General features: G+C 66.4%; 78 protein-coding genes and 1 tRNA gene (1 of these 79 cut by a window edge). 47 read left to right on the top strand and 32 right to left on the bottom strand.

Features of this window, described 5'->3' with window-relative positions:
- Positions 1–83: 83 nt before the first annotated feature.
- From QRN07_RS11215 to QRN07_RS11200, 4 genes are all read right to left on the bottom strand, one after another.
- The gene (locus QRN07_RS11215; protein WP_050684873.1) at positions 84–1,184 is read right to left on the bottom strand and encodes a substrate-binding domain-containing protein; all 1,101 of its coding nucleotides are present in this window, start codon (positions 1,182–1,184) and stop codon (positions 84–86) included.
- A gap of 48 nt (positions 1,185–1,232) precedes the next feature.
- Complete coding sequence (gene mmsB / locus QRN07_RS11210) at positions 1,233–2,516, bottom strand: multiple monosaccharide ABC transporter permease (protein ID WP_050684874.1); 1,284 nt, start codon at positions 2,514–2,516, stop codon at positions 1,233–1,235.
- Between the two features lie 45 nt (positions 2,517–2,561).
- Positions 2,562–4,118 carry a multiple monosaccharide ABC transporter ATP-binding protein gene (gene mmsA, locus QRN07_RS11205; RefSeq protein WP_050684875.1) on the bottom strand — a complete coding sequence of 519 codons (1,557 nt, stop codon included), beginning with the start codon at positions 4,116–4,118 and terminating at the stop codon, positions 2,562–2,564.
- Positions 4,119–4,250: 132 nt separating this feature from the next.
- Positions 4,251–5,441, bottom strand: coding sequence for an ROK family transcriptional regulator (locus QRN07_RS11200; protein ID WP_050684876.1), 1,191 nt, complete (start codon positions 5,439–5,441; stop codon positions 4,251–4,253).
- A 202-nt stretch (positions 5,442–5,643) separates the two neighbouring features.
- On the opposite strand from QRN07_RS11200, the gene QRN07_RS11195 reads away from it, so the two are divergent.
- The gene (locus QRN07_RS11195) at positions 5,644–6,438 is read left to right on the top strand and encodes a nitrilase-related carbon-nitrogen hydrolase (protein WP_285241044.1); all 795 of its coding nucleotides are present in this window, start codon (positions 5,644–5,646) and stop codon (positions 6,436–6,438) included.
- Here the strand turns inward: QRN07_RS11195 and QRN07_RS11190 are convergent.
- The gene (locus QRN07_RS11190) at positions 6,432–8,204 is read right to left on the bottom strand and encodes a PucR family transcriptional regulator ligand-binding domain-containing protein (protein WP_285241043.1); all 1,773 of its coding nucleotides are present in this window, start codon (positions 8,202–8,204) and stop codon (positions 6,432–6,434) included. The two genes, QRN07_RS11195 and QRN07_RS11190, sit on opposite strands and share 7 nt — an antisense overlap.
- Positions 8,205–8,314: 110 nt before the next feature.
- Between QRN07_RS11190 and QRN07_RS11185 the strand changes: the two genes are divergently transcribed.
- A complete protein-coding gene (locus QRN07_RS11185; protein WP_285241042.1) occupies positions 8,315–9,826 on the top strand; it encodes an amino acid permease in 1,512 nt (503 codons plus the stop codon).
- Positions 9,827–9,862: 36 nt separating this feature from the next.
- Positions 9,863–11,584 carry a flavin monoamine oxidase family protein gene (locus QRN07_RS11180; protein WP_285241041.1) on the top strand — a complete coding sequence of 574 codons (1,722 nt, stop codon included), beginning with the start codon at positions 9,863–9,865 and terminating at the stop codon, positions 11,582–11,584.
- Positions 11,585–11,602: 18 nt separating this feature from the next.
- Here the strand turns inward: QRN07_RS11180 and QRN07_RS11175 are convergent, their stop codons facing one another.
- Together QRN07_RS11175 and purU are read right to left on the bottom strand one after the other, a co-directional pair.
- Positions 11,603–12,121, bottom strand: coding sequence for a gamma carbonic anhydrase family protein (locus tag QRN07_RS11175; protein ID WP_050684880.1), 519 nt, complete (start codon positions 12,119–12,121; stop codon positions 11,603–11,605).
- Positions 12,122–12,246: 125 nt separating this feature from the next.
- On the bottom strand, positions 12,247–13,107 hold the full coding sequence (gene purU, locus QRN07_RS11170) for a formyltetrahydrofolate deformylase (RefSeq protein WP_285241040.1): 861 nt from the start codon (positions 13,105–13,107) through the stop codon (positions 12,247–12,249).
- Positions 13,108–13,384: 277 nt separating this feature from the next.
- On the opposite strand from purU, the gene glyA reads away from it, so the two are divergent.
- The 7 genes from glyA (at position 13,385) to QRN07_RS11135 (ending at position 19,967) form a co-directional block, all read left to right on the top strand.
- Positions 13,385–14,683, top strand: coding sequence for a serine hydroxymethyltransferase (glyA, locus tag QRN07_RS11165; RefSeq protein ID WP_285241039.1), 1,299 nt, complete (start codon positions 13,385–13,387; stop codon positions 14,681–14,683).
- A 3-nt stretch (positions 14,684–14,686) separates the two neighbouring features.
- Positions 14,687–15,586 carry a bifunctional methylenetetrahydrofolate dehydrogenase/methenyltetrahydrofolate cyclohydrolase gene (locus QRN07_RS11160; RefSeq protein WP_050684883.1) on the top strand — a complete coding sequence of 300 codons (900 nt, stop codon included), beginning with the start codon at positions 14,687–14,689 and terminating at the stop codon, positions 15,584–15,586.
- A gap of 126 nt (positions 15,587–15,712) precedes the next feature.
- Positions 15,713–16,267, top strand: a complete 555-nt coding sequence (locus QRN07_RS11155) for a hypothetical protein (protein ID WP_050684884.1) — start codon at positions 15,713–15,715, stop codon at positions 16,265–16,267.
- A 10-nt stretch (positions 16,268–16,277) separates the two neighbouring features.
- Positions 16,278–17,111 carry an exodeoxyribonuclease III gene (locus tag QRN07_RS11150; protein ID WP_285241038.1) on the top strand — a complete coding sequence of 278 codons (834 nt, stop codon included), beginning with the start codon at positions 16,278–16,280 and terminating at the stop codon, positions 17,109–17,111.
- A gap of 16 nt (positions 17,112–17,127) precedes the next feature.
- Positions 17,128–18,171 carry a tryptophan--tRNA ligase gene (gene trpS / locus QRN07_RS11145; protein WP_050684886.1) on the top strand — a complete coding sequence of 348 codons (1,044 nt, stop codon included), beginning with the start codon at positions 17,128–17,130 and terminating at the stop codon, positions 18,169–18,171.
- A gap of 4 nt (positions 18,172–18,175) precedes the next feature.
- The gene (locus QRN07_RS11140; RefSeq protein ID WP_285241037.1) at positions 18,176–18,868 is read left to right on the top strand and encodes a 2'-5' RNA ligase family protein; all 693 of its coding nucleotides are present in this window, start codon (positions 18,176–18,178) and stop codon (positions 18,866–18,868) included.
- 37 nt (positions 18,869–18,905) lie between these two features.
- Positions 18,906–19,967, top strand: coding sequence for a YihY/virulence factor BrkB family protein (locus QRN07_RS11135; protein WP_285241036.1), 1,062 nt, complete (start codon positions 18,906–18,908; stop codon positions 19,965–19,967).
- Here the strand turns inward: QRN07_RS11135 and QRN07_RS11130 are convergent.
- The 5 genes from QRN07_RS11130 to sdhC form a co-directional block, all read right to left on the bottom strand.
- Positions 19,930–20,694 carry an alpha/beta hydrolase family protein gene (locus QRN07_RS11130; RefSeq protein WP_056597906.1) on the bottom strand — a complete coding sequence of 255 codons (765 nt, stop codon included), beginning with the start codon at positions 20,692–20,694 and terminating at the stop codon, positions 19,930–19,932. The genes QRN07_RS11135 and QRN07_RS11130 overlap by 38 nt on opposite strands.
- A gap of 151 nt (positions 20,695–20,845) precedes the next feature.
- Complete coding sequence (locus QRN07_RS11125; protein ID WP_050684888.1) at positions 20,846–21,628, bottom strand: succinate dehydrogenase iron-sulfur subunit; 783 nt, start codon at positions 21,626–21,628, stop codon at positions 20,846–20,848.
- Between the two features lies 1 nt (position 21,629).
- Positions 21,630–23,429: a succinate dehydrogenase flavoprotein subunit gene (gene sdhA / locus QRN07_RS11120; RefSeq protein ID WP_050684889.1), complete on the bottom strand. Its 1,800-nt coding sequence runs from the start codon at positions 23,427–23,429 to the stop codon at positions 21,630–21,632.
- 107 nt (positions 23,430–23,536) lie between these two features.
- Complete coding sequence (locus tag QRN07_RS11115) at positions 23,537–23,998, bottom strand: succinate dehydrogenase hydrophobic membrane anchor subunit (protein WP_050684890.1); 462 nt, start codon at positions 23,996–23,998, stop codon at positions 23,537–23,539.
- A 3-nt stretch (positions 23,999–24,001) separates the two neighbouring features.
- Positions 24,002–24,382, bottom strand: coding sequence for a succinate dehydrogenase, cytochrome b556 subunit (gene sdhC, locus QRN07_RS11110; RefSeq protein WP_082178227.1), 381 nt, complete (start codon positions 24,380–24,382; stop codon positions 24,002–24,004).
- Between the two features lie 268 nt (positions 24,383–24,650).
- Here sdhC and QRN07_RS11105 point away from each other — a divergent pair, with 268 nt between their 5' ends.
- The 24 genes from QRN07_RS11105 to QRN07_RS10990 all read left to right on the top strand — a co-directional run bounded on the left by QRN07_RS11105 (position 24,651) and on the right by QRN07_RS10990 (position 49,653).
- Positions 24,651–25,784, top strand: a complete 1,134-nt coding sequence (locus QRN07_RS11105) for a mannose-1-phosphate guanylyltransferase (RefSeq protein ID WP_050684892.1) — start codon at positions 24,651–24,653, stop codon at positions 25,782–25,784.
- A 138-nt stretch (positions 25,785–25,922) separates the two neighbouring features.
- Entirely contained in the window at positions 25,923–27,122 is a 1,200-nt protein-coding gene (locus QRN07_RS11100) for an amidohydrolase (protein WP_050684893.1), read from the top strand.
- A gap of 77 nt (positions 27,123–27,199) precedes the next feature.
- Entirely contained in the window at positions 27,200–27,634 is a 435-nt protein-coding gene (locus QRN07_RS11095) for a MarR family winged helix-turn-helix transcriptional regulator (RefSeq protein ID WP_050684894.1), read from the top strand.
- A 56-nt stretch (positions 27,635–27,690) separates the two neighbouring features.
- Positions 27,691–28,119: an organic hydroperoxide resistance protein gene (locus QRN07_RS11090; protein ID WP_050684895.1), complete on the top strand. Its 429-nt coding sequence runs from the start codon at positions 27,691–27,693 to the stop codon at positions 28,117–28,119.
- On the top strand, positions 28,116–29,147 hold the full coding sequence (locus tag QRN07_RS11085; RefSeq protein WP_285241035.1) for an NADP-dependent oxidoreductase: 1,032 nt from the start codon (positions 28,116–28,118) through the stop codon (positions 29,145–29,147). Before QRN07_RS11090 ends, QRN07_RS11085 begins: the two co-directional genes overlap by 4 nt.
- A 246-nt stretch (positions 29,148–29,393) precedes the next feature.
- Positions 29,394–30,503 carry a BMP family lipoprotein gene (locus QRN07_RS11080; RefSeq protein ID WP_285241034.1) on the top strand — a complete coding sequence of 370 codons (1,110 nt, stop codon included), beginning with the start codon at positions 29,394–29,396 and terminating at the stop codon, positions 30,501–30,503.
- Positions 30,504–30,681: 178 nt separating this feature from the next.
- The gene (locus tag QRN07_RS11075; RefSeq protein WP_056597912.1) at positions 30,682–32,256 is read left to right on the top strand and encodes an ABC transporter ATP-binding protein; all 1,575 of its coding nucleotides are present in this window, start codon (positions 30,682–30,684) and stop codon (positions 32,254–32,256) included.
- Positions 32,249–33,604, top strand: a complete 1,356-nt coding sequence (locus tag QRN07_RS11070; protein ID WP_285241033.1) for an ABC transporter permease — start codon at positions 32,249–32,251, stop codon at positions 33,602–33,604. Before QRN07_RS11075 ends, QRN07_RS11070 begins: the two co-directional genes overlap by 8 nt.
- Complete coding sequence (locus QRN07_RS11065) at positions 33,601–34,926, top strand: ABC transporter permease (RefSeq protein WP_285241032.1); 1,326 nt, start codon at positions 33,601–33,603, stop codon at positions 34,924–34,926. Before QRN07_RS11070 ends, QRN07_RS11065 begins: the two co-directional genes overlap by 4 nt.
- 5 nt (positions 34,927–34,931) lie before the next feature.
- Positions 34,932–35,339 (top strand): cytidine deaminase, encoded by a 408-nt coding sequence (locus QRN07_RS11060; protein WP_082178228.1) that lies wholly within the window; start codon positions 34,932–34,934, stop codon positions 35,337–35,339.
- Entirely contained in the window at positions 35,336–36,655 is a 1,320-nt protein-coding gene (locus tag QRN07_RS11055; protein ID WP_285241031.1) for a thymidine phosphorylase, read from the top strand. Before QRN07_RS11060 ends, QRN07_RS11055 begins: the two co-directional genes overlap by 4 nt.
- A gap of 6 nt (positions 36,656–36,661) precedes the next feature.
- A complete protein-coding gene (locus QRN07_RS11050) occupies positions 36,662–37,291 on the top strand; it encodes a DedA family protein (RefSeq protein WP_285241030.1) in 630 nt (209 codons plus the stop codon).
- A 220-nt stretch (positions 37,292–37,511) separates the two neighbouring features.
- Positions 37,512–38,210, top strand: a complete 699-nt coding sequence (locus tag QRN07_RS11045; RefSeq protein ID WP_285241047.1) for a DedA family protein — start codon at positions 37,512–37,514, stop codon at positions 38,208–38,210.
- Between the two features lie 39 nt (positions 38,211–38,249).
- Entirely contained in the window at positions 38,250–39,386 is a 1,137-nt protein-coding gene (locus QRN07_RS11040; protein ID WP_050684904.1) for an adenosine deaminase, read from the top strand.
- A gap of 100 nt (positions 39,387–39,486) precedes the next feature.
- Positions 39,487–40,137, top strand: a complete 651-nt coding sequence (locus QRN07_RS11035; RefSeq protein WP_285241029.1) for a MazG nucleotide pyrophosphohydrolase domain-containing protein — start codon at positions 39,487–39,489, stop codon at positions 40,135–40,137.
- Between the two features lie 118 nt (positions 40,138–40,255).
- On the top strand, positions 40,256–41,536 hold the full coding sequence (eno, locus tag QRN07_RS11030) for a phosphopyruvate hydratase (protein WP_285241028.1): 1,281 nt from the start codon (positions 40,256–40,258) through the stop codon (positions 41,534–41,536).
- Positions 41,537–41,663: 127 nt separating this feature from the next.
- Positions 41,664–42,299: an FtsB family cell division protein gene (locus QRN07_RS11025; RefSeq protein WP_285241027.1), complete on the top strand. Its 636-nt coding sequence runs from the start codon at positions 41,664–41,666 to the stop codon at positions 42,297–42,299.
- A gap of 26 nt (positions 42,300–42,325) precedes the next feature.
- Entirely contained in the window at positions 42,326–42,997 is a 672-nt protein-coding gene (locus tag QRN07_RS11020) for a DUF501 domain-containing protein (RefSeq protein ID WP_082178229.1), read from the top strand.
- A complete protein-coding gene (locus QRN07_RS11015; protein ID WP_285241026.1) occupies positions 42,994–43,941 on the top strand; it encodes a Ppx/GppA phosphatase family protein in 948 nt (315 codons plus the stop codon). The genes QRN07_RS11020 and QRN07_RS11015 overlap by 4 nt, the downstream gene beginning before the upstream one ends.
- Before the next feature lie 2 nt (positions 43,942–43,943).
- Positions 43,944–45,344 carry a S8 family serine peptidase gene (locus QRN07_RS11010; RefSeq protein WP_285241025.1) on the top strand — a complete coding sequence of 467 codons (1,401 nt, stop codon included), beginning with the start codon at positions 43,944–43,946 and terminating at the stop codon, positions 45,342–45,344.
- 59 nt (positions 45,345–45,403) lie between these two features.
- On the top strand, positions 45,404–46,885 hold the full coding sequence (locus tag QRN07_RS11005) for an NAD(P)/FAD-dependent oxidoreductase (RefSeq protein WP_285241024.1): 1,482 nt from the start codon (positions 45,404–45,406) through the stop codon (positions 46,883–46,885).
- Positions 46,886–47,021: 136 nt separating this feature from the next.
- Entirely contained in the window at positions 47,022–47,966 is a 945-nt protein-coding gene (locus QRN07_RS11000; protein WP_285241023.1) for an N-acetyltransferase, read from the top strand.
- Positions 47,967–47,986: 20 nt separating this feature from the next.
- Positions 47,987–48,060 (top strand) — tRNA-Leu (locus QRN07_RS10995).
- Between the two features lie 243 nt (positions 48,061–48,303).
- Complete coding sequence (locus QRN07_RS10990) at positions 48,304–49,653, top strand: ABC transporter substrate-binding protein (RefSeq protein ID WP_050684594.1); 1,350 nt, start codon at positions 48,304–48,306, stop codon at positions 49,651–49,653.
- Positions 49,654–50,008: 355 nt separating this feature from the next.
- Here the strand turns inward: QRN07_RS10990 and QRN07_RS10985 are convergent, their stop codons facing one another.
- Genes QRN07_RS10985 through QRN07_RS10970 form a run of 4 tightly spaced genes read right to left on the bottom strand, consistent with a single transcriptional unit; the run spans position 50,009 to position 54,080 of the window.
- Positions 50,009–50,782: an ABC transporter ATP-binding protein gene (locus QRN07_RS10985; protein ID WP_050684593.1), complete on the bottom strand. Its 774-nt coding sequence runs from the start codon at positions 50,780–50,782 to the stop codon at positions 50,009–50,011.
- Entirely contained in the window at positions 50,779–51,849 is a 1,071-nt protein-coding gene (locus QRN07_RS10980; protein ID WP_050684592.1) for an ABC transporter ATP-binding protein, read from the bottom strand. The genes QRN07_RS10985 and QRN07_RS10980 overlap by 4 nt, the downstream gene beginning before the upstream one ends.
- Complete coding sequence (locus QRN07_RS10975) at positions 51,846–52,814, bottom strand: branched-chain amino acid ABC transporter permease (protein WP_050684591.1); 969 nt, start codon at positions 52,812–52,814, stop codon at positions 51,846–51,848. The genes QRN07_RS10980 and QRN07_RS10975 overlap by 4 nt, the downstream gene beginning before the upstream one ends.
- A 12-nt stretch (positions 52,815–52,826) precedes the next feature.
- Positions 52,827–54,080, bottom strand: a complete 1,254-nt coding sequence (locus QRN07_RS10970) for a branched-chain amino acid ABC transporter permease (protein ID WP_235504683.1) — start codon at positions 54,078–54,080, stop codon at positions 52,827–52,829.
- Between the two features lie 505 nt (positions 54,081–54,585).
- On the opposite strand from QRN07_RS10970, the gene QRN07_RS10965 reads away from it, so the two are divergent.
- Positions 54,586–55,449 carry a Bax inhibitor-1/YccA family protein gene (locus QRN07_RS10965; RefSeq protein ID WP_056597933.1) on the top strand — a complete coding sequence of 288 codons (864 nt, stop codon included), beginning with the start codon at positions 54,586–54,588 and terminating at the stop codon, positions 55,447–55,449.
- Between the two features lie 98 nt (positions 55,450–55,547).
- Here the strand turns inward: QRN07_RS10965 and galK are convergent, their stop codons facing one another.
- Positions 55,548–56,735 (bottom strand): galactokinase, encoded by a 1,188-nt coding sequence (gene galK, locus QRN07_RS10960; protein WP_050684589.1) that lies wholly within the window; start codon positions 56,733–56,735, stop codon positions 55,548–55,550.
- Positions 56,732–57,883, bottom strand: a complete 1,152-nt coding sequence (galT, locus tag QRN07_RS10955; protein ID WP_050684588.1) for a galactose-1-phosphate uridylyltransferase — start codon at positions 57,881–57,883, stop codon at positions 56,732–56,734. Before galT ends, galK begins: the two co-directional genes overlap by 4 nt.
- A 98-nt stretch (positions 57,884–57,981) precedes the next feature.
- Between galT and QRN07_RS10950 the strand changes: the two genes are divergently transcribed.
- Genes QRN07_RS10950 through QRN07_RS10935 form a run of 4 tightly spaced genes read left to right on the top strand, consistent with a single transcriptional unit; the run spans position 57,982 to position 62,198 of the window.
- Complete coding sequence (locus QRN07_RS10950) at positions 57,982–58,926, top strand: aldose 1-epimerase family protein (protein ID WP_050684587.1); 945 nt, start codon at positions 57,982–57,984, stop codon at positions 58,924–58,926.
- A 56-nt stretch (positions 58,927–58,982) separates the two neighbouring features.
- Positions 58,983–60,299 carry an AI-2E family transporter gene (locus QRN07_RS10945; protein WP_082178202.1) on the top strand — a complete coding sequence of 439 codons (1,317 nt, stop codon included), beginning with the start codon at positions 58,983–58,985 and terminating at the stop codon, positions 60,297–60,299.
- 12 nt (positions 60,300–60,311) lie between these two features.
- Positions 60,312–61,550 (top strand): threonine ammonia-lyase, encoded by a 1,239-nt coding sequence (ilvA, locus tag QRN07_RS10940; RefSeq protein ID WP_050684585.1) that lies wholly within the window; start codon positions 60,312–60,314, stop codon positions 61,548–61,550.
- Positions 61,551–61,559: 9 nt separating this feature from the next.
- Positions 61,560–62,198 carry a rhomboid family intramembrane serine protease gene (locus tag QRN07_RS10935; protein WP_056597938.1) on the top strand — a complete coding sequence of 213 codons (639 nt, stop codon included), beginning with the start codon at positions 61,560–61,562 and terminating at the stop codon, positions 62,196–62,198.
- 85 nt (positions 62,199–62,283) lie between these two features.
- Here the strand turns inward: QRN07_RS10935 and greA are convergent, their stop codons facing one another.
- Both greA and QRN07_RS10925 read right to left on the bottom strand, forming a co-directional pair.
- Positions 62,284–62,778: a transcription elongation factor GreA gene (gene greA, locus QRN07_RS10930; protein WP_050684583.1), complete on the bottom strand. Its 495-nt coding sequence runs from the start codon at positions 62,776–62,778 to the stop codon at positions 62,284–62,286.
- 158 nt (positions 62,779–62,936) lie between these two features.
- A complete protein-coding gene (locus QRN07_RS10925; protein ID WP_050684582.1) occupies positions 62,937–63,389 on the bottom strand; it encodes a DUF4307 domain-containing protein in 453 nt (150 codons plus the stop codon).
- A 111-nt stretch (positions 63,390–63,500) separates the two neighbouring features.
- Between QRN07_RS10925 and mca the strand changes: the two genes are divergently transcribed.
- Positions 63,501–64,406, top strand: coding sequence for a mycothiol conjugate amidase Mca (gene mca / locus QRN07_RS10920; RefSeq protein WP_050684581.1), 906 nt, complete (start codon positions 63,501–63,503; stop codon positions 64,404–64,406).
- A gap of 89 nt (positions 64,407–64,495) precedes the next feature.
- Positions 64,496–64,828 carry a hypothetical protein gene (locus tag QRN07_RS10915; RefSeq protein WP_050684580.1) on the top strand — a complete coding sequence of 111 codons (333 nt, stop codon included), beginning with the start codon at positions 64,496–64,498 and terminating at the stop codon, positions 64,826–64,828.
- A 41-nt stretch (positions 64,829–64,869) separates the two neighbouring features.
- Here the strand turns inward: QRN07_RS10915 and trhA are convergent, their stop codons facing one another.
- The gene (gene trhA, locus QRN07_RS10910) at positions 64,870–65,511 is read right to left on the bottom strand and encodes a PAQR family membrane homeostasis protein TrhA (protein WP_285241046.1); all 642 of its coding nucleotides are present in this window, start codon (positions 65,509–65,511) and stop codon (positions 64,870–64,872) included.
- A 255-nt stretch (positions 65,512–65,766) separates the two neighbouring features.
- Here trhA and QRN07_RS10905 point away from each other — a divergent pair, with 255 nt between their 5' ends.
- Positions 65,767–66,528 (top strand): isoprenyl transferase, encoded by a 762-nt coding sequence (locus tag QRN07_RS10905; protein ID WP_050684579.1) that lies wholly within the window; start codon positions 65,767–65,769, stop codon positions 66,526–66,528.
- 236 nt (positions 66,529–66,764) lie between these two features.
- The gene (gene phoH2 / locus QRN07_RS10900; RefSeq protein ID WP_050684578.1) at positions 66,765–68,183 is read left to right on the top strand and encodes an RNA 5'-3' helicase PhoH2; all 1,419 of its coding nucleotides are present in this window, start codon (positions 66,765–66,767) and stop codon (positions 68,181–68,183) included.
- Between the two features lie 100 nt (positions 68,184–68,283).
- Here the strand turns inward: phoH2 and QRN07_RS10895 are convergent, their stop codons facing one another.
- A complete protein-coding gene (locus QRN07_RS10895; RefSeq protein ID WP_050684577.1) occupies positions 68,284–68,931 on the bottom strand; it encodes a GNAT family N-acetyltransferase in 648 nt (215 codons plus the stop codon).
- 24 nt (positions 68,932–68,955) lie between these two features.
- Positions 68,956–69,768 carry a hypothetical protein gene (locus QRN07_RS10890; protein WP_285241022.1) on the bottom strand — a complete coding sequence of 271 codons (813 nt, stop codon included), beginning with the start codon at positions 69,766–69,768 and terminating at the stop codon, positions 68,956–68,958.
- A 59-nt stretch (positions 69,769–69,827) separates the two neighbouring features.
- On the opposite strand from QRN07_RS10890, the gene QRN07_RS10885 reads away from it, so the two are divergent.
- On the top strand, positions 69,828–70,367 hold the full coding sequence (locus QRN07_RS10885; RefSeq protein ID WP_285241021.1) for a prepilin peptidase: 540 nt from the start codon (positions 69,828–69,830) through the stop codon (positions 70,365–70,367).
- 31 nt (positions 70,368–70,398) lie between these two features.
- Positions 70,399–70,869, top strand: a complete 471-nt coding sequence (locus QRN07_RS10880; RefSeq protein WP_285241020.1) for an NUDIX hydrolase — start codon at positions 70,399–70,401, stop codon at positions 70,867–70,869.
- Between the two features lie 94 nt (positions 70,870–70,963).
- Here the strand turns inward: QRN07_RS10880 and QRN07_RS10875 are convergent, their stop codons facing one another.
- From QRN07_RS10875 to QRN07_RS10855, 5 genes are all read right to left on the bottom strand, one after another.
- A complete protein-coding gene (locus QRN07_RS10875; protein WP_050684574.1) occupies positions 70,964–72,661 on the bottom strand; it encodes an MDR family MFS transporter in 1,698 nt (565 codons plus the stop codon).
- Positions 72,658–73,326: a TetR/AcrR family transcriptional regulator gene (locus tag QRN07_RS10870; RefSeq protein WP_056597946.1), complete on the bottom strand. Its 669-nt coding sequence runs from the start codon at positions 73,324–73,326 to the stop codon at positions 72,658–72,660. Before QRN07_RS10870 ends, QRN07_RS10875 begins: the two co-directional genes overlap by 4 nt.
- A gap of 123 nt (positions 73,327–73,449) precedes the next feature.
- A complete protein-coding gene (locus tag QRN07_RS10865) occupies positions 73,450–74,871 on the bottom strand; it encodes a class II fumarate hydratase (RefSeq protein ID WP_050687907.1) in 1,422 nt (473 codons plus the stop codon).
- 76 nt (positions 74,872–74,947) lie between these two features.
- A complete protein-coding gene (locus tag QRN07_RS10860; RefSeq protein ID WP_050687906.1) occupies positions 74,948–75,562 on the bottom strand; it encodes a carbonic anhydrase in 615 nt (204 codons plus the stop codon).
- Positions 75,563–75,571: 9 nt separating this feature from the next.
- On the bottom strand, positions 75,572–76,252 hold the full coding sequence (locus tag QRN07_RS10855; protein ID WP_285241045.1) for a DUF4245 domain-containing protein: 681 nt from the start codon (positions 76,250–76,252) through the stop codon (positions 75,572–75,574).
- Between the two features lie 225 nt (positions 76,253–76,477).
- Here QRN07_RS10855 and glpX point away from each other — a divergent pair, with 225 nt between their 5' ends.
- Both glpX and QRN07_RS10845 read left to right on the top strand, forming a co-directional pair.
- Entirely contained in the window at positions 76,478–77,500 is a 1,023-nt protein-coding gene (gene glpX / locus QRN07_RS10850; protein WP_197273624.1) for a class II fructose-bisphosphatase, read from the top strand.
- A gap of 93 nt (positions 77,501–77,593) precedes the next feature.
- Positions 77,594–78,646 (top strand): lipid II:glycine glycyltransferase FemX, encoded by a 1,053-nt coding sequence (locus QRN07_RS10845; RefSeq protein ID WP_285241019.1) that lies wholly within the window; start codon positions 77,594–77,596, stop codon positions 78,644–78,646.
- Here QRN07_RS10845 and manA read toward each other — a convergent pair.
- The 4 genes in view from manA to QRN07_RS10825 are tightly spaced (at most 40 nt apart) and all read right to left on the bottom strand, a layout consistent with a single transcriptional unit that may run on beyond the window.
- Entirely contained in the window at positions 78,643–79,902 is a 1,260-nt protein-coding gene (manA, locus tag QRN07_RS10840; RefSeq protein WP_285241018.1) for a mannose-6-phosphate isomerase, class I, read from the bottom strand. The genes QRN07_RS10845 and manA overlap by 4 nt on opposite strands.
- A 40-nt stretch (positions 79,903–79,942) precedes the next feature.
- The gene (locus QRN07_RS10835) at positions 79,943–81,586 is read right to left on the bottom strand and encodes an LCP family protein (protein WP_056597952.1); all 1,644 of its coding nucleotides are present in this window, start codon (positions 81,584–81,586) and stop codon (positions 79,943–79,945) included.
- Positions 81,587–81,595: 9 nt separating this feature from the next.
- Positions 81,596–82,180: a 5-(carboxyamino)imidazole ribonucleotide mutase gene (gene purE, locus QRN07_RS10830; RefSeq protein ID WP_050687900.1), complete on the bottom strand. Its 585-nt coding sequence runs from the start codon at positions 82,178–82,180 to the stop codon at positions 81,596–81,598.
- Positions 82,177–82,869 carry the 3' portion of a 5-(carboxyamino)imidazole ribonucleotide synthase gene (locus QRN07_RS10825; RefSeq protein ID WP_285241017.1) on the bottom strand. Its footprint extends 504 nt past the window's final position, so only the last 693 of its 1,197 coding nucleotides appear in the window; the start codon falls outside the window, past its right edge; it ends in the stop codon at positions 82,177–82,179. The genes purE and QRN07_RS10825 overlap by 4 nt, the downstream gene beginning before the upstream one ends.

The following is an 82,869-nucleotide window of genomic DNA, read 5'->3' as shown; positions in this document are numbered from 1 at the left end:
CGGTCGTTGCAACTCCCAAAAATTCTGGGTGTTGCAACGACCGCTAGAACCCGCCAGGGAGCCGGGCTGTCCGGTGCGTGGTGTTACTTGGTCAGCGGGCCGAGTACCGGATCGTCGGTGTAGGCCGTCTTGACGTTTTCCGCGGTGACGATCACCGGGGGCAGCAGGAAGGCGGGAACCGTCTTGACGCCGTTGTCGTAGGACTTGTCGTCGTTGATCTCAGGCGTCTTGCCGGCCTGGAGGTCCTTGACCATCACAATTGCGTGCTCAACGAGCTTGCGGGTGTCCTTGTTGATGGTGGAGTACTGCTCGCCCGCAAGGATCGACTTGACGGACTCTTCTTCGGAGTCCTGGCCGGTGATGACGGGGAGCGGCTTGCCGGCCGCCTTGACGGACGTGATGACAGCACGCGCCAGGGTGTCATTCGGGGAGAGGACGCCGTCCAGGGATTCGGTGCCGTAGGAACCGGTGAGGAGGGTGTCCATGCGCCGCTGGGCGTTTTCAGCCTTCCAGTCCTGGGTGACTGCCTTCTCGAAGGTTGTCTGGCCGGAGAGGACCTTCAGCGTGCCGTCGTCGATCTTGGGCTTGAGGACCTTCATGGCGCCGTCGAAGAAGACCTTCGCGTTGGCGTCATCAGGCGAGCCTGCGAGCAGTTCGATGTTGTACGGTCCGGCCGGCTTCTTGGCCTTCATGCCGTCGAGCAGGGCCTGGCCCTGGAGCTCGCCAACCTTGAAGTTGTCGTACGCCACGTAGTAGTCCACGTTCTCGGTGTTCAGCAGGAGGCGGTCGTAGGCGATGATGGTGGCGCCGGCGTCCTTGGCCTGCTGGAGCTGCGTGCCCAGCTGGGACCCGTCCAGGGCACCCACGATGATGACCTTGGCGCCCTTGGAAATCATGGCGCTGATCTGGTTCTGCTGTTCGGCCACACCGTTGTTGGCGAACTGGACCGTCGGCTTGAATCCGGCGCTGGTGAGGCCGTCGTTGAACAGCTTCTCCGCCAGGACCCAGTTCTCGCTGGTCTTCTTGGGAAGTGCGACGCCGATGGCTGAGTCCTGCGCGAATCCTCCGGTTCCTTCGCTGGAGCCGCCCGTCGAGGGTGTTTCGGCGCGTCCGCAGCCGGTCAGCGCCAGTGCTGCAATGGCAGCAACTGCTGCCGCCTTCCCTGCTTTTCCAAACATTCGCATGTTTTCGCTACTTTCTTTTATGGGGTGGTGGGACGGGAAGCTGAGTACTCAGGCTTCCCGGGAAATGGTTGCTTTGGTGGAGGTGACTTCATCGGGCTGAAGCGGCGTGCCGGGGCCGTTTGAGGACCGGTTGAAGTTCTTCATCATCAGGCCGATGATCGAGGCCCGGCCCTGGGACTTGTTGTAGACGTCGATGGCAACTGCCACCAGGAGCACAAGGCCCTTGATCATGGACTGCCAGTCAGCGCCGACGCTGAGCAGCTGCAGGCCGTTGTTAAGGACGGCCATCACCAGGCCACCAACGATCGAGCCGATCACGGTGCCCACGCCGCCGGTCACCGCAGCGCCGCCGATGAAGACAGCGGCGATCGCGTCCAGCTCCCAGCCGGTGCCGTCGGAAGGACCTGCAGAGGTTGAGCGGGCCACGAAGATCATGCCGGCCAGGCCGGCGATGATCGACATGTTCATCATCACCAGGAAGTTGATCTTTTTGGACTTCACGCCGGACAGCTCGGCTGCGTGGCGGTTGCCACCCACGGCGTAGACGTGGCGGCCCACAACGGTCTTGGAGGAGATGAAGCCGTAGACCAGGACCAGGACGGCGAGGATCAGGCCGGGGATGGGGAACGAGGTGCCCGGCCGCCCGGTGGCGAACAGGTAGGTGGCGTAGAGGATGGCGCCGCAGATCAGGACCAGTTTGAGGACCATGACCCAGGTTTCCGGAACCTCCGCGCCCAGCGCCTTGGCGGAGCGGCGGCGGCGGACTTCACCAATCACCACGAAGGCGGCTGCCGCCAGGCCCAGGAGCAGGGTGAGGTTGTTGAAGCCGGTGTTCGGGCCGATTTCCGGCAGGTAGCCGGCGCCGATGAACTGGAATTCCCGCGGGACGGGGATGGAGTTGGACTGTCCCACAAACTGCTGCGCACCGCGGAAAATCAGCATGCCGGCCAGGGTCACGATGAACGCCGGGATGCCCACATAGGCCGTCCACCAGCCGTGCCAGGCACCGATCAGGGCGCCCAGGCCCAGGCCCAGCAGGATGGCGAGGAACCAGGGCAGGTTCCAGTCGCGCATGGCGATCGCCACCACCATGCCCACGAAGGCTGCCACGGAGCCCACGGACAGGTCGATATGGCCGGCGATGATGACCAGCACCATGCCGATGGCGAGGATCAGGATGTAGGAGTTGCCGTTGAAGAGGTTGATGACGTTGCCCGGGGTGAGGGTGATGCCGCCTGTGAGCCACTGGAACAGCAGGATCAGTGCCACCAGGGCAAAGATCATGCCGAACTGGCGGGTGTCGCCGCCAAAGAGTTTCTTGAGCGCGTTCATTGTTTCGGTCCTCGTATCTGGAAGGTTCTGGAAAGCTCCAGAGGATTAGGCGGCTTTTCGGGCGGAGGTCATGAGCTTCATCAGGCTTTCCTGGCTCGCTTCCGCCTTGTCGAGGACGCCGGTAATGGCGCCTTCGAAGATGGTGTAGATGCGGTCGGAGAGTCCCAGGAGCTCCGGCAGTTCCGAGGAAATGACGATCACGCCTTTACCCTGGTTGGCGAGCTGCTGGATGATGCCGTAAATCTCGTATTTGGCGCCGACGTCGATGCCCCGGGTGGGTTCATCCAGGATCAGCAGCTCCGGGTCGGTGAACATCCACTTGGCCAGGACCACCTTCTGCTGGTTGCCGCCGGAAAGTTTCGCCACACCTTCCTGGACCGAAGGGGCCTTGGTCCGCAGGGACTTCCGGTACTGCTCGGCCACCGCAAACTCCTTGTCGGTGTCCACAACGCTCCGCTTGCTGATTTTCTGGAGGTTGGCCGAAACGGTGGTGGTTTTGATGTCGTCCAGGAGGTTCAGGCCCAGCGACTTCCGGTCCTCGGTGACGTAGCCCAGCCCGGCATCGATGGCCTGGGGAACGTTTTTGAGCGCCGTCTCCTTGCCGTGGATGTATACCTGGCCCGAAACGAAGTGGCCGTACGACCTGCCGAACACTGACCGGGCCAGTTCGGTCCGGCCGGCCCCCATCAGCCCGGCGAAGCCCACAATCTCGCCGCGTCGGACAAAGAAGTTGGAGCCCTTGCAGACCAGCCGGTCCTGGATCTGCGGGTGGGCCACCGTCCAGTCCTTCACTTCGAAGAAGACTTCGCCGATCTTGGGGGTGTGGTCCGGGAACCGGGACTCGAGGGTGCGGCCCACCATGCCCTTGATGATCCGGTCCTCATCAACGCCGTCCGCCTTGACGTTGAGCGTTTCGATCGATTTTCCGTCGCGGATGATGGTGATGGAATCGGCGATCTGCTCGATCTCGTTGAGCTTGTGCGAAATGATGATCGAGGTGATGCCGCGGCCTTTCAGGCCCAGGATGAGGTCCAGCAGGTGCTGGGAGTCGGATTCGTTCAGCGCTGCGGTGGGCTCGTCCAGGATCAGGATTTTCACGGACTTGTTCAGGGCCTTGGCGATTTCAACCAGCTGCTGCTTGCCGACGCCGATTTCCTTGATGGGAGTGTCCGGGTTTTCGCGCAGGCCCACCCGGGCCAGGAGTTCGGTGGAGCGGATGCGGGCCTCGGCCCAGTCGATGACACCACGTTTGGTGGGTTCGTTGCCCAGGAAGATGTTCTCCATGATGGAGAGCTCCGGGATCAGCGCCAGCTCCTGGTGGATGATCACGATGCCGGCCTGCTCGCTGGCCCTGATGTCCCGGAACTGCTGGGTCTGGCCCTGGTAGACGATGTCGCCGTCGTAGCTGCCGAACGGGTAGACCCCGGAGAGGACTTTCATCAGCGTCGACTTGCCGGCGCCGTTCTCGCCGCAGATGGCGTGGACTTCGCCGGCCTTTACCCGCAGGCTGACCTCCGACAAGGCTTTAACGCCGGGAAACTCTTTGGTGATGGACCGCATCTCGAGGATGACAGGGTCCGTGTGCGTGGTCTGGGACGTCATGGGCCCTAACCTCCATTAAAAAATGACTCCGTTGTCCGGCCGGCAAAGCGCAGGGCCGTCTGATGCAAAAGTAAACTGGATCACAGCTATTGTCGTCAAGTCTTGAACGCAATTACCGGATAACGAAATGGTCTAGTTTTTCCGGATGCCAGCATTCTGGAACACCAGGGCGGCCGCTCCGAGGGCTTCGGCACGGTCCCCGAGGGAGGACATGGTGAGGGTGGTGGTCTCCCCGATGACGGGGACTGCGTGCCGTGTCAGGCCCCGGCGGATCGGGTCCAGCAGCAGGTCTCCGAGCCCGGCCAGCGGCCCGCCCACCACAATGACTTCGGGGTTGATCAGGTTGGCGACGTTGCCCAAAGCGCGGCCCACGGACAGGCCGGCGTCGTCAACCACGCGCAGGGTGGCGGGGTCCCGGGCCAGGGCCTTCCGGACGATGTCAGCGGGCGTCAGCGGACGGTCCTCGCCACGGCTGAGCAGCTCGATCATGGTGGTGGTGGAGGCAATGGTTTCCAGGCAGCCGCGGTTGCCGCACCGGCACACCAGGCCCTGTTCGTGGATGGTGGCGTGGCCGATCTCGCCGGTGATCCCCACGTTGCCGTAGTACGGCGCGCCGTTGAGGATCAGGCCCGCGCCGATGCCTGATCCGATCTTCAGGAACATCAGGTTGCTGACGCCGCTGTGCCGGCCCCACGTGACCTCGGACCAGGCCCCGAGATTGGCGTCGTTGTCAATGAAGACGGGAAATTGCAGCGTCTCTTCCAGGTGCTGCAGGATGTTGATGCCCACCCACTCAGGCAGGATCGCGCCCTGCGCAACGGTTCCCGTGCGCCGGTCAATCGGGCCGGGAATTCCGACGCCGGCACCCACCACGGCGGTCCGCTCTATGTTGCTTTCCCGCAACAGCTTGTCCAGCAGGGTCACTGCCGCCTGGATGCCGTCCTCCGCCTGGTGGCCCAGTGGCAGCATCACGGATTCCTCGGCTATCACGCGGTAGCTCAGGGAGGCCAGGACCACGCGGAGGTGCCGCCGGCCGAAGTCGATGCCAACAGCCACGGCGCCGTTGCTGTTGAGTCTCACGTTGAGGGCGCGGCGGCCGGAACTGGTAATCGGTTCCGTGGACGCGAGGCCGGAGTCCAGCATGACCTTGACGATGTTGGAGACCGTCGCCGTGGAGAGGCCTGTCTGCCGGGCGAGTTCAGCCTGGGTTGAAGGCCCGCCGCGCAGGCTTTCGATGATGCGTTGCTGGTTCAGCTGCCGCAGTGCGGACTGTGAGCCGGGATTCTTTGGCTTGCTCCTCGTTGAGCGCGGGGTTCCGGACATGCTATGTACAGTGCCCTATTTCCCGGCTTGTAGTCAAGAAGTTAACGCATGCGTCGGTTAGCGGTAACTTTTTGGGCATAGGACGATTCGGCCCCGATGGCATGCTGCGGGTGCAAATGGCCCGGACGCATCCCGGCGCGCGCTGGTTAGGCTGGAGCCAGGCCGTTATCCCCCGGCCGTCCCGCGATGGAAGGTGGTAGCGGTGCTGCTGGCACTCCTGCAGGCAAACGCCGCAGTCCTTGACCCTGATGCCAACCTCGATTCCCTTGAAGCCGCGGCAGCCACCGCCGCCGCGCGGGGCGCAGCCGTCCTGGTCACCCCGGAACTGTTCCTGGTGGGCTACGCGCCGCGGCGCATCCGGTCCGGCCTGGACCCGGACATTCTCCCGGCGCTGCGCCAGCGGCTGGCTGACATTGCCAGGCGGCACGGGATTGCGCTGGTGTACAGCCTGCCCCGCCTCACCGCCCAGGGGGAGTGGCAAATCAGCGCCACCCTCCTCGACGCGCAAGGCGCCAGCTTGCTGGAGTACGGCAAAGTGCACCTTTTCGGACCGGACGAGCGGGCGGCCTTCAGCCCCGCCACCCAGCCGCCCGCCGTCGTCGACTTCCACGGAATCCCCACCTCGATGGTGATCTGCTTCGACGTCGAATTCCCCGAAACCGTCCGGGCCGCGGCATCGCGCGGAGCCGAACTGCTCCTGGTCCCCACGGCGCTGGCCCACGGCTTTGACGACGTACCCCAGGTGCTGCTCCGCGCCAGGGCGCTGGAAAGCCAGGTCAGCATCGCCTACGCGAACCATTCCGGCGTCGAGGACGGCCTTCGGTTCCTGGGCGGCAGCGTGGTGGCCGGGCCGGACGGCAAACTGCTGGCCGCTGCCGGAGCCGGAGCCACTGTCCTCTTTGCCGAGGTTGATCCCGCAGCGGCGGGGCGGGAGCGGGCCGAGGTGCCGTACCTGGCCGAGCGTCGCCCGGACCTGTACCGGGACTGGGGCTACTGACCGGCAGAGTCCACAAACTGCAGCGCAAACCATAGTTCGGCCCGCGCTGCCGCCTGCGCCAGGTCCAGGTCCAGGAGTTCCGCCAGCGCGGTGATCTGCCGGCGCACGCTGTTGCGGTGCAGGCCCAGGTCCTTGGCCGAGGCATCCCAGCTGCCGTTGGCGGCCAGCCACGAGCGAAGCACCAGCAACTGCGCGTCCCGGCGCGCCGGTTCCTGTTCAAGGACAGGGGCCAGCAGCCGGGCGGCGAGCAACGCGCCGGCGTCGGCGCCCAGCAAACCGGCGACGGACCAGGTGAGGTCTTCCTCCCGCACCGTCGATGCGGTGGCCAGGACCCGCGGGCGAAGCGCGGTGGCGCGCTGGTAGGCGGCAGCAAGGCCCGGAAGTTCCGTGGGGGCGCCCACCACCAGCCGCCACCCCAGCTGCTCCACCTCCGCCAGCAGCGGCCCGTCCACCTTGAGGCGCGTCACGGCGGCGAAGCCGTCATCGGTCAGTTCCACCAGCTTGGTGTCGAAAATCCGCCGCCAGTGCAGCAGGTCGCGGACGGCGCCTTCCGTGGCGGCAGGAGCCGCTGCCGGTGTGCCGGACCGGAGCCCCAGCACCACGCGGACCGGGGCCGACCGGGTCCCGCCCACGCTCTGGGCCAGCAGGTCCTTCAGGCCGTTGAGCCGGCGGGAGCTGCCACCGGCCAGGCTGTCCGGGTGCAGCAGCAGGGCGGTGGCCAGCTGGCTGGGTGCCAGGGACCCGCTGGTCCGCTGCCGGACCAGCAGCTCCAGCAGTCCCACCACGGCGGACACCACATTGTTCTGGGCCGGCGTCAGGGGTTTGCCGGCCCCCAGCACCAGGGCGCCCAGCGTCGCGTCCCGGGTGCTGCGCAGCGGATGCCCAAACAGCAGGGTGGGATCCGGGGTGTCCACGGAGCCGGTTTCGATGCGGGGCCCGCTGCCGGCCAGGAGCCTGGCCACCAGCGGCTGGAGGAGGGAATGCTCGACGGCGGCCCTGGGGTTGGTGCCGGGGCCCGCCTGGGCGGCAGCCCGGGCCCGCGCCCTGCCGTCAGCCCCCACCAGGACAGCCCACACCGGCACGCGTTCGGTGAGCGCCGCCAGCAGCTCGTGTTCCGGCCGGGCGGACAGGACGGCCCGCATCAGGTGCCTGTTGGTCTCCGCCAGGTGCCGGAACACCTGGGCGTTTCCGGATTCCAGGAGCTTGGAGAATTCGAGGCCCAGCGCAGCGAACGGGACGCTGGCCGGAACTTCCACCAGCGTCAGCCCGTGGTTCCGGCAGGCTTCCACCAGTGCCTCGGGGACCGCGTCGAAGTAGGGCTGCAGGCCAAACCCCAGGGCCGCGACCCCTGCTGCCACCAGGCGCCGGACGTACGCGTCCGCCTGCGCCGGGGGACCGCCATCCACCACCGCGTCGGCACCCTGGTGCGTGCCGCCGGCACCCTGGCGAGCGCCGTCGTCGTCCGGGCCTGCTGCCGGGCCGCTCCGCAGCCCGCCGCTGCGCCCGCTGCCTCCGGTACCAGCGTGATCGCCGGTGTGGCCCCCGGCCAGGAACGGCAGGCCCGCAGTCAGCACAAATTCGCCGTCCAGCAGGTACGGCGTGGGGTCACCGAGTTCGCTGGGCTCCACCCAGCGCAGCGGCGCGGCACCGTTGCCGGCATGGTGCACCACTGTCACCCCGGCAGGCAGAGCGGCCAGGAAGCGGCCCAGGGTTACTGCGTCCAGCTGCTCCGGGCTACCATCGTTCTCTGGTGCATTGTGTCTCATGCTGGAAGCCTACAGGTTGTTTTGCACACCATTGAGATGCTGCTCACACCCCTAATCTGGGGAAAGGGAAAACCAGTTCAACCACCCACCAACAGGAACGGACGTCAACGATGACTGTGCCAACACTTTCCGGCAGGGGGCCGGCCCGGGCAGCCGGCCGGCCTTCACTCGGCGCGCAACTGCTGCGCCGCAAGCCGATCGCGCAGATGGTCACCGAAGCCGGCGACGCACAGGACGGACCCCGTCTGGTCCGCAGCTTCGGCGTGCTCCAGCTGACGATGATTTCCGTTGGCGCCACCCTTGGCACCGGCATCCTGGTGATCCTCGGCGAATCAGTGCCGCTGGCGGGGCCGGCCATCTGGATCTCCTTCGCCATCGCCGGCCTGGCCGCGCTGCTGTCCGCCGTCTCCTACGCCGAGATGGCCGGCATGGTGCCCGTCTCCGGCTCCAGCTACTCCTATACCTACGCCACCATGGGGGAGGGCATGGCCTGGATCTGCGGCTGGTGCCTGGTCCTGGAATACGCGGTCTCCGTGGCCGCCGTCGCGGTCGGCGCCGGCCAGTATGTCAACGAGGCCCTGGCCGTCTTTGGAACCGCACTCCCGGACGCGCTGTCCCAGCCGCCGGGCGATGGCGGCATGGTCAACGTCCCCGCCATGGTCATCGTGTTGCTCGCCACCGCCCTCCTGGTCCGCGGCGCCAAGGAAAGTGCCTGGATCAACACGTCCATCGTGGTGGTCAAGGTGGGCATCCTGCTCTTCTTCTGCGCCGTGGCCTTCACGGCCTTTACCGCAGGCAACTTCGAGCCGCTGCTGCCCATGGGGGCCGCCGGCGTCTCCGCCGCAGCCTCACGGGTCTTCTTCTCCTACATTGGCTTTGATGCCGCCTCCACAGCCGGTGAGGAGGCCCGCAACCCCAAAAAGGACCTGCCCCGGGCCATCATGCTGTCCATGCTGATTGTCACCACCATTTATGTCCTGGTGGCAGTTGCCGCCATCGGCGCCCGGCCGTGGGGCTGGTTCGACGGCACCGAGGCCGCTTTGGTGAAAATCCTTGAAGAGACCACCGGCCAGCCCTGGATCGGGCTCGTGTTTGCTGTCGGCGCCGTGCTGGCCATCGCCAGCATCGTCCTGACCGTCCTCTACGGCCAGACCCGCATCCTGCTGTCCATGGCCCGGGACGGCCTGATTCCCGCCGTCTTCGGCCGGGTGTCCCGCCGGACCGGCACCCCCGTGGTTGGCACGCTCCTGGTGGGGACCGCCGTCGCGCTCACTGCCGGGCTGATCCCGCTCGGCGCCCTGGCGGACGCCACCAGCATCGGCACCCTGTTCGCCTTCGGCCTGGTGAACGTGGCCGTCATCTACCTGCGGCGCAGCCGGCCGGACCTCGAACGGACCTTCCGGGTGCCGCTGTTCCCCATCACCCCCATCCTCGGCGCCATCATGTGCGGCTACCTCATGGCCAACCTCGGCGCCGACACCTGGGTGGTGTTCGCGCTGTGGATGCTGGTGGGCATTGCCGCTTACTTCTCCTACGGCCGGCGCCATTCCAAGGTGGCGGCGATGAGCTCCGCGGACTACCTTGAGGTGTCCGCCGCCTGCCCCGCACCGCAGCATTCCTGATCCGGACCGTCCCAAACCTTCCAAAGGCAGACTTCAATGACCATCGCCACAGAACTTCCGCCCTCCAGCCCCGCAGGCGCCCCCTCACAGGGTGGTGCCGATGCCGGGACGGCTGCCCCCATCACCATGCTCAACCCGGACTTCCCGTTCAGCTACGACCACTACCTGGCCCACCCGGATGGTCTCGGCTCGGTGCCGCCGGAGCTGCTGGGCACCGAAGTGGCAGTCATCGGGGCCGGCCTGTCCGGCCTGGTCACCGCCTACGAACTGATGAAGCTGGGCCTGCGGCCTGTGGTGTACGAGGCGGACCAGATCGGCGGCCGGCTCCGCACCGCCAACTTCCCGGCGGCACCCGGCGTCGTGGCGGACCTGGGCGGCATGCGGTTCCCGGTGTCAGGCAAGGCCTTCTACCACTACGTGGACCTGCTGGGCCTGGACACCCAGGAATTCCCCAACCCGCTCTCCAACGCCACCTCCAGCACCGTGATCGAGCTCGCCGGCAGGAAGTACTATGCCGAAAAGCCCTCGGACCTGCCGCCGTTCTTCCGTGAGGTGGCCGACGCTTGGAAGGCTGCCGTGAACGACGGCGCCAAGTTCACCGAAATGCAGGAGGCCATCCGCACCCGGGACACGGGCAGGATCAAGGAACTCTGGAACGAGCTGCTGCCGCTGATGGACGAGCAGACCTTTTACGGCTTCATCGCCGCCAGCGAGTCCTTCAAAAAGGCCGGGTTCACGCACCGGGAGGCGTTTGGCCAGGTGGGCTTCGGCACCGGCGGCTGGGACACGGACTTCCCCAACTCGATCCTCGAGATCCTGCGGGTGGTCTACACCGACGCTGACGACGGGCACCGGCTGATCCGGGGCGGCGCGCAACGGCTCCCCGAGGCACTCTGGCAGCACGCGCCGTCGGGCCTTGCCCACTGGCCGGAGGGCACCTCCCTGGCCTCGCTGCACTCCGGGTCCCCGCGCGGCGCCGTGGGCAAAATCAGCCGCGACCCGGACGGCAACCTGCGGATCCGCGAACGCTGGGGCCGCGAAGCCACCTACCCGGCAGTGGTCACCACGTGCCAGTCCTGGCTGCTGTCCACCCGCATCCATACCGAAGAGGCGCTCTTCCCGGCGGAGCTGTGGACGGCGATCGAGCGTTCGCACTACATGCAGTCGTCCAAGACCTTCGTGATGGTGGACCGGCCGTTCTGGAAGGACATTGATCCGGCCACGGGCCACGAGGTGTTGTCCATGACCCTCACGGACCGGCTGAACCGCGCCACCTACCTCCTGGACAACGGCCCGGACCAGCCCGCGGTCATCCTGCTTTCCTACACCTGGAACGACGACGCGCTGAAGTGGCTGGCGCTCGACGCCGACGAACGCGTGGAGCTGATGCTGCACTCGCTCGAGCAGATCTACCCCACGGTGGACATCGCCAGCCACATCGTGGGCCAGCCCATCACCGTGTCCTGGGAAGCGGACCCCAACTTCATGGGCGCGTTCAAGGCCAACCTGCCCGGGCACTACCGCTACCAGCAGCGGCTTTTTACGCACTTCAAGCAGGACGCGCTGCCCGACTACCAGCGCGGCATCTTCCTGGCCGGCGACGACGTTTCCTTCACTGCCGGCTGGGCCGAGGGCGCCGTGACCACCGGCCTGAACGCGGTGTGGGGCGTGGTGAACCACCTGGGCGGGTCGGCGGCGCCGGGCAACCCCGGTCCCGGCGAGCTGCTCGACTCGATCGGGCCGGTCAGCCTGGACTGATTCTTTGGGGGAGTGGGGTCAGCCGTGCAGGGCGCGGTGCGCCCTGGCGAGCTCGACGTAGCGTTCGGCGTTGGCCCGGACGCCGTCGAACTCCTCGTCGGTAAGGGGCCGCCGGACCTTGGCCGGGACGCCTGCCACCAGTGACCGCGGCGGCACCACCGTGCCCTCGAGGACCACGGCGCCGGCCGCCACCAGCGAACCCGCGCCGATCACCGCGCCGTTCAGGACGGTGGCGCCCATGCCGATCAGGCAGTCGTCCTCCACCGTTGAACCATGGACGACGGCTGCGTGCCCCACGCTGACCCGCTCACCCACCGTGCAGGGGAAGCCCGGGTCCGCGTGCAGCACCACGTTGTCCTGCAGGTTGCTGCCGGCGCCGACGCTGATCTTGGCGGTGTCGGCCCGGACCGTGGCGCCGTAAAACGCGCTGGCGTCCGCCGCCAGGCTGGCATTGCCGATGATCGTGGCCGTGGGGGCGACGAATGCTGTCTCGTGGACGGCCGGGGTGTTCCCGGCGAAGGGGTACAAGGGAGCCATGGGTTCACTCTAGCGACGCCTGCGCGTGGCCGGTTTCCGGTGCGGATGTGACAGGCCTGCGCGCCCCACCCAACTGACTCGCAGTTGTTGTCGTTTTGAGGGCTCAAAACGACAACAACTGCGAGTCAGTTGAAGACCACCGTGCGGTTCCCGTCCAGCAGCACCCGGTGCTCGGCGTGCCACTGCACCGCCTGGACCAGCGTGCGGCCCTCCACGTCGCGGCCCATCTGGACCAGCTGCTGCGCCGTGCGGCTGTGGTCCACGCGGATGACTTCCTGCTCGATGATCGGACCCTCGTCCAGGGCGGCCGTCACGTAGTGGGCGGTGGCGCCGATCAGCTTCACGCCGCGGGTGTGGGCCTGGTGGTAGGGCTTGGCGCCCTTGAAGGAGGGCAGGAACGAGTGGTGGATGTTGATGGCCTTGCCCGTGAGGTCGGTGCACAGCTCATCCGAGAGGATCTGCATGTAGCGGGCCAGGACGGTCAGCTCGATGTTGTGCTCCGCCATGATGGCGCGCAGCCTGTCCTCCGCCTGGACCTTGGTGTCCGCGGTGACCGGGATGTGGTGGAAAGGGATGCCGTAGAACTCGGCCAGCCCGGCCAGGTCCTTGTGGTTGGAGACAATGGCCGGGATGTCGATGGGCAGGGTGCCGCTGCGCTGCTGGAACAGCAGGTCGTTGAGGCAGTGCGCCGACGTGCTGGCCAGGACCAGGGTCCGGACCTTCCGGCCCGCGGGGTTCAGGCTCCACTGCATGCCGAACGCGTCAGCCACGGGCTGCAGGGCCGCGCGGAGCTCTGACTGCGTGGCGGTCGTGGTCACCTCCACGCGCATAAAAAACGTTCCCGTGGCGGGGCTGCCGTACTGCTGGGAGTCCGTAATGTTGCACCCCGCCACCAGCAGGGCGCCAGCCACAGCGTGGACGATTCCCTGGGTGTCCGGGCAGGACAGGGTGACTACGTATGCATCGTTGAGTTGCTCATCTTTCACGCAGTCAAGCCTACCCGCGCGCCAGGGTGTGCTTTTGGTAGGCTGGTCGGGTCGCAACTGGCGTTGGGTGGCTAACCACCAGGGAGCGGCAATCACGAAGACCACGGATCGTACGCCTGGGCCGAGGGTCATGTTTTGCCGGAAACGGGGCACCAGTTGCCTGTGCGCAGCCGCGTCCCGTGCCACCCGCCTGATGCCAGTAACCAACACGGCGGTAAGGCGTGCCAGCCGGTAGCCTGACCTAAGCAGTGCCCGAATCCCGAGCCAGGAGTTCTTTGTGACTACCACAGCCACCACAACATCAGCCGTCAGCAACCAGCCGCTGGCCGAGCTTGACCCCGAAATCGCTGCAGTCCTCAACCAGGAGCTTGGCCGCCAGCGCGGCACCCTGGAAATGATTGCCTCCGAAAACTTCGCGCCGCGCGCCGTGATGGAAGCCCAGGGCTCCGTCCTGACCAACAAGTACGCCGAGGGCTACCCCGGCCGCCGGTACTACGGCGGCTGCGAATACGTGGACATCGCCGAGCAGCTTGCCATCGACAGGGTCAAGGACCTGTTCGGCGCCGAGTACGCCAACGTCCAGCCGCACTCCGGGGCCCAGGCCAACGCCGCCGCCCTGTCCGCCATGATCACCCCCGGCGACAAGATCCTGGGCCTGTCCCTGGCGCACGGCGGACACCTCACCCACGGCATGAAGCTGAACTTCTCCGGCAAGCTCTACAACGTGGCCGCCTACCAGGTGGAGGAAGATTCCTTCCGCGTGGACATGGACAAGCTCCGCGAGCAGGCCATCGCCGAAAAGCCGCAGGTCATCATCGCCGGCTGGTCCGCCTACCCGCGCCACCTCGACTTCGCTGCGTTCCGTTCCATCGCCGATGAGGTGGGCGCCCTCCTGTGGACGGACATGGCGCACTTCGCCGGACTGGTGGCAGCGGGCCTGCACCCCAGCCCCGTCCCGTACTCCGACGTTGTCACCTCCACCGTGCACAAGACCCTCGCCGGTCCCCGATCAGGGGTGATCCTGGGCAAGCAGGAGTGGGCCAAGAAGCTCAACTCCAACGTGTTCCCCGGCCAGCAGGGCGGTCCGCTGATGCACGTCATCGCCGCCAAGGCCGTGGCCTTCAAGATCGCAGGCACCCAGGAGTTCAAGGAACGCCAGGAGCGCGTCCTCGAAGGCGCCAAAATCATCGCCGACCGCCTCAACCAGGCTGACGTTGCCGAGGCCGGCGTTTCCGTCCTCACCGGCGGCACCGACGTGCACCTGGTCCTGGTGGACCTGCGCAACTCCCAGCTGGACGGCCAGCAGGCCGAGGACCTCCTGCACTCCGTGGGTATCACCGTGAACCGCAACGCCGTTCCGTTCGACCCCCGCCCGCCCATGGTCACCTCCGGCCTGCGCATCGGCACCCCGGCCCTGGCCACCCGCGGCTTCGGCGCCGCCGAGTTCACCGAGGTCGCAGAGATCATCGCCAGCGCGCTGAAGGCCGGCACCGCCACCGACGTCGAGGCGCTCCAGTCCCGCGTGGACAAGCTCGCCGCCGACTTCCCGCTGTACCCGCAGCACGAGCAGTGGTAACCAATGACTGATACCGCAACTGCACAAATCCTTGACGGCAAGGCCACCGCCGCAGCCATCAAGGCCGAGCTGACCGGACGCGTGGCCACGCTCCGTGCGAAGGGCGTCACCCCCGGCATCGCAACTGTGCTGGTGGGCGCCGACCCCGCCTCGCAGCTGTATGTCTCCATGAAACACAAGCAGTCCGAACAGATCGGGATGAACTCGATCCAGCGCGAACTGCCGGCTGACGCCACCCAGGCCGACGTCGAGGCCCTCATTGATGAACTCAATGCGGATCCCGACTGCCACGGGTACATCGTGCAACTGCCGTTGCCCAAGCACCTGGATACCGACGCCATCCTTGAGCGGATCGACCCCGCCAAGGACGCCGACGGACTCCACCCGACCAATCTCGGCCGGTTGGTGCTCAACGTCAACTCGGAGATCACCACTCCTCTGCCGTGTACACCCCGCGGCGTCATCGAGCTCCTCGAGCGCAATGGGTACAGCCTTGCCGGCAAGCACGTGGTGGTGGTTGGCCGTGGCGTCACGATCGGCCGGACCATCGGCCTGCTGCTCACCAGGCGGGCCGTCAATGCGACGGTGACGCTGACGCATACCGGCACCAAAAACCTGTCGGAGCTGCTCAAGCAGGCGGACGTCATTGTGGGCGCCGCCGGAGTCAAGCACATCGTCAAGGCCTCGGACGTGAAGCCGGGCGCTGCCCTGCTTGACGTGGGGGTTACCCGGGAAACCGATCCGGAAACAGGTAAGAGCCGCGTCCACGGAGACATCGATCCCGCCGCCGCCCAGGTGGCCGGCTGGATTTCGCCCAATCCCGGCGGCGTTGGCCCCATGACCGTGGCGCTGCTGATGACCAATGTGGTTGAAGCGGCGGAACGCCAGGCAGGCATCGCCTAGCCCACGTGGGTTAAAACGCGCGACGGCGGCCCCGCACCTTCCCGGAAAGGTGCGGGGCCGCCGTTGTTGTGTTCGCCGCCGGTGGAAGCGTGCCGGATCGGCGCCGGGATTTGAGAGAATATCTCCATGCAATCAGTGGGCAGTTCCAACTCATCAGCCAAACCCCGTTTCTCCATGTTCCGCATCAGCGGGCCGGGGCTGATGGTCCTGGTGACCGCGTTTGTGGTGGCCGTCATCTTCGCCGCCAACCAGAACGATGTGGTGGGCTGGGTAGTGGCCATCATCGCCCTCTTCTGGCTGGTCCTGGCCACCTTCGTGGTGGTCAGCATCCAGCGTGCCGCCAAGAAGGCGGGCGCCAAGCTGACCGAGGCCCAGAACGCCTTCAACACCGCAGCCGGCCGGGCCCCCTCGCCCACGGCAGCGAACCACGGCGGTACCAGCGTGGTGTACGAGCGCAGCGAAGCCGATGAGGTCCGCGACCTCAAGCTGGACCACTCCTTCAAGATCGTCCAGGTGCAGGTCCGGGTGGTGGAGGAAGAGCGTGCCAAGGGCGCCGCCGCCAACCAGGACACCATCCACCGCGCCCTGGAAACCATCGAGATCACCGCCACCAACGCCCGCGACATGATGAAGTCCTCCGGCGGCTCCGGCGAGCCGGTCAGCGGAACCATCATCGACTAGAGTGGAGCGGGTGAGCTCGGCATTGAAGAAGGACCACCTTCGCATCGCATCCGTCAACGTCAACGGCCTCCGCGCCGCCTACAGGAACGGTATGGCAGCCTGGCTGGAACCGCGTGAGGTGGACATCCTCTGCCTGCAGGAGGTCCGCGCCCCGGATGCGATTATTCACCAGCTCCTCGGTGCGGGCTGGCACATCCTGCACGCCGAAGCCGAGGCGAAGGGCCGCGCCGGCGTGGCCATCGCCTCCCGCGAGGAACCACTGGCCACCCGCATCGGCATCGGCGACGAATACTTCGCGACGGCGGGACGCTGGGTCGAAGCCGACTTCCGGCTCCGCGACGCCGCCGGCAACCCGGTCCAGCTCACCGTGGCCAGCGCCTACGTCCACTCGGGCGAGGTGGGCACCCCCAAGCAGGACGACAAGTTCCGTTTCCTGGACATCATGTCCACCCGGCTGCCCGAGCTGGCCAAGCACAGCGACCACGCCCTGGTGGTGGGGGACCTCAACGTGGCCCACACGCCGCTGGACATCCGCAACGCCAAAGCCAATGTCAAAAAGGCCGGCTTCCTGCCCGAAGAGCGCGCCTACTTCGACAAGTACCTCGGCGGGGACATCGGCTGGCAGGACGTCCACCGCAACCTGTCCGGCCCGGTGGACGGCCCGTACACGTGGTGGTCCCAGCGCGGCAAGGCGTTCGACAACGACACCGGTTGGCGGATCGACTACCACTTGGCCACCCCGGCCCTGGCCGATGCTGCCTTCTCGGCAGTAGTGGACCGCGCGCCGTCGTGGGACACCCGCTTCTCTGACCATGCACCGCTGGTAGTGGACTACCAGCTCTAAGCCCGAAAGTTCCACCATGACTAGCCTGACCTCTCCGGCCGCTAAAAAGCGCATTCTCTCCGGCGCCAAACCCACCGCCGATTCGCTGCACCTGGGCAACTACATCGGTGCCGTGCGCAACTGGGTGGACATGCAGGAGGAGTACGACGCTGTCTTCTTCATCCCTGACCTGCACGCCATCACCGTGGACTTCGACCCCGCGGAGCTCGCCAAGCGCACCCGGACCGTCGCGGCGCAGTACATCGCCGCCGGCATCGACCCGGACCGCAGCATCTTCTTTGTCCAGTCCCACGTGCCTGAGCACGCCCAGCTGGCCTGGGCCCTGAACTGCATCACGGGTTTCGGTGAGGCTTCCCGGATGACCCAGTTCAAGGACAAATCGCAGAAGTCCGGCGCCGACTCCGCCACGCTGGGCCTCTTCGCCTACCCCACGCTGATGGCAGCCGATATCCTGCTGTACCAGACGGACCTGGTTCCGGTGGGCGAGGACCAGCGCCAGCACCTGGAACTGACCCGGAACCTGGCCCAGCGGTTCAATACCCGGTTCGGGGACACGTTCACCGTCCCCGAGGCCACCATCGTCAAGGAAAGCGCCAAGATCTACGACCTGCAGAACCCCGGCGCCAAGATGTCCAAAACCGGCGAGTCGCCCAACGGTGCCATCCAGCTGCTGGAGGACCCCAAGGTCGCCGCCAAGCGGATCAAGTCTGCAGTGACAGACGCCGGCACGGAGATCCGCTTCGACACCGGGGAAAAGCCGGGCATCTCCAACCTGCTCACCATCTACTCGGCCCTGACCGGCAAAACAGTGGCCAGCCTCGAAGCCGAATACGAAGGCAAAATGTACGGCCACCTCAAGGTGGACCTTGCCGATGTGGTGGTTGATTTTGTGACACCCCTGCGGGACCGGACCAATGAACTGATGACGGACCCGGCCGAACTGGACCGGCTGCTGGCCTCAGGGGCTGCACGGGCACGGGAGATCGCCTCGGTCACCCTGGGCAGCGTGTACGAGCGCATGGGGTTCCTGCCGTCATTGAGCCTCGCCGGAGTCCGCTAGAGCCATGTCTGCCAGCAACGTCACCGCACGGGAAGGAACCCGGGGCCCAGGCTCGCTGGGAACCGCGCCCACCCCGCACGGCGGCCCTGCCGGCGGCGGGGACGGTTCCCGCCAGGAAGACATCAGCGTTGGCGTAATCCTGGGCTTCCCGGCTGAGGTTGCCAGCGAACTGCAAAGCTGGCGGGCCTCATTTGGGGACCCCCTGGCGGAGGTGGTGCCTGCCCACATCACCCTGGTCACCACCACCCCCACCACGGACTGGGACGCCACCCTGGCGCACGTGCGCAGCGTGGCCCGGGGCCAGCGCCCCTTCCGGGTCACGATTTCCGGGACCGGGACGTTCCGGCCGGTCTCCCCGGTGGTGTTCATCAAGGTGGAGGACGGGTTCGCCGAGTGCGTGGACCTGCACGGCAAGCTCCAGCAGGGGCCGCTGCACCGCGACCTGCCGTTCGCCTACCACCCGCACGTTACCATCGCCCACGATGTGGCCCCGGAAAGCCTCGACGAAGCCGAAACGGTGCTGAAGAGCTACAGGGCAAGCTTCCCGGTGGCTAGCATGGGACTTTACGAGCACGGTGCCGATGGCATCTGGCAGCTACGGGAAGAGCTGGACTTTGGGACCGAAACAGACAACAACGCCGGCACCCGGCATAAAAACTCAGCAAGGGACGCCGGGGACGCCGCCGCTTCCCACTGACCTGGCCGGCCTGCGGCTGGAGGTCAGCCACAAACGGGTGGAGCTGAGCAAGGCGCGCCGTTCCGGCGGCGGCCCGTTCGCCGTCCCGCTGGCCACGCTCATGCTGTTCCTGGCCCGGCTGAACTCGCTGCTGCCCATGCGCGCCTTCGCGCATTACAACCGGCAGCACGGCCCGCTGATGGCCGCCGGGATCGGTTTTGTGATGTTCTTCTCCATCACGGGCCTGCTGGCCACCGGCTTCTCCATTGCCGGGCTGGTCCTCCGCGGCCAGCCGCAGCTCCTGGACACCGTGGTGGGCAGCGTGGCGCAAAGCGCGCCGGGCCTGCTCAAGGTCAACGGCGGAGAGGGCCTGGTGGACCCGCAGGACCTGCTGAACCCCAGCGGGCTGGGCTGGACCGCGGTCATCGCCGCCGTCGTCACCATCATCACGGCGCTGAACTGGATCAACGGCGTCCGGGAAGGCCTGCGGGGCGTCAACCAGCTGCCGCCGCTGGTCATCAGCCCGGTGCTGCTCAAAGCGGGCGACGCCGGCACGCTGGTGCTCCTCGGGGTGGCCCTGGTGGTCAGCTCCGGCGCATCGCTGGTGTTCGGCACCGCTGCGGGGTGGGTCACCGACTTCCTGGGCCTCAGCGACGCCGTGGCCGGCCCGCTGACCACCATCGTCAAAATCGCCGTGCCACTGGTGCTGGGCTGGGTCACGGCCGTGATCATGTTCCGCCTGGCAGCCAGGCTCAAATTCTCCCGCCGGGCCCTCCTGGAAGGCACCATCATCGCCGCCGTGGGCACCACGGTCCTGCAGCTGTTCAGCACCGAGCTGCTGGCCGGCGCCGGTCGGAACCCGCTGCTGGCCCCGTTCGCCATCATCATCGGCCTGCTGATCTGGTTCAACCTGGTCAGCCAGGTCTACCTGCTCTCCGGGTCCTGGGCCACCATCCGCGAAGGTGACCTGGCCGCAGGCGCCGCGAACGGCGAGAAGGCCGCCTGGGGCGCCCGGCAGGTCCAGCCGGGCAAGGTCCCGGTGGCCACCACGCCGGTTCCCGGCAGGGCCGTCGCGGGCAGCGTCAGGCGTCGAGGTACTGGTCGGCCCAGGCAGCGATGATCCGGGCGGCGCGTGCCGCCTGGCCCTTGCCCGTGAGCAGGTGGTCGCTGCCCTCCAGGGACACAAAGTTCCGCGGATGACGGGCCGTTTGGAAGATGGTGCTGGCGTTCTCGATCCCGACGGTGTTGTCTGTGGGGGAGTGCAGCACCATCAGCGGCTTGTGGAGCTGCCGGATGCAGTCGGTCAGGTCCGCGTTCTCCAGGTCCTCCACGAAGTGCCGGCGGATCTCCACGCGTTTTCCGCCCAGATCCACCTCGGCGCTGCCTTCGGAAAGGATCCGGTCCAGGGCAGCGTCAAAGACGTGCGCCACATGCTTGGGTGAGAAGGGCGCCCCGACTGTGGCAACGGCGTCGAGCTCCGGAATCTCCTTGGCAGCTGCCAGCACGGCGGCTCCACCGAACGAGTGGCCCACCAGCAGGGAGATCTCCCTGCCGACGCTGCGCATGTACTCTGCCGCCTTGACCGTGTCCGCCACCTTGTGGCTGAAGGACCCGGCGGACCATTCGCCGGCGGAGCCGCCCAGGCCCAGGTTGTCGAAGCGGAGCATGCCCACGCCGCTGTCAGCCAGCGCCTTGCACATCCGGGACGCGGACGGCGCATCCTTGCCCAGGGTGAAGCCGTGCGAAAACACGCCCCAGCCCTTCACCGGGCCCTCGGGGACATCGATGATGCCGGAGAGCACCTCGCCGGTGGAGCCGGTGAAGGAGACCTTTTCGGAGCGGGACACGGTGTCCCCTTTCGTTTGTGCGGACGGCTTGCGCTATCACCTATGGTCCCTAAAAGGGGGTTTTGGGGACCATAGGTGATAGGGCATCTTAAAAGTTCGACGGCGCCCCTCACCACATGGGGTGGGGGACGCCGTCGTCAGCGTTGGATCCTTAGATCTTGCGCGAGAGGATTGCCTGCTTGACCTCGGCGATGGCCTGGGTGACCTGGATGCCGCGGGGGCATGCTTCGGAGCAGTTGAAGGTGGTGCGGCATCGCCACACACCTTCCTTGTCGTTCAGGATTTCCAGGCGCATGTCGCCGGCGTCATCGCGTGAATCGAAGATGAAGCGGTGGGCGTTGACGATTGCGGCGGGACCGAAGTACTGGCCGTCCGTCCAGAACACCGGGCAGGACGAGGTGCACGCGGCGCAGAGGATGCACTTGGTGGTGTCATCAAAGCGTTCGCGGTCCTCGGCGGACTGCAGGCGTTCCTTGGTGGGCTCGTGGCCCTTGTTGATCAGGAAGGGCATAACCTCGCGGTAGGACTGGAAGAACGGTTCCATGTCCACGATCAGGTCCTTCTCCACCGGCAGGCCCTTGATGGGTTCCACGGTGATGGGCTTGGACGTGTCCAGGTCCTTCAGGAGCGTTTTGCAGGCGAGGCGGTTGCGGCCGTTGATGCGCATGGCATCGGAACCGCAGACGCCGTGGGCGCAGGACCGGCGGAACGACAGGCTGCCGTCCGTCTCCCATTTGACCTTGTGCAGGGCATCCAGGACACGGTCCGTGCCGTACATGGTCAGGTGGAAGTCATCCCAGGTGGCCTCTTCCGAGACTTCCGGGTTGTACCGGCGCACACGCAGGTGGACGTCGAACGTGGGGATTTCCCCGCCGCCGCCCACACCTGCGGGCAGTTCGATCTTTGAGGCTGGCTCAGCGAGTTCAGCGGTCATCTTAGTACTTCCTCACCATCGGCTCGTAGCGGGTAAAGACAACCGGCTTCGTGGCCAGGCGGATGCCGGCGATTGCTTCAGCCGATCCGTCTGCCGGGGCGTGGTCATCCTTGTACGCCATGGAGTGCTTCATGAATTTCTCGTCGTTGCGGTCCGGGAAGTCCTCGCGGAAGTGTCCGCCGCGGGATTCCTCGCGGTGCAGGGCCGCCACGGTCATGACCTTGGCCAGCTCCAGCAGGAAGCCCAGTTCCACGGCCTCCAGCAGGTCCAGGTTGAAGCGCTTACCCTTGTCCTGGACGTTGATCCGCGTGTACCGCTCCTCGAAGGAGGCGATGTCGGCCAGGACCTGGTTCAGCGTGTCCGCGGTGCGGAACACCTGCATGTTGGCGTCCATGGTGTCCTGGAGTTCCTTGCGGATCAGGGCCACCTTTTCGTCGCCTTCGCCGTTGCGGGCGATGTCCAGCAGTTCCGTGGTGTAAGCCAGCGGGTTCTCCGGCAGCTCCACGTAGTCGGCGGTCTTGGCGTACTCGGCCGCGGCCACACCGGCGCGCTTGCCGAACACGTTGATGTCCAGCAGCGAGTTGGTGCCCAGCCGGTTGGAGCCGTGCACGGACACGCAGGCCACCTCACCGGCGGCGTACAGGCCCGGGATGATGGTGTCGTTGTCCTGCAGGACCTCGGTGGTGATGTTCGTCGGGATGCCGCCCATGGCGTAGTGCGCCGTGGGGAACACCGGGACGGGTTCCGTGTAGGGCTCCACACCAAGGTAGGTGCGGGCGAACTCGGTGATATCCGGCAGCTTGGCGTCAATGTGCGCCGGCTCCAGGTGGGTGAGGTCCAAAAGGACGTAGTCCTTGTTCGGGCCGCAGCCGCGGCCTTCGCGGACCTCGTTGGCCATGGAGCGGGCCACGATGTCGCGGGGCGCCAGGTCCTTGATGGTGGGGGCGTAGCGCTCCATGAACCGCTCGCCCTCGGAGTTGCGCAGGATCGCGCCTTCGCCGCGGGCGGCCTCGGAAAGCAGGATGCCCAGGCCGGCCAGGCCTGTCGGGTGGAACTGGAAGAATTCCATGTCCTCGAGGGGGATTCCCTTACGGAACGCGATGCCCATGCCGTCACCGGTGAGGGTGTGGGCGTTGGAGGTGGTCTTGAAGACCTTGCCGGCGCCGCCGGAGGCGAAGACCACCGACTTGGCCTGGAACACGTGCAGTTCGCCGGAGGCCAGGTCGTAGGAGACGACGCCGGCAACACGCTTCTGCTTGTACGGGGTGCCGTCCTCGCGGACCGCGTCCTCTTCGACCGTCAGGAGGTCCAGGACGTAGTACTCGTTGTAGAACTCGACGTTGTGCTTGACGCAGTTCTGGTACAGGGTCTGCAGGATCATGTGGCCGGTGCGGTCAGCGGCGTAGCAGGCCCGGCGGACGGGAGCCTTGCCGTGGTCGCGGGTGTGGCCACCGAAGCGGCGCTGGTCAATGCGGCCCTCGGGCGTGCGGTTGAACGGCAGGCCCATCTTTTCCAGGTCCAGCACGGCGTCGATGGCTTCTTTCGCCATGACTTCGGCGGCGTCCTGGTCAACCAGGTAGTCGCCGCCCTTGACGGTGTCGAACGTGTGCCATTCCCAGTTGTCTTCTTCGACGTTGGCAAGGGCCGCGCACATACCGCCCTGCGCCGCGCCCGTGTGTGAACGGGTGGGGTAGAGCTTGGTCAGTACTGCTGTGCGGGCGCGCTGACCGGATTCGATCGCGGCGCGCATGCCAGCGCCACCGGCACCGACGATGACGACGTCGTACTTATGGACCTGCATACCAGACGCTCTTTCTCTCAAATTTCCTGTAAAACAACGGGGCGGCGTTGGCTGCCCCGCACAACAGGGCCCGCGGTTATGCCCGCGGGCCCTGGAAAGTGCTGCTGCTAGGCAGGGCAGAAACCGCCCGGCAGGGGGACGCCGTCGACGACGGGGCACGGGTTGAAGGTGAAGATCACCAGGGTGCCCAGGACGATGATGACAACGGTTGCGCTGTAAAGGACCGTCTTCAACCAGCGGCGGGTTGAGTCCTTCTCGGCGTAGTCGTTAATGATGGTGCGCACGCCGTTGGTGCCATGCAGCATGGCCAGCCACAGCATGGCCAGGTCCCAGAACTGCCAGAACGGGTCGGCCCACTTGCCGGCCACAAAGCCGAAGTCGATCGCGTGGATGCCTTCGCCCACCAGGAGGTTCACAAAGAGGTGGCCGAAGATCAGCACCACCAGCACCACGCCGGAGAGGCGCATAAACAGCCAGGCCACCATCTCGAAGTTGCCGCGGCTGCCGCCGTTGCGGCGGTACTGCGGTGCGATCCGGCCGCTGCGCGGACTGTCGATTGTTGCAGTCATGGCTTAGTGACCTCCGAGGGCGAGGGACAGGTGGCGGATGGAGAAGGCAACCATTGTCACTACCCAGAGGCCCAGGACAACCCAGAGCATCTGGCGCTGGTACTTGGCGCCCTTCTTCCAGAAGTCGACGGCGATGATCCGCAGGCCGTTGAAGGCGTGGAACACGATGGCGGCAACAAGGCCGGTCTCGCCCAGCGCCATCAGGGGATTCTTGTAGGCGCCAATGACGGCGGTATACGCCTCAGGCGAAACCCGCACCAAGGAGGTGTCCAGGACGTGGACCAACAAGAAGAAAAAGATCACTACACCGGTAATCCGGTGTCCTACCCAGGACCACATGCCTTCACGGCCGCGGTACAAGGTGCCAGCTGGTTTTGTCGGCACTGAATAAACCTCCCTGCAACACAGCGGCGCTGGCATGAGATCCACGCGGGGGGAACGCCTGCTGCGAGAGCACTCGTAGCTCGAGCCTAAATCTAGGCTCCGCTTACAGCTTATTCAATTTAGGAGCCACTTAGTGACCAGCAGCGGCGCGGGTTCGGTGGATTTTGTGAGACAAACCCCACAGTGGGTTGCGCGGCCGGGCCCTGATGTGTCGTGCCGGGGGCACTTTACCGGGGCAGCGGTGCCGGTTCGGCTAAAGTAGGCCCTGATGAGTAAAGACACAGTGACAAGCCCGGTATCACCCCTTGACCGCTTTATTGCGGTGATTCCGGCTGGCGGAGTGGGGACCCGCCTCTGGCCCCTGTCACGAGCCGCAGCTCCCAAGTTCCTTCACGACCTCACCGGTTCGGGCAGCACACTGCTGCGCGCCACCTTTGACCGGCTGCAGCCTTTGGCCGGCAGCCGGGTCCTGGTGGTCACCGGCCAGGCCCACCGCGAGGCTGTATGCCGCCAGCTTCCCGAGGTGGAGGATTCGGACCTGGTCCTCGAATCCGAGCCCAAGGATTCCGGTGCCGCGATCGGGCTGGCCGCAGCCATCCTGCACGAACGGGACCCGGACACCATCATGGGTTCCTTCGCAGCAGACCAGGTGATCAGCCCGGACAACCTCTTCCAGGAAGCGGTCCGCGAAGCGATCCACGCCGCTGCCGCCGGAAAGATCGTCACCATCGGCATTAAGCCCACGCACCCCTCCACAGGGTTCGGCTACATCCGTTCCGGTAAGGCGTTGAACATCGACGGCGCGCCCAGCGCGCTGGACGTTGTGGAGTTCGTCGAGAAGCCGGACGAGGAAGTCGCCCAGCAGTATGTGGACAGCGGCGAATACTCCTGGAACGCCGGGATGTTCGTGGCGCCCGTGGCCCTGATGCTCAAGCACCTCGAAGCCAACCAGCCCGGCCTCTTTAACGGCCTGCAGGAAATCGCCCGCGCCTGGGACACCCCGGACCGCGACGAGGTCACGGCCAGGGTCTGGCCCACCCTGCCCAAGATCGCCATTGACTACGCCGTGGCGGAGCCCGCCGCGGAAGCCGGCGACGTCGCAGTGGTCCCGGGTTCCTTCCGCTGGGACGACGTGGGCGACTTCGCCTCGGTGGGCCGGCTGAACTCCGCCAGGGAAGTTGACGACGTCACGGTGCTCGGTGAGGGCGCCCGCGTCTTCACCGAAAACTCCAGCGGCGTGGTGGTCACTGACACCAAGCGCGTCATCGCGCTGATCGGGATCCAGGACGTGGTCATTGTCGACACCCCCGACGCCCTGCTGGTGACCACCATGGCGAACTCGCAGCGCGTTAAAGCCGCCGTGGACGCCCTGAAGGCCAGCGGCGACACCGACGTCCTCTGAAACCGGCCGCCCGCCCTCGCCAACCTCCCGCCCTCGCCAACCTCCCGCCGTCGTCAACCCGACGACGGCGGGAGGCCGCGGGAAGTAACGCGGCGGCCGTGATGCCCGTAAAGCGGCGGCGCTCGCTAGAGTGAACCAGTGCGCAATTACACTACTGAAGCCGAACCCACCGCTTTGGTGGCTCCATGGCTGGAGCCGCTCCTGCCGGAACTGATCGATTTCCGCAGGGACCTGCACGCACATCCGGAATTGTCCTTCAAGGAGTTCCGCACCACCGACAAGCTGGCCGAGCGGCTGGAGGCAGCCGGGCTCAGCCCGCGCCGCCTCGAAGGCACCGGGCTCACGGTGGACGTAGGGGAGGGCCCCATCGCCACGGCCCTGCGCGGGGACATCGATGCCCTGCCCATCATTGAGGAAACCGGCCTGCCGTTCGCCTCAAAGAACCACGGCGTCACCCACGCCTGCGGCCATGATGTCCACACCACCACCATGTTGGGCATCGCCCTGGTCCTGCAGAAAATGCACCAGGCCACCCCGCTGGGCGCCACCGTCCGCCTCATCTTCCAGCCGGCCGAGGAAACCATGCCCGGCGGCGCGCACTCCTGCATTGAACAGGGCGTCCTGGAAGGTGTTCCGCGGATCCTCGCCCTGCACTGCGATCCGCGGATCGAGGTGGGCAAGATCGGCACCCGCATCGGCGCCATCACCTCGGCGTCGGACACCATCCGGATCGAACTTTCGGGCCGCGGCGGCCACACCTCCCGCCCGCACCTCACCGAAGACCTGGTTTTTGCGCTGGCGCAGATCGCCGTCAACGTCCCCGCAGTCCTCTCCCGCCGCGTGGACGTCCGCAGCGGCGTGTCCGTGGTGTGGGGCCAGATTTCAGCGGGGTCCGCCCCCAACGCCATTCCCGGCACCGGGTACATGGCGGGCACCATGCGCTGCCTGGACCGTGACGCCTGGCACGCTGCCGGCGAACTGCTGGACGAGGTGGTCCACCAGGTGGCCGCCCCCTACGGCGTTGATGTCCGGCTGGAACACACCCGCGGCGTGCCGCCGGTGGTCAACTCCGAGCATGAAACGGCAATCATCGAAGCGTCCGCCCGCGCTGAAATCGGCGAAAGCGCCGTGGTGCTGACCCCGCAGTCCATGGGCGGGGAGGATTTCGCCTGGTTCCTGGCGGAACTTCCCGGCGCCATGATGCGGCTGGGCACCAAGACCCCGGGCGGCGAGGAGTACGACCTGCACCGCGGCGACTACATCCTGGACGAACGCGCCCTGGGACTGGGCATCCGGGTCCTGACCGCTGCGGCACTGCGGACCATCCGGGACCTGTAGACGCGGCCGGTGGGGGAGCTCGGCTGTCCGCCACAATCTAAGTTGTGCACAATTCAATTGTGGGCTACGGTAGATGCATGAGCGAAACCCCCAGGCTGGACCGTCAAGTGTGTTTTGCGCTGTACTCCGCATCCCGGGCAGCCACCGCCGTTTACCGGCCCGTCCTGGAAGACCTCGGCCTTACCTACCCGCAGTACCTGGTACTGCTGGTCCTCTGGGAGAACGACCCCCGGGGCGTCAAGGAACTGGGCGAGGAACTTGGCCTGGACTCCGGCACTCTGTCGCCCCTGCTCAAGCGGCTCGAAGCCCTGGGCTTTGTGGAGCGCCGCCGGTCGGGAGAGGACGAACGCCGGGTGGCCGTCCACCTCACCGCCGCAGGCCGGGAACTCAGCGTCCGGGCCAGTGCCATCCCGCAGCGGCTCGCAGATGCTGCCGGCCTCTCAGCCGATGAGCTGGAGCAGCTCCGTACCACACTGGGCAAGCTCACCGCAGCCCTGCACTCCGCCGTCTGACCCGCGGCAGGACCCCCCATTTTCCAAGCAATCACCTACAGAACGGAACTGTTCCTGTGAAGACCCTTTACACAGCCGAGGCACTGGCCTCCGGCGAAGGCCGCGACGGCACCGCACGCACCAATGACGGAAAACTCGAAGTTGACCTGGCCAGCCCCGTTGAACTCGGCGGCAGCGGCGAAGGCACCAACCCCGAGCAGCTTTTCGCCGCCGGCTACGCGGCCTGTTTCCACTCCGCCCTGCGCCTTGTGGGCCGCAAGGAACGCGCCGACCTCGCGGACTCCGCCGTCGCCGCCAAGGTGCACCTGGGTCAGCTTCCCGACGGCGGCTTCGGCCTCGCCGTCGACCTCGAAATCGCACTGCCCGCCCTCGACCTGGGCACCGCAGAAGACCTGGTCGCCAAAGCCCACCAGGTCTGCCCCTATTCAAACGCCACCCGCGGCAACATCACGGTGGACATCAAGGTATTGGAGTTTGCAGCATGAGCGTGACAACACTTCCCACCAGCACCCGCGAAATCCAGCTCGCCTCCCGCCCGGTAGGCCGGCCGGCGGCGGAGAACTTCCGCCTCGCCGAGTCGGGCCTGCCGGAGCTGCAGGACGGCCAGATCCTGGTCCGCAACACCTTTATGTCGGTTGATCCCTACATGCGGGGCCGCATGAACGACGTCAAGTCCTACTCGGCGCCGTTCGCCGTGGACCAGGCGCTCGACGGCGGCGCCGTGGGCGAGGTCATCGCGTCCCGGTCAGCTGACCGGGCCGTGGGGGAGACGGTGGTGCACTCGCTGGGCTGGCGTGAGTACGCCGTTGTCGACGTCGCTACCACCGCAGTGGTGCGCCCCGAGCTCGCCCCGGAGTCCGCCTTCCTTGGCGCCCTCGGCATGACGGGCCTGACCGCCTACGCCGGCCTGCTCAAGGTGGCCGAATTCAAGGCCGGCGACGCCGTCTTCGTCTCCGGCGCAGCAGGGGCCGTGGGCTCGCTGGTAGGCCAGATCGCCAAGGCCATGGGCGCCTCCCGGGTCATCGGTTCCGCCGGTACCCCGGAAAAAGTGGCCCGCCTGCTGGAGCTCGGCTTCGACGCCGCCTTCAACTACAACGACGGACCTGTCCGGGACCAGCTCGAAAAAGCCGCAGGCCCCAACGGCATCGACGTCTACTTCGACAACGTCGGCGGAGAGCACCTCGAGGCAGCACTGTCCGTACTGAACGTGGGTGGCCGCGTTGCCATGTGCGGTGCCATCGCCCAGTACAACTCCACCGAGCCCACACCGGCGCCGCGGAACCTCATGCTGGCCATCGGCAAGCAGCTCACCCTGCGCGGATTCCTGGTGGGTGGCTACTGGCACCTGAAGGACGAGTTTATGGAGAAGGCCGCAGCGTGGCTTGCAGACGGCTCCATCAGCTACGACGAAACCATCGTGGACGGACTCGAAAACGCCCCGCAGGCCTTTATGGACCTGCTGGACGGCGCCAACACCGGCAAGATGCTGGTGCGGATCCAGCCCCAGGGCTAAACGCCTCCGCAGCCAGTAGGCGTGCCGCCACCGCGCGGCACGCCTACTGGTTGGTAACAACTTGTAAACAATCTCCGGGAACGGGTGCCCCTGTGCTACAGGGGAGTGGCGCAGGCCACTAAAGTAATGGCATCAGTGCGCTCCGGCGCAGTGCTGCGGGCCCTCAGTGAAAACAGAATTTCAGTGTAGAAACGGACACTCATTGAATTCCAGCCGTAGCGCCACTCTCTTCATCCTGGAGGAAAATTGAAGACATCACTGCGTGCACCCTTCAAGCGCGGTTCACTGGCAGGGCTGGCCACCATCAGCGCGTCCGCACTCCTGCTCAGCGCCTGCGGCGCGGCACCCGAGGCAGGCAGCGGCCCAAGCGCCGGCGCCACGGACTACACCGGCTGCATCGTCTCCGACTCCGGCGGGTTTGACGACCAGTCCTTCAACCAGTCCTCCTACGAGGGCCTGAAGAAGGCCGAAACCGACCTGGGCATCAAGGTCAACCAGGTTGAATCCAAAACCAACAACGACTTCGACCCCAACCTGCGGGCCATGGTCAGCGCCGGCTGCGACCTCACCGTCACGGTGGGCTACCTGCTGGGCGACGCCACCAAGGCACAGGCAACGGCGAACCCGGACAGCCACTTCGCCATCATTGACTTCGGCTATGAAACCCCCATCAGCAACGTCAAGCCCATCATCTACGACACGGCCCAGGCTGCGTTTATGGCCGGCTACCTTGCTGCCGGGTCCACCAAGACCGGAACGGTCGCCACGTTCGGCGGCATCAAGATCCCCACCGTCACCATCTTTATGGACGGCTACGCGGACGGCGTCAAGTACTACAACGAGCAGAAGGGCAAGGACGTCAAGCTCCTTGGCTGGAACAAGGAAGCGAAAGACGGCAGCTTCACCGGCGACTTCGAAAAGCAGGACGTCGGCAAGCAGCTCACGCAGAACTTCCTGGACTCGGGTGCCGACATTGTGATGCCCGTGGCCGGCCCCGTGGGCAAGGGCGCCGGCGCGGCGCTGAAGGAAGCCAAGGCCGCCGGAAAGGACGTCAAGCTCATCTGGGTTGACTCCGACGGATACCTCACGGCACCCGATTACAAGGACATCATGCTCTCCTCCGTGATGAAGGAGATGGGCGACGCCGTGGAGACGGTGGTCAAGGAAGACAAGGACGGAAAGTTCAGCAACACCCCGTACGTTGGCACGCTGGCCAACGAGGGTGTGAAGCTGGCACCGTTCCATGACTTCGAATCCCAGGTCCCGGCCGAACTGAAGGCCGAGTTGGACCAGATCAGCAAGGACATCGTGGACGGCAAACTGAAGGTTGTGTCCGAGTCCAGCCCGAAGGTCTGAGCACTGCCTGTAAGCGCCACCGCCCGGTTGGTCACTGACCCGCCGGGCGGTGGCGCTTTTTGCTGGCCGCGCCACCGGGCACACCCCCGCCCATCCCAGGACCGCACCCACTAGGCTGGTCCTGCAGCCACATATCCCGTCCGGTCGATCACCGGACGCTTCGAGATTGGTCAGAGTTTTGAAACTTGAACTCAGAGGGATCACCAAACGCTTCGGCACCCTGATTGCCAACGACCACATCGACGTGGTGGTTGAGTCCGGTCAGATCCACTGTCTGCTCGGCGAAAACGGTGCCGGCAAATCCACCCTGATGAACGTCCTGTACGGGCTGTACGAGCCAAGCGAAGGCGAGATCCTCGTCGACGACAAACCCGTCTCCTTCCGTGGCCCGGGTGATGCCATGGCTGCGGGCATCGGCATGGTGCACCAGCACTTTATGCTGGTGCCCGTCTTCACCGTCGCCGAAAACGTGGCCCTGGGTGCCGAGCCCACCAAGGCGGCCGGCTTCCTGAACCTGGACGAAACCCGGCGCAGGATCCGGGAAATCTCGGACCAGTACGGTTTCGACGTGGACCCGGACGCCCTGGTGGAAGACCTGCCCGTCGGCGTCCAGCAAAGGGTGGAAATCATCAAGGCCCTGGTACGCAACGCCAGCGTCCTGATCCTCGATGAGCCCACTGCCGTCCTGACACCCCAGGAAACGGACGAGCTCCTGGACATCATGCGCCAGCTCAAGGCCGGCGGCACCTCCATCGTCTTCATCAGCCACAAGCTGCGCGAAGTGAAGGCCGTCTCCGACACCATCACCGTGATCCGGCGCGGAAAAGTGGTGGGCACAGCGGATCCCGCAGCCTCCACCACCGAACTCGCGTCCATGATGGTGGGACGTGCGGTGAGCCTGACCCTGGACAAGGAGCCGGCCACACCGCAGGAAACCACTTTCGAGGTCCGGGACCTGACGGTGATCGCCCCCAACGGCCAGCACATGGTGGACGGGCTCAGCTTCGACATCGCCCGCGGCGAGATCCTCGCCGTCGCCGGAGTCCAGGGCAACGGCCAGACCGAACTGACCGAGGCAATCCTGGGCCTGCAGGACAGGGTTTCGGGATCTGTCACCCTTGACGGCAAGGAACTCCTGGGCCGGTCCGTGAAGGACGTCCTCGGCGCCGGCGTCGGGTTTGTCCCGGAGGACCGCAAAGTGGACGGCCTCGTCGGTACCTTCTCCGTGGCGGAAAACCTGGTCCTCGACCTTTACGACAAGCCCCCCTACGCCAAGGGCATCAGCATGAGCCCGGCAAAGATCATGGAAAACGCCAAGGCACGGATCGGCGAATTCGACGTCCGCACCCCCTCCGCCGCTGCCGCCGCCGGCACCCTTTCCGGCGGCAACCAGCAGAAAGTGGTGATGGCCCGGGAGCTGTCCCGGCCGTTGCGCCTCTTTATTGCCTCCCAGCCCACCCGCGGCGTGGACGTGGGCTCCATCGAATTCCTGCACCGGCGCATCGTGGCCGAACGGGACCAGGGCACCCCGGTGATGATCGTCTCCACCGAGCTGGACGAGGTGATGGAACTCGCCGACCGCATCGCGGTGCTCTACAAGGGCAAGCTGGTGGGCATCGTCCCGGCCGGCACGGGCAGGGACGTCCTTGGCCTCATGATGGCAGGCATCGCCCCCGGCGAACACACCGCCAGCCCGTCCACGGGCACCCAGCCCGCCGCCACCGCCGACACCGAGGGAGGCGACCATGCCTGAGAATCCCAAACCCCAACACGCAGCCGGCGAAACGCCGGAAACCGCTCCGGAGCAGACCGCAGCCGCGGCCGCCGTGGACACCGCCGGCGGTGCCATGGAACCGTCTGCAGTCCCCGCCACCGCCCAAAGCGGGCAGCTTCCCGGCGGCCCGGACACCGTGCTCCGAAAAATCTTCACCGGCAGCGGGATGGTCTCCGTCCTGGCCGTCCTCCTGGCACTGGTCATTGGCGGCCTGCTGATCGCCAGCACCGACAAACAGGTCGCCGCCACGTCGACGTACCTGTTCGCCCGGCCCGCCGACTTCCTGGCTGCGGTATGGAACGCGGCCACCCGGTCCTACATCGCACTGTTCCAGGGCTCGGTGTTCAACCCGCGCGGCAACACCGCCGCGGCCCAGTTCGCGCCGTTTACCGAGACCCTGACCATCGCCACGCCGCTCATCACGGCGGGCCTGGGCGTGGCCCTGGCCTTCCGGGCCGGGCTGTTCAACATCGGCGCGCAGGGCCAGATCATCATGGCCGGCATCCTGGCCGCCTGGGTGGGTTTCGCCCTGGACCTGCCGCTGGGCCTGCACCTGCTGCTGGTCCTTGTGGCAGGCATCATCGGCGGCGCGGTGTGGGGCGGACTGGTGGGCCTGCTCAAGGCCCGCACCGGCGCCCATGAGGTGATCCTCACCATCATGTTCAACTACATCGCCCTGTACTTCCTGCGCTACCTGCTGAACACCCCCGCGTTCCAGCGGCCGGGGGAGACCAACCCCATCTCACCCATCCTCGACGCCAGCGCCGTGTACCCGCAGATCCTGGGCGGCCAGTTCCGCCTCCACCTGGGCTTTGTCCTGGCCATCGCCGCAACCGTCCTGGTGTGGTGGCTCCTCAACCGCTCCACCGTGGGCTTTGAGTTCCGGGCCGTGGGCGCCAACCCCAAGGCTGCCCAGACCGCCGGCATCAACGTCTCCCGCGCCACCATCCTGGTGATGGCCATCGCCGGTGGCCTCGCCGGCCTCTCCGGCGTGGCCCAGGTGGCCGGCACCGAGAAGGTCCTCACCGACGGCGTCGCAGCCACCTACGGGTTCGACGCCATCACCGTGGCGCTGCTGGGGCGCTCGACGCCGTGGGGAACCTTCGCGGCCGGACTGCTCTTCGGCGCCTTCCGCGCCGGAGCCGTCCAGATGCAGATCCAGACCGGCACCCCCATTGACATCGTCCTGGTGGTCCAGTCCCTGATCGTCCTCTTCATCGCGGCACCGCCCCTGGTCCGCGCCGTCTTCGGACTGAACCCGCGGCGGAAGAAACCCGCCCGCGCAGCCAAGTCCCGCCGCGCAGCCACCACCGGAGGTGCCGCATGAGCACAACAGTTTCCTCACCCAACCCGGGTACCCCGCGGCCCGTAAACGCCGGAGCGGGGGAGCGGGCAGCCGCGGTCTCCGCCAAACCCGTGGGCTGGCGCACGCCCGTCATCCTCGCCGCCTTCGCCCTGATCGCCCTGGTGTTTTTCGGGCTCATGGGTCCCAACCAAACGGCCAGCTTCGGCATCTCCACGGGCAGCGACTTCTTCCAGCTGCCGGCATTGGAGATCAACGCCTTCGCCGGCGGGCTGGTGCTGTCCATTGTGCTGCTGGCCCTGGCCGGCTATGCCGTCTACCTCAAGACCCAGGACCGGCCTGCCCCCGGCTGGCTCAACGTGGCCTTTATTGTCCTTTTCGTCGCAGCCTTCCTGATCTGGGTGGTGGGCGGTGCCCGCACCCCGGCCATCTCCCTGGCCGGCCTCATCGCCGGTTCCGTGACGCTGGCCGTGCCCCTGGTCTTCGGTTCCCTTTCCGGCGTGCTGTGTGAACGGGTGGGTGTGGTTAACATCGCCATCGAAGGCCAGCTGCTGGGCGGCGCCTTCACGGCCGCCATCGTGGCCACCATCACCCAGAACCCGTTCATCGGGCTCATCGCCGCGGCTGCCGCCGGCGCCGTGGTGTCCATGGTGCTCGCCGTCTTCAGCATCAAGTACGTGGTCAACCAGATCATCGTGGGTGTGGTGCTGAACGTCCTGGTCTCCGGCGTCACCGGCTTCCTGTTCAGCACCGTCATGCAGGCCAACAAGGCACAGTTCAACTCCCCACCGGGACTGGACATCATCGAAATTCCGCTGCTGTCCGGCATCCCGATCATCGGGCCCATCCTGTTCCGCCAGTCCCTGGTGGGCTACCTGATGTACGCCGCCGTCCTGGTGGTGTGGGTAGGCCTGTTCAAGACCCGCTGGGGCCTGCGCGTCCGGGCCGTGGGCGAGCACCCGCAGGCCGCCGACACCCTGGGCATCAACGTCAACGCCACCCGGTTCTGGAACGTCACCCTCGGCGGTGCCGTGGCAGGCATCGGCGGCTCGTTCTTCACCCTGGTGGCCATCGACAGCTTCACCAAGGAAATCTCCGGCGGACGCGGCTTCATCGCCCTGGCCGCGCTGATCTTCGGCCGCTGGAACCCCATCGGGGCGTTCTTCGCAGCGCTGCTGTTCGGCTTCGCCGACAACCTGCAAAGCATCGTGACCATCATCGGCACCCCGGTGCCGAGCCAGTTCATGGCCATGCTGCCCTATCTGGTCACCGTCCTCGCCGTCGCCGGCCTGGTGGGCAAATCCAGGGGGCCGGCGGCCAGCGGCATCCCGTACGTTAAGGGTTGACGGCCGTGGACAACGGAACGGCGGTGGACTGGGCCGCCCTGGAACAGGCAGCGGTGGCGGCCATGGGCAACGCCTACGCCCCGTATTCGAAGTTCCCGGTGGGCGCCGCGGCGCTCACCGCGGACGGCCGGATTGTCAGCGGCTGCAACGTGGAGAACGCCAGCTACGGCCTGACCCTCTGCGCCGAGTGCGCGCTGGTGGGCAACCTGCACATGAGCGGCGGCGGCCGGCTCCGGGCGTTCTATTGCGTGGACGGCGCCGGCAACGTGCTGATGCCCTGCGGCCGCTGCCGGCAGCTGCTCTATGAGTTCCGGGCCCCGGACATGGAGCTTATGACCACCCACGGCATCAAAACCATGGACCAGGTGCTGCCAGACGCCTTCGGTCCCGAACACCTGGAGGAAACCCGGTGACAGCGAACCGTACATCCGAAGCTTTCGACGCCGTTGACATCATCCGCGTCAAACGGGACAAAGGGACCCTGAGTCCCGAACAGATCGACTGGACCATCGACGCCTATACCCGGGGCGCCATCGCCGACGAGCAGATGGCCGCCTTGAACATGGCCATCCTGCTCAACGGCATGGACCGGACCGAAATTGCCCGCTGGACGGCGGCCATGATCGCCTCCGGCGATCGGATGGACTTCTCCAGCCTCCGGCGGCCCGACGGCGGCCTGAAGTACACCACCGACAAGCACTCCACCGGCGGTGTGGGGGACAAGATCACCCTTCCGCTGGCACCACTGGTGGCCGTTTTCGGCGTGGCTGTCCCGCAGCTCTCCGGCCGCGGCCTGGGACACACCGGCGGCACCCTGGACAAGCTGGAGGCGATTCCGGGTTGGCGGGCGGACCTCAGCAACGCGGAGATGCTGGCCCAGCTGCAGGATGTGGGGGCCGTGATCTGCGCTGCGGGCGCCGGCCTGGCCCCTGCCGACAAAAAGCTCTATGCCCTGCGGGACGTGACGGGTACCGTGGAGGCGATTCCGCTGATCGCCTCCTCGATCATGAGCAAAAAAATCGCCGAGGGCACCGGGTCCCTGGTCCTGGACGTCAAGGTGGGCAGCGGCGCGTTTATGAAGGACGAGGCCACCGCCCGCGAACTCGCCGAGACCATGGTGGCGCTGGGCAAGGACGCCGGAGTCAACACGGTGGCCCTGCTCACCAACATGAACACCCCGCTGGGGCTGACCGCCGGCAACGCCATCGAGGTGGCCGAGTCCGTGGAGGTGCTGGCCGGCGGCGGCCCCGCCGACGTGGTGGAGCTGACGGTCCGCCTGGCGGAGGAAATGCTGGCCTGCGCCGGCGTCCACAACGCCGACCCGGCAGCCGCCCTCAAGGACGGCCGGGCCATGGACGTGTGGAACCGGATGATCCGGGCCCAGGGCGGCGATCCCGCCGCCAGGCTGCCGGAAGCCAGGGAGTCCGATGTCGTCTACGCCCCCGCCGACGGTGTGCTGGTGGAACTGGACGCCCTGTCCGTCGGCGTCGCGGCCTGGCGCCTCGGTGCCGGCCGCGCCCGCAAGGAGGACGTGGTCCAGGCCGGAGCCGGGGTGCGGCTGCACGCCAAACCCGGCGCCCTGGTGCGTGCGGGGGAGCCGCTCATGACGTTGCTCACCGACACTCCGGAGCGGTTTGCCCGGGCCAGGGAAGCACTGGAACACGCAGTGGTCATCGCCCCGGAGGGCTCCCGGCCCGCGCAGCAGCTGATCATCGACCGCATCGCGTAGGGACCCATGCAGGCCATCAACGATTTCATCCTCGCCGCCGCCGGACAACCGTGGGTCCTGGCGCTGGTCCTGGCGTGCTGCATCATCGATGGCTTCTTCCCGCCCATCCCCAGCGAGTCCGTGGTGGTGGGCCTGGCCGCGGTGGCTGCCACCGCGGACGTGCCCAACCCCTGGCTCCTGGTCCTGGTGGCGGGCTTCGGGGCGTTTGCGGGGGACAATATCGCCTACCTGCTGGGGCGGAAGGTGGGCGTGCAGCGCTGGGCCTGGATGCGCGGACCCCGCATGCAGAACGCGTTCCGGTGGGCCGGCCGTGAGCTTCGCAAACGCCCGGCCTCGCTGGTGCTGGTGGCCAGGTTTGTCCCCATCGGCAGGGTTGCCGTGAACCTCACCGCCGGAGCCACCCACTACCACCACCTGCGGTTCGTGGGCCTGACCGCGCTGTCGGCCACGCTGTGGGCCGGCTACTCCGTGGGCATCGGCCTGTTTTTTGGCCAGTGGTTCGAGGACAACCACCTGCTGGGGGCGGCCATCGCAATCGTCTGCGCCGTGGCCCTGGGTGTGGTGGTGGACCTGGTGATCAACAAGGTCCGGCGCAAGGCCCCCATGGTGGAACGGATGCGCGAACCGGAGGCGTAGGCCCCGCGCGGATCAGCCCCTGGGTGGAGGAGCTCGGACCCCGGATATCACCCGCTGGGACGACGCCGCCGCGGGGCAGGCCGGGATACCGTTGGAACAGGTGTTCCGGGGCCGGGGCGTAGCGAACGACGTCCCGGCCGTGGGACACTTATTGCGATTTCTGCCGACGTTTTCGGCGACTGTCCCTGAGGAGCAAGTCCGCGTGGATTTCCTGAACCAAATGCTCGAGTCAGCAGCCGAGCAGCCGTGGATTTATCCTGTGCTCCTGGTCTTCTTTTTTGTTGACGGCTTCGCCACCATCCTGCCCAGCGAAACCGCCATTGTAGGCCTTTCGGCGCTGTCGCTCCACACCGGGCAGCCCAACCTGTGGATCCTTGGGGCCACGGCCCTTGTGGGCGCCATGGCCGGGGACAACATGGCGTACATGCTGGGCAAAAAGATCGGCCTGGACCGCTGGAGGTGGATGCGCCGGCCCAAGGTGAAAAAGATGTTTGGCTGGGCCCAGTATGAGCTGGAAAAACGCGGCGCCGTGCTGATCTTCACCGCCCGCTACATTCCCTGGGGCCGGGTGGCAGTGAACTATGTGGCGGGACAGACAGGTTTCCGGCACCGCACCTTCTTCTGGCTCGATGCCTTCGCCTGCGTCACCTGGGTGGGCTACTCGATCGGCATCGGGCTGCTTGCGGGCCAGTGGGTCCACCACAACCCGCTCCTCGGTGTTGGCATCGCCGTGGTCTTCGCCGTCCTGCTGGGCATCGTGATCGACCACGTGCTCCGCTGGTGGCACAAGCACCTGGCACGCAACGACGCCCAGGGTGCCGACGCTGGAACCGATGGCCGCGGCGCCGGCGCCCCGGAGTCCGCCGGCGGATCCACCGGCATCCTGGCACCCACCCCGGGGGACGGCGCGGCCAAGTAGCGGCTGGCTTTGCATCTCCGGCCACCCTATGGTTGGAACGTGACTGAGCCTATTCTTGACGCTGCCCCTGCCCTCGATTTTGACCTGAAGAGCCTGCCCAAGGTTTCCCTGCATGACCACCTGGACGGAGGACTCCGTCCGGCCACCATCATCGAGCTGGCGCAGGCCGCCGGCCACACCCTTCCTTCCACCGATCCTGTGGCCCTGGGTGAGTGGTTCCGCGAGTCGGCCGACTCCGGCTCCCTGGTCCGCTACCTGGAAACGTTCGACCACACGGTGGCCGTGATGCAGACCGCCGAAGGCCTGTTCCGGGTCGCCAAGGAATTCGTCGAAGACCTCGCGGACGACGGTGTGGTGTATGGCGAAGTCCGCTGGGCCCCCGAACAGCACCTGCAGCAGGGACTGTCCCTGGACGAAGCAGTGGAAGCCGTCCAGGAAGGCCTGGAAGCCGGCGTCGAAGCAGTCAGCGAAACGGGCCGGGAGATCCAGGTAGGCCAGCTGATCACCGCGATGCGCCACGCTGACCGCGGCCAGGAGATCGCCGAGCTCGCCGTCAGGCACCGCAACCAGGGCGCCGTGGGCTTCGACATCGCCGGCGCCGAGGACGGCTTCCTGCCCGCACGCTTCAAGGACGCCTTCACCTACCTTGCCCAGCACAACTTCCCCGCCACCGTGCACGCCGGCGAAGCCGCCGGCCTGGAGAGCATCCAGTCGGCACTGGTGGACGGCCGGGCCCTCCGGCTGGGCCACGGCGTGCGGATCGCCGAAGACATCACCGTGGAATTCGACGAGGACGACGACGCCGGGGACACCATCGGAATGGTGACCCTGGGCGACCTCTCCAGCTGGGTCCGCGACCGCGGCATCGCCCTGGAAATCTGCCCGTCCTCCAACCTGCAGACCGGCGCCATCTCCGGCTTCGGCGAGGGCATCGAGAGCCACCCGCTGGACATGCTGTACCAGCTGGGCTTCAACGTCACCATCAACACCGACAACCGGCTTATGAGCGGCGTTACGCTCACCGACGAGTTCGACCTCCTGGTGGAGACGTTCGACTACGACCTCGATGACCTGCTGGAACTGACGCTCAACGCGGCCGAGGCCTCCTTCCTGCCCCTCGAGGAGAAGGAAGCGCTGGTGGAGTACATCAACGACGCCTACGCCAACCTTGGCTGACCAGCACGCTGCAACGCCCGGCGGCTCCCCTGCGGGGGAGCTGCTGGCTGGGCAGGAATTAGTTGGGATAATCGCCGCGCTTCGGGAGCACTGCCCCTGGATGGGCGCCCTGACGCACGCCTCCCTGGTGGAATACCTCCTCGAGGAGGCGTACGAACTCGCCGAGACCATCGAGGCGGGTACCCCGGCAGCTTCGGGCCAGGTCGCGGACGGCGCGGACCACGCTGCGGGGATTGACGACGCCGAACTTTGCGGTGAACTGGGCGACGTCCTTTTGCAGGTGGTCCTGCATGCCCGGCTCGCGGAGGAGCGCGGCGCTTTTGCGTTCGACGACGTGGCTCGCGGCCTGGCTGCCAAAATGGTCCGCCGCAACCCGCACGTGTTCCGTCCCGACGGTTCGCTGCAGGACAGTTTCCCGGCCTCGATCGAGGAAATCGTCCAGACCTGGGACGCCGTAAAACGCACCGAACGGCCCGGCCGGGCCAGCCCGTTCGAGGGCATCCCGCAGGCCCTTCCCGCCTTGGCGAGGGCGCAGAAGTCCCTGGACCGCGCGGCCCGCGCCGGACTCGCGCTGCCGCCGGCGGGGCCTGCCCCGCAGACGGAGGACGAGCTCGGGGACCTGCTGTTCGGCGTCGTCCGTTCCGCCGCCGCCGGTGGCCTGGACGCCGAACGCGCCCTGCGCGGTGCCATCAGGCGCTACCAGCAACAGGACGCCCCGGAACCCCGGCCCGCCGCCACACCCCTGCCGTGACGTCCGGGGGCTGGATAGGTTTCCGTAACCTGGGCCACTCTGGACTACGCTTGTCCGTGACGAGGACGTCAACATTTTCTGCAACATCCCCCGTTAATCGCCCATAAGGAGCAAATTCATGGCGCTTATCGATGCCATCCACGCCCGCGAAATCCTCGATTCCCGCGGCAACCCGACAGTAGAAGTTGAAGTCCTGCTCTCCGACGGCCAGATTGGCCGCGCAGCAGTTCCTTCCGGCGCCTCCACCGGCGAGCACGAAGCCGTTGAACTGCGTGACGGCGACAAGGGCCGTTACCTTGGCAAGGGCGTCCAGAAGGCCGTCGACGCCATCATTGACCAGATCGCCCCGGCCCTGACCGGCTTCGACGCCACCGACCAGCGCAGCATCGACCAGGCCATGCTGGACCTGGACGGCACCCCCAACAAGGGCAAGCTCGGCGCCAACGCCATCCTGGGCGTCTCCCTGGCCGTGGCCAACGCCGCCGCAGCCTCCGCTGACCTGCCGCTCTACAAGTACCTGGGCGGCCCCAACGCCCACGTCCTGCCCGTCCCGCTGATGAACATCCTCAACGGTGGCTCACACGCCGACTCCGACGTCGACATCCAGGAATTTATGGTTGTCCCGCTCGGCGCCGAGACCTTCTCCGAAGGCCTCCGCTGGGGCGTTGAGGTCTACCATGCCCTCAAGTCCGTCCTGAAGGAAAAGGGCCTGGCCACCGGCCTGGGCGACGAGGGCGGCTTCGCGCCGAACCTGCCGTCCAACCGCGCCGCCCTGGACCTGATCCAGGAAGCCATCCAGAACGCCGGCTACACCCCGGGCAAGGACATCGCCCTGGCCCTCGACGTGGCCTCCTCCGAGTTCTTCATTGATGGCGCGTACCAGTTCGAAGGCAAGGCCCTGACCTCCGCCGAGATGAGCGCCTACTACGCCGAGCTCGTGGCCGACTACCCGCTGGTATCCATCGAAGACCCGCTGGACGAGAACGACTGGGACGGCTGGAAGACCCTCACCGACGCCATCGGCGACAAGGTCCAGCTGGTGGGAGATGACCTGTTCGTCACCAACCCCGCCATCCTGCAGCGCGGCATCGACACCGGCACCGCCAACTCGCTGCTGGTCAAGGTCAACCAGATCGGTTCCCTGACCGAAACGCTGGACGCCGTCAGCCTGGCCCAGCGCGCCGGTTACACCACCATCACCTCGCACCGCTCCGGCGAGACCGAGGACACCACCATCGCCGACATCGCGGTGGCCACCAACGCCGGCCAGATCAAGACCGGTGCCCCGGCACGGTCCGAGCGGGTTGCCAAGTACAACCAGCTGCTTCGCATCGAAGAGGAACTCGACGACGCCGCACGCTACGCCGGCCGCAGCGCGTTCCCGCGTTTCAAAGGCTAGTAGCCGCGTAAACCAATAACCGGTGGCTATGGTTGAAAGACCATAGCCACCGTTGTTGTTTCAGCAGCAGCACCCGTCCCAGCCCAGCCAGCGGCGGCCCCGGCAGGCTGCGCGTTCCAGGAGTGTAATGGCCACCCGCCGTCCCAAAGTTCCCAAGGTCACCCCCTCCCGCCCAGCCCCGGAAACCTCCGACGGCGCAGACAACACCGCGTCCGGCACCCGGCCCGCGCAGGCCGCCACTAAAGCACCGGCCGGCAGCAGCAAGATACAGCCCGGCAGGCCCGGCCCCGCGGGTAAGACGCCGGGCAGTAAAGCTCCGGCAAGCGGCCGCACAGCCGCCGCCACATCAGCAGACCGGGACGCGGACCACCAGCCAGTCCCGGCCAAAGCGTTCTCCGGCAGGATGCTGGCCCTGGCCGTGGTGATGGTGGCCATCACCATCCTCCTCGCGCCAACGGTGAAGATCTTCTTCGATAAAAAAGCCGAACTGGATGCCCTGAACGCCGACATCGCCGCACGTCAGGCCGAAGGAAAAGCGCTGCGTCAGCAGGTCTCACGCTGGCAGGACCCCAACTACGTGAAGCAGCAGGCCCGCGACCGCATTAACATGGTTATGCCGGGCGAAACCGGCTACTGGGTGTTCGGCGGCGATGAGCCGGCCGGCGAAAGCAGCAGCGAACCCGGTGCAGCAACACCAGACCCCGCCGATCTGCCGTGGGTGGATTCCCTGTGGGAGTCCATCACGCGCGCGGCCACAGACTGAACCGCAACAGGAAGGACGGCCCGCGCATGGAACACCACACGGCAGCCGCCCGGGATGAAACCCGCCAACCATCAGCCCACGACCTTGACGTACTGAGCAGGCAATTGGGCCGCCCCGTCCGCGATGTTGTGGAAATTCCTGCCCGCTGCGTCTGCGGCAACCCGCTGGTGGCCGCCACGGCACCGCGGCTGGGCAACGGGACCCCTTTCCCCACCACCTTTTACCTCACCCACCCGGTGATCACATCCGCCGTGTCGCGCCTCGAAGCCAACGGCGTGATGAACGACATGAACGAACTCCTCGCCGCAGATCCGGGACTGGCCAGCGCCTACCGGGGCGCGCACGAACAGTACCTGGCGGCCCGTGACGCCATCGGCCAGCGGTCCGGCATCGGCCCCGTCCCGGAGATCGACGGAATCTCTGCCGGCGGCATGCCCACCCGCGTCAAATGCCTCCACGTCCTGGTGGGTCACTCGCTGGCCGCCGGTCCCGGAACCAATCCGCTGGGCGACGCCGCACTGGAACAGATCGCCGAATGGTGGACTGTTGAGAGGTGCTACTGCGACGGCGCCTGGGACACCTCCGGCCTGGCACCTTCGAAGGACCTGAGCCGGCACGGTCCGCAGGGTTTGCCGGACATCGTTGGCCGACCGGCGCCCATCCGGAAGACAGCGCAGCAGCCGGGGGAGACCGCATGAGCCGCGTTGCTGCCATTGACTGCGGCACCAACTCCATCCGGCTCCTCATCGCCGACATCGACCGGACCAACGGCACCACCACCCTGACCGACGTGGTGCGCGAGATGCGGGTGGTCCGGCTCGGTGAAGGCGTCGATGCCACCGGCGAACTGTCACAGGCCGCCCTGGACCGTACTTTTGCCGCCACCGCCGACTATGCCCGGCTGATTGCCGGGCACGGTCCCGCCGCTGTCCGGTTTGTTGCCACCTCGGCCAGCCGGGACGCCAGCAACAGGGACGTCTTTGTGGCCGGCATCAGGGACCTGCTGGGCGTCGAACCCGAAGTCATTTCCGGCGACGAGGAAGCTGCCCTGTCCTTCGCCGGGGCCAGCAGCGTGCTGCCCGTCCTCGACGGCCAGGAAGTCCTGGTGGTGGACCTGGGCGGCGGCAGCACCGAATTCGTCCTGGGCACCGCAGCCGGCGTGACGGCTGCCAAGTCAGTGGACATCGGCTGCGTCCGCCTCACCGAACGCCACCTGCGCTCCGACCCGCCCACCGCCGGCCAGATCGCCGCCGCCCAGGCCGACGTGGACAGCGCAATCGTCCTCGCGGGCCGGTACGTTCCGCTGGAACGCGCCACCGCCGTCGTGGGCGTTGCCGGGTCAGTGACCACCATCACCGCCCATGCCCTCCGCCTGGACGAATACTCGCCGGACGCCATCCACGGGGCGGAACTGCCCCTGGCCACCGTCCGCAGCGCCGCCGGCGACCTGCTGCAGCTCACCCGCGCCGAACGCGCCGCGCTGCCCTACATGCACCCGGGCCGCGTGGACGTGATCGGCGCCGGGGGACTTGTGTGGGCGCGGATCCTGGAGCGCGTGGCTGAGCTGAGCGGCGGCCGGATCACCACCGCCACTGCCAGCGAGCACGATATCCTCGATGGCATTGCGCTGAGCATCGGCTGAGCATGCATTCATCTTTGCTCCGGGCGGGCGCCCCGCTCCGAAAAGCCACGTCCGCTGTCCTCGCCGTAGGCCTCGCGGCCTGCTTCCTCTGCGCCGGACTGGCCACCGCCGTGCCTGCCCGGGCCGACGACTGGCGCGACAAGCAATTTTGGCTCGCCGAATCGGGCATCACCAAGGCTTGGGAGGTTTCCAAAGGCGCCGGCGTCAAGATCGCGGTGATCGACAGCGGCATCGACGGCCAGCACCCGGACCTTAAGGGTGCGCTGGCGGGCGGGTATGACGCGTCCGGGTCCGGCGCCGCCAACGGGCAGAAGAGCGTCGGCGCCAAACCGGAGCATGGCACCCTGGTGGCCACCATGCTGGCAGGCCGCGGCCACCAGCCGCCGGTGGACCCCAGCGCCAGCCCCAGCCCGTCACCCAGTCCCACCCCGGCGAACCCTGCCCCGGACGGGATCATCGGTGTGGCCCCCGAAGCCCAGATCCTGTCCGTTTCCACCTGGCTGGGATCCGCCAACCCCTCGGGTAAGAGCGACCAGGACCAGATCCCCGAAGCCGTCCGCTGGGCGGTGGACAACGGCGCCAAGGTCATCAACATCTCCCTGGGCAGCACCACCCCGCAGTGGCCCCAGAGCTGGGACGCGGCGTTCCTCTACGCCGAACAAAAGGACGTGGTGATCGTGGCGGCCGCCGGTAACCGCGTGGGCGGCAACACCCAGGTGGGTGCGCCTGCCACGATCCCCGGCATCCTCACAGTTGCCGGGCTGGACCGGGACGGCGTGGCCAGCGTGGATGCCTCCTCCCAGGGCATCAGCATCGGCGTGGCAGCCCCGGCCGAGGACCTGCTGGGCGGCCTGCCCGGCGGCGGCTACACCGAATGGGCCGGCACGTCCGGCTCCACACCGATCGTGGCCGGCGTTGCTGCCCTGATCCGCTCCAAGTGGCCCGCCATGACCGCCAAGCAGGTCATCAACCGCATCATCACCACGGCCAAGGATGCAGGCGCGCCCGGCAAGGACCCGCTGTACGGTTACGGCATCCTCAACGCGGAGGCTGCGCTGAGGGACACGGTTCCGGAAGCCAGCAGCAACCCGCTGGGCTCCATCGCCGAATGGATCAGGGTCCACCGGCGCGGGATCCCCGCCACCCCGGCCCCCGTGGCCACCGCGGAGGTGCCCAGCGCGGCACCCACGCTGCCCGAAGCGAAAGTACCCGCAGCCGTGGCGCCCTCGCAGCGGGACACCGCCATTGGCGCCGCCGTCGTGATCGGGTTTGCCCTGCTCATTGTGTTCATCATTGCTGCCGCCGTCATCCAACTGCGCAGGACGGCCAGGAATCCCGCCCTGCTGCGGGAGGAACCTGACACGGGCACCATGGAACGGGTTGATTCGGGCCGGAAAACGTAGCATTTCCGGCGGACAACGTAGTTAGTGAAGATTTTCACAAACTGCTGTATCCTTAAATCATGGCAACCACCACAGAGCTCCAGGACCGTCCCAGGGTACTCGTCGTCGGCGGCGGGTACGTCGGCCTGTACGTAGCACTCAAACTGCAGAAGAAGATCGCGAATGCCGGTGGCATCGTCACCCTCGTGGATCCACTGCCCTACATGACTTACCAGCCCTTCCTCCCCGAGGTGGCCGGCGGCAACATCGAGGCGCGCCACGCAGTGGTCTCCCACCGCCAGCACCTCAAGCAGACCGAGCTCATCCAGGGCCGCGTCACGTCGATCGACCACGCGAACCGCACCGCTGTTGTGGCTCCGGCCGACGGCGGAGCCAACATCGAGGTCCCGTACTTCGATGTTGTCCTCGCGGCAGGTGCCATCACGCGCACCTTCCCCATCAATGGCCTCGCGGACAAGGGCATCGGCCTGAAGACCATCGAGGAAGCCGTTGCCCTGCGCAACAAGCTCCTGGAGCGCATTGAAGTTGCCTCCACCATGACGGACCCGGCCGAACGCGCCCGCGCCCTCACCTTCGTGGTGGTGGGTGGCGGATTCGCCGGCATCGAGTGCATCACCGAGATGGAGGACCTGGCCCGCGCCGCGGTCCGCAACAACCCCCGCGTCAAGCAGGAGGAAATCCGCTTTGTGCTGGTTGAAGCCATGGGCCGCATCATGCCCGAGGTCACGGCCAGCCAGGCCGAATGGGTGGTGGAGCACCTCCGCAGCCGCGGCATCGAGGTCCTGCTGAACACCTCCCTGGACAACGCCGAAGGCAGCCTCAAGCTGATCAACCTGCCGGACAAGTCCCTGGCCCAGGATTTCGAAGCCGACACCCTGGTGTGGACTGCAGGCGTGCAGGCCAACCCGATGGTCCGCTCCACCGACTTCCCGCTGGAGCCCCGCGGCCGTGTCCGCGTCCTGCCGGACCTGCGGATCGGCGGCGACGAAGGCATCGTTGACAACGCCTGGGCCGCCGGCGACATCGCCGCTGTACCGGACCTCACCGGCAAGGGCCTGCCCGACGGCACCTGCGTCCCCAACGCCCAGCACGCCCTTCGCCAGGCCAAGCGCCTCGCCAAGAACCTGTGGGCCTCCCGCTGGGACAAGCAGCTCAAGGACTACAAGCACAAGAACCTCGGTGCTGTGGCCGGCTTCGGCGAGTGGAAGGGCGTTGCCAACATCAACCTCCTGGGCCGCATCGGCCTGAAGGGCCCGCTGGCCTGGCTCGCACACCGCGGCTACCACGGCATGGCGATGCCCACGTTCGAGCGCAAGTTCCGCGTGGTCCTCAACTGGGTCATCGCGTTCTTCGCCGGGCGCGACACCACCCAGCTGCTGGACCTGGACAACCCCCGCGGCGCCTTTGTGGCAGCAGCCACCCCGGCACCCAAGCCTGCGGCCGCACCCGCCGCTGACGCCACCCCCGTGGCCGGCGCCCCGGGTTCCGCGGAAAAGACCAAGGTTGACCCCAAGGAAGCTGTCACGGCGAACGCCAAATAGCGCCACGGCTTTCCCATAACGCACGACGGCGGCTGTTCCCATCACGGGGATGGCCGCCGTCGTTCGTTTAACGGCTCTGCCTGACGCGCCGCCGGTTCCTCCCGCACCGGCGGTGCCTGGCTCCTAGACTGGCCGGATGAGTGCCGAAAAAGATCTACAGACCCTGTTGGCCGCTATGGCGCCCACACTCCGGGAGGGTGAATACGTTTTTGTGCAGTGGCCGGACGGCCGCCCGTTGCCGGCCGGAGCCGAAGCGGCCGTGCGCGAGGCTGAGGGCCTGACGGTGGTGCTGCCCAGGGCAGCAGCGGACAGTGAGGGGCTGGCGTACAGCTTCGTGGCCGCCTGGATCACCCTGGAGGTCCATTCGGCGCTGGACGCGGTGGGACTCACGGCGGCCTTCGGCAAAGCGCTGGCGGACGCGCACATCAGCTGCAACGTCCTGGCGGGACTGCACCACGACCACCTGCTGGTCCCCGCGCCCGATGCGCCGCGGGCCCTGGAGGTCCTGGCAGAACTGTCAGCGGAAAGCCGCCAGCAGGAGCGTCCCACCCTTGAGCTCCGGAGCGAAACCGAGGCTGACCGGGACGCCATCTATGCCCTGGTTGCCGACGCCTTCGCCATCTCGCCGGCCACTGGCCTTCCTGCGGTGGGCGAACCTGCGGAGGTGGCCGTGCTGCGGGGGCTGTTCGAGGCGGAGGAGTACCTGCCGGACCTCAGCGTCGTGGCCGTCCTGGCCGGGGAAGTGGTGGGCCATGTCATCAGCACGCGCGGATGGGTGGGGGACCACGAACTCCTGGGCCTGGGCCCCCTGGCCGTCACGCCGCGGCTGCAGCGGCACGGTGTGGGGTCGGCGCTGGTGCAGGAGAGCATCGCCAGGGCCAATGCTGCGGGGGAGCGAGGCATCGCGCTGCTGGGTAGCCCCGAGTACTACCCCCGGTTCGGCTTTGTGCCCGCGGCCAACTTCGGGGTCCTGGCTCCGGACGAGGCCTGGGGTGACTATTTCCAGCTGCTGCCCCTGGCGCTCTGGCCCGGGGGAGTGCACGGTACCTTCCGGTACGCGGAGCCATTCAGCCTCGCCTGACGGGATACCATTGAGCAGTTGCCCCAGTAGCCCAATTGGCAGAGGCAGCAGACTTAAAATCTGCGTGTTGTGGGTTCGAGTCCCACCTGGGGTACAGGCCCGGCATCAGCCGAAAATCGGGAAGCCGTCCGCGACGCGGGCGGCTTTTCCTGTGCCCGGGACAGCCCGCGGCAGGCGCCGGATGTCCGCTTAATTCCGCATAGGCAACGACTGTTATAAGGATGTGACCTCAGTCACTTATCTTCGGCCGGTATTTGCATTAGCTTGAAGCCTAATCAGGAACACCTGACCATGCGCATCAAAGGCCGTTCGCACCTTTCGATCCAGGAGATTCTCAATGATTCCACGTTCCCCGGTGGCGCCCCGAATTGCCAAGCTCACAGCGCTTGGCGTCGGCGTTGCCTTTCTGGCTACGGCTTGCGGTGGCACCTCCACCCCCAGCTCGACGGAAACCACCACGGCCGCCGCATCCGGCGCCATAGCCTGTCCTGCTCCCGCAGCAGGCGCTCCTGCACCTGAAATCCCTGCGGCCGGCACAGTGCCCGCCTCGACCACCACTACCGAGACGCCGCTTAAGATCGGTTCGCTGCTGCCGTCCACCGGTTCGCTGGCCTTCCTGGGCCCGCCCGAAATCGCCGGCGTCAACCTGGCGATCAAGGACATCAACGACGCCGGGGGCGTCCTGGGCAAGCCTGTGGAGGTCTCACACCTCGACTCCGGTGACACCACCACCGACGTCGCCACCCAGTCCGTCACCAACCTCCTGGGCCAGGGCGTCAGTGCCATCATCGGTGCGGCATCCTCAGGCGTTTCCAAGACGGTCATCAACCAGATCACCGGTGCCGGCGTGGTCCAGTTCTCGCCCGCCAACACGTCCCTCGACTTCACCACCTGGGATGACAAGGGCCTCTACTGGCGCACCGCCCCGTCCGACCTGCTCCAGGGCTCCGTGCTGGGCAACTACGCCGTTTCCTGCGGTGCCCAGACCATGGGCATGATCGTCCTCAACGACTCCTACGGCACCGGCCTGGCCAAGACCGTCAAGTCCTCGTTTGAGGGCGCAGGCGGCAAGATCGTCGCCGAGCAGCTCTTCAATACCGGCGACACCCAGTTCAACACCCAGGTGGATGCCATTGTTGCGGCCAAGCCGGACGCCATCGGCGTGATCACCTTCGACGAAGGCAAGAGCATCATCCCGCTGCTCCTGGGCAAGGGCATCAAGCCGGAGCAGCTGTTCCTGGTTGATGGCAACCTCAAGGACTACAGCAAGGACTTCGCGGCAGGCACCATGACGGGCGCCCACGGCACCCTTCCGGGCACCAGTGCCGGCGATGACTTCAAGAAGAAGCTGCTGGCGGTCGATCCGGCGCTGACGGACTACTCCTACGCAGGCGAGAGCTGGGACGCCACCAACCTGGTGGCGCTGGCTGCGGAAGCTGCAAAGAGCACCAAGGGTGTGGACATTGCAGCCCAGCTGCAGGCCGTGTCCAAGGACGGCGAGAAGTGCTACAGCTTCGGCCAGTGCGTCACGCTGATCCGCGAAGGCAAGGACATCGACTACGACGGCCAGTCCGGCCCGGTGACCTTCGCCGACAGCGGTGACCCCTCCGAGGCAACCATCGGTGTCTACGAATACAGCGCCGACAACAAGTACAAGCTCGTCAAGGAAGAATTCGGCAAGCTCTAAGCAGTAACGCCGGCTCCCTAAGAGCCTGCAGCGGGAGGGCCTGAGAACGGTATAGCACCGGGCTCAGGCCCTCTCTTGTGCCCGGAACCGGGTCGGGGAATTGTCGTAAGGTGCTGGCATACCTGGGTTATGGAGGTCCCTCCGACTCCGATGAAGCTCACGACGGCGGCACGCACCGCCGATCTCAGCCCCGGCGGGGTGCCGGATGCGGCCGCCGGGCTACGGCACGTTCCCGCAGTGCGGACCAGCGACGTTAAAGCAGGTGTGGGCTGCCTCCCGGAAAGTGACCCCCGGAATCCGGGTCCACTTTCCGGGAGACAGCCCACACGGGGTGGTTGCTCCTAAAGAGGCAGGCCTATTCGACAGTGTCCGCCAAAGTGCCAAGGTACAGCTGGATGACCTTCGGGTCCTTCATAAGCTCCCTGCCGGTACCGGTGTAGGCGTCCCGGCCCTGGTCCAAAACGTAGCCGCGGTCACAGATCTGCAGGCAGCGGCGGGCGTTCTGCTCCACCATGATCACGGACACCCCGGCCCTGTTGATCTCGTGGACCCGGAGGAAGGTCTCATCCTGTTTGACGGGGGAGAGGCCTGCCGAGGGTTCGTCCAGGAGCAGGACTGCCGGGTCCATCATCAGGGCGCGGCCCATCGCCACCATCTGCCGCTCGCCGCCGGAGAGCGAACCGGCGCGCTGGGCGCGGCGCTTGCCCAGCTCCGGAAACAGGCCGGTGACAAAGTCGAACCGCTGGGCAAAGTCCTTGGGCCGCTGGAACATCCCCATCTGCAGGTTTTCCTCGATGGTCAGGGCAGCAAAGACGTTGTTGGTCTGCGGCACAAAGCCCACGCCCCGCGTCACCAGCTTGTTGGCCTTGAGTCCCGTCAGGTCCTCGCCGCGTACCACCACCGTGCCGGAGTGTACTTTCACCAACCCGAACATGGCCTTCAGGAGCGTCGACTTCCCGGCACCGTTGGGCCCGATAATGCCGATGAGTTCGCCTTTGCGGGCCTCGATGCTGCAGCCGTTGAGGATGTTCACGCCCGGCAGGTAGCCGGCCACAAGGTCGGTGACCTTGACCACCGGGTCGCCGTCGCTGACGGGCTGGGCGGCGGGTGCCGCGCTGGTGCTGCTCATTGGCTGTTCCTATCGGTCCGGTCGGTGTCACTGCTGCCGTGGGGCCGGGGACGCCTGTTGCCCGGTTCCACGGGCCCGTCTTCGGCCGCCACCACATCCAGGGAGATGATGCCTGCGTTTTCGGTGCCAACGATTGATTCGTCGTCCGCCACCAGTTCCGCTGCAAGCTCCTTGATGCCCTCGGAATCACCGAGGTCAACATCGTGGTGGGCGCCCAGGTAGGCGTCGATGACCGCCGGGTTCTTCATGACTTCACCCGGAGGGCCTTCGGCCACCACTTTTCCTTCGGCCATGACCACTACCCAGTCCGCGATGTGCCGGACCATGTGCATGTCATGCTCGACGAACAGAACGGTCATGCCTTCGGCCTTCAGGTTTTTGATGTGGTCCAGCAGCGACTGGGTCAGTGCCGGGTTCACACCTGCCATGGGCTCATCCAGCATGACCAGCTTGGGCCGCACCATGAGGGACCGGGCCATCTCCAGGAGCTTGCGCTGGCCACCGGACAGGGACGCAGCGTAATCGTCCTTTTTGGCATCCAGTTTGAACTTGGCCAGCAGGACGTCCGCTTCGGCGGTGATCTGCTTTTCCCGGCCACCCCACATGCCCTTGAAGAGGGCCTTTGACAGCCGTTCCCCGGGCTGGTTAGCAGCTCCCAGGCGCATGTTTTCCATCACCGTCAGCTTGCCCATGACCTTGGTGAGCTGGAAGGTGCGCACCATGCCCATCCTGGCCACCTTGTAGGGCGAAACGCCGGCCAGGCTATGTCCCTCGAACTGCCATTTGCCGCTGTTGGGCGTATCAAATCCCGTGAGCAGGTTAAACAGTGTGGTTTTCCCGGCGCCGTTCGGTCCGATCAGCGCCGTGATCTTGTGGCGGGGGATCTCGAGGTAGTCGACGTCCACGGCGTTGATGCCGCCGAAGGTCCGGGTCACGTTCTCGGCCACCACGATGGGATCGCGTTTTTTGCAGCCGGGCCCCGTTTCGCCGGCCGCAATGGGCCGGGTGTCCGTCATGTAGTCCGGCTCGCCGGTGGCGGCTGTGGGTTCTTCGCTGTGCAGGCTCATGCGAACGCCAGCTCCTTCTTGTTTCCAAACACGCCCTGGGGCCTGAAGATCATCAGCAGCATCAGGGCGACGCCCACCAGGATGTACCGGAGTTGACCGGCCTGGGTTGTGGTCAGCCAGCTGACCACGCCTGAATCGATGAGCCCTGTCAGGATGCCCTGGGTCAGGGACAGCACCACCCAGAACATCATGGCGCCAATCACCGGCCCCAGGACCGTCGCCATTCCGCCCAGCAGCAGGCAGGTCCAGAGGAAGAACGTCAGTTCCGTTCCATAGTTGGTCGGCTGCACGGCGCCCCGGGGGAGCGTGAAGATCATCCCTGCGAGCCCGCCCAGGACACCACCGATGATGAGGGCCTGCATTTTGTAGGCGTAGACGTTTTTGCCCAGGGACCGGACAGCGTTTTCGTCCTCGCGGATACCCTTAAGGACCCGGCCCCAAGGGCTGCGCATCAGCAGGAACACCAGGACCGCGCAGGCGGCCACCAGGATCCAGGCCACCAGGCGGATAAAGAAGTCCCTGCTGCTCATCCCCATGTAGGAGCCTTCAGGGAAGGGGTTCATGGCGTAGAAGCCACCTTCGAAGGCGGCGAGGCCGTTGGCCGAGCCGGTCACGGCGGTCCAGCCGTTGGTGGTCACCAGGTAGCGGATGATTTCGGCGGAGGCAATGGTGACGATGGCCAGGTAGTCAGCCCGAAGCCGCAACGTGGGGATGCCCAGCAGCAGCGCGAACAAAGCTGAGCACAGCACGGCGATCAGCATCGCCACGAAGAAAGGCGCCCCGAAGGTCAGCGTGGAAATGGCAAACCCGTAGGCGCCCACTGCCATAAAACCTGCCTGCCCGAAGTTCAGCAGGCCGGAGTAGCCGAAGTGCACGGCCAGGCCCAGCGCCGCCAGGGCGTAGGCGGCGGTTGTTGGGCTGATGATCTCGCCCATCGCGTTGGAAAGGATGCTTGAAAAGTCCATGGTGTTGTTTTCCTATCCCACTCGCTCGCGCCGGCCCAAGATGCCTTGAGGGCGGATAAGCAGCACAATGATCATGATCCCGAGGGGAATGACGTATTTGAGGTCTGCCGGTGCACCGAACACAGTGGTCAGTTCGGTGAAGAGGCCTACGATGATGGAGCCGATCAGGGCGCCGAACACTGTGCCCAGGCCGCCCAGGGTCACGCCGGCGAAGATGAGCAGCAGGATCTGCGAGCCCATGTTGAAGGTCACGCCGGGACGGTAGTACGCCCAGAGGATTCCGCCCAGGGCGGCCAGCATGCCGCCGGTGATCCAGACAATCCGGATGACCCGGTCCACGTCGATTCCTGACGCCGCTGCCAGTGCGGGGTTGTCAGCCACGGCCCTGGTGGCCTTGCCGAGCCGCGACTTCATCAGGACCAGGCCTACGATCACAATGACCACGGCGCTGATGACCAGGGATGCCAGGTTGTTCGGGGAGATGGAGATCGGCCCGAGCTGGATTTCGGCGCTTTGTGCGTAGGGCAGCTGCTGGGTGGCGCCGCCGAAGTAGAACTGGATGATGTAGCGGACCGCCAGTGCCAGGCCGATGCTGACAATCATCATGGGGACCAGGCCGGTCCCGCGTTTTCGCAGCGGACGCCACAGGCCGGCGTCCTGGATGTAGCCGGACAGTCCGCCGCCCAACAGTGCCAGGACAATGGCCAGCCAGAAGGGCAGGCCGATGGCGTTGAAGGCGAAGACGAGGACCGCGCCCAGCGTGACCATCTCGCCGTGCGCGAAGTTGGTCAGGCCCGTGGTGCCGAAGATCAGGGAAAGGCCCACGGAGGCCAGGGCCAGGAGGAGGCCGAAGCTCAGGCCCGCCACCAGGCGGTTGATCAGGTCCTGGCCGAAGTTGCCCTGCTGGACCACGATGCCCTCGCCGAACGCGAAGACGGTGCCCTGGGTGGTGGTTCCGCCGAAGACAACGTCACGGGGGTTCTCCTGCCCATCCGCCAGCTTGATTCCTTCGGGAAGGGTGGATTCGTCCAATTCCACCTTGTAGGTGCCCTTTTCGGGGACACCAACAGCCCAGGAACCGTTTTGTCCGGACGTGGTGGAGCCTTCAAAACCTCCACCGGACACGTTGATCTTGACGTCAGCAAGTGGCGCGCCCGCGTTACGGAGGAAGCCGCTGATGCTGAAAGGGGAGGCGGTCGACGGGGATGGTGTCGGTGACGGGGAAGCAGCCAGGGATGCCGGTGCTGCCACGAGGAGGATCGCCATGATGGAAGCGCTGATGGCTCCGATCAGTTTCAGCAACCTGTGGCGACCTCCGGCCCGGAGGCCTTGGGTTGAACTTCTCAAATTGAAAAACCTCCACTTGGGGACGGTCCAGGCTGCGCCTTTGCAACCGTTGCGAACGGACGCAGGGCTGGGGGTGCAGACTCGCCTGACACCTTCACGGGTGTGAGTTCCGTCACCCTGCTTGGCTTATGCTACAGCGCCAACCGCGCCGATATTGCTGCTGTTCAGGCCGCCATGGTCGCGATCGGATAACAACTGTGTAGCCAAATTGTTTCAACACCGTAGGAATGCTAAAGAAACATTTGTTGAGTCCCGGTATTTCTTAACAATCGGTCTGGCCGGGTCCACCGGGCCGTCCCGTCACAGGGTCACGGTTGGGTTGCACCAGCAGGGTACGGGGAACTTTCCCGCGCGCCGCCGCGTGGGAATTGGTAGCGTGAACTTTAAGGTTCACAGTCACCCACGCACATGGAGGAATACCGCAATGGCACTTGGCGGCAACCCGATCTTCAACGGAAAGAACTTCCGTGGAGCCACCCAGGCACCGCCTGTTCCGCAGGCTGCCTACGGACAGGCCCCTTACGGCCAGCAGGGCTGGAACACCCAGACCCAGCAGCCGGGCATGTCCAACGAACAGCTCCAGGACCTGTACAACCAGCCTGCCGCGGGCCCGGCCGACACCGGCCGGATGACCTTCGACGACGTCATCATGAAGACGGCAGCCTGCCTCGGCGCAGTCATTGTGGGCGCCGCCATTACCCTGACGGTTGGCATGGGCCTGGCCTCGCTGCTGATGATCGTCGGCGCCCTGGGCGGATTTGTCCTGGCGCTGGTCAACACCTTCAAAAAGCAGCCCTCACCGGCGCTGATCCTGGCGTACGCCGGCCTGGAAGGCCTCTTCCTCGGCGGCCTGACCCGGATCCTGGATGCCCAGTTCCCGGGCGTTGGCCTGCAGGCAGTGGTGGGCACGCTGTCCGTCTTCGCCGTCACACTGCTGCTCTTCAAGAGCGGCAAGGTCCGCGCCACCCCCAAGGCCATGCGCTTCTTTATGATCGCCATGGCCGGGTACGCACTGTTTTCCATCGTGAACCTGGTAATGATGCTGACCGGCGTTACGCAGGAGCCGTTCGGCCTGCGCAGCGGCGTTATGGGTGTGGTGATCGGCATCCTGGCCATCGGCCTCGCTGCCTTCTCGCTGATCATGGACTTCACCAGCATTGAAGCCGGCGTCCGCAGCGGCGCCCCGCAGCGCTTCTCCTGGACGGCTGCCTTCGGCCTGACCGTCACCCTGGTGTGGCTCTACGTGGAGATCATCCGCCTTCTGGCGATCCTGCGCGGGGACGACTGACGCCCCAGCCGGCACACCGCCGTCGTACGCAAGCACAAAGCAGGCCCCACCAAATGGTGGGGCCTGCTTTGTTGTTACAGCCTGGTTGCCCGTGGCGCCTATGAGATGCGCATGGCGCCCGCGGCGGGGGACACCGTGAAGATGTCCGGGGCAGTAAACCCGGCGTCCGCAAAAGCCTTGACGACGGCGTCCCGCACCTTTTGTTCGTCGCCCACCGGGGTGAGGGCGATCGCCGCGCCGCCGAAGCCGCCGCCGGTCATCCGGGCCCCAATGGCGCCGTTGGCGCGCGCGGTGTCCACCGCGACGTCCAGTTCGGGGCAGGAGATTTCGAAATCATCACGCATGGAAACGTGGCTGGCGTCCAGCAGTGCGCCGATGGCGGCCGGGCCCTGGGCCGCCAGCAGCTCCACCGTCTGCAGGACCCTGTCGTTCTCGGTGACCACGTGCCGCACCCGGCGGAACGTCAGTTCGTCCAGCAGGCCGCTGGCCTCCTCCAGGTCCGCCACCTGGACATCGCGCAGGGCCCTGACCCCAAGGACCTCCGCCCCCAGCTCGCAGGAGGCGCGGCGTGAGGCGTAGCCGCCGTCCGCATGCGAGTGCGACACCTTGGTGTCGATCACCAGCATGATCAGGCCCGCAGGCCCGGTTTCAAACGGGACGAGGCTGGCATTCTGGTCCCGGCAATCAAGGAACACCGCGTGGCCCTTGGAGCCGCGCAGTGACGCGGACTGGTCCATGATGCCCGTAGGCGCACCAACGAAGTCGTTTTCGGCCTGCTGGGTTGCCAGCACCATGTCCTGGGCGGTCAGCCCGGCGCCCGTTAGTTCATTCAGCGCCGACACAACGGCGCACTCGATGGCGTGCGAGGAGGACAGTCCGGCGCCCAGCGGGACGTCCGAGTCCAGCAGCAGGTCGAGGCCGGGAACATCGATTCCGCGCTGGCGCAGCGCCCACATGACACCCAGCGGGTACTTGGTCCAGCCCTTGGCCGATCCGGGTTCGAGCGCATCCAGCGTGGTGGTGACCACACCCTGGTCACCATAGGTGGACAGCAGGCGGACGGTGGTGTCCGGGCGGACGCCGATGGCAACCCGGGCCGTTCGGTCGATCGCAAACGGGAGGACAAAACCTTCGTTGTAGTCGGTATGTTCGCCGATCAGGTTGACCCGGCCCGGCGCCTGCCAGGTTCCATCCGGAACGGCACCGAAGGCCTGGGTGAAGCGGGCGGCCAGGTCAGCGGACCCGGCAGGGCCGGGGGAAGTTTTGGGGGCGGGGGCGGCGTTCAAGCGGAGGCTCCTTCGGGCGTCGGTTCCAGGGCGGGGGTGGTGGCGGGCGGGACGGCAACCGCGCGGAGGCGTTCGGCCACACTCTCCGGCGTGGTGTCGTTGATGAATGCGCCCATTGCAGCTTCCGACCCGGCCAGGTACTTCAGCTTATCCGCGGCCCGGCGGGGCGAGGTGAGCTGAAGGTGCAGGTAGCCTGCAGGCCGGAGAAGGGCGTCCAGCGGCGCCTGGTGCCAGGCGGCGATGTACGGGGTGGGCGTGGGGTACAGTGCGTCGAGGCGCTGCAGCAGGTCAAGGTAGACCACTGCCAGTTCGTCCTTCTCCTCACCGCTGAGCGCGGCCAGGTCCGGCACCTGCCGGTGCGGCACCAGGTGGATTTCCAGGGGCCAGCGGGCGGCAAACGGAACGTAGGCGCTGAAGTTGGTTCCTTCGAGGACCATGCGGCTGCCGTCCTCCCGTTCGGAACGCAGCAGTGACCCGGTCAGGGTGCTGCGGCCGTCGTGCGCGTCGAAGTGCTTCCGCGCCGCCGTGCCAATGGTGCCGGCGCGGGGTGTGACGTACGGGTAGGCGTAGATCTGGCCGTGTGGGTGGTGCAGCGTGACGCCGATGTCCGCTCCCCGGTTTTCGAAGGGAAACACCTGCTTGATGCCCGGCAGTGCGCTCAGGGCTTCGGTGCGGTGGGCCCACGCTTCGATGACGGTCCGGGCCCTGGTGCTGCCCAGTCCGCTGAAGGACCCGGTGTGGTCGGGTGTGAAGGACACCACTTCGCAGCGGCCGTAGGCAGGGCCGGTGGTACCCCAGGCCGGCTGCGCCGGAATGGAGCCCACCGCAGGGCCCAGGGAGGGGAAACGGTTCTCAAACACCACAACGTCGTAGTCCGCTGCCGGAATTTCGGAGGGGTTGGCGGCGGTGGTGGGGCAGATGGGGCACTGGTCCGCCGGTGGAAGGTGGGTGCGGGCCTGCCGGTGTGCCGCCACAGCCACCCATTCATCCGTCAGCGCGTCGTAGCGGACCTCGCCCGGCTCGCCCCGCGGCGGGAGGCCACGGTGGTCAGTGGTCAGGCTCGCTTCGCGGGACGTGGTGGTGCCGGCGTCGTCAAAATAGATCAGTTCCCGGCCGTCGGAGAGGGTGGTGCTGGTGATGGCTGTCATCTTCAAATTTTTGCATATTCGATCAAAAAAGAATAGTTAACAACAAAACAGAACAAACAGGGGCGTCCGACGGCGGCAGGCGGGGTACCGTATGTCCCATGACTTTTCCTTTGGAGGCCACCCATGGCGGGGCCCGCGCGTACGCCACCGGCCGGCAATACGAACTCCGCCGGGGTGACGCCATGGCAGTGGTTACCGAACTCGCCGCAGGACTGCGCTCCTACAGCCGCGATGGCGTGCTGCTGACCGAAACGTACGCGGACGACCGGATTCCGCCCGGGGCCACCGGCATTACGCTGGCCCCCTGGGCCAACCGCGTCGAGGACGGGGTCTGGTTCCTGGATGGCAAAAAACAGCAGCTGGACATCACGGAAGTTTCGCGGAACAACGCCAGCCACGGACTGCTGCGCAACGCCTCGTACGCCCTCGTGGACGAAACCGAACATTCCGTATCACTGGAAGCCACGATCTTTCCGCAGCATGGGTATCCGTTCCTGGTCCGCCACCGGGTCCAGTACGAAGTGGCGGAGAACCTGGGGCTGGTGGTCCGCCAGACGCTCACCAACCTGTCGGACTCGCCGGCGCCGTTTGTCCTGGGGGCCCACCCGTACCTGCGGCTGGGTGATGCGCCCATCGACGGCCTGGTCCTGACCGTCGACGCAGAGACCCAGCTTGTGGCCGATGAACGCCTGATACCCCGCAGCGCGGCGCCCGTGGCGGGAGACACCGATTTCCGGTCCGGCCGGAAGGTGGCAGCGCTCAGCGTCGATGTTGCCCTGACTGACCTGAAGTACACCGCCGGCAAAGCCCGGCACACCCTCTCCGCTCCGGACGGCCGGCACGTGAGCCTTTGGCAGGACGAGTCCTGCGCGTACGTGCACGTGTTCGTCAGCACCGAGTACCCCGGCCGCAGCCGGGCCGTGGCCGTGGAACCCATGACCGGGCCCGCCAATGCCTTCAACTCGGGTGAGGGCCTCCGCTGGCTCCGGCCGGGGGAGTCCTTCACCATCGAGTGGGGCATCGACTACAGCGCCGGCGCCTAGCCGCCGGGCCCGGCCCGCAGTTTCCCATACGGCCGTGGCTGGTGAATTATTAGGCTATGACGCCAACCGAGGACGCCGTAAACTCCAGCAGTCCATCCCCCGGGCAGCCCGGATCCGCCGCCGTGCCGCCGCTAAGGGTCCGCACGGACCGGGAGCTGGACCAGGACATTCCCTACGGCATCCGGATCGCTGCGTCGTGGGCGTGGCGGCTGGGGCTCATCCTGCTGGTGGGCGGCACCCTGATCTGGCTGCTGGCCCGCATCAGTTTCCTGCTGATCCCCGTTATGGTGGCGGCACTGCTGGCCGGGCTGCTGAGCCCAATCGTGGCCTGGCTGAAACGGCACGGAACCCCCGGCGGGCTGGCTGTGGCCGTCACCGTGCTGGGCTTCATCGGGCTTATTGCCGGGGCCTTGGCGCTGGTGGGCCGGCAACTGTTCTCCGGCTTCGGCGAACTTTGGTCCGAGGCGCTGACCGGGGTGAAACAGGTCCAGGACTGGCTGGCCGATGGGCCCCTGCACCTGACAGCGGACCAGATTGACCAGTACCTCAAGGAAGCAACCACCGCGCTTCAGGACAACAGCAGCAGCATCGTCAGTGGTGCGTTGTCCTTCGGCAGCACGGCGGGGCATTTCGCAGCGGGCCTGGTGCTGGCCCTGTTCATCCTGATCTTCTTCCTCCTTGAAGGCGGCCGGATCTGGGCCTTTATGGTCCGCCTCCTGCCCAGGAAAGCGCGCGCGGCCACGTTCGGCGCCGGCCGCAAGGGCTGGACATCGATGGTCAGCTACGCACGTATCCAGCTGTTTGTGGCGTTTGTGGATGCCGTGGGCATCGGCGTGGGAGCCGCAATCATCGGCGTTCCCCTGGCCCTGCCGCTCAGCGTCCTGGTCTTCATCGGCTCCTTTATCCCCGTGGTGGGTGCCCTGGTGACCGGCGCCATCGCCGTGCTCCTGGCCCTGGTGGCCAACGGCCCCATCAACGCCCTGATCATGCTGGCCATCGTGCTGGCGGTCCAGCAGCTCGAAAGCCACATCCTCCAGCCTTTGGTCATGGGCAAAGCCGTGTCACTGCACCCTGTGGCCGTCATCCTTGCCGTCGCCGCGGGCTCCTACCTGGCCGGGATCCCCGGCGCCCTGTTCTCGGTGCCCATCCTCGCCGTCGCAAACTCGTCCATTCGCTACATCGCCGCCAGAACGTGGGAACATGAAGACGTGCCGGCGACGCTCCTGATGGCAGGCGCCGGAGCGGACACCACGTTCAAAGACGTTGAACGTCCGGCTGCGCTTCGCCGCGGCAGGAAGGCCGCCCCCGGCACCACAGCAGCAGATCCTGATGCCCGCACCGCCACGGAGCACGGCTCAGGGGACGAATCCTAAGGAGAGCAGTACGTGAATATCCTGGAAACCCTTCCCGTCACCCTGGACGATGTCCTTGAGGCGCAGAAGCTCCTGGACGGGATTATTGCGCGCACACCGGTGGAATCGTCGCGCGCGCTCGGTGCGCTGGTAGGCGGCGAGGTCTACTTCAAATGCGAAAACCTCCAGCGGGCTGGGTCCTTCAAGGTCCGCGGCGCCTATGTCCGGATGGCCCGGCTCTCCCCGGAGGAGAAGAAGCGCGGTGTCGTCGCGGCATCCGCCGGCAACCACGCCCAGGGCGTGGCGGTCGCCGCCAAGAGCCTGGGCATCAAGGCCCGCATCTACATGCCGCTGGGAGTGGCCCTGCCCAAGCTTGCCGCCACGCGCAGCCATGGCGCCGAGGTCATCCTGCACGGGCACAACGTGGACGAGGCGCTCGCGGAAGCGCAGCGCTACAGCGACGAGACCGGCACCGTATTTGTCCACCCCTTCGACAACGTGGACGTTGTGGCCGGCCAAGGCACGCTGGGCCTTGAGATCCTGGAACAGATCCCCCACGTGGACACCATCCTGATGGGTGTTGGTGGCGGCGGGCTCCTGGCCGGAGTGGCAGTGGCCATCAAGGCCCGCGCCCGGGAACTGGGCCGCGAAATCAGGATCATCGGCGTGCAGGCGGAAAACGCTGCCGCGTACCCGCCGTCGCTGGCAGCCGACGCCCTGGTGCCGCTGACCAAAGTTTCCACCATGGCTGACGGCATCGCAGTGGGCCGCCCGGGCCAGCTGCCGTTCAGCATCATCCGGGAACTGGTGGATGATGTGGTCACCGTCAGTGAGGACTCCCTGGCGCGGGCCCTGATCTTCCTGCTGGAACGGGCCAAGATGGTGGTGGAACCCGCCGGTGCCGTGGGCGTCGCCGCCCTGATGGATGGCAAGATCGAAAACCCGGGCACCACGGCGGTGGTTTTGTCCGGTGGCAACATCGACCCCATGCTGATGCTCAAGGTCATCCAGCGCGGCCTGTCGGCTGCGGGACGCTACATGACCGTGCGGATGATGCTGGATGACCGGCCCGGCTCGCTGGCCACCATCGCCAGGATCATCGCCGAGAACGACGCCAACGTCACCGGCCTGGACCACACCAGGGTGGGCGGCGCGATCAGCATGGGGGACGTGTCCATCACGGTCAACCTGGAAACCAAGGGCCACGAACATGGCGAACAGGTCCTCAGCGCACTGCGCGCCGAGGGTTTCCAGCCCATCGTGGTGCACTAGGAGCACACCATGGCCAAAATGTTGGGGGACAGGTCCGCGGGGGAGCGGCAGGGCATCGCCGCACGTGCCAAAGGCGGGCTGCTGGTCCTGGGTGGCTTTGTGGCGGTTTTGTTTGTCATCGAGGTGATCAACTTCCTGCTGACGCGCTCACTGAACAGGACTTTCGGACTGCGGCCGCGGAGCGCTGACGGCCTGCTGGACATCCTGACCTTCCCGCTGCTGCACGCAAACCTCAACCACCTGCTCTCCAACGCCCTGCCGCTGATCATTTTCGGCTTCCTGGTGTTCCTGTCCGGGATCCGGGTGTTCCTCACCGCCCTTGGCTTCAGCTGGCTGGGATCGGGGCTGACGGTCTGGCTGATCGGTGACCCCGGGGTCACCGTAGGTGCCTCCGGGCTGGTTTTTGGTTTGTTCGCGTTCCTCCTGGTGCGGGGGTTCTTCAATTCCAGCTGGAAGCAGATCCTGCTGGCAGTGGTTCTTTTTATGCTGTACGGCAGCATCCTCTTCGGGCTCCTGCCCACCGTTGCCGGGTTCGTCTCCTGGCAGGCGCACCTGGGCGGTGCCGCGGGCGGTGTGGCCGCAGCCCTGCTGCTGCGGCCACGGAACCGGACGGCAACCCTGGCGCCCGGGAACCGGTCCGGCATCTGAGATGTTCAACCCCGGTTACCGGGCTTAAAAAACCAAAGCGCCGCCGGTCCCTTCGGGGCCCGGCGGCGCTTTGCTGTGCTGAGGGTCAGGCGGAGTACGGCTTGGCGGAAAGGATCTCCACCGTGATGTCCTTGCCGTTGGGCGCCACGTAGCTCAGTGAGTCGCCTTCCTTGTGGCCCAGGATGGCGGCACCCAGCGGGGACTTCTCGCTGAAGACGTCCAGGTCGGAGTCGCCGGCAATTTCGCGGGAACCGAGCAGGAACGTCTCCTCGTCGCCGGCAATCCGGGCCACCACCAGCATGCCGGGCTCCACGATGCCGTCATCAGCGGGTGCCTCGCCCACGTGGGCGTCCCGGAGCAGGGCGGTCAACTGGCGGATACGCGCCTCGATCTTTCCCTGTTCCTCTTTGGCGGCGTGGTACCCGCCGTTCTCCTTGAGGTCACCTTCCTGCCGGGCGGCCTCGATCTTCTGGACGATATCCGCCCGGCCGGGGCCGGAAAGGTGGTCCAGCTCTGCCTTCAGGCGGTCAAAAGCTTCCTGGGTAAGCCAGGCTGCAGCTGCGCTGTTGGTGGTAGACACGGACTTCTCCTCTATATGGTCCTACATGCAAAAGACCCCGCCATGGTGGCCACTTGTGGAGCGGCAACCAGCTCAGCGGGGTAAAGGTATTGGACCAGTGTAGTCAGTCCGGCAGGTTTATCCCAAAGCCGGAGCGATGCAGGTCACAGCAACGGAAGCTACGCCTTGGGCACCCAGCAACTGTCCACCACACCGGAGACTGACAATGATTCGGTCCGGACGGAGACCCGCTGCGCGAGTGTCCTGCCGCCGTCGGACGAGTCCTCCGTGGCCTCCGCGGGAATATCCACAACCTTCCAGCCCACCACCGCGTACTTCGAGTCCAGCGCCTTGACGGCGCATTTGACCTCGGTGCCGGGCTCGCGGGTGACCTGGAAATCAACTTCTGCGAGCGTGCCGTCGGGAGTGCTGTAGCCGATGTCCTTGAACGTCACCCCACCCAAGGCGTTGGACGTGGAAACCCAGGCCATAAAGCCAATGCCCACAGCCAGCGCGGCACCGGCAATGATGCGTTTGGCGCGAGGGGTAAGCCCCTGTTTTTTTGCACCATAGCGATTGGCTAGGCTGGTGTCTGCGGGCGCGGAGGGGGCCGGCTGGTCCGGGGAAGTCACCTGACCAGTTTAGTGCCTTTCCGCCGGTGGCTTTTCCGGCCGGCAGCGCACCACTGCAGCCCGCTTTGTTCCATCCAGCCTAAGTACAGAAGAAAGAGGAGCGGTCCTTCAATGACAGCGCCCAGCAACTCCCCGGCACCGCTGCGGCTGCTCGCAGTCCACGCCCACCCGGACGACGAATCCAGCAAGGGTGCTGCCACGATGGCCATGTACGCAGCATCCGGCGTGGACGTTATGGTGGCCACCTGCACGGACGGCTCCCGCGGCGACATCCAGAACCCCGCCATGGCCGACGCACCGCACCCCAAGCGCGACATGGCCGGCGCGCGCCGCCTCGAGATGGCGAACGCCGCAGCAGTCCTGGGCATCCGCCAGCAATGGCTTGGCTTCGTGGACTCCGGGCTGCCGGAAGGGGACCCGCTGCCACCGCTTCCTGCCGGATCCTTCGCCACGCTGCCGCTGCACCATGCCGCCGCCCCCCTGGTCCGACTGGTGCGTTCCTTCAAACCGCACGTCATCCTCAGTTACGACGAAAACGGCGGCTACCCCCACCCGGACCACATCATGGCCCACAAGGTGGCCGTTGAAGCCTTCGAGGCTGCCGGGGACCCCAACCGCTACCCAGAGGCCGGACCGGCTTGGGAGCCCAGCAAGCTGTACTACGACCGAGCGTTCAGCCCCGACCGGTTCCGGGCCCTGCACTTCGCCCTGGAGGAGGCAGGCCTGCAGTCCCCGTATGCCGAGCGGCTTGCAGCCTGGCTGGAAACCGACGCCGAGGGCCACACCCCGCCGGTCACGGTGCACGCCACCACCACCCAGGTGGACTGCGGCGATTTCTTCGAAGCCCGGGATGACGCGTTGCGCGCCCACCGGACCCAGATCGACCCGCTGGGTTTCTTCTTCGCCGTCTCCACGGAGATGCAGCGAAAAGCATGGCCGTGGGAGGACTACTGCCTGATCAAGTCCCGGGTTCCCTCCGAGCTCCCCGAAAAGGATCTCTTCGCCGGGCTAAGATAGAACCAGCAGGCAATTTCTATGCCGCGTAGAAGAACCGGCCGGGAGGCCGGCCGGCGCCTGCTGCCGCCGTTCCACAGAAGGTTTTAACAGTGCATCATCTGCTCCTTAGCCTGGCCACCACCCCGTCGCCGATGCCCACGCCGGGGCTCCGGGACGGGCTCTCCGAGGACCAGGTGACCCCTGGCCTGTGGGGATTCATCATGACGGCATTTTTTGTGGTGGCCACCACGCTGCTGATTATCGACATGGTGCGGCGTATCCGCAGGGTCCGCTACCGGGCACAGGTGGAGGAGGACCGGCTTGCTGCGGCCGCCGCGGCCGACGTTGACGCCGCAGACGAGCACGACGGCCTGGCAGCTCCCGGCCCCGTTGGCCCCGAAGGTACCGGATCCAACGCCTTGGACCACCGGCCCCGCGACTGAGCCCCGCCCAGGGGGGCCGGCCCAGGCCCGCGTGTACCTGCTCAGCCCAGCACTGCCATGGCGATTGCGATGAAGTGCGCCGCAAAGGCAAAGACCGTCAGGGCATGGAAAAGTTCGTGGAACCCGAAATGGTGGTAGCTGAAGTTGGGCTTCTTCAGGGCGTAAAACACGGCGCCGGTGATGTACAGCGCGCCGCCCACGCAAATCAGGACCGCCGAGGCGATGTTGGCCTGGAAGAACTGCGGCAGGTAAAACAGCGCCCCGCAGCCCAGCGCAATGTAGATGGGGACGTAGAGCCAGCGCGGCGCGTCCGTCCATAACAGCCGGAAAAGCACGCCCAGGATGGCGCCGGACCAGATCACCCACAGCAGCAGGACCGCCTGCGGCCGTTCCAGCAGGCTCCAGGCCAGCGGGGTATAGCTGCCGGCGATGACCAGCATGATGTTGGTGTGGTCCAGCCGCTTCAACACCCGTTTTGCCCCCGGCGACCAGTTGCCGCGGTGGTAGATGGCGCTGATCCCGAACAGCAGCACGCCGGTGAAAGCGTAGATGGCCGAGGTGATTTTCCGGTCAGGCGTCTGGGCGAGGACCACCAGCACTATGCCGGCGGCCAGGGCCATCGGAGCCGCCACGGTGTGGATCCAGCCCCGCCACTTCGGTTTGATCATCAGCAGCTCCGCCAGCCGCACCGCCGCGTCATCCAGGGCGGTGCCCTTGGGGGCGCCTGCTGTGGTGGATCCGTCCTCCGGTTGCGGGGTCCGGGGTGCCTCCGGCATCTCGCTGTTCATGGTCCCAGAATAACTTACGATCCGGTAAGTTACCCATGAGTAGGACCTGGCGGCGGCACGGCGGAGCGGCGTGGGACGGCGGAAGCAAAGCCGGACGGTAGCCTAGGATGTGCAAGGAACGTCCAGCAAGGAAGTCAGGTGAGTGGAGGCGTGGAGTTGCCCGGGTTCCTCTACGGCTTCTATGAGCGCAGGCTCCTGCGTGGCCTCGCACGGGACCGCATTCCCCGGCACATCGGCGTGATGGTGGACGGCAACCGGCGCTGGGCCAAGCAGTTCAACGCCCCCACCAGCCAGGGCCACCAGGCCGGCGCGGACAAGATCCACGAGTTCCTGGGCTGGTGCCAGGAACTCGGCGTCAAGGTGGTCACCCTGTACATGCTGTCCACGGACAACATGAACAGGTCCAGCGAGGAGCTTGACCTGCTGATGGGCATCATCGCCAATACCCTTGACCGCCTGGATGAGGATGCCAACATCTCCGTGCACGCCATGGGAGCCCCGGAACTCCTGCCGGACTACCTGGCCGAGCGGCTCAACAACCTGACCGCCCGGACCACACTGCGCGAGAAGATCCACGTCAACGTGGCCGTGGGGTACGGCGGCCGGCGGGAAATCGTGGACGCCGTCAGGGAACTCCTGCACGACGCCGTGGCCAAGGGCGAGGACATCGGCAGGCTCGCCGACGCGCTGAGCGTGGATGACATCTCCCGGTTCCTCTACACCAGGGGCCAGCCCGACCCGGACCTGGTGATCCGCACCTCGGGCGAACAGCGGCTCTCCGGCTTCCTGATGTGGCAAAGCGCCTACAGCGAGTTCTACTTCTGCGAGGCCCTCTGGCCGGCGTTCCGCAAGGTGGACTTCCTGCGCGCCCTGCGCGACTACGCCGGCAGGCAGCGCCGCTTCGGTTCCTGAGGGTCCGTTAACTCCAAGTTCACGCAGCGGCAACAGGAATCGCCGCGTAATGGTTGCGGAAATTACCCGCGGCGGAATTACGTTATATCCATCAGCAGGCAAACCGCCGGCTGATCGGGGAGGCCAGTACATGGAGCGGAACATCGCACCGGATGTATGGGAGGCCGGATCCGGCCTCGTGGCCGAACCGCCTCACCATTAAGAAATCCGGGCTGGCGCCCGGGGCTGGAGTCGATGTGGCTACTTCTGAAACACTGCCCGAGGTCGTTTCCGACCAGGAAGTGAAAGCTACCTCTCGCGCCACGCGAGCCACCACACAAACCGGTGCAGCACCAGATGCTGACACCGGTTTTGCCGTCTCCGGAAGGGAACCAGCCATCAACACCTTTGTGATCGACACCTCGGTCCTGCTCTCGGACCCATTGGCACTGCTGCGCTTCGCCGAACACGAGGTGGTGATCCCGGTGGTGGTCATCACCGAGCTTGAGGCCAAACGCCACGACCCGGAACTGGGATACTTCGCCCGGAAAGCACTCCGGCTGATGGACGACCTCAGGGTCCAGCACGGCGGCCTGAACCGGCCCATCCCCATCGGAGACGACGGCGGCACCCTGACTGTGGAGCTCAACCATATTTCCACGGAGGTGCTCCCGTTGGGGTTCCGGAGCGGCGACAACGACAGCCGCATCCTCGCCGTCGCCAAAAACCTGGCCAACGAAGGCAAAAACGTCACGGTGGTGTCCAAGGACCTGCCCATGCGCGTCAAGGCCTCGGCCATGGGCCTCACTGCCGACGAGTACCGGAACGAACTGGTCAAGGACTCCGGCTGGACAGGCGTGGCCGAGGTGGAGGCCAACGAACAGGAAATCTCCACCCTGTACGGCCACGAACCCGTTTTTATCCCGGCTGCCGCGGAACTGCCGGTCAACACCGGCCTGGTGCTGCTGTCCAACAGGGGCTCCGCGCTGGGTCGGGTGGGCGCCGACAAACAGGTCCGCCTGGTCAAGGGCGACCGCGATGTCTTCGGCCTGCATGGCAGGTCCGCTGAGCAGCGGCTGGCCATCGACATGCTGATGGATCCCGCCGTGGGAATCGTCTCGATCGGCGGCCGCGCCGGCACTGGCAAGTCCGCACTGGCGCTCTGTGCCGGCCTGGAAGCGGTCCTGGAACGCCGCGAACACCGCAAGGTCATCGTGTTCCGCCCGCTGTACGCCGTGGGCGGCCAGGAGTTGGGCTACCTGCCGGGCTCCGAGTCCGAAAAAATGAACCCGTGGGCCCAGGCAGTCTTCGATACCCTGGGCGCGCTGGTCAGCCAGGAAGTGGTGGAGGAAGTCATGGACCGGGGCATGCTTGAGGTGATGCCCCTGACCCACATCCGTGGCCGGTCCCTGCACGATGCCTTCGTGATTGTGGACGAAGCGCAGTCCCTGGAGAAAAACGTCCTGCTGACGGTCATGAGCCGCATGGGCCAGAACTCCAAGATTGTGCTCACCCACGACGTCGCCCAGCGCGACAACCTCCGCGTCGGCCGGCACGACGGCATCGCCGCGGTCGTCGAAACCCTGAAAGGACACCCGCTTTTCGGCCACATCACGCTCACCCGCAGCGAACGCTCACCCATCGCAGCACTGGTGACGGAGTTGCTCGAAGGGTAAGCGGAGGTGCCCGGGTGCCCCTTCCTCTGCGTGCTGGCTCGTTCCTCGCCTTTGACGCACGCTGCCGGAAGGCGCGCCCGGACACCAAATCCTCCTTGGCTCAGGAGATCGCCAGGAACTCAGCCGCGGCGTTGTGGCCTGCCACCTGCAACTCCCAGTCGGGGCGTTTGAACGATTCGGGGGTGAGCCGGACTTGTTGGACCGTTTCCACCTCGGTGCCCCACTGGGTCCTGTGCACCCCGTTGGGTTCGTAGCCCAGGGAACGGGAGACGCCCAGCGAGGATTCGTTCCACGCGGCGGCCTCGGACTCGGCGACTTCGGCACCCAACCAGTCAAACGCCCACAGCACAACGGCGGCCCGCATCTCCTTGCCCAGGCCGATGCCGTGCGCGGAGCGCTGCAGCCAGGAGCCGGTGCTGACGGTCTTGAGGGCCGCGAATTTCTTGGCGCCAACGTCCTGGCAGCCAACGAGCGCCCCCTCGTGCCAGATGCCCAGCAGGATGGTCCAGGACTCCGGTCCGCACTCCGCCCGGTTCCGCCAGTGCCACTGCGCCATCCGGGGTCCGAGCTCGGCGCGGGGCGCCTCGGCCCAGGCCGTGCTGAACGGGTTCCTGCCGGGTTCGTGGATGCCGCCCGCCGCAGCATCGACCAGCGCCGGCAGGTCCTGGTCCGTCACGGTCCGCAGTTCCAGGCGCGGTGTCTTCAGGACCAGGCCGTCGAGGGGCCACAGGTGGGTTATCGCAGTCATCGGGCCAGCCTAGCCCAGCGGCACCTAGGGTTCGGGCCACACCTGGGCCGGGAGGTTCCAGCTGATGTATCGGCGGACATCCGCCGGAGCTGCAGGGCTGGCCAGGAACAGATCATCAGGCATGTATCCGTCCACCGCGAGGATCCGCAGCCAGTGGCCGTACTGGTCCTTCTCCGGTTCCAGGGAGCGGCTGGCCACACAGACACCGGTCCGCAGGTCCAGCCGGACCAATGACCTGCCAGGCAGGCACAGCGGGGCTGCGGGATCGCCGGCGTGGTACGCCGCCGTAGGCGACACCTCGGCCTCGAGCGCGGGCCGGCCCTCGTGGTCCAGCCGCCGGACGCCGTGGACCAGCACTGCATTGCTGCCAGGGAATTCCAGGGGCACCGGGGCATTGCCCGCCAGTTCCACCGGGTCCAGGGCCGCCGAAAGACGGCCGTTGCCGAACCCGGGATCCCCGTACGCGGCCTCGGGCCTGCGGCGGACCAGGCCGGAGCCGTCATAGACCGGGGTAACAAGGTGCGGCGGCAGCAGCCAGGACTTCCGTGTCGAGGTGACGTAAAACCCGTCGCGGGAGTCGTTGATTCCGGGTGTGCTGTGGAGGACCAGTCCGTCGGGGCTTTCCAACCGGAGCGCGCCGGGCCGGCGCAGCGACGCCCGCACCAGCGGCGCCGCCGGGGCAGGGGCATCGGTGAAGGGCTCATCCCAGTACTCGAACTGCAGGGCCTGCCATTTCCACGGCGAGGACCGGCAGAGGTTCCGGAACATTGCTGCCGTGTCCGCCGGGCCGGCGCCGTGCTCCGGATCCGGGCGGTGCCGGGCGTCCCATGTGGCCATATCCACATATTACGCGGGCGCGGTTCTGAGCCTGGCCCGATTCCAGTAGCATCCGAGGGGTGATGGGACGACTCGGCGGCCTTTGGGCCGGCAACCCTGTGGCCTTCTGGCTGGTGCTGGCCGCGTGCGCCTATTTTGTGGTCATGGCCGTGCGCCTCACAGTCATCGATGTCCGGCATCACCTGCTGCCCAACCGGATCATTTTCCCTTCCTACGCCATTGTCGGCCTGCTTCTGGTGGCTGCCGCGGCGCTGGGTGATGCCGGCTCCGGTACCCTCCACCTCGGAGGGCTTGCCGCCACGGAGACTTTCCGGGTGCTGGCGGGAGCGGGGCTGCTGTGGCTGTTCTACTATGTGCTGCGGCGGTTGTACCCGCCGGGCATGGGGTTCGGCGATGTGAAGCTGGCGGGAGTGTTGGGCCTGTACCTGGGCTTCCTGGGCTGGGGCCACCTGTTCGCGGGCACGTTCCTGGCGTTCCTGCTGGGCGGATCCTGGTCCGTAATCCTGTTGGTGGCACGCCGCGGCACGTTGAAGACAGCTATCCCGTTCGGCCCGTTTATGCTGGCCGGTGCTTTCCTGGCCCTGCTCCTGCCGGCCTGAGGGCGGTGCGCCGGAGGCATAGGCTTGGCTTATGCCTGCACCTGACTTCATCCTGAACCTGCGTAAGAAGGTCGGCAACGACTTGCTGTGGCTTCCCGGCGTCCGGGGTGTGGTGGTGGACGGGGAAGGCCGGATCCTGTTGGCCCGGCGGGCCGATAACGGGCAGTGGGCCCTGGTCAGCGGCATCCTGGAGCCGGGGGAGCAGCCCGCCCGCGGCCTGGTGCGGGAGATGTTTGAGGAAACAGCCGTGGTGGCAGAGGTGGAGCACGTGGTCTCTGTTGGCGCCGTGGGTCCGTTCACCTACCCGAACGGCGATGTTTGTGAATTCCTGGACATTGTTTTTAGGTGCCGGTACGTGTCCGGGACCGCCCGGATCAACGACGACGAATCCCTTGCCGTGGGCTGGTTCGCCCCGACGGACCTGCCGGAATTGATGGCCGGCCACCTCACCAGCATCCGTCGTGCCCTCGCGCCGGCGGGGACAGCGCATTTCGAGGCCTGAGCCGACGGCTTAAAACCAGGCAGGGACGCCGCAACCCCCAAGATTGCGGCGTCCCTGCTTGTCGTGATCCGACGGACCGTGGTGGCAGCCCGCGTCAGCGTCGCTGGGAAACCAGCCCGCCGTCGTCGTCCGCGGCATCCCGGCCGTTGTTCGCAGGGTCGTCCTGCCTGGCGGGCGCTTCGCCGGCGGCTGCTGCCCGCTGCTCGGCCTCGAGCCGGGTGGCTTCCTCGCCGCCCACTGCCTCGCCGCGGGCCACCATGCCGGCCGTATCCGACAACGGGATCTGCTTGAGCGTGATGGCCAGGAGCAGGGCCACGGCAATGAAGGGCAGCAGGTACCAGAACACCGGCGCCAGCGAGTCGGCGTAAGCGTTCACGATGGCGTCCCGCAGCTGCTCCGGGAGCTGGCTGAGCGCTGCCGGGTCCAGGGTGCTGGTGGACTGCGCGGCCTGGTCAGCCGATGCGCCGGCCCCCGTGAAGGCGGTGGTCAGCGATTCGGAGAGCCGGTTGGTGAAGATGGCACCAAACACTGCGACGCCCATGGCGGCACCCACTTCGCGGAAGTAGTTGTTGGTGCTGGTGGCGGTGCCGATCTGCTCTGCCGGCACGGAGTTCTGGACCACCAGGACCACCACCTGCATGATCAGGCCCAGGCCTGCACCGAACACAAACAGCTGCACGCAGATAACCCAGATGGGTGTTGTGGCGGCCAGGGTGGTCATCCACAGCATGGCAGCCATGGTGAAAGCAGCGCCCAGGATGGGGAACATCTTGTACTTGCCGGTTTTGGAGATCCGGATGCCGGAGTAGATGGAGGTGCCCATCAGGCCCACCATCATGGGCAGCATCAGCAGGCCGGATTCGGCGGCGGACGTGCCGGAGGACATCTGCAGGAAAGTGGGCACAAAGGCGATGGCGGAGAACATGCCCAGGCCCAGCGTGAAGCCGATGGCCGTGGCGTTGACGAAGATCCGGTTGCGGAACAGGCTCAGCGGAATGATGGGGTCCTCGGCGCGGCGCTCCACCATAACAAAGGCTGCGGCCGACAGGACAAGGCCGGCACCGAAGGCCCAGGTCAGCGGAGAATCCCAGCCTTCGTCCTTTTTGCCGCCGAAGTCCGTGAAGAAGATCAGGCAGGTGGTGGCGGTGGAGAGGAGGAGGACCCCGAGGATGTCAATGCGCTTTTCTGCCTTTTTGTTCGGCAGCGTCAGGGTGAACCAGGCGATGGCGAAGGCGGCGATGCCGATGGGAATGTTGATGTAGAAGGCCCATTCCCAGGTGAGGTGGTCCACGAAGAACCCGCCCAGGAGGGGGCCGGCCACGGCGGAGAGTCCGAAGATGGCGCCCAGCGGGCCCATGTACTTGCCGCGGTCCTTGGCGGGGACGATGTCGGCGATGATGGCTTGGGACAGGATCATCAGGCCGCCGCCGCCCAGGCCCTGGATGGCACGGAAGATGACAAAGCCCCAGAAATCGGTCGCAAGGGCGCAGCCGACCGAGGCGAGCGTGAACAGCGCGATGGCCACGAGGAACAGGTTCCGCCGGCCCAGGATGTCACCGAACTTGCCGTAGATGGGCATCACGATGGTGGTGGCCAGCAGGTAGGCGGTGGTGATCCAGGCCTGGTGTTCGACGCCGCCGAGCTTGCCCACGATGGTGGGCATGGCCGTGGAGACGATTGTCTGGTCCAGGCTGGAGAGCAGCATGCCGGCGATGAGCGCCGAGAAGATGATCCAGATGCGTTTTTGCGTCAACAGCAGGGGCCCTGCCGGTGGCTTGGTGGTGGTGCTCATGAGTGTCCTTCTGCTGCTGCGGTGGTGGGGTCGAAAGGCTGGGAGAAAAGGCTGCTGGCGGCGCTGATGTTTTCCATCAGCAGCTCGCGGTAGGGGCGGGTGTTGCCGTCCGAGAAGTAGGCCATGCTGCTTTTGCGGGCGATGGTGCCCAACAGGACCACGGCCATCTGCACCACGGGATGGTCCTCGCCCACGCCTTCGCGGCGGGCCAGGTCCCTGGCGAACTGCTTCTCGCGTCGGTCAGTGACCCCGATGATGCGCAGGATCAGCTGCGGTTCCTTATGGACCACGGCGATCAGCTGCCGGGTTTCCTCCTCGGAGGCGGTCATCTTTTCGGAAAGCCGGAGGGAGAACCGGATGAGGTCCTGGAAGAGGGTGGGGGAAATTTCGCCGGCAGGGGAGGCTGCGCCGCCCGCAATGAACTCGGCAAGGATGTCCTCGGGGACGTCGTCGTCCACGTGGCCGATGATGGCGTCTTCCTTGGCCGGGAAGTAGTTGAAGAAGGTGCGGCGCGAGATTCCGGCGGCTTCGCAGACCTCTTCCACGGTGTAGCCGTTCAGCCCGCGTTCGGCCGTCAGGGTCCGGGCGGCGTTGGTGATGGCCTGCCGCGTTGCGGCCCGTTTCCGCTCACGAAGGCCGTTTTCTAAAGTTGCACTCTGAGTCACAGAGTAAAGTTTTGCACTAAGTCTGAATTAGTGCAACTTAATGTGGGAGATGCGTACGACGACGGCCGCCGCCTTCGCTGGGAAGGTGGCGGCCGCCGTCGTACTGCAGGAAAGCCGGGGGAACTAGGCCTTGTGCGGCGGGCGCGTCATGGACATAACGTCCAGGGCGGTGTCCAGTTGTTCCTCGGTGACCTCGCCGCGCTCCAGGAAGCCCATGGCGATGACGGTTTCACGGATGGTGAGGCCTTCGGCCACGGCCTTCTTGGCGATCTTCGCCGCGTTCTCGTACCCGATGTACTTGTTCAGCGGGGTGACGATGGACGGTGAGGCCTCGGCCAGGAAGCGGGCGCGCTCCACGTTCGCGGTGATGCCGTCGATCATCTTGTCCGCCATCACGCGGCTGGTGTTGGCCAGCAGGCGCACGGACTCAAGCAGGTTGGCGGCCATCACGGGGATGCCGACGTTCAGCTCGAAGGCGCCGTTGGTGCCGGACCAGGCGATGGCGGTGTCGTTGCCGATGACCTGCGCGCACACCATGATGGAGGCCTCGCAGATGACGGGGTTGACCTTGCCCGGCATGATCGAGGAACCCGGCTGCAGGTCGGGGATCGCGATTTCGCCCAGGCCCGTGTTGGGGCCGGAGCCCATCCAGCGCAGGTCGTTGTTGATCTTCATAAAGGAGATCGCGATGTTGCGCAGCTGGCTGGACGCTTCGATCAGGCCGTCGCGGTTGGCCTGGGCCTCGAAGTGGTCGCGGGCTTCGGTCAGCGGCAGGCCGGTGTCCGTGGCGAGCAGTTCGATGACACGTTCGGGGAAGCCGGCCGGGGTGTTGATGCCCGTGCCCACGGCCGTGCCGCCCAACGGAACCTCAGCGACGCGGGGGAGTGCTGCGTTGATGCGTTCGATGCCGTAGCGGACCTGCGCTGCGTAGCCACCGAACTCCTGGCCCAGCGTCACCGGGGTGGCGTCCATGAGGTGGGTGCGGCCGGATTTCACGACGTCCTTGAACTCCACGGCCTTGCGTTCCAGCGACTCTGCCAGGTAGCCAAGCGCAGGAATGAGGTCGTTGATCAGGGCCGAGGTGGCTGCCACGTGGACCGAGGTGGGAAAGACGTCGTTGGAGGACTGCGAGGCGTTGACGTGGTCGTTGGGGTGGACCACCTTGTCGCTGCCGGCTGCCTTCAGGGCGCGTGATGCGAGTTCGGCCAGCACCTCATTGGTGTTCATGTTCGAGGAGGTGCCGGAGCCGGTCTGGAAAACGTCGATGGGGAAGTCGCCGTCGTACTTGCCCGCCGCCACCTCATCGGCAGCGTCGGCGATCGCCTTGGCCAGCTCGCCGTCGAGCACCCCAAGTTCCGCGTTGGCCTGCGCCGCAGCCTTCTTGACCCGGGCCAGCGCCTCGATGTGGGCGCGTTCCAGGGTTTTTCCGGAGATGGGGAAGTTCTCAACTGCACGCTGCGTCTGTGCACGGTACAGGGCGTTCACGGGGACGCGGACTTCGCCCATCGTGTCGTGTTCAATGCGGAATTCTTCAGTGGAAGTCATGGGGCTAGCTTAGGACGAGCGGGCGCACCATCGAAAACCGTGAAGGGGCTGCGACGCGGCGGCCCGCCCGGTGCCGCTAGAGGTCCCCGATGCCCGAAACAACGTCCGCCCGGCCTTCCGCCAGGCTGTAGGACAGGCCAACGACGGCGGCGCGGCCGCTTTCGATTGCGTCGGAAATCACACGGGAGCTGTCCGCCAGCCGCTGGGCGGTCTGCTTGACGTGCTCCACCACCATGTCGTTGACCTCTGTCTGGTCGTTCCGCAGCGAGGTCAGCACCGAGGGCGTGATCCGCTCCACCAGGTCCCGGATGAAACCGGCAGGCATCTGTCCGGTCTCGACGGCGGCCTTGGTGGCGCTGACGGCGCCGCAGTTGTCGTGGCCGAGGACCACGATCAGGGGCACCCCCAGCACGCCGATGCTGTATTCGAGGGAGCCCAGGACGGCGTCGTCGATGACCTGGCCGGCGGTGCGGACCACAAAAACGTCGCCAAGGCCGACGTCGAAGATGATTTCGGCGGCGAGCCGGGAATCCGAGCAGCCGAAGATCACCGCAAACGGGTGCTGGTTCTCCACCAGGGAGGAGCGGCGGGACGCATCCTGGTTGGGGTGGGACGTTTCGGCGTTGACGAAGCGTTCGTTTCCTTCGCGCAGGCGGCGCCAGGCGAGTGCGGGGGTCAGGTAGGTAGCCACGCGACTACGTTACGGCGCTGCGGTGGCGGACGGTGAAACTGTTACGGCCGGGTTGGCCTCAATGGACTTCACCACGGCGCCCGCCAGCGTGCCGAATTCTTCCAGTTGGGCGGCGCCGGTCAGGATGACGGTGGTGCCGCCATATTCCAGCACCATTGACTTCTCGCCCTTGCCGGTGTCCCGGAGTTCCCATTCCTGGCCGCCTGCGCTGCGGGAGCCGGTAACGGGGGCGTTGCGGGTTTCCTGGAGCAGCCAGGTGGGGTTGGCCTTGATGGTCTGGACCATGCCGATGAAGGAGCCCTTGGGCGTCAGGTAGCCCACCTCCCAGGTGGGGACCCCGCTGGACGTGCCTGCCTCCCAGCGGGCGTAATTGGCCCTGAACGCACCGCCGGTGTCCGGCGCGGCAGGTGTGAATCCCGCCACATCCGCGGCCCGGCCGGCTATTGCGGCCACGTCGATGTCCGGGCGGTAGCCATCACTCCTGGGCAGCGGGTTCATCAGGATTACCGGCAGGAACGCCGCAATGCTGACCACCAGGGCGATGATCATGCCGATCACCGAAGCGTTGGCCCGCTTGGCCGCCGCGGCCGGAATGACGGGCAAAACCTGGCTGCCGCCGTCCTGCCCGGCGGCAGACTCCCGGCCGCGGGTTTCGCTGGGTTCGGGGCTGGGGCTGGGCTTTTCCTGCATTTCATTCACCCCTCCATAGTCGCCTATAGAGGCACCCTCTGCTATTCGGGACCCCCTCGGTCCGGCTCCGGCCAATCCCGGCACATTGCGGGGGCGCGTCATCCGATGCCCCGTGCCCGATGCCGCGACTATGATCGGAAGCAGAGGAATCACCGCACCGCCGCACCGGCGTTGCGGGTTTAATGATCGCCACTCGAAGAAGAGGTTCACGTGTCACCAGCGTCCATGACCCAGAAATACTCCACGATCTCACCGTCCCTGGCAGTAGGCAACGACGAGCCTGACCGCAACCTGGCCCTTGAACTGGTCCGCGTCACCGAGGCCGCGGCCATCGCCGGCGGACACTGGGTAGGTTTCGGCGACAAGAATACGGCGGACGGCGCTGCCGTTGACGCCATGCGTTCCTTCCTGCAGACCGTCCACTTCAACGGCGTTGTGGTCATCGGCGAAGGCGAAAAAGACGAAGCCCCCATGCTGTTCAACGGCGAACGCGTCGGCGACGGCACCGGCCCTGAGTGCGACGTTGCCGTCGACCCCATCGACGGCACCCGCCTGACCGCCCTGGGCATCAACAACGCCCTGGCCGTGCTCGCCGTGGCTGAGCGCGGCTCCATGTTCGACCCCTCAGCCGTTTTCTACATGGAGAAGCTGGTCACCGGCCCCGAGGCTGCCGACATGGTGGACCTCCGCCTGCCCGTCAAGCAGAACCTGCACCTCATCGCGAAGGCCAAGGGCGTTAAGGTCAACCAGCTCAACGTGATGATCCTGGACCGTGACCGCCACCGCCCGCTGGTCGAAGAGATCCGCGAAGCCGGTGCCCGCACCAAGTTCATCATGGACGGCGACGTTGCCGGCGCCATTGCGGCGGCCCGGTCCGGCACCGGCGTGGACGCCCTGATGGGCATCGGCGGCACCCCCGAGGGCATCGTCGCGGCCTGCGCCATCAAGTCCCTGGGCGGCGTCATCCAGGGCCGCCTGTGGCCCACCAGCGACGACGAGAAGCAGAAGGCGATCGACGCCGGCCATGACCTTGACCGCGTCCTCTCCACCAACGACCTCGTCTCAAGCGACAACTGCTACTTCGCAGCCACCGGCATCACGGACGGAGACCTGCTCAAGGGTGTCCGCTACTCCAAGGACAAGGTCCTGACCCAGTCAATCGTGATGCGGTCCAAGTCCGGCACCATCCGCTTTGTGGACGGCGAGCACCAGGCCAGCAAGTGGGAAGGCTACGCCCGCAAGAGCTGAGCCTGCCGGCCGTAGCCGGCCCGTCCCGAAGCCCCGGAGTGCCCAGCGCGCCCCGGGGCTTCGGCGTTAACGCGTTGGTATAGGGTTTAAGCCATGATTGTCGCTGTTGTGCCCTGTACTGACCGCACCCTGTGGGATGAGCATGTTGACCGGTTCCAGGGGCATCCGCAGCAGCTGTGGGGTTGGGGGCAGACCAAGGCCGCGCACGGTTGGTCCGTTGACCGGGTGCTCCTGGTGGCCGGCGGCACCACAGTTGGCTGCGCGCAGCTGCTGATCCGCAGACTGCCCTTTCCCTTCAAGGCCCTGGTCTACATTCCCCGCGGGCCCATGTGCTCAGCGGCCGATGCCCCCGCAGTGCTGGACAGCCTGGCGGCGCATGCCGCAACCCGTCACGGGGGAGTGGCGCTCAGCATCGAACCTGACTGGGACGCCGACTCGGACTTCGCCGGCGCGGTGGCTGCCGCCGGGTTCCGCAAAACCGAAAACACGGTCCTGATCCCGCGGACCCTCATCCTGGACCTTGGCCGGACCGACGATGAGCTGATGGCGGACATGTCCAAGTCCACCCGCGCCAACATCCGCAAGTCAATGCGCAGCGAGGTGGAGTTCCGGAAGGTCGCCAGCGCGGACGAGCTGGAACAGGTCCTGGCGATCTACCACGAAACGGCCGAACGGGCCGGGTTCGGCATCCATGAGGACCTGTACTACCGGGACATCTTTGCCAACCTGGGCGAGGGTTCCCCGATCATCGCCGCGTTTGACGGCAGCCGGGTCCTGGCCTTTGTCTGGCTCGCCCGCAGCGGTGCCACGGCCTTCGAACTCTACGGCGGGGTGTCCGCCGAAGGGCAGAAGCAGCGGGTCAACTACGGCGTGAAGTGGGCAGCCCTGCAGGCAATGCGAGCGGACGGCTGCTCGCGGTATGACTTCAACGGCCTGCTCAACGACGGCATCTCCGATTTCAAGAAGCAGTTCGCCAAGCACGAGAACCTGCTCCTGGGCACCTGGGACAAGCCCTTGTCGCCGTTGTACCCTGCCTACGCCAAAGCCATGCCGCTGGCCAGGCGCGGCCTGCAGGGCGCCCGGCGCGCGGTGAAGGCCGCTGCTGGCCGGGTCCGGCCGGCAGCGGCCCGCCTGCTGAAGCGCTAGTCCCCGGCCGGAAGGCCGGTGGTCACCGCGAAGGCGAGGACTTCTTCGGTGCTGCCCGCGGCGCGGTGGACATTCACCGGCGCCTCGGCGGCCGGCAGGAACGCGCTGCCGCCGCGCGACAGGTGCAGGTCGCCCTTCGGGGAGTCCAGGTAGATGTCGCCGGCCACCACAACCACCACTGCCGCTCCCGACTGGGCTATAGGCACCGGACCCGCGTCCGGACCCAAAGCGATGCGCTGCAGGGAGAACTCCGCGAACGGAGGGCTGAAGATTTCCTGGTCCAGGCCGTTCCTGGTGGCCGCCAGCATGGGCACCGCGACGGGCTGGAAATCGATGGTCCGCAGCAGTTCGGGGACATCCACGAACTTGGGCGTCAGCCCCCCACGGAGGACGTTGTCCGATGATGCCATGACCTCCACACCCAGGCCGTGCAGGTAGGCGTGGACGTTGCCTGCCGGAAGGTAGACGGCTTCGCCGGGCTGCAGCGAAATCCGGTTCAGCAGCAGGGAGATCAGGACGCCGGGGTCGCCCGGGTATTTTTCGTTCAGGCTGACCACTGTGGCCAGTTCAGGGCGGTAGGGCTCCAGCGGCGCGCCCGAGATGAGGGCAGCTGCCACCACTGCCGTGGCCTCCGCTACCTCTCCGCCACCGGAAATCAGTCTTTCAAAGGCCGTCCGGAGGGCCTGTCCCTCGTCCGGTCCGGCCAGGTCCGCGAGCAGGGTGCCCAGCAAGGCGGGAGCAGTGCGCCCGGCCTGGTCAAAAAGGCCTGCCACATGCTGCAGGAGCTGCCGGGTCTGTTTCGGAGGCCGGAATCCGCACAGGGCCTCGAACGGCGTCAGCGCCAGGATCATTTCCGGCTTGTGGTTATCGTCGCGGTAGTTGCGGTTGGCTGCGTTGGCCGGCACGCCGGCGTCGTTCTCCCGGGCAAAACCTGCCCGCGCCTGCTCGAGGCTCGGATGCACCTGAAGGGACAGCGGCTGGGCGGCGGCCAGGATCTTGGCAAGGAACGGCAGCCGGGGACCGAAGCGAGCCACGGAACCTGCACCGAGGTGGTGCGCAGGGTCGGCGTCGATCAGCTCGTTGAGCGGCGTCGGTGTTCCATTCCTGCCAGACCGGGCCACCGACGGGGAGTCCGCGTGCGCGCCGATCCAGAGTTCGGCCTCGGGGCCGCCCGATTCGGGCCGCCCCAGCAGGGCGGCGATGGCGGTGGTCGAACCCCAGGCATAATCCCGGAGGACGTTCTCAATTTCGTACAAAGCCCGTTCCGATCACTTGGTTCTGGTTTGGCTGCGCTGCCTAAAGCGGCGCGCAGTTGCCGTTACTGGCCACGAGGTCCCGGATGGCCTGCTCGTTGCCCTGGCGCTTGAGTTCGTTCAGCATGGCCTCGGTAATCGGCTCGCCGTCCGGCGTGGTGGTCACCGGGACGAAGTCCGACGGCGACGGTGACTGCTGGCGGGGAAGGGCGCCGGCCGCGTAAAGGGCGGCAGGAACTCCGGCGGCCTGCACCTGGCCGGTACCGGCGGCGGGAACTGCCATGGCGTCGTCGGCCGTCCCGGCAGCCTGCGGCCCGGCCGACGCCAGCAGCTGGTCCACGCGGGAGTGGAGTTCACCGAAGTCCGGCACCGTGGAGAAGGAGGCGTCGAAGTCCGGCGGACCGATAGTCATCCGCTTGATGTCAAGTCCCTTTGCTTTTACGGCGAGGTCCACGAAGCTGCCCAGCTGGTTGGACGAGATGTTGGAGTCCGCCACCTGGGTTCCGGCATTGGCGATTTCCTCGAACTTGGCCAGCAGCGTGCCCGGGTCGAGCTGTTTGAGCATGGCCTGCTGGATGCACTGCTGGCGCTGGATTCTGGCGTAGTCGTCCACAAATTCGCGGGACCGGCCGTACCAGAGCGCCAGGTCGCCGTTCAGGCGGTGTTCGCCGGCCGGAATCCAGCCCATGGGCATGCCGTGGATGCCGTTCGCCTCATCGATGACCTCACCGCTCAGCGGCACCCAGCCACCGGCCTTGATTTTGATTCCACCCATGGCGTCGATGAGTTTGGCGAAACCTTCCATGTCCACCAGGACATAGGCCTGGACCGTGAGGCCCAGGGTGCCGGAGACGGCTTCCATGGTGGCCTGCGCCCCTGGATCAGCGACGCCGGGGTACAGGTCCGCGTATTTGTTGGTGACCTCGGTGTTGATCGCGTTGATCAGGCACTCGTCGCCGCAGTTGTAACCGTCCGGGTAGATGTCCCGCATCGGCGACCCTTCGCTGAACTGTGCGTTCTGGAAGTTCCTGGGCACCGAGATGATGGCCGTCTGGCCCGTTTTGGCATCCACGCTCAGGACGGAAAGGCTGTCCGGGCGGCGGCCGGTGCGGTCATCGCCCGCGTCACCGCCCATCATCAGGAAGTTGTACCTGCCGTCCACCGGTTCGATGGCGGGGCCGGCAGAGAAGATACTCCCGATCGCGTTGCGGCTCACGTTGAGCAGGTAGGCGCTGTAGGCGAGGGTACCGCTGCCCAGGACCAGCGACAGGACGAGGGCAATGGCGACGCCGGGACGCGCCTTGGGCGCCAGCAGGACCGGGCGGATCAGGCGCAGGGTGTTGACAAACAGGACCGCCCAGCCGGCAGCCAAGGCGACGAGCAGGATGACCACCAGCAGTGAACCGAACTGGTTGGCCAGGATGTTGATCAGCAGGCTCCTGTTGAACACGGCAAGGAGCAGGGCAATGGCCACGAGCCCCCAGGCGCACAGGGTGACCCGCAGGGCCGTGCGGCCCAGTTTGCGGTCGCCGGCCACCAATTGCGCACTGCCCGGAACCAGGAGGGTCAGCAGCACCAGGACAAAGGCCCGCTTGGTGCGGACCGCGGGGGCGGCGCCGGCCGGGAACCGGACGGGATCGGTCAGGCCACTGCCGGTGGCTTCGTGCTGTGCTTTGCTGCTGGCCATGGGCGCGTCCTAGTGGCTGCCCCGGGGGGAGCCCGCGGGGTCCGCGAAGACCTCGCTGACTTTCTGCCGGAGGTTTGCCCCCTTGCGGCTGGCCACGGCGTTGAGTTCCTCGGCAAATGCGAGCAGGTCGGTCCGGAGGGAGGCTGCCAGATCGTCGGTACCGGCTGCGAGGATCCGGACAGCCAGGAGGCCCGCGTTCCGGGCGCCGGCGATGGAGACGGTGGCCACCGGTACACCGGCGGGCATCTGGACGATGGAAAGGAGCGAGTCCATCCCGTCCAGGGTCTTCAAGGGAACGGGGACGCCGATCACGGGCAGCGGAGTGACGCTCGCCAGCATGCCGGGCAGGTGGGCGGCACCGCCGGCGCCGGCGATGATCACACGGAGCCCGCGTTCGTGGGCGGACTTGCCGTAACTGATCATCTCGGTGGGCATCCGGTGTGCGGAAACCACATCAGCTTCGAAGGGGATGCCGAACTCAGCCAGGGCTTCGGCCGCAGCTTCCATCACGGGCCAGTCGGAGTCGGAACCCATGACCAGTCCCACCAGGGGGGCCGCCGCCGGTGTGGCGGCGGGGTTGGCTTTGGCGCTCATTGGTTCTCCTCGAATGTTTGCTGCGGTTCCCCGGCGGGGACGCGGCCATCACGGATGATGCCCGCCACCAGCGAGGCGCGGCTGCGGACGGAATCAACGTCCGCCGCGGACGTGCCCACCAGGTTCACGTGTCCTATCTTGCGGCCCGGGCGGACCGATTTGCCGTAGCAGTGCACTTTGGCGGCCGGTTCGCTGGCCAACGCCAGGGGGAACGCCGAGAACAGGTCCTGGTTGTCGCCGCCCAGGAAGTTCTTCATCACCACTACCGGTGCCAGCACGTCGGTGGACCCGAGCGGAAGGTTCAAAACAGCCCGGAGGTGTTGCTCAAACTGGCTGGTCACCGAACCGTCCTGGGTCCAGTGGCCGGTGTTGTGCGGCCGCATGGCCAGTTCGTTGATCAGGAACCCGGGGCCGGAGCCGGGGGTTTCAAAAAGTTCGACGGCGAGGACGCCTGTCACGTTGAGTTCGGCGGCGATCCGCAGGGCCGCGTCCTCGGCAGCGGCGGCGACCTCCACCGGGATGTCCAGGGCCGGGGCAATGACTTCATCGCAGACGCCGTCAACCTGGATGGTGTGCACCACGGGCCAGGCCCGGGACTCGCCGTCCGGAGTCCGGGCCACCAGGGCCGAAAGTTCGCGGGTGAATTCCACTTTGGCCTCGGCCAGCAGCGGGCTCATGGCGGCAAACCA

It is taken from the genome of Pseudarthrobacter sp. MEB009 (assembly GCF_030208875.1).
Taxonomy (GTDB): Bacteria; Actinomycetota; Actinomycetes; order Actinomycetales; family Micrococcaceae; genus Arthrobacter.
The sequence above is the reverse complement of the archived record's forward strand: the minus strand, read 5'-3'. Positions and strand labels throughout refer to the sequence as shown.

What these genes read in the sequence shown, in the direction of transcription:
- QRN07_RS11115 (WP_050684890.1), bottom strand. Translation starts at nt 23,998, where the DNA reads ATGACTGCAACAATCGACAGTCCGCGCAGCGGCCGGATCGCACCGCAG.
- QRN07_RS11190 (WP_285241043.1), bottom strand. Translation starts at nt 8,204, where the DNA reads ATGAGACACAATGCACCAGAGAACGATGGTAGCCCGGAGCAGCTGGAC.
- QRN07_RS10970 (WP_235504683.1), bottom strand. Translation starts at nt 54,080, where the DNA reads ATGGCGATCCTCCTCGTGGCAGCACCGGCATCCCTGGCTGCTTCCCCG.
- QRN07_RS10865 (WP_050687907.1), bottom strand. Translation starts at nt 74,871, where the DNA reads ATGACTTCCACTGAAGAATTCCGCATTGAACACGACACGATGGGCGAA.
- QRN07_RS11095 (WP_050684894.1), top strand. Translation starts at nt 27,200, where the DNA reads ATGAGCGAAACCCCCAGGCTGGACCGTCAAGTGTGTTTTGCGCTGTAC.
- QRN07_RS10880 (WP_285241020.1), top strand. Translation starts at nt 70,399, where the DNA reads ATGCCTGCACCTGACTTCATCCTGAACCTGCGTAAGAAGGTCGGCAAC.
- galT (WP_050684588.1), bottom strand. Translation starts at nt 57,883, where the DNA reads ATGACAGCCATCACCAGCACCACCCTCTCCGACGGCCGGGAACTGATC.
- QRN07_RS11185 (WP_285241042.1), top strand. Translation starts at nt 8,315, where the DNA reads ATGACTGTGCCAACACTTTCCGGCAGGGGGCCGGCCCGGGCAGCCGGC.
- QRN07_RS10890 (WP_285241022.1), bottom strand. Translation starts at nt 69,768, where the DNA reads ATGGCCACATGGGACGCCCGGCACCGCCCGGATCCGGAGCACGGCGCC.
- QRN07_RS11180 (WP_285241041.1), top strand. Translation starts at nt 9,863, where the DNA reads ATGACCATCGCCACAGAACTTCCGCCCTCCAGCCCCGCAGGCGCCCCC.
- QRN07_RS11035 (WP_285241029.1), top strand. Translation starts at nt 39,487, where the DNA reads ATGGGCGCCCTGACGCACGCCTCCCTGGTGGAATACCTCCTCGAGGAG.
- QRN07_RS10855 (WP_285241045.1), bottom strand. Translation starts at nt 76,252, where the DNA reads ATGCAGGAAAAGCCCAGCCCCAGCCCCGAACCCAGCGAAACCCGCGGC.
- QRN07_RS10835 (WP_056597952.1), bottom strand. Translation starts at nt 81,586, where the DNA reads ATGGCCAGCAGCAAAGCACAGCACGAAGCCACCGGCAGTGGCCTGACC.
- QRN07_RS11155 (WP_050684884.1), top strand. Translation starts at nt 15,713, where the DNA reads ATGCAATCAGTGGGCAGTTCCAACTCATCAGCCAAACCCCGTTTCTCC.
- QRN07_RS10845 (WP_285241019.1), top strand. Translation starts at nt 77,594, where the DNA reads ATGATTGTCGCTGTTGTGCCCTGTACTGACCGCACCCTGTGGGATGAG.
- QRN07_RS11105 (WP_050684892.1), top strand. Translation starts at nt 24,651, where the DNA reads ATGAGTAAAGACACAGTGACAAGCCCGGTATCACCCCTTGACCGCTTT.
- QRN07_RS11140 (WP_285241037.1), top strand. Translation starts at nt 18,176, where the DNA reads ATGTCTGCCAGCAACGTCACCGCACGGGAAGGAACCCGGGGCCCAGGC.
- QRN07_RS11050 (WP_285241030.1), top strand. Translation starts at nt 36,662, where the DNA reads ATGCAGGCCATCAACGATTTCATCCTCGCCGCCGCCGGACAACCGTGG.
- QRN07_RS10990 (WP_050684594.1), top strand. Translation starts at nt 48,304, where the DNA reads ATGATTCCACGTTCCCCGGTGGCGCCCCGAATTGCCAAGCTCACAGCG.
- QRN07_RS11125 (WP_050684888.1), bottom strand. Translation starts at nt 21,628, where the DNA reads ATGACCGCTGAACTCGCTGAGCCAGCCTCAAAGATCGAACTGCCCGCA.
- QRN07_RS11025 (WP_285241027.1), top strand. Translation starts at nt 41,664, where the DNA reads ATGGCCACCCGCCGTCCCAAAGTTCCCAAGGTCACCCCCTCCCGCCCA.
- QRN07_RS11070 (WP_285241033.1), top strand. Translation starts at nt 32,249, where the DNA reads ATGCCTGAGAATCCCAAACCCCAACACGCAGCCGGCGAAACGCCGGAA.
- trpS (WP_050684886.1), top strand. Translation starts at nt 17,128, where the DNA reads ATGACTAGCCTGACCTCTCCGGCCGCTAAAAAGCGCATTCTCTCCGGC.
- QRN07_RS10945 (WP_082178202.1), top strand. Translation starts at nt 58,983, where the DNA reads ATGACGCCAACCGAGGACGCCGTAAACTCCAGCAGTCCATCCCCCGGG.
- mmsB (WP_050684874.1), bottom strand. Translation starts at nt 2,516, where the DNA reads ATGAACGCGCTCAAGAAACTCTTTGGCGGCGACACCCGCCAGTTCGGC.
- QRN07_RS11085 (WP_285241035.1), top strand. Translation starts at nt 28,116, where the DNA reads ATGAGCGTGACAACACTTCCCACCAGCACCCGCGAAATCCAGCTCGCC.
- purE (WP_050687900.1), bottom strand. Translation starts at nt 82,180, where the DNA reads ATGAGCGCCAAAGCCAACCCCGCCGCCACACCGGCGGCGGCCCCCCTG.
- QRN07_RS10965 (WP_056597933.1), top strand. Translation starts at nt 54,586, where the DNA reads ATGGCACTTGGCGGCAACCCGATCTTCAACGGAAAGAACTTCCGTGGA.
- QRN07_RS10895 (WP_050684577.1), bottom strand. Translation starts at nt 68,931, where the DNA reads ATGACTGCGATAACCCACCTGTGGCCCCTCGACGGCCTGGTCCTGAAG.
- QRN07_RS11200 (WP_050684876.1), bottom strand. Translation starts at nt 5,441, where the DNA reads ATGTCCGGAACCCCGCGCTCAACGAGGAGCAAGCCAAAGAATCCCGGC.
- QRN07_RS11160 (WP_050684883.1), top strand. Translation starts at nt 14,687, where the DNA reads ATGACTGATACCGCAACTGCACAAATCCTTGACGGCAAGGCCACCGCC.
- mca (WP_050684581.1), top strand. Translation starts at nt 63,501, where the DNA reads ATGACAGCGCCCAGCAACTCCCCGGCACCGCTGCGGCTGCTCGCAGTC.
- sdhA (WP_050684889.1), bottom strand. Translation starts at nt 23,429, where the DNA reads ATGCAGGTCCATAAGTACGACGTCGTCATCGTCGGTGCCGGTGGCGCT.
- QRN07_RS11065 (WP_285241032.1), top strand. Translation starts at nt 33,601, where the DNA reads ATGAGCACAACAGTTTCCTCACCCAACCCGGGTACCCCGCGGCCCGTA.
- QRN07_RS10875 (WP_050684574.1), bottom strand. Translation starts at nt 72,661, where the DNA reads ATGAGCACCACCACCAAGCCACCGGCAGGGCCCCTGCTGTTGACGCAA.
- QRN07_RS10950 (WP_050684587.1), top strand. Translation starts at nt 57,982, where the DNA reads ATGACTTTTCCTTTGGAGGCCACCCATGGCGGGGCCCGCGCGTACGCC.
- QRN07_RS11020 (WP_082178229.1), top strand. Translation starts at nt 42,326, where the DNA reads ATGGAACACCACACGGCAGCCGCCCGGGATGAAACCCGCCAACCATCA.
- QRN07_RS11015 (WP_285241026.1), top strand. Translation starts at nt 42,994, where the DNA reads ATGAGCCGCGTTGCTGCCATTGACTGCGGCACCAACTCCATCCGGCTC.
- QRN07_RS10985 (WP_050684593.1), bottom strand. Translation starts at nt 50,782, where the DNA reads ATGAGCAGCACCAGCGCGGCACCCGCCGCCCAGCCCGTCAGCGACGGC.
- QRN07_RS11000 (WP_285241023.1), top strand. Translation starts at nt 47,022, where the DNA reads ATGAGTGCCGAAAAAGATCTACAGACCCTGTTGGCCGCTATGGCGCCC.
- QRN07_RS11005 (WP_285241024.1), top strand. Translation starts at nt 45,404, where the DNA reads ATGGCAACCACCACAGAGCTCCAGGACCGTCCCAGGGTACTCGTCGTC.
- QRN07_RS11215 (WP_050684873.1), bottom strand. Translation starts at nt 1,184, where the DNA reads ATGCGAATGTTTGGAAAAGCAGGGAAGGCGGCAGCAGTTGCTGCCATT.
- QRN07_RS11010 (WP_285241025.1), top strand. Translation starts at nt 43,944, where the DNA reads ATGCATTCATCTTTGCTCCGGGCGGGCGCCCCGCTCCGAAAAGCCACG.
- QRN07_RS10980 (WP_050684592.1), bottom strand. Translation starts at nt 51,849, where the DNA reads ATGAGCCTGCACAGCGAAGAACCCACAGCCGCCACCGGCGAGCCGGAC.
- QRN07_RS10935 (WP_056597938.1), top strand. Translation starts at nt 61,560, where the DNA reads ATGGCCAAAATGTTGGGGGACAGGTCCGCGGGGGAGCGGCAGGGCATC.
- QRN07_RS11175 (WP_050684880.1), bottom strand. Translation starts at nt 12,121, where the DNA reads ATGGCTCCCTTGTACCCCTTCGCCGGGAACACCCCGGCCGTCCACGAG.
- glpX (WP_197273624.1), top strand. Translation starts at nt 76,478, where the DNA reads ATGACCCAGAAATACTCCACGATCTCACCGTCCCTGGCAGTAGGCAAC.
- QRN07_RS10975 (WP_050684591.1), bottom strand. Translation starts at nt 52,814, where the DNA reads ATGGACTTTTCAAGCATCCTTTCCAACGCGATGGGCGAGATCATCAGC.
- mmsA (WP_050684875.1), bottom strand. Translation starts at nt 4,118, where the DNA reads ATGACGTCCCAGACCACGCACACGGACCCTGTCATCCTCGAGATGCGG.
- eno (WP_285241028.1), top strand. Translation starts at nt 40,256, where the DNA reads ATGGCGCTTATCGATGCCATCCACGCCCGCGAAATCCTCGATTCCCGC.
- QRN07_RS11045 (WP_285241047.1), top strand. Translation starts at nt 37,512, where the DNA reads ATGCTCGAGTCAGCAGCCGAGCAGCCGTGGATTTATCCTGTGCTCCTG.